The sequence below is a fragment of the Pseudidiomarina salinarum genome (assembly GCF_000753715.1).
GTDB classification, from domain to species: Bacteria; Pseudomonadota; Gammaproteobacteria; order Enterobacterales; family Alteromonadaceae; genus Pseudidiomarina; species Pseudidiomarina salinarum.
In genome coordinates this window covers 56,699-172,041 of record NZ_JPER01000004.1, presented here as the reverse complement: position 1 = coordinate 172,041, position 115,343 = coordinate 56,699, and the positions used below count along the sequence as shown (strand labels likewise).

105 protein-coding genes and 2 riboswitches (1 of these 107 cut by a window edge) are annotated in these 115,343 nt (G+C 53.5%); of the genes, 70 read left to right on the top strand and 35 right to left on the bottom strand.

The features are described 5' to 3' along the window. Nucleotides 1–14 precede the first annotated feature (14 nt). The 12 genes from IDSA_RS08445 (at nt 15) to IDSA_RS08390 (ending at nt 10,321) form a co-directional block, all read left to right on the top strand. Complete coding sequence (locus IDSA_RS08445) at nt 15–776, top strand: nuclease-related domain-containing protein (RefSeq protein WP_034775953.1); 762 nt, start codon at nt 15–17, stop codon at nt 774–776. Between the two features lie 167 nt (nt 777–943). After that, nucleotides 944–1,135 (top strand): hypothetical protein, encoded by a 192-nt coding sequence (locus tag IDSA_RS08440; RefSeq protein ID WP_034775951.1) that lies wholly within the window; start codon nt 944–946, stop codon nt 1,133–1,135. A 203-nt stretch (nt 1,136–1,338) separates the two neighbouring features. Further along, nucleotides 1,339–2,550: a hypothetical protein gene (locus IDSA_RS08435; protein WP_034775949.1), complete on the top strand. Its 1,212-nt coding sequence runs from the start codon at nt 1,339–1,341 to the stop codon at nt 2,548–2,550. A 15-nt stretch (nt 2,551–2,565) separates the two neighbouring features. After that, nucleotides 2,566–3,639: a hypothetical protein gene (locus IDSA_RS08430; RefSeq protein ID WP_034775947.1), complete on the top strand. Its 1,074-nt coding sequence runs from the start codon at nt 2,566–2,568 to the stop codon at nt 3,637–3,639. A 30-nt stretch (nt 3,640–3,669) separates the two neighbouring features. Further along, complete coding sequence (locus IDSA_RS08425) at nt 3,670–4,344, top strand: hypothetical protein (protein WP_034775945.1); 675 nt, start codon at nt 3,670–3,672, stop codon at nt 4,342–4,344. 9 nt (nt 4,345–4,353) lie between these two features. Continuing rightward, complete coding sequence (locus tag IDSA_RS08420) at nt 4,354–5,850, top strand: CsgG/HfaB family protein (RefSeq protein WP_034775942.1); 1,497 nt, start codon at nt 4,354–4,356, stop codon at nt 5,848–5,850. Next, nucleotides 5,834–6,400, top strand: a complete 567-nt coding sequence (locus IDSA_RS08415) for a hypothetical protein (RefSeq protein ID WP_034775940.1) — start codon at nt 5,834–5,836, stop codon at nt 6,398–6,400. Before IDSA_RS08420 ends, IDSA_RS08415 begins: the two co-directional genes overlap by 17 nt. Further along, a complete protein-coding gene (locus IDSA_RS08410) occupies nt 6,390–6,968 on the top strand; it encodes a hypothetical protein (protein ID WP_126760576.1) in 579 nt (192 codons plus the stop codon). Before IDSA_RS08415 ends, IDSA_RS08410 begins: the two co-directional genes overlap by 11 nt. A 142-nt stretch (nt 6,969–7,110) precedes the next feature. Then, nucleotides 7,111–8,967, top strand: a complete 1,857-nt coding sequence (locus IDSA_RS08405) for a DUF885 domain-containing protein (protein WP_034775935.1) — start codon at nt 7,111–7,113, stop codon at nt 8,965–8,967. 123 nt (nt 8,968–9,090) lie between these two features. Continuing rightward, a complete protein-coding gene (locus IDSA_RS08400) occupies nt 9,091–9,699 on the top strand; it encodes a LysE/ArgO family amino acid transporter (protein ID WP_232221287.1) in 609 nt (202 codons plus the stop codon). Between the two features lie 93 nt (nt 9,700–9,792). Next, the gene (locus tag IDSA_RS08395; RefSeq protein ID WP_232221286.1) at nt 9,793–10,062 is read left to right on the top strand and encodes a type II toxin-antitoxin system Phd/YefM family antitoxin; all 270 of its coding nucleotides are present in this window, start codon (nt 9,793–9,795) and stop codon (nt 10,060–10,062) included. Continuing rightward, on the top strand, nt 10,046–10,321 hold the full coding sequence (locus tag IDSA_RS08390) for a Txe/YoeB family addiction module toxin (RefSeq protein ID WP_051986184.1): 276 nt from the start codon (nt 10,046–10,048) through the stop codon (nt 10,319–10,321). The genes IDSA_RS08395 and IDSA_RS08390 overlap by 17 nt, the downstream gene beginning before the upstream one ends. Before the next feature lie 4 nt (nt 10,322–10,325). On the opposite strand, the gene IDSA_RS08385 is transcribed toward IDSA_RS08390, so the two are convergent. Further along, entirely contained in the window at nt 10,326–10,745 is a 420-nt protein-coding gene (locus IDSA_RS08385; protein WP_034775931.1) for a secondary thiamine-phosphate synthase enzyme YjbQ, read from the bottom strand. Between the two features lie 25 nt (nt 10,746–10,770). Beyond that, nucleotides 10,771–11,514 carry a ZIP family metal transporter gene (locus IDSA_RS08380; protein WP_034775928.1) on the bottom strand — a complete coding sequence of 248 codons (744 nt, stop codon included), beginning with the start codon at nt 11,512–11,514 and terminating at the stop codon, nt 10,771–10,773. A 135-nt stretch (nt 11,515–11,649) separates the two neighbouring features. On the opposite strand from IDSA_RS08380, the gene IDSA_RS08375 reads away from it, so the two are divergent. The 6 genes from IDSA_RS08375 (at nt 11,650) to IDSA_RS08350 (ending at nt 17,129) form a co-directional block, all read left to right on the top strand. Then, nucleotides 11,650–13,803 carry a TonB-dependent siderophore receptor gene (locus IDSA_RS08375; RefSeq protein WP_232221285.1) on the top strand — a complete coding sequence of 718 codons (2,154 nt, stop codon included), beginning with the start codon at nt 11,650–11,652 and terminating at the stop codon, nt 13,801–13,803. Nucleotides 13,804–13,822: 19 nt separating this feature from the next. Continuing rightward, complete coding sequence (locus tag IDSA_RS08370) at nt 13,823–14,929, top strand: PepSY-associated TM helix domain-containing protein (protein ID WP_034775922.1); 1,107 nt, start codon at nt 13,823–13,825, stop codon at nt 14,927–14,929. Nucleotides 14,930–15,014: 85 nt separating this feature from the next. Further along, nucleotides 15,015–15,126: riboswitch (SAM-I-IV-variant riboswitch) on the top strand. A 32-nt stretch (nt 15,127–15,158) separates the two neighbouring features. Continuing rightward, nucleotides 15,159–15,587, top strand: a complete 429-nt coding sequence (locus tag IDSA_RS08365; protein WP_034775919.1) for a hypothetical protein — start codon at nt 15,159–15,161, stop codon at nt 15,585–15,587. A gap of 119 nt (nt 15,588–15,706) precedes the next feature. Beyond that, complete coding sequence (locus IDSA_RS08360; RefSeq protein ID WP_034775916.1) at nt 15,707–15,955, top strand: YkoF family thiamine/hydroxymethylpyrimidine-binding protein; 249 nt, start codon at nt 15,707–15,709, stop codon at nt 15,953–15,955. A 15-nt stretch (nt 15,956–15,970) separates the two neighbouring features. Beyond that, nucleotides 15,971–16,804, top strand: coding sequence for an FkbM family methyltransferase (locus IDSA_RS08355; protein WP_084694086.1), 834 nt, complete (start codon nt 15,971–15,973; stop codon nt 16,802–16,804). 127 nt (nt 16,805–16,931) lie between these two features. After that, on the top strand, nt 16,932–17,129 hold the full coding sequence (locus IDSA_RS08350) for a hypothetical protein (RefSeq protein ID WP_034775910.1): 198 nt from the start codon (nt 16,932–16,934) through the stop codon (nt 17,127–17,129). A 17-nt stretch (nt 17,130–17,146) separates the two neighbouring features. Here IDSA_RS08350 and IDSA_RS08345 read toward each other — a convergent pair whose 3' ends face one another. Both IDSA_RS08345 and IDSA_RS08340 read right to left on the bottom strand, forming a co-directional pair. Next, a complete protein-coding gene (locus IDSA_RS08345; RefSeq protein WP_034775908.1) occupies nt 17,147–17,812 on the bottom strand; it encodes a glutathione S-transferase family protein in 666 nt (221 codons plus the stop codon). 22 nt (nt 17,813–17,834) lie between these two features. Continuing rightward, nucleotides 17,835–18,455, bottom strand: a complete 621-nt coding sequence (locus tag IDSA_RS08340; RefSeq protein ID WP_034775906.1) for a glutathione S-transferase family protein — start codon at nt 18,453–18,455, stop codon at nt 17,835–17,837. A gap of 126 nt (nt 18,456–18,581) precedes the next feature. Here IDSA_RS08340 and IDSA_RS08335 point away from each other — a divergent pair, with 126 nt between their 5' ends. The 3 genes from IDSA_RS08335 to IDSA_RS08325 all read left to right on the top strand — a co-directional run bounded on the left by IDSA_RS08335 (nt 18,582) and on the right by IDSA_RS08325 (nt 23,030). Next, a complete protein-coding gene (locus tag IDSA_RS08335) occupies nt 18,582–19,004 on the top strand; it encodes an organic hydroperoxide resistance protein (RefSeq protein WP_034775904.1) in 423 nt (140 codons plus the stop codon). Nucleotides 19,005–19,072: 68 nt separating this feature from the next. After that, the gene (locus tag IDSA_RS08330; protein ID WP_034775902.1) at nt 19,073–20,326 is read left to right on the top strand and encodes an APC family permease; all 1,254 of its coding nucleotides are present in this window, start codon (nt 19,073–19,075) and stop codon (nt 20,324–20,326) included. 13 nt (nt 20,327–20,339) lie between these two features. Further along, on the top strand, nt 20,340–23,030 hold the full coding sequence (locus tag IDSA_RS08325) for a bifunctional diguanylate cyclase/phosphodiesterase (RefSeq protein WP_051986183.1): 2,691 nt from the start codon (nt 20,340–20,342) through the stop codon (nt 23,028–23,030). Nucleotides 23,031–23,051: 21 nt separating this feature from the next. Here IDSA_RS08325 and IDSA_RS08320 read toward each other — a convergent pair whose 3' ends face one another. Next, on the bottom strand, nt 23,052–25,223 hold the full coding sequence (locus tag IDSA_RS08320) for a TonB-dependent receptor family protein (protein ID WP_034775897.1): 2,172 nt from the start codon (nt 25,221–25,223) through the stop codon (nt 23,052–23,054). A 122-nt stretch (nt 25,224–25,345) separates the two neighbouring features. Next, complete coding sequence (locus IDSA_RS08315; RefSeq protein WP_034775894.1) at nt 25,346–26,635, bottom strand: anti-phage deoxyguanosine triphosphatase; 1,290 nt, start codon at nt 26,633–26,635, stop codon at nt 25,346–25,348. A 148-nt stretch (nt 26,636–26,783) separates the two neighbouring features. Here IDSA_RS08315 and IDSA_RS08310 point away from each other — a divergent pair, with 148 nt between their 5' ends. After that, a complete protein-coding gene (locus IDSA_RS08310; RefSeq protein WP_232221284.1) occupies nt 26,784–28,028 on the top strand; it encodes a permease in 1,245 nt (414 codons plus the stop codon). 9 nt (nt 28,029–28,037) lie between these two features. Here the strand turns inward: IDSA_RS08310 and IDSA_RS08305 are convergent, their stop codons facing one another. The 4 genes from IDSA_RS08305 to IDSA_RS08290 form a co-directional block, all read right to left on the bottom strand. Beyond that, on the bottom strand, nt 28,038–28,682 hold the full coding sequence (locus IDSA_RS08305) for a class I SAM-dependent methyltransferase (protein WP_034775892.1): 645 nt from the start codon (nt 28,680–28,682) through the stop codon (nt 28,038–28,040). Then, the gene (locus IDSA_RS08300; RefSeq protein ID WP_051986182.1) at nt 28,679–29,593 is read right to left on the bottom strand and encodes a sensor domain-containing diguanylate cyclase; all 915 of its coding nucleotides are present in this window, start codon (nt 29,591–29,593) and stop codon (nt 28,679–28,681) included. Before IDSA_RS08300 ends, IDSA_RS08305 begins: the two co-directional genes overlap by 4 nt. A 36-nt stretch (nt 29,594–29,629) precedes the next feature. Next, complete coding sequence (locus tag IDSA_RS08295; protein ID WP_034775889.1) at nt 29,630–30,115, bottom strand: YajQ family cyclic di-GMP-binding protein; 486 nt, start codon at nt 30,113–30,115, stop codon at nt 29,630–29,632. Nucleotides 30,116–30,190: 75 nt separating this feature from the next. Further along, nucleotides 30,191–31,570 (bottom strand): amidohydrolase family protein, encoded by a 1,380-nt coding sequence (locus IDSA_RS08290; protein ID WP_051986181.1) that lies wholly within the window; start codon nt 31,568–31,570, stop codon nt 30,191–30,193. A gap of 62 nt (nt 31,571–31,632) precedes the next feature. Between IDSA_RS08290 and IDSA_RS08285 the strand changes: the two genes are divergently transcribed. Further along, nucleotides 31,633–32,619 carry a hypothetical protein gene (locus IDSA_RS08285; RefSeq protein WP_051986180.1) on the top strand — a complete coding sequence of 329 codons (987 nt, stop codon included), beginning with the start codon at nt 31,633–31,635 and terminating at the stop codon, nt 32,617–32,619. A 19-nt stretch (nt 32,620–32,638) separates the two neighbouring features. On the opposite strand, the gene IDSA_RS08280 is transcribed toward IDSA_RS08285, so the two are convergent. Beyond that, entirely contained in the window at nt 32,639–34,282 is a 1,644-nt protein-coding gene (locus IDSA_RS08280; RefSeq protein ID WP_034775888.1) for a M48 family metallopeptidase, read from the bottom strand. 18 nt (nt 34,283–34,300) lie between these two features. Continuing rightward, nucleotides 34,301–34,894 (bottom strand): LemA family protein, encoded by a 594-nt coding sequence (locus tag IDSA_RS08275; RefSeq protein ID WP_034775886.1) that lies wholly within the window; start codon nt 34,892–34,894, stop codon nt 34,301–34,303. Between the two features lie 92 nt (nt 34,895–34,986). Here IDSA_RS08275 and gmk point away from each other — a divergent pair, with 92 nt between their 5' ends. Genes gmk through IDSA_RS08255 form a run of 4 tightly spaced genes read left to right on the top strand, consistent with a single transcriptional unit; the run spans nt 34,987 to nt 38,474 of the window. Beyond that, a complete protein-coding gene (gene gmk, locus IDSA_RS08270) occupies nt 34,987–35,631 on the top strand; it encodes a guanylate kinase (RefSeq protein ID WP_034775884.1) in 645 nt (214 codons plus the stop codon). Between the two features lie 59 nt (nt 35,632–35,690). Continuing rightward, nucleotides 35,691–35,963, top strand: coding sequence for a DNA-directed RNA polymerase subunit omega (rpoZ, locus tag IDSA_RS08265; protein ID WP_034775883.1), 273 nt, complete (start codon nt 35,691–35,693; stop codon nt 35,961–35,963). A gap of 5 nt (nt 35,964–35,968) precedes the next feature. Then, nucleotides 35,969–38,080: a bifunctional GTP diphosphokinase/guanosine-3',5'-bis pyrophosphate 3'-pyrophosphohydrolase gene (gene spoT, locus IDSA_RS08260; protein WP_034775881.1), complete on the top strand. Its 2,112-nt coding sequence runs from the start codon at nt 35,969–35,971 to the stop codon at nt 38,078–38,080. A 1-nt stretch (nt 38,081) separates the two neighbouring features. Beyond that, nucleotides 38,082–38,474: a RidA family protein gene (locus tag IDSA_RS08255; RefSeq protein ID WP_034775878.1), complete on the top strand. Its 393-nt coding sequence runs from the start codon at nt 38,082–38,084 to the stop codon at nt 38,472–38,474. 15 nt (nt 38,475–38,489) lie between these two features. Here IDSA_RS08255 and IDSA_RS08250 read toward each other — a convergent pair whose 3' ends face one another. Then, entirely contained in the window at nt 38,490–39,815 is a 1,326-nt protein-coding gene (locus IDSA_RS08250) for a Na+/H+ antiporter NhaC family protein (RefSeq protein WP_034775876.1), read from the bottom strand. A 162-nt stretch (nt 39,816–39,977) separates the two neighbouring features. Here IDSA_RS08250 and IDSA_RS08245 point away from each other — a divergent pair, with 162 nt between their 5' ends. Together IDSA_RS08245 and IDSA_RS08240 are read left to right on the top strand one after the other, a co-directional pair. After that, the gene (locus IDSA_RS08245; protein WP_034775875.1) at nt 39,978–41,501 is read left to right on the top strand and encodes a bifunctional GNAT family N-acetyltransferase/carbon-nitrogen hydrolase family protein; all 1,524 of its coding nucleotides are present in this window, start codon (nt 39,978–39,980) and stop codon (nt 41,499–41,501) included. Nucleotides 41,502–41,536: 35 nt separating this feature from the next. Next, nucleotides 41,537–43,183, top strand: a complete 1,647-nt coding sequence (locus IDSA_RS08240) for a fatty acid--CoA ligase (RefSeq protein WP_034775872.1) — start codon at nt 41,537–41,539, stop codon at nt 43,181–43,183. Here the strand turns inward: IDSA_RS08240 and IDSA_RS08235 are convergent. Genes IDSA_RS08235 through IDSA_RS08225 form a run of 3 tightly spaced genes read right to left on the bottom strand, consistent with a single transcriptional unit; the run spans nt 43,178 to nt 45,701 of the window. Further along, entirely contained in the window at nt 43,178–44,467 is a 1,290-nt protein-coding gene (locus IDSA_RS08235) for an amidohydrolase (RefSeq protein ID WP_034775869.1), read from the bottom strand. The two genes, IDSA_RS08240 and IDSA_RS08235, sit on opposite strands and share 6 nt — an antisense overlap. A 40-nt stretch (nt 44,468–44,507) precedes the next feature. Continuing rightward, entirely contained in the window at nt 44,508–44,990 is a 483-nt protein-coding gene (locus tag IDSA_RS08230) for a nuclear transport factor 2 family protein (RefSeq protein WP_084694085.1), read from the bottom strand. Between the two features lie 57 nt (nt 44,991–45,047). Further along, entirely contained in the window at nt 45,048–45,701 is a 654-nt protein-coding gene (locus tag IDSA_RS08225; protein ID WP_034775863.1) for a TIGR01621 family pseudouridine synthase, read from the bottom strand. A gap of 47 nt (nt 45,702–45,748) precedes the next feature. On the opposite strand from IDSA_RS08225, the gene trmH reads away from it, so the two are divergent. From trmH to hemB, 12 genes are read left to right on the top strand one after another with little or no spacing between them, the layout of a single operon-like run. Then, entirely contained in the window at nt 45,749–46,432 is a 684-nt protein-coding gene (gene trmH, locus IDSA_RS08220; RefSeq protein ID WP_034775860.1) for a tRNA (guanosine(18)-2'-O)-methyltransferase TrmH, read from the top strand. After that, nucleotides 46,432–48,510, top strand: coding sequence for an ATP-dependent DNA helicase RecG (gene recG, locus IDSA_RS08215; RefSeq protein WP_034775859.1), 2,079 nt, complete (start codon nt 46,432–46,434; stop codon nt 48,508–48,510). Before trmH ends, recG begins: the two co-directional genes overlap by 1 nt. A 54-nt stretch (nt 48,511–48,564) precedes the next feature. Then, on the top strand, nt 48,565–49,320 hold the full coding sequence (gene ubiE, locus IDSA_RS08210; RefSeq protein ID WP_034775858.1) for a bifunctional demethylmenaquinone methyltransferase/2-methoxy-6-polyprenyl-1,4-benzoquinol methylase UbiE: 756 nt from the start codon (nt 48,565–48,567) through the stop codon (nt 49,318–49,320). Continuing rightward, nucleotides 49,320–49,928 (top strand): ubiquinone biosynthesis accessory factor UbiJ, encoded by a 609-nt coding sequence (locus tag IDSA_RS08205; RefSeq protein ID WP_034775857.1) that lies wholly within the window; start codon nt 49,320–49,322, stop codon nt 49,926–49,928. Before ubiE ends, IDSA_RS08205 begins: the two co-directional genes overlap by 1 nt. Then, complete coding sequence (gene ubiB / locus IDSA_RS08200; protein WP_126760581.1) at nt 49,928–51,577, top strand: ubiquinone biosynthesis regulatory protein kinase UbiB; 1,650 nt, start codon at nt 49,928–49,930, stop codon at nt 51,575–51,577. Before IDSA_RS08205 ends, ubiB begins: the two co-directional genes overlap by 1 nt. Before the next feature lie 13 nt (nt 51,578–51,590). Continuing rightward, nucleotides 51,591–51,782, top strand: coding sequence for a twin-arginine translocase TatA/TatE family subunit (gene tatA, locus IDSA_RS08195; RefSeq protein WP_034775855.1), 192 nt, complete (start codon nt 51,591–51,593; stop codon nt 51,780–51,782). A gap of 5 nt (nt 51,783–51,787) precedes the next feature. After that, entirely contained in the window at nt 51,788–52,108 is a 321-nt protein-coding gene (gene tatB, locus IDSA_RS08190) for a Sec-independent protein translocase protein TatB (RefSeq protein ID WP_034775853.1), read from the top strand. Further along, entirely contained in the window at nt 52,101–52,844 is a 744-nt protein-coding gene (gene tatC / locus IDSA_RS08185) for a twin-arginine translocase subunit TatC (RefSeq protein ID WP_034775852.1), read from the top strand. Before tatB ends, tatC begins: the two co-directional genes overlap by 8 nt. A gap of 22 nt (nt 52,845–52,866) precedes the next feature. Beyond that, the gene (locus tag IDSA_RS08180) at nt 52,867–53,349 is read left to right on the top strand and encodes a hypothetical protein (protein WP_051986178.1); all 483 of its coding nucleotides are present in this window, start codon (nt 52,867–52,869) and stop codon (nt 53,347–53,349) included. Nucleotides 53,350–53,360: 11 nt separating this feature from the next. Continuing rightward, on the top strand, nt 53,361–54,158 hold the full coding sequence (locus tag IDSA_RS08175) for a TatD family hydrolase (protein ID WP_034775850.1): 798 nt from the start codon (nt 53,361–53,363) through the stop codon (nt 54,156–54,158). A 20-nt stretch (nt 54,159–54,178) separates the two neighbouring features. Further along, nucleotides 54,179–55,942: a sensor domain-containing diguanylate cyclase gene (locus IDSA_RS08170; RefSeq protein WP_051986177.1), complete on the top strand. Its 1,764-nt coding sequence runs from the start codon at nt 54,179–54,181 to the stop codon at nt 55,940–55,942. Then, nucleotides 55,943–56,947 (top strand): porphobilinogen synthase, encoded by a 1,005-nt coding sequence (hemB, locus tag IDSA_RS08165; protein ID WP_034775849.1) that lies wholly within the window; start codon nt 55,943–55,945, stop codon nt 56,945–56,947. Here the strand turns inward: hemB and IDSA_RS08160 are convergent. Together IDSA_RS08160 and rhlB are read right to left on the bottom strand one after the other, a co-directional pair. After that, nucleotides 56,944–57,879 carry a Ppx/GppA phosphatase family protein gene (locus IDSA_RS08160; RefSeq protein ID WP_051986176.1) on the bottom strand — a complete coding sequence of 312 codons (936 nt, stop codon included), beginning with the start codon at nt 57,877–57,879 and terminating at the stop codon, nt 56,944–56,946. The genes hemB and IDSA_RS08160 overlap by 4 nt on opposite strands. Before the next feature lie 6 nt (nt 57,880–57,885). Beyond that, entirely contained in the window at nt 57,886–59,178 is a 1,293-nt protein-coding gene (gene rhlB, locus IDSA_RS08155; protein WP_034775847.1) for an ATP-dependent RNA helicase RhlB, read from the bottom strand. 88 nt (nt 59,179–59,266) lie between these two features. Here rhlB and trxA point away from each other — a divergent pair, with 88 nt between their 5' ends. From trxA to IDSA_RS08140, 3 genes are all read left to right on the top strand, one after another. Next, entirely contained in the window at nt 59,267–59,593 is a 327-nt protein-coding gene (trxA, locus tag IDSA_RS08150) for a thioredoxin TrxA (protein ID WP_034775846.1), read from the top strand. Nucleotides 59,594–59,824: 231 nt separating this feature from the next. Further along, complete coding sequence (rho, locus tag IDSA_RS08145; RefSeq protein WP_034775845.1) at nt 59,825–61,090, top strand: transcription termination factor Rho; 1,266 nt, start codon at nt 59,825–59,827, stop codon at nt 61,088–61,090. 5 nt (nt 61,091–61,095) lie between these two features. After that, nucleotides 61,096–62,508, top strand: a complete 1,413-nt coding sequence (locus tag IDSA_RS08140) for a serine hydrolase domain-containing protein (RefSeq protein ID WP_034775844.1) — start codon at nt 61,096–61,098, stop codon at nt 62,506–62,508. 1 nt (nt 62,509) lies between these two features. Here the strand turns inward: IDSA_RS08140 and IDSA_RS08135 are convergent, their stop codons facing one another. After that, entirely contained in the window at nt 62,510–63,502 is a 993-nt protein-coding gene (locus tag IDSA_RS08135) for an endonuclease/exonuclease/phosphatase family protein (RefSeq protein WP_051986175.1), read from the bottom strand. A 121-nt stretch (nt 63,503–63,623) separates the two neighbouring features. Here IDSA_RS08135 and ubiD point away from each other — a divergent pair, with 121 nt between their 5' ends. The 6 genes from ubiD (at nt 63,624) to IDSA_RS08105 (ending at nt 70,919) form a co-directional block, all read left to right on the top strand. Beyond that, nucleotides 63,624–65,108, top strand: coding sequence for a 4-hydroxy-3-polyprenylbenzoate decarboxylase (gene ubiD / locus IDSA_RS08130; RefSeq protein ID WP_034776196.1), 1,485 nt, complete (start codon nt 63,624–63,626; stop codon nt 65,106–65,108). 22 nt (nt 65,109–65,130) lie between these two features. Beyond that, the gene (fre, locus tag IDSA_RS08125; RefSeq protein ID WP_034775843.1) at nt 65,131–65,829 is read left to right on the top strand and encodes an NAD(P)H-flavin reductase; all 699 of its coding nucleotides are present in this window, start codon (nt 65,131–65,133) and stop codon (nt 65,827–65,829) included. A gap of 37 nt (nt 65,830–65,866) precedes the next feature. Further along, a riboswitch (TPP riboswitch) is annotated at nt 65,867–65,977 on the top strand. A 59-nt stretch (nt 65,978–66,036) separates the two neighbouring features. Next, entirely contained in the window at nt 66,037–68,157 is a 2,121-nt protein-coding gene (locus IDSA_RS08120) for a TonB-dependent receptor (RefSeq protein WP_034775841.1), read from the top strand. 39 nt (nt 68,158–68,196) lie between these two features. Next, nucleotides 68,197–68,808, top strand: coding sequence for a nicotinamide riboside transporter PnuC (gene pnuC / locus IDSA_RS08115; RefSeq protein WP_034775840.1), 612 nt, complete (start codon nt 68,197–68,199; stop codon nt 68,806–68,808). Further along, complete coding sequence (locus IDSA_RS08110; protein WP_034775839.1) at nt 68,790–69,572, top strand: phosphotransferase; 783 nt, start codon at nt 68,790–68,792, stop codon at nt 69,570–69,572. The genes pnuC and IDSA_RS08110 overlap by 19 nt, the downstream gene beginning before the upstream one ends. Before the next feature lie 15 nt (nt 69,573–69,587). Beyond that, the gene (locus IDSA_RS08105) at nt 69,588–70,919 is read left to right on the top strand and encodes an MFS transporter (RefSeq protein WP_034775838.1); all 1,332 of its coding nucleotides are present in this window, start codon (nt 69,588–69,590) and stop codon (nt 70,917–70,919) included. A gap of 33 nt (nt 70,920–70,952) precedes the next feature. On the opposite strand, the gene IDSA_RS08100 is transcribed toward IDSA_RS08105, so the two are convergent. Next, on the bottom strand, nt 70,953–71,156 hold the full coding sequence (locus tag IDSA_RS08100) for a hypothetical protein (RefSeq protein ID WP_034775837.1): 204 nt from the start codon (nt 71,154–71,156) through the stop codon (nt 70,953–70,955). Between the two features lie 214 nt (nt 71,157–71,370). Between IDSA_RS08100 and IDSA_RS08095 the strand changes: the two genes are divergently transcribed. From IDSA_RS08095 to IDSA_RS08080, 4 genes are read left to right on the top strand one after another with little or no spacing between them, the layout of a single operon-like run. Continuing rightward, nucleotides 71,371–73,095, top strand: a complete 1,725-nt coding sequence (locus IDSA_RS08095) for a copper resistance system multicopper oxidase (protein WP_034775836.1) — start codon at nt 71,371–71,373, stop codon at nt 73,093–73,095. A gap of 10 nt (nt 73,096–73,105) precedes the next feature. Beyond that, complete coding sequence (locus IDSA_RS08090; protein ID WP_034775835.1) at nt 73,106–73,849, top strand: copper resistance protein B; 744 nt, start codon at nt 73,106–73,108, stop codon at nt 73,847–73,849. Nucleotides 73,850–73,891: 42 nt separating this feature from the next. Next, complete coding sequence (locus IDSA_RS08085) at nt 73,892–75,208, top strand: APC family permease (protein ID WP_034775834.1); 1,317 nt, start codon at nt 73,892–73,894, stop codon at nt 75,206–75,208. A 20-nt stretch (nt 75,209–75,228) separates the two neighbouring features. After that, nucleotides 75,229–75,687 (top strand): hypothetical protein, encoded by a 459-nt coding sequence (locus tag IDSA_RS08080; protein ID WP_034775833.1) that lies wholly within the window; start codon nt 75,229–75,231, stop codon nt 75,685–75,687. Nucleotides 75,688–75,793: 106 nt separating this feature from the next. Here IDSA_RS08080 and IDSA_RS08075 read toward each other — a convergent pair whose 3' ends face one another. The 3 genes from IDSA_RS08075 to trhO all read right to left on the bottom strand — a co-directional run bounded on the left by IDSA_RS08075 (nt 75,794) and on the right by trhO (nt 77,549). Next, nucleotides 75,794–75,991 carry a DUF3185 family protein gene (locus IDSA_RS08075; RefSeq protein ID WP_034775832.1) on the bottom strand — a complete coding sequence of 66 codons (198 nt, stop codon included), beginning with the start codon at nt 75,989–75,991 and terminating at the stop codon, nt 75,794–75,796. Nucleotides 75,992–76,060: 69 nt separating this feature from the next. Then, entirely contained in the window at nt 76,061–76,537 is a 477-nt protein-coding gene (locus tag IDSA_RS08070; protein WP_034775831.1) for a Dps family protein, read from the bottom strand. A gap of 82 nt (nt 76,538–76,619) precedes the next feature. Next, on the bottom strand, nt 76,620–77,549 hold the full coding sequence (trhO, locus tag IDSA_RS08065; protein WP_034775829.1) for an oxygen-dependent tRNA uridine(34) hydroxylase TrhO: 930 nt from the start codon (nt 77,547–77,549) through the stop codon (nt 76,620–76,622). A 165-nt stretch (nt 77,550–77,714) separates the two neighbouring features. Here trhO and recC point away from each other — a divergent pair, with 165 nt between their 5' ends. The 5 genes from recC (at nt 77,715) to IDSA_RS08040 (ending at nt 89,857) form a co-directional block, all read left to right on the top strand. Then, a complete protein-coding gene (gene recC, locus IDSA_RS08060) occupies nt 77,715–81,170 on the top strand; it encodes an exodeoxyribonuclease V subunit gamma (protein ID WP_034775828.1) in 3,456 nt (1,151 codons plus the stop codon). Beyond that, nucleotides 81,167–84,847, top strand: a complete 3,681-nt coding sequence (recB, locus tag IDSA_RS08055; protein ID WP_034775827.1) for an exodeoxyribonuclease V subunit beta — start codon at nt 81,167–81,169, stop codon at nt 84,845–84,847. Before recC ends, recB begins: the two co-directional genes overlap by 4 nt. After that, the gene (recD, locus tag IDSA_RS08050; RefSeq protein WP_034775826.1) at nt 84,847–86,793 is read left to right on the top strand and encodes an exodeoxyribonuclease V subunit alpha; all 1,947 of its coding nucleotides are present in this window, start codon (nt 84,847–84,849) and stop codon (nt 86,791–86,793) included. The genes recB and recD overlap by 1 nt, the downstream gene beginning before the upstream one ends. After that, nucleotides 86,790–87,206 carry an alternative ribosome rescue aminoacyl-tRNA hydrolase ArfB gene (arfB, locus tag IDSA_RS08045; RefSeq protein ID WP_034775825.1) on the top strand — a complete coding sequence of 139 codons (417 nt, stop codon included), beginning with the start codon at nt 86,790–86,792 and terminating at the stop codon, nt 87,204–87,206. The genes recD and arfB overlap by 4 nt, the downstream gene beginning before the upstream one ends. A gap of 122 nt (nt 87,207–87,328) precedes the next feature. Beyond that, nucleotides 87,329–89,857: an acylase gene (locus IDSA_RS08040; RefSeq protein WP_051986174.1), complete on the top strand. Its 2,529-nt coding sequence runs from the start codon at nt 87,329–87,331 to the stop codon at nt 89,855–89,857. An 8-nt stretch (nt 89,858–89,865) separates the two neighbouring features. Here the strand turns inward: IDSA_RS08040 and IDSA_RS08035 are convergent, their stop codons facing one another. Further along, entirely contained in the window at nt 89,866–90,762 is an 897-nt protein-coding gene (locus IDSA_RS08035; protein ID WP_157980783.1) for a MaoC/PaaZ C-terminal domain-containing protein, read from the bottom strand. A 149-nt stretch (nt 90,763–90,911) separates the two neighbouring features. On the opposite strand from IDSA_RS08035, the gene IDSA_RS08030 reads away from it, so the two are divergent. Next, complete coding sequence (locus IDSA_RS08030; protein WP_034775824.1) at nt 90,912–91,823, top strand: DUF3667 domain-containing protein; 912 nt, start codon at nt 90,912–90,914, stop codon at nt 91,821–91,823. Nucleotides 91,824–91,833: 10 nt separating this feature from the next. Here IDSA_RS08030 and IDSA_RS08025 read toward each other — a convergent pair whose 3' ends face one another. Together IDSA_RS08025 and IDSA_RS08020 are read right to left on the bottom strand one after the other, a co-directional pair. Beyond that, nucleotides 91,834–92,184, bottom strand: coding sequence for a hypothetical protein (locus IDSA_RS08025; RefSeq protein WP_034775823.1), 351 nt, complete (start codon nt 92,182–92,184; stop codon nt 91,834–91,836). A gap of 23 nt (nt 92,185–92,207) precedes the next feature. Continuing rightward, nucleotides 92,208–92,666: a methylated-DNA--[protein]-cysteine S-methyltransferase gene (locus tag IDSA_RS08020; RefSeq protein WP_034775822.1), complete on the bottom strand. Its 459-nt coding sequence runs from the start codon at nt 92,664–92,666 to the stop codon at nt 92,208–92,210. 135 nt (nt 92,667–92,801) lie between these two features. Between IDSA_RS08020 and IDSA_RS08015 the strand changes: the two genes are divergently transcribed. Beyond that, nucleotides 92,802–94,019 carry an Nramp family divalent metal transporter gene (locus IDSA_RS08015; protein ID WP_034775821.1) on the top strand — a complete coding sequence of 406 codons (1,218 nt, stop codon included), beginning with the start codon at nt 92,802–92,804 and terminating at the stop codon, nt 94,017–94,019. Here the strand turns inward: IDSA_RS08015 and IDSA_RS08010 are convergent. From IDSA_RS08010 to IDSA_RS08000, 3 genes are all read right to left on the bottom strand, one after another. After that, nucleotides 94,016–94,978, bottom strand: coding sequence for a hypothetical protein (locus tag IDSA_RS08010; protein WP_051986173.1), 963 nt, complete (start codon nt 94,976–94,978; stop codon nt 94,016–94,018). The genes IDSA_RS08015 and IDSA_RS08010 overlap by 4 nt on opposite strands. 66 nt (nt 94,979–95,044) lie before the next feature. Next, on the bottom strand, nt 95,045–96,724 hold the full coding sequence (locus IDSA_RS08005) for an NAD-dependent malic enzyme (RefSeq protein ID WP_034775820.1): 1,680 nt from the start codon (nt 96,722–96,724) through the stop codon (nt 95,045–95,047). Nucleotides 96,725–96,829: 105 nt separating this feature from the next. Continuing rightward, nucleotides 96,830–97,525 (bottom strand): 2OG-Fe(II) oxygenase, encoded by a 696-nt coding sequence (locus IDSA_RS08000; protein ID WP_034775818.1) that lies wholly within the window; start codon nt 97,523–97,525, stop codon nt 96,830–96,832. A 183-nt stretch (nt 97,526–97,708) separates the two neighbouring features. Here IDSA_RS08000 and IDSA_RS11885 point away from each other — a divergent pair, with 183 nt between their 5' ends. After that, complete coding sequence (locus IDSA_RS11885) at nt 97,709–99,388, top strand: serine hydrolase (protein ID WP_051986172.1); 1,680 nt, start codon at nt 97,709–97,711, stop codon at nt 99,386–99,388. Here the strand turns inward: IDSA_RS11885 and IDSA_RS07990 are convergent. Together IDSA_RS07990 and IDSA_RS07985 are read right to left on the bottom strand one after the other, a co-directional pair. Next, nucleotides 99,375–100,226 (bottom strand): universal stress protein, encoded by an 852-nt coding sequence (locus tag IDSA_RS07990; protein WP_034775816.1) that lies wholly within the window; start codon nt 100,224–100,226, stop codon nt 99,375–99,377. The genes IDSA_RS11885 and IDSA_RS07990 overlap by 14 nt on opposite strands. A gap of 23 nt (nt 100,227–100,249) precedes the next feature. Then, entirely contained in the window at nt 100,250–101,740 is a 1,491-nt protein-coding gene (locus tag IDSA_RS07985; RefSeq protein ID WP_034775815.1) for a SulP family inorganic anion transporter, read from the bottom strand. Nucleotides 101,741–102,058: 318 nt separating this feature from the next. On the opposite strand from IDSA_RS07985, the gene gdhA reads away from it, so the two are divergent. The 3 genes from gdhA to IDSA_RS07975 all read left to right on the top strand — a co-directional run bounded on the left by gdhA (nt 102,059) and on the right by IDSA_RS07975 (nt 105,966). Then, the gene (gene gdhA / locus IDSA_RS07980; RefSeq protein WP_034775814.1) at nt 102,059–103,411 is read left to right on the top strand and encodes an NADP-specific glutamate dehydrogenase; all 1,353 of its coding nucleotides are present in this window, start codon (nt 102,059–102,061) and stop codon (nt 103,409–103,411) included. A gap of 67 nt (nt 103,412–103,478) precedes the next feature. Beyond that, nucleotides 103,479–103,625 (top strand): hypothetical protein, encoded by a 147-nt coding sequence (locus IDSA_RS12100; RefSeq protein WP_156959154.1) that lies wholly within the window; start codon nt 103,479–103,481, stop codon nt 103,623–103,625. Nucleotides 103,626–103,788: 163 nt separating this feature from the next. Then, nucleotides 103,789–105,966, top strand: a complete 2,178-nt coding sequence (locus IDSA_RS07975) for a S46 family peptidase (protein ID WP_034775813.1) — start codon at nt 103,789–103,791, stop codon at nt 105,964–105,966. Between the two features lie 31 nt (nt 105,967–105,997). Here IDSA_RS07975 and IDSA_RS07970 read toward each other — a convergent pair whose 3' ends face one another. Then, nucleotides 105,998–106,363, bottom strand: coding sequence for a DUF6768 family protein (locus IDSA_RS07970; RefSeq protein WP_034775812.1), 366 nt, complete (start codon nt 106,361–106,363; stop codon nt 105,998–106,000). Nucleotides 106,364–106,366: 3 nt separating this feature from the next. After that, nucleotides 106,367–106,885, bottom strand: coding sequence for an RNA polymerase sigma factor (locus tag IDSA_RS07965; RefSeq protein WP_034775811.1), 519 nt, complete (start codon nt 106,883–106,885; stop codon nt 106,367–106,369). Between the two features lie 170 nt (nt 106,886–107,055). Between IDSA_RS07965 and IDSA_RS11880 the strand changes: the two genes are divergently transcribed. The 4 genes from IDSA_RS11880 (at nt 107,056) to IDSA_RS07945 (ending at nt 111,118) form a co-directional block, all read left to right on the top strand. After that, a complete protein-coding gene (locus IDSA_RS11880) occupies nt 107,056–107,517 on the top strand; it encodes a phosphatase domain-containing protein (protein ID WP_051986171.1) in 462 nt (153 codons plus the stop codon). A gap of 53 nt (nt 107,518–107,570) precedes the next feature. Further along, nucleotides 107,571–108,128 (top strand): GNAT family N-acetyltransferase, encoded by a 558-nt coding sequence (locus IDSA_RS07955; protein ID WP_034775810.1) that lies wholly within the window; start codon nt 107,571–107,573, stop codon nt 108,126–108,128. Further along, a complete protein-coding gene (locus tag IDSA_RS07950) occupies nt 108,128–108,802 on the top strand; it encodes a DNA-3-methyladenine glycosylase I (RefSeq protein ID WP_034775809.1) in 675 nt (224 codons plus the stop codon). Before IDSA_RS07955 ends, IDSA_RS07950 begins: the two co-directional genes overlap by 1 nt. A 93-nt stretch (nt 108,803–108,895) precedes the next feature. Then, on the top strand, nt 108,896–111,118 hold the full coding sequence (locus IDSA_RS07945; protein ID WP_034775808.1) for a putative bifunctional diguanylate cyclase/phosphodiesterase: 2,223 nt from the start codon (nt 108,896–108,898) through the stop codon (nt 111,116–111,118). A gap of 7 nt (nt 111,119–111,125) precedes the next feature. Here IDSA_RS07945 and gorA read toward each other — a convergent pair whose 3' ends face one another. Beyond that, entirely contained in the window at nt 111,126–112,481 is a 1,356-nt protein-coding gene (gene gorA / locus IDSA_RS07940; protein WP_034775807.1) for a glutathione-disulfide reductase, read from the bottom strand. Nucleotides 112,482–112,592: 111 nt separating this feature from the next. Here gorA and IDSA_RS07935 point away from each other — a divergent pair, with 111 nt between their 5' ends. Next, nucleotides 112,593–113,315, top strand: coding sequence for a M48 family metallopeptidase (locus IDSA_RS07935; RefSeq protein WP_157980782.1), 723 nt, complete (start codon nt 112,593–112,595; stop codon nt 113,313–113,315). On the opposite strand, the gene IDSA_RS07930 is transcribed toward IDSA_RS07935, so the two are convergent. Then, nucleotides 113,312–115,343, bottom strand: the 3' portion of a protein-coding gene (locus IDSA_RS07930; RefSeq protein WP_034775803.1) for a S9 family peptidase. It continues 263 nt past the right edge of the window; the window shows 2,032 of its 2,295 coding nt (coding positions 264–2,295); its start codon lies beyond the right edge, outside the window; the stop codon is at nt 113,312–113,314. The two genes, IDSA_RS07935 and IDSA_RS07930, sit on opposite strands and share 4 nt — an antisense overlap.

The window sequence follows — 115,343 nt, the reverse complement described above, 5'->3', positions numbered from 1 at the left end:
CGACGACAGTCATAATGAAAAAGTCACCACTAAAGTCTAAGCCGCTTAACAACCCAGGCGAGTCACTCGAGAAGCGACTAATTGATATCGTTTTCGACGATATTTTGTTCTTTTTTATAGTAGCTATCGTGGTATTCGTCCTGGCTTTGATGGAGTGGTATCGGTGGTACTTTGAGACTTTACCAAACCCAATTTTAATGTCGGTACTCGCCGCCATAGTTGTGGTAATTGCTGGCTGGAAAGTAGTCCGTGGTTTTCGCGCTGCCAATGCGGTAAAGCTTGGAATCGCCGGAGAAAAGGCTGTTGGACAGTTCTTGGAACGGCTTCGCATAAAAGGCGCGCAAGTCTTTCACGATGTGGAAGGAGAGAACTTCAACCTTGATCATGTGGTGATTCACCGCTCGGGAATCTACGTGGTTGAAACCAAAATGATGTCCAAGCCAGCCAAGGGGAAAGCGGAGCTTGATTTCGACGGTGTTCAGATCAAGTACCGAGGCAAGGCAATTATGGGGGACCCGGTTACCCAGGTTAATGCGGCGAGTTACTGGCTTGCTGAACTACTTAGCGAATCGACAGGCCGCAAACTGCCAGTCCGAGGTGTAGTTGTTTACCCAGGCTGGTACATCAACACATCCGACGCGGGCAGCCGCACTAAGGTCTGGGTGCTAAACCCCAAAGCTTTACCTGCCTATATCGAAAATCAGCCCGAACAAATACCAGCAGAAGACATCTATCTATGTGCTTATCATTTAAGCCGCTATATACGCACCAAATGAACCACATTGTGCTTATATGCAAATGACATCTATGACCGATAAAACCCTCCACTATTACTCGCAGAATTCCGAATCGCTGGCCTAACCACGATCTGTGGAACCTGCTGCCCGCCAACGCCGAAGTGAATCGGCAGGAGTCTGACAAACTGCCCCGCCGCGAGCGTCTGATGAACTCCCGTGAGCGCATCACCGACTGGTGGTACGACGCCTGGGGCGACCGCCGGGATGAGTTTTTCACTCAGGCCAACTTCGCATTGCCCAACCTGAACGCCAACAACCGTAACTTTGATGATGTGTTTGAAGCTTTCACTCTGCAGCGGGATCGTATTAAGGATTTTCAGCAGTTGCAGGACTGGTGATCATTACTTGGCATAGATTTGGAAGCTCACCCATAACAGCGCGAACTCTGCATAGATGCCGTTAAAAACAAATATCCCCGAGATGGTCGTTAACGCGGCATAAAGATCGTTATTTGATTAAAGTATCTTTAAAAAAGTGTTGTTTGAGGCGAAGTCATCGTTTAAGTTGACTTTATGTTTACAAAAGGATTTGCGAAATTTCCATGGGAAGACTAAAAGCAGCCCCTACTTTGATAGTGGCGTTTCTCTTTTTCGTATGGGGGCTTATACCCACTGCCTTCGCTTCGACAACCAAACCTGAAGTCGTCTGGGCGGGGGTTGGCTTTTCAGGGAACTGGGGAGAAAGAGCTTCGCTATATCCCTTCACCAGTTCTTTTTTTTGCAACTCGCAAACCGCAACATGCGATCCGGAAGAGTCAATAGAGACATGGGCGCGTCAGAGGCTACTTGGTGATCAGCAGCGTGACTATCCGTTTTCCGTGAAGTTAGGACAGTTAGACACTGAAAGGCTAGAGCAGATTGGCTTGGTGATTACTATTGCGAATGAGTCAATTTCTTCTGAGAAGATGATCGTTGGAGACGCCAGCAAAACAACCTTTTTAACAAGCTACAGTATCATTGGCAGCGCGCTATTTTTTGATGTGCAAAGCAAGAAAATGATCTTTTCGGTCCCTCTGGTCACTCGCTACACCACCGCCTATGAGCAGCTGCCCGGCGCCGACCATCACCGCCAAGTGTTCAGAAACCTTCTTCAGGATGAAACCAGAGATCTTAACTTTTTTTCTGAAATGGCTCAGCGACTCAGGCGGAGCAAATTAGATTTCAGCCCATCAGCATATGTGCGTATCACTCAATCAACTTTTGGGGATGCGGTAAAAAAACGTTTTTCCAGTGCGGGTTATGTCAACACAAGTGAGAAGTTTCTTGCGACATTCTTTGAAAATGTTTTCGTAAAAGAAACCGGCTATGCATTGATCCCTAATGCCGTGGGGCATGCGGTAGGGAACAAGATCGCGACGCGGATTCCGAGCGGCGACTTAACTATTGAACTGCCGGAGCCGGGTTATGAAATGACCTTACATGTAGCTAAATTGATGTTCAGTCGCAAGCCGGGCAGGCGATCGGACTCGCTTTGTTGGGGTGGAAAAATTGAGTGGCGAATGAACGAACTTCTATTTGGCAGCGAGAGAGTTGGTCATGCAGATATAAAAAACGTTAATTGTGCTGTGGTAGGTAAACAGACCCAACTATCCCATGACGTCGAATTTATGAAATTACTGCTAGGCACTGCAGAAACCTTCGCGAAGCAATTTAGCAAACCTGATCGGGGTTGGCTGAAAAAGCATACCGATGACGAAAAGGTGGCCCGCCAGGGGATTGAAAAAATTCATAGTATCTTTGCGACAGACCTCTAAAAAGGATCCCGGAAAATGAAAAAGCTTCTGTTTATTATTCTATTGACGTTAGTACCGTTCGCGCTAATCGCGAAGGAGGTGCGAGGTGTCGGCGCAGTCGAGTATAGCTGGTTTAGTGACGACGTTAAGGCCGAGGCCATAGAGAAAGCAAAGCAGGATGCATGGCGCAGTTACACCTCCAACTTTACCGCGGCACAGATGACGATGTATCAGTCGGAATTAAAAAGTCAGTTTGAGGCAGAACTTCAGAATCTTCTCTCAAACGTCCAGGTGGAAGGTGAAAAAAACGACAAGAGTGCCGATTTATACACGGTTGCGATTCGGGCAAAGATCAACGAGGCGTTGGTTCAGGAGCTATTCCGTCGGAACGCAGCTGCATCAAATCAAGATTACCGTGACGCTTCCGATTTTGGTTCTTTATTTCTGGCGAAAGTGGCCTTATCACAAAAGCGCTTTGATGACCGCCGCACCGATGTCGAACGAACGACCAATAACTCAACCGTTGAAGAAGACTATGGCAGCGATGAGAACTCATCAATAGATAACGTCAACACTTCCGACATGACAGTGCGGGAAACCGGCGGGAGCACCGTAAGCCGGCGAGCTGAAACCGAATTTGCCGTGAATGAAGACTACAACGCTTCTTTAACCGACGTGGTATTTGAACGCCTTGAAGATGCTGGCTATTTCCCTCTGGAATACGTTGAGCTGACAGACTGTGGTGCGCCTTTTATGGAAGACGTTTACGGTGAATTCAGAGGTAATGCGGGTATGAGCTCGCGAATGGAGAAGTCGATTCGTGACGCAGCAATTGATTGTGGTTGGTCTTACATCGGCATTGGCTCTGTAACTCTAAGCGGTCATCGACAGGATAATGCCACCGGACTAAGAGCCGTGGACGCAAACGTTTCTTACAGTGTCTGGAGTATTGAAGATGGGCGTGCTCGACGTGTTGCTTCAGTGCGAAACAAAACCCATACAGCTATGCATGAAAGTGAACTTGCGGCCGAGCAGGAAGCTGTTATCAAGGCTGCTGAGTATGCAATGGATACTGTAACTGCAAAACTTCAACAACGACGTGTTCATTAATAACTATCAAATGAAAAAAGGAATCTTCTCATGACTACAAAAGCGATTAAGTTTATTGGTACTGCGGCAATCATGATGGGTATAGCCTCATTAGCATTACCGGCGCAGGGACAAAGTTTCGGTGATCTTGCCGGCGCTCTGACAAAGAAAAAAGAAAGTTCGCTAGATTGGGGGTCTGTGTCAGGCGAATCCGATACGGCCCTAATTAATCTTTATCAGGGGCAAGGCAAACTTTCAGCCGCAGTGGCAGACCTTGCTGATGTAGTAAGCCTCAGTGAGCAAGCTGCAGAACTGCGTGCTGGCGCTATAGCTGTTGAGGCATGCGGAGCAAGTTCATGCCCCGAATATTCAGAAGTAACTGCACAGGATGCTCAAGTTCAGGAACAAGTTCTCAGAGAGCTGGAAGCACAGGCTGGCTCGTTATCAACGGAGCAAAAAGAAAAAGCAGGAGATGCATTACAGAAGTACGTGCTTGGGGGTATTCAGTTCGCCAAGGGCGTTAGCGACGCGAAACGCCTCGGTCAACTTGCTGCAGACGCCCCAATGCTACAAAAGCCTAAATTTATCGGTTTAATTAAAGCGGTGCCCACTGCAGCCAAGGGTGTCGGTAACCTGGTTCAGACCGCACCGAAATTATTCAGGTTAGCTTCCGCGGCTGATATTAAAGAGCCCGAGGGTGCCGACGCTATGATGGGTGCCTTATAAGGAGGAGCTATGCTTACTACCGGACAACGGCTGACACAACTATCTACCCTGATTGCATTTGCTGCGTTCATGTTGCCCACAGCGGCTGCAGGAACCTGTGATGAAATGATCGCGGAAGCGCAGGCAATTAGTGGGGCTGTCCCTCGTTTTGAGGGCGGCCGTTTAATGTCGGTATCTATGTATGGTGAAGGTACATTCATAGCCGCGAAGCGCAGCTTGATTGCTGACGCAAGATTACAAGCGGAAATGCGTGCAAAGTCGGCCTTAACACAGTTCTTTGAAGAGGAAATTGCTCGTAACTCGCTGGTTGAGACGCTGACCGAGCAGGCCGAGTTAACCGACGGTGACGGCAATACCGAAGCGCAGGCGCTAGAAATAAGGCGTACTGTAGAGGCGATCGGTAGTAATTCTTCTGGCGTCATCGCGGGTATTATAAAACTGGATGAATGCGTTGATAGTGAAGAAAAGTTTGTTTTTGTACGAATGGGTTGGAAGCCTCAGTTTGCGCAGGCCGCGCATGGCGCGCAGGCTGAGCAGCAGCGTGCTGCTGCTGAGGCTGTACCTGGCAGTACAGAGTCTTCAGAAGTCAGAGAAAATAAAGGCTCAGTAGAGCTAATTGAGTTGAATACAACCGGCACTGGTGCCAGCCGTGACGACGCCATTCGTGCTGGGCTGCGGTCAGCCGTTGCGCAGGTTTTTGGTGAGCGTTTCGCGTCCTCTCAGTTAGTGGAAAACCAAATGGCCTCGGTCGAAGTCATGAACTCCGAAGGCGCGTCTTTAGGGGTAAGCGCTGAGGCGCGCCGTTCTTCAGAAGTTAGCTCCAGCCAGACTTCCGGACTCATTCACTCTTATCGGATCGCTGCGGTTCGTGAAGAGAGTAGCGGTTATACTGCGGATTTAGCCGTTACCCTGGCGAAGTACTCGAGTTCGCTGGACCGAAGTAAGAAAAACCTTATTGTCTTGTTCCCTACGGGACAAGGCGATGTTCAGCTTTTGGCAATGTTGCAAGACCAGATTGAGCGTCGCATGGCAGCGTCAGGTAGCTACAACCTGCTCGATCGTGAGTTTCAGGGAGCTGCACAACGGGAACTCGGGCTTTTGGCTAGCGGGAATAGCAGCGTCGAAGAACTGGCTCGTCTGGGGAATCACGTTGGAGCTGATGTTTTACTGATAACCGAGATCAGTGACTTTTCAGAACAGATTACAGAGCGAAAAGTTGGAGATCGCGTTATAAACCGCGCCATTTTGAATGCGATAGTGACCGTGAAAATGATTGATCCGGCAACCACACAAGTATTACTCAGTGATGTGGTCACGCTCCGAAATCGACGTATGCAGCAAACCGAAACAGCGGCTTATGCCAATGTTATAGCGGAAAGCGTAAGTAGTCGAGCTGGCGGAGGTCAGGTTGATAATTCTGCTTCGTCAGGTGACCCCGCCGCGGCAAAACGAGCCGCTGAGGAAAAGAAAAAAGCGATGGAGAAAGAATATGAAGATAATTGGTAAGAGTTTTATTGCTGTAGCAATGCTCAGCGCTTCGTCAGCCACTTTTGCACAAGCATGTGCTGAGATGGAAGCAGAGGCTGGAGCTATTTCCGGGGTGGTACCGAAATTTGATGAGGCCGGTCAACTGGAGTCAGTATCTATGTACGCTGATGCCACCTTTATCGTACCTAAGCGAAGCTTGATTCGTACCGCCCGGGAAGAGGCCGAGCTTCGCGCTAAAGCGGCGTTATCACAGTTTTTTAAAGAAGAAGTTTCACGCGGAACCTTAGTTGAGTCACTTACCGAACAGGTCGAGTTGACGGATGGCAAGGGGAATACCGAGGCGCAGGTATTAGAGATAAAACGTGCGGTTGATAGCATGAGTAGCAGCACAGCAGCAGTTATCTCCGGAATAATCAAACTCGATGAATGCGTCGATATTGAGCAAAAGTACCTTTTAGTTAGAATGGGATGGAAACCTTCATATATTAAAGAGAAGGCTGCCGAGCAAAGCAAAGTCACTGAATCAAAGGGCTATCGGAAGAAAAGTAGTTTAGCTGATGAGTTTTAAGTCTTTAGCTTTAGCAGCGGCACTGATGTGGGTGATCTGCTTTTTTCCGGCGGCCCAGGCTGGCTGCTTGGATCAGGTTACCGGTGAAAGCGGGAATAATTTCAGCACAGCGGTTATGTGTACCAATACGCTTTCGCAGCCAAGCTATCAGTTTTCGTTTTATGAGAATGCTGACATTTTTTATGGCATGTTTAGTTTCGACAAGCGCAACGCTGGATGGCTGTGTGTCACTCACGGTAATATTGAAGGTGATAATCTGAAATGTCAGAAAAGCGGGCTGCGAAATGTACAAGCTGCTTATCAAAACGGTAATAGCCGCGTGGAAATGATTGACTTAGATCATCGTGATGCGACTGACCGTATGGCAGCCATTCTTGATTCAGATCTAGACTTCAGTACCGCAGGTAGGTCTGCCGATATTACTGAGGTTGGCTGTCTGGCAGCGGTTAATAATTCTGCGATCTATCTTGCCTATAGCGCTTCAAATATCTATTCGTTATCTAACTGTTTATTTGCGTTCGAAAAGTTTCTCTCCAAAAATCCCCGTCTTGCGCTGAAGCTGAGATAAATCAAGAAGCCTTTAAGTTTTATACCCCCACCACTCACCCGCCCAATCCCCCCACCCACCGCCGACACGTTGACATCCGCCGCCACAAACGATATCAAGGTTACAGACTAAAAACGAATAATACCCTGACGGAGAGAACCCCATGTTTGAATATAAACGTATCGCGCTGGCCGTGTCGCTGGTGTTAATGACGACCGCGTGCTCAGAAGCACCACAAACCAACAATACAAATACTGCCGCTGAAAACGCGCAAACCGAGCAAGCCGCCAAGGCCGAGCTGACCGAATCGCAGAAGGCTAACGAGCTGTTTGAAGCGATCTTCATGGAAGCTGTCATGCGCAGCCCCATGTATCAGTCGTACCTAGGTATCAAAGATGACCAGGATAAGTGGGACGACATCTCGCCCGCGGCGACTGAAGAAGAGCTGGCACTGCAAAAAGATCAGCTGGCGCGCGTGAAGGCTATCGATGAGTCCAAACTCGATAAGCAAACCAAAGTCAGCTACCTGCTGATGAAGCAGCAGCTTGAGCACGACATTGCTGACTATCAGTGGCGTCACCATAACTACCCGGTGAACCAGATGTTTGGCCTGCACTCAAGTGTGGCTTCACTGCTTATCAACCAGCATCGCATCAACGAAGTGGTTGACGCCGAAGCTTATATTTCGCGTCTGAACGGCTTACCTGAGCTGTTTGACCAGCTGGCTGAAAACCTGCGCATCCGTGCCGAAAAAGGCATTATCGCGCCCAAGTTTGTGTATCCGTACGTGATCAGCGACAGCAAGAACATCATTACCGGCGCGCCTTTTGATGATGGCGAAGCCAGTGCGCTCTGGGCTGACTTCTCTGGAAAGCTCGACAACCTCGAAATTGACCAAAGCAAGCGCGACGAACTGATGAGCGCGGCCAAACAGGCCATGCTGGAGTCAGTGAAGCCGGCCTACCAGAACCTGGTCAGCGCCATAGAAGAGATCGCTGCGCAAGCCGACACCAAAGACGGTGCCTGGAAATTCCCTGACGGCGAAGCCTTCTACAACAACGCGCTCAAGCGCACGACTACCACCGACCTCACCGCCAACGAGATCCATGAGATCGGCCTGAGCGAAGTGGCCCGTATCCACGATGAAATGCGTGTGATCATGGAGAAAGTGGGATACGAAGGCACCCTGGAAGAGTTCTTCGTATACATGCGTAACAACGAAGACTTCATCTATCCGGCCACCGAAGAAGGGCGCAAGCGTTATCTGGATGAGGCGACCGCCTACATCGACAGCATGAAAGGCCGTCTGGACCAACTCTTCCTGCGTCAGCCAAAAGCCGACCTGATCGTGAAAGCGGTGGAGCCGTTCCGTGAAAAATCTGCGGGCAAGGCCTTCTATCAGCAGCCATCTATGGACGGTTCGCGTCCGGGCACCTACTACGCCAACTTGTACGACATGGCGTCGATGCCGACTTACCAGATGGAAGCCCTGGCTTACCACGAAGGTATTCCGGGTCACCATATGCAGATCGCCATTCAGCAAGAGCTTGAGGGCATTCCGTCGTTCCGTAAGTTCGGTCGCTATACCGCTTACAGCGAAGGTTGGGGCCTGTACAGCGAATTCCTGCCAAAAGAATATGGCTACTATGAAGACCCATACTCTGACTTTGGCCGCTTAGCCATGGAGCTGTGGCGCGCTTGCCGCCTGGTGGTTGATACCGGCATCCATTCGAAAAAATGGACGCGCGAAGAAGGTATTGAGTACTACGTGAGCAACACGCCAAACGCCCGTGCCGATGCTGTCAAAATGGTTGAACGTCACATTGTGATGCCAAGCCAGGCCACCGCGTACAAGATTGGCATGAACAAGATCCTGGAACTGCGTGAGAAAGCCAAAGCCGAACTCGGCGATGCTTTCGACATCCGTGAATTCCACGACGTGGTACTTGCCAGTGGTCCGGTACCGCTGAATATTCTTGAGCAGTTCGTCAACGAATATATTGCCTCGAAGAAAGGTTAATAACCTGACGGCTTCTTATGCAGTGAGCCGTTTGCTCCTGCTATTCGGCTCACTTCATGAGCCGAATAGCGGGGCTGGTTCAGCGTAACGACACAGATGCTCGAATTCATCAGTACATTTTTCATGGGTGCCGTTATATCCGGCGGCCTGATTGTGGCCATTGGCAGTCAGAATGCCTTCTTGCTGAAAACCGGCCTGACTAACAATCATCCGTTCGCGGCGGCGACGGTCTGTTTTGTCGGGGACATTCTGCTGATTGGTGCCGGGGTGTTCGGCATTGGTGCGCTCTTCTCGGTCGATAGTATCTGGGGGCTGGCACTAAGCCTGGGCGGTGCGGCGTTTTTGATCTGGTACGGCAGCAGAGCGCTGAAAGCGGCGATTCAAGGCGAAAGTACCCTGCAGGTAAGCGCTGCTGAGTCACCCCGCAGTTCGTTAAGAGCCACTCTGGCCATGGCCCTCGCCATGACCTTCTTAAACCCTCATGTTTACATCGATACCGTGGTGCTGGTCGGCGGCGTGACCGCCAGCCTGGCCGACCATCTGCGGCCCTGGTTTGTCGCTGGCGCCTTGCTGGCATCGGCTACCTGGTTTTATAGCCTGGTGTTTGTCGCAAAAAAACTGGCCCATATACTGAATAAGCCCAAAGCCTGGCGCGTCATCAATACCCTGATCGCTGCCTTGATGTTCCTGATTGCCGCCAAGCTATTGGTGCAGGTGCTGACCGCCACTTGAGCTGGGTCCTGTAGCGATTTCCCGGGTCACATTTGAATCATTGTACAGAGTTATGTACAATGATTATTGCGTCAGCGACTTAAGGACATTTCAATGACTATCAAGGTTATTTCATACAGCGAGGCGCGCTCTGGTCTTAAGCGCCACATGGAAGCGGTGTGCGAGGATCACATTCCGACAGTTATCACTAATCAGCGTGGCAAACCTGTGGTGTTATTATCTCTGGAAGATTTCAGCCGCATGGAAGAAACCATCCATTTGCTCAGTTCACCGGAAAACGCTTCGCGGCTTGCTGACTCGATCGCGCAACTTAAGGCAGGAAAATCCGTGTCTCAAGAGCTGAACGATGCCGAAAAAGAATAAGCCGCTACTGAGCGGGACGGCAATTGCCTGGGACGATTATTTGTCCTGGCAGAACGATCCGGTAAAACGAAGAGCAATTGATGCGCTCATCAGAGCATGTATGCGCACTCCTTTTGCCGGCATTGGTAAGCCAGAACCACTGCAGGGCAGCTTGTCAGGATTCTGGTCTCGTCGTATCGATCGCAAACATAGGCTGGTGTACCACTTTGAGGAAGGCTACCTGACAATTCTTCAGTGTCGCTACCACGACCAGAAATGATTACCTAATAGCTCAAGGTCAGAACCAACTTCCGCGCACCCGCCTGGTCCCTGTGCTCGCAGAGGTAGATGCCCTGCCAGGTGCCCGTATTTAGTTTGCCGTTGCTGACGGGCAGTGACACGCTACTTCCTAACAGGCTGGCCTTCAGGTGCGCCGGCATATCATCAGGGCCTTCGAACGTATGTTTATAGTAGGGCGCATTCTCGGGCACCATTTTATTGAAATGACTTTCAAAGTCTTCGCGTACCGTTGGGTCGGCGTCCTCATTAATGGTCAGCGATGCCGAAGTATGCTTGATAAATACGTGCAAAAGCCCCGCCTTAATGTCACCTAACTCCGGCAGCGCCTGCAGCACTTCGTCGGTGATAATGTGAAAACCGCGCGAGCGGGCGCGCAGCGTCATTTCTTTTTGTTTAATCGGCATGGTCGACCTCCTGGCGAATCAAATACTAGCTAATCATCAACTGAAACCCCAGCATTGCGAGAAATGCCAGCACGATGAGCGCGCCCATGCTTTCAGAAGATAAATCTTCTTTGGCGTCAGGCACCAGTTCGGCGAACACCATCCAGATCATCGCGCCGGCGGCGAGACCAAAGCCAAACGGCAAAAATGGCTGGAAGATGGTGACAAAGGAATAGGACGGTATAGCCATCAGCGGCTGCGGCAGACTGCTTACGACCGCCCAGAAGGCAGCCCAGGGTACGGATACACCGCGCGGGACCAGGATCAGCGCAATCGCCAGACCTTCGGGAATATTATGCACCGCAATCGCAGTGGTGATAAACACTCCGAGCTCGTCACCGCCGCCGTAGGACACGCCCACACCCACGCCCTCGGCAAAGGAATGGGCAATCATTACCCCCATGATCAGAAAGGCTTTTCTGGCATCCGCGCCTTTCAGTTCCCGTACATGGGGTGAGCCCCGGCTATCAATCCAGCGGTAAGCCAGCACAATGAGCACTAAGCCAACCAGCATGCCGAGCATGGTTAGCCAGGTATCCTCGTTAAAACCTTCAGCGATAAGGCTATGGCTGGCGGCCAGCATCAGGCCGGCCGCGATCGCTGACCCAATACTCAGCCAATGCTTACCTACCCGGCGGGTAAACAGGAACGGGAGGGCTCCCAGACCCGTCGCCAGGGCCGTAATTAACGCGGCAATAAATACGCTAAACAGGTTAACCTCTACATTCATGTTCGCCCCGGTTTAAAAAAACGATACCCCAAGGGTAGTAGATAAAAAGCACATTTTCTGTATTGCGAATCATTCGCATTTACACTAATATCTGCCCCCATCAATTTTAACCAGCAAAATGAAAGGGTGCACACCGTGAAAGCATTATCAGCGATCGCTTTAGGAATGGCAGCTGCCGGAATTTCTATCACAGTAGCTCACGCTGCTGATCCACAAACCTATGAAGTCATGGAGCGGCTGCAGATCACTGGTCAGCAGCAAAGCGGCTACCTGATCGAAGAGCAGGAATCAGCCACCAAGCTGGATATCACTGTTAAAGAAACCCCGCAAATGGTGACTGTGATCACCAGCGAAGAGCTCAAAGACTTCGCGCTGCACGATCTGAACAGCGCGCTGGAAAATTCCGCGACCATCAACGTTGAGCAGGTCGAAACTGATCGTACTTATTTCTCGTCGCGCGGCTTTGAACTGAATAACTTCCAGGTTGATGGCCTGGGTCTGCCGCTGATTAACAGTAATACCCACGGCCGCATGGACGCGGCGCTTTATGACCGCATCGAAGTGGTGCATGGCGCCAATGGTGTAATGACTGGTGTGGGTAGCCCGGCTGCTACAGTGAACCTGATCCGTAAGCGCCCGACCTCTGATTTTCGTGGTTCAGTGAACGCTACGGTCAGTTCATGGAGCGGCAAGCGCCTTGAGGGCGATGTGTCCGGTGCCTTTACCGATTCACTGCGCGGCCGCCTGGTCGTGGTTGGTGACGAAGGCGAGTCCTACCTGGACCGCTATGAGAACCAGACGCAGGTGGTTTATGGCGTAATTGACTACGCACCCACAGCGAACACTCTGATTACTTTAGGCCACAGCGAACACGACAGCGATACCGACGGCAACATGTGGGGCGCGCTGACTTTGTATTACGGTGACGGCACGCCGACCGATTTCGATCGTTCAACTAACATCGCAGCGGACTGGTCTACCTGGGTCGTAAAAGAAAGCCGTAGCTTCGTGGATATCGAAACCGCATTGAGCGCGCACTGGAACCTGCGTGTGGCCTACAATCGGGTACGCACCGATGAAGACAGCTTTTTGTTCTACACCTACCTGGGCGACGCTGCCGCAGGCCTGGACCCGGAGACCGGACTGGGTCTGGTGGGCTATGGCAGCGAGTATGACCTGGATGACAAGCAGGACACCCTCGATGCTTACGTCAGCGGTAGTTTCGCTGCCTTCGGCGAACGCCACGAGCTGGTATTCGGTGCCAACTATGCGCGCTTAGATTACACCGACATGTCGCTGTATGACTTCCATACCGGCAACGGCTTTCCGGCAATGCCGGCGCTGCCAGACTGGAACGGCAACACGCCATTCCCTGAGTTCACCGACGGCCTGGCCGGCAGTGAAATCGATAACACCCAGAAAGCCGTTTATGCCCAGGCGCGTTTTTCAATCAACGCTGATATGAAAGTGTTAGTGGGCGGCCGTTACAACGAGTTCACTACCGACGGTATCGGCTACGGCGTGGATCAATCGCGTGATGACGGTCAGTTTATTCCGTACTTTGGTGTGACCTATGACATCAGCGATGCCACTACTGTATATGCGTCGTATACCGAAACCTTTATGGCGCAGAACCAGCGGGACGCGAACTTCGAGCGGCTGCCGCCACTGACTGGCACCAACGCCGAAGTGGGTGTGAAAATGGAACTCTTTGAAGGCGCTATGCTGTCTGCTGCGTACTTCGACACCGAACAGAAGGACCTGGCCGTTGCTGACGGCACTGTTATGAACCCTAACACCGGCGTACCAGAGACTGTGTACCGCGCGGCAGTTGGTGTGAACAGCACTGGTTTTGAAGCCGAGCTGGCCGGTGAAATCATGCCGGGCCTGCAGGGCAGCATTGCCGCCACCGTATTTGATGTTGATGGTGATGACACGGTTGAAGACTATACGCCTGAACAACTGTTCCGCGGCTCGGTGACCTATACGCCGGCTATGATGGAAAACCTGAAGTTTGGGGTGAGCTATCAGTGGCAGGACAGTATTTCGCGCTTCCAGGGCCTCGTTGGCGACATGTATGCCAATGCCGGTGAAGAAATCATCACGAGCCAGGATGCGTATGGCCGCCTGAACCTGATGGCTAGCTATCGCTTCAACAACGCCTGGAGCCTGAGCCTGAACGCCAATAACGTGACTGACGAGAAATACATCAACAGTCTGTTGTGGCCAACTCAGGGTTACTACGGTGCCGAGCGTAACTACTCAGCTACGCTAACCTTTTTATTCTAAAAGACAGGTTTTCTGACTGATGCGAAAGACGCTTCATAAATGGCACGGTTGGGCGGGGATCATTTTTATGGTCCCCTTTCTCGTTGTTTGCCTGACCGGCAGTATCATTGTTTTCAAAAAAGAGATCGACGCCTGGTTGCTCTCTGATCTGGCCTATATGGAGCCAACCGATCAGCCGCGTCTGCCATTAACTGAGCTCACTGCTCAGATCAACGCGCAACTGCCCAACTATGAAATTGGTAGCTGGGAGATTTTCCCGCAGGGCCATGATGAATCCGATCGCATCTTCGTGATTGAGCGCGGCACCGATGCATGGTCGAAAAGCTATCTGAACCCATATACGGGCGAAGTGTTGAGCGAGCCTGCGGAACCGGGCCACTATCTGACCGACTGGCTGGTGGAGCTGCATTACACGCTGTTGCTGAACGATATTAAGGGCCTGGACGAGCACTTAGGCCTGATCATCAGCTTTATTCTGGCGCTGTTTCTGGTGTTCATGGGTATCTCCGGGCTGATCATCTACCGGCGTTTCTGGGCGCGGCTGTTTACCCTGCGCTGGAATCAGCAAATGCTGATGGTATTTAGCGATCTGCACAAAATGTTTGGCACCTTTGCTTCTCCCATTCTGCTGATCCTGGGTATTACCGGCGGCTACTACAGCGGGCTGATTTACTACGAAGAGTGGCAAGAGCATAGCGCTGGCGCCGAGCACCACATCATGGATGAGCGGCTGTATTCAGATGATCTGAATATCGACGCTCTGGTGATCGACAGCCAGCAGCGCATTGAGGGCTTCAAGCCAACGTATCTGCTATTTCCGTTTGAGCCGGAATTGCCGTTTACTGTATTCGGCCGCGCGCCAACGGAGAACCCGCTGCTCAGCAATTACGGCAGCGTATCGAATTACGACCCGCACACCGGCGAGTATCTGAACACCTACAACCTGAATGAGCAGGGCAGCGGTGCCAAAACCCTCGACAGCTTCCGCCGTCTGCACTTCGGCACCTGGGGCGGTATGACCGTGAAGGTTATCTGGAGTATTGTCGGCGTCATCCCGCTGCTGCTAGCCATCACCGGCACCTACCTCTGGTACCAGCGCCGCAACAAGCGCGCCCGCAAGAAGTGATCTTCAGAAGCCTGCATAATCCGCAGGCTTCTTTTTAGCTAACGGTAGGAATTGACAATTAGACGTCTAAACGTCTATAATCCACCCGCAACATCAAGAGAAGAGCAACGCTCTCGCCAACCTGCTTTCGGGTAAGGTGGCCTCCGACTCCCAGTCGGGATGTGCCTATTATGAGAATAGGAATCATCAGAGATTGCTCTCCGTTTTTTAACTACTGAGGAGAGACCGCATGAACCAACCCCATGATTATGATCCAACCACCGCCCCTAACGCTTATCTGAAGCGCGTATTTACGCAGCCTGTACCGCGACAAATCACCTTCTCTGCTATGCTCGGCTCACGTCAGATCGAGACCATTTCGCTTGAGCAGTATTACTCTGCGTTGGCTAAGGATAAAGACTATTCATTGATCCAGTCCGTCATTACTGCTGACAAGAGCCATCCATCGCACTCACTGCATAGTCCTGTGCGTGGCTATATACTCGTTATCGATCAGGAGCCTGTAGCCACATTCGATTCGGGCGGCAATCCGGCGAGCTTCAATATTGAAGGCGAACTGGAACCCATAAGCAGTAGCGTCGAATCCGAAGATGGTACGCGGTTTGAAATCCACGAACCTGATGCGATTAGCTCAGCTGACAAATTGTACCGGCATTAGATCTGCCGGTTTTCGAGCGCTTGCATTGCCCCAAATAGGTTTCCCCTTCTTATTGCGCCAGACCCGCGCAGCACCTAAACTTAACGGCACACTAGATGGCAGTAAAAGGTAGACAACTTATGAAACTCACGGTTGAAGTAAGTAAGTATCCACTTGCGGAAGAGTACAAAGAGCCGATTAAAGGCTTTATTGACGAACTGAACAAACACGAGAAAGTAAAAGTGATTAGCAATACGCTGAGTACGCAGTTGTTTGGTGATTACGACGACGTGATGGCTGCGCTGCAGGGCTGCATTCGCTGGTCGTTTGAAAAGTATGGCAAGGTCGTCTTTGTTTGTAAGTTCCTCCACGGCGATTTGCGGCCATAAAATAGTAAGGTATTTATGAGTACACGATTTCATAAGCGAGTCGGGCGGATGCTGCGGCAGCCGTTCCGCAATCAGGTTTTGTCTAAATATGGCAAGGCGGTATTGGCGGATACCTGGAACGGTATGTTGTTGGTGGAAGCAGGTGATTTTGCTGTCGGCCGCAAGCTGCTTGATAAGGGCGAATATGACCGCCAGGATATTGAGTGGTTGGCGGAAAATCTGGGCGGTAAGGCCGGCCATATTGTGATAGTGGGTACTCACATCGGTTCGCTGTTGATTCCGCTGTCAAAAATCAGCGAGCGGGTAACCGGGTTCGAAGCTGATCTGACAAACTTTGAACTGGTGAGCCACAATTTACTGCTGAACCAGGTCTCCAACGCTAAGGTGAATAACAAAGCGGTTGGGGCAGAAGCTGGTGAAGTGACGGTGCGCCGTAATACGCTAAATACTGGTAACTCGTCGATATCGCTGAAGCCGGTTAAAGACCTGCCAACGGTTGATATGGTCACGCTGGACACCTGGTTAGCTGACGACAAAGATACAGTCAGCCTCATGGTGATGGATATTGAAGGCCATGAGCTGCATGCTTTAAAAGGCGGGAAGGACACGCTGGAACGCACTGAGATGCTGTATATCGAGTATTCGCCATCGCTACTGGAGAACCATGAATCGACCGGCGATGCCTTGCTGGAATACATCGGCCGGTTTTTCTCAGATATGTACATTCTGCACGGCGAGGTACAGCATTATTCGGTTAAGGAAGGTATGGATTACCTGGCTTCGTTATCCGGTAAACGGGGCCTTCTGCGAAATTTATTATTCACCAAGAAGCCCCTGCACGGCGCCTGATCCAAGCTGATCAGGCCGCGTCTTTACTGGCCTCGCCTTAATTTTTGCGCCGTTTTTTGCTATACTTACCCGTGAAAAGCACTTAAGAAATTGGCACACGAATGTTAGCTAAGAGAAAGGAGACTTTATGACTAGCCCAACCGATCCGAATGCCCGCAAAAATGAAGAAGGCCTGACTGAAGAAGAGCGTCGCCAGCAACAGGCGAAGCAGGATAAAGAAAATCAGAGCCGTGAAGATCAGCGTCGGCCAAATAAGACCCACGATAATCATTCACAGACTGACAAGCAGATTGCGCCCAAGCAACGTGGCCAGGACGCACAGTAAGCCTTAGCGCTGAACCTTTATCTTTGAACCATGTTCCGCGCATGTTTGACCAGCTCGTCCGGATCTTTGATCCGCTCGGGCTTGGTCACACCGCTTTTACAGGCCGGGCGCTCGCCTACCTGATCCAGCCAGCGTTGCAGGTGCGTAAGGCCCTCCGGGCTAACCCCTGACCAGTCCCAGGTTCGTACCCAGCACCAGTTAGCAATATCCGCCAGACCAAAGTTCTCACCCGCCAGATAAGTTGACTCACTCAGACGCCGATCCAGTACTTCAAACAACCGGCGGGACTCGTTCTGATAGCGATCAATAGCAGGCTGAATTTTCTCCGGGAAATACCGGTAAAACACATTTGCCTGACCCATCATGGGGCCGACTGCGCTCATCTGGAACATCAGCCATTGCATCATTTGCGAGCGTTCTTTCATATCCGCAGGCCGCAGCTTGTTATATTTCTCGGCCAGATAAAGCATGATGGCACCGGATTCGAACACCGCAAAATCGTCGTTATCGCGGTCCACAATGACTGGAATACGGCCGTTCGGATTGCGCTGCAGGAACTCCGGCTGTTTCTGTTCATTCTGGCCGAGGTCGACGGCAATCAGGTTATAGTCCACGCCCATTTCATCCAGGGTGACTGTGACTTTATGGCCGTTGGGTGTGGGCGCTGTGTAAAGGTCAATCATATGAATCCTCCTTCGTCTCGGACTAAACGCTGGCCGATGAACGGCCTTTAATGCGCTGATACCATTCCTGCAGATGAGGCAGCTCAAGCTCAGACACACGGATTTGCACAACCCGCGCAAATTCAACGGTGGTAAAGGCATTGATGTCCGCCGCTGTGAAGCGGTCACAACAAATATAGTCGCGATCGGCCAGTTGGCTATTCAGAAACTCCATAAAGCTGATGATATTTTTATGGCACTCTTCGCCCCACTCAGGAATGGGCTTCATGCGATCTTTGAAATAGCCGGTGGAATGCTGAAAGCACATGCCCGTTGGCATAAAGAAGTAAAACTCCACCCAGCGCAGCCACTGTTCCACAAGGGCTTTTTCGCGCGGCGTGTCGCCGAGCATGGTTGGGGCATCAGGGTAGGCCGCTTCAAAGTAACGGCAGATGGCCATGGTTTCGGCGATATGGTTGCCGTCATCCAGCTCCAGCACCGGTACCTTTTTCATCGGGTTACGCGCGGCGAATTCCGCCGTCCGGTTCTCACCCTTCAGCAGGTCAATTTCAACAAACTCGACCTGATCCAGCAGCTCTTTTTCGGCAAGAAACATCCGCACGCGGCGTGGGTTGGGTGCGATAGCCGTTTCATATAATTTCATACAACCTCCCTTCGATGGGTCTGTGGTTTGTCAGCAATCCTCTCAGCCTATCATGTTAGCTAATCTGTGCTAGGCTTAAATGTGAACCCTTGATTTGTTTCACTAACTATACAACAAGGAGTAATTATGGATATTTTATATACTGCGAATGTGACTGCTACTGGCGGCCGCGATGGTCGCGCAAAATCCGATGACGGCCTGCTGGATGTAAAACTGACGCCACCTGAAGCACTCGGCGGCTCCGGCGGCGCAACCAATCCCGAGCAGTTGTTTGCGGCTGGTTTTTCCGCCTGTTTTCTTGGCGCCATGAAGCATGTCGCCAAAGAAGAGAAAATAAAGATTCCCGGCGATGCGCGGGTGCAGGCGAAAGTTGGCATCGGCAAGCAAGAGCCGGGCTTCGCTATTACCGCTACCCTGGATATTTATGTACCGGGTATGGATGATGACACCGCCGATAAACTCATCGAAAAAGCGGATAAAGTTTGTCCTTACGCCACCGCGGTGCGCGGCAATGTGGATGTAAAACTTAACATCCATACCTCCAGCTAAACCAGTTGTAATATGAATGACGCTGCGAGCTGATAAACTAAACTGAAACATTGGTTTAGGAGCACGACATGAGTCAGCATCAGTCATTAGTTCGCAGCACCTCATTACCCGGCGCCATTTTACTTGGCCTGGGTTCCATTATCGGAACCGGCGCTTTTGTCAGCGTCGGTTTTGGCGTTGAATTAGCCGGTAACTGGATCATCTGGGCCATCCTGCTGGCTGCGCTGGTTGCTACCTGCAACGGTTTATCCAGTGCCCAGCTGGCCGCCATTCACCCAGTTAGCGGCGGCACCTACGAATACGGCTACGAATTTCTCACCCATGATTTAGGCTTCACTGCCGGCTGGCTTTTTGTCTTAGCTAAAAGCGCCTCCGCGGCTACTGCTGCTTTGGCGGTCGGTTTTGCCATTACCGGCTGGTTTGGCGGGCCGGTATGGCTGACACAGCTGATTGGCGGCGTGGTGTTACTGGCGCTCACTTTGCTGGTACTGGGTGGTTTACGGCGCTCCAACCAGGCCAATGCAGTGCTGGTAGGGCTCGCAATTCTGGGCTTGCTTATTTTCATCGGCTACAGCTTCAGCCTGCCGGCACCAGACCAGCTGCAGCTGCCCATCCCTAAGGGCGAGCCCGGTGGGCTATTAGCTGCAGCAGCGCTGCTATTCGTGGCCTACACCGGCTATGGGCGCATCGCCACCATGGGTGAAGAAGTACAGAATCCCCGCCATGTGATACCGCGCGCTATTGTGGTTACTATGTTGGTTGTGACCCTAGTGTACCTGGCTATTGGCTGGGCCCTGCTGCAGTATCCGGCCTTTACCCGCAGCGAGGATTTTGTGCTGGCGAATCTGATCGAAGCTGGTCATGGTGCCGGGGTAACGCGCTGGCTGGTAACCCTGGCAGCATTGATTGCTATGTGCGGCGTTATTCTTAACTTGCTGTTAGGGGTATCGAGGGTGATACTGGCTATGGCCCGCCGCAATGATCTGCCCAGAGGGCTTGCGCTGTTAAACCCGGCGCGCACCTCAGCTCCGGCGGCCGTATGGCTGACCTTTGCCGTAATGATGGTACTGGTGGCTATCGGCGATCTCCGACTGGCCTGGTCGTTCAGCGCTTTTACCGTGTTGATTTACTACAGCATAACGAACCTGGCGGCGCTGCGAATTTTACCGGCGCAACGTTTTGTTCCCCGTTGGATTTCAGTACTAGGCCTGTTGAGTTGTCTGGGGTTAGCCGTTTTTGTAGATTTGACCGTAGTCATTACAGGAGTTGCACTCATGTTTATCGGGCTGGTATGGCACAGGACACGCTATAGCCCGGTTTAAAAGCGAGGCATTTATGCCGACAGAAGTGCTTAGTCCGGTAGTAACCAACCTGGTTGTGGTTGGTTTGATCATCGCAGTTATCGTTGCTGGCGCGAGCTGGTTTCGCAGTAATCGCGCCCGCAAGCGGCTAGAGCGCCTGCTCGAAGCAAAATATAAGGCGCTTGGTGCGCTGGTGGCCAATAAATCCCTGAACGATAAGCTAAACGAAATATGTGGCTTGATTGAGTCGCAAATTCCGGGATCCTTCTGCACCATAATGCGGGTGGGCAATGACAAAGATGTGCTCAACGCTGTCGCAGTAAAGCAATTTCCCCAGTCTTTTTATGATGCGCTGCAGAACTTCCCTATTTCCGAAAGCTCGGGCGCCTGTGGGCCAGCAGTTTTGAGCGGACAGCCTGTGATCGTGCCGGATTTGAAGGGGGACGAGCGTTTTGATGGGTTCCGGGGCCTGATGAAGAAACACAATCTGCGGGCTGCCTGGTCATTCCCGGTGTTTGCCATTCAAACGGGAGAAGTCGTTGGTACCTTTGCGGTCTATTTCTGCAGCCACCGCCGGCCCACTAAACCCGAAAGTACTTTGATTGAGCGCAGTCGGGATTTAGTTTCTTTAGTCATTGAACAGAATGAAGAGCGTCTGCGCCGCGAGCGCAGCGAGCAACACCACCGTTCATTGTTTACCTATAACGCTGACCCTGTATTTACCCTGGGTCTGGATGGTGTTTTTCTTAGTATGAATGATGCCGGTGGATCACTCACTGGCTTTGACAAGGCGGATATGGTCGGTCAGCACTACGAGATGGTGGTGGACGAGGCGGACCGCGACTGTACCCGTAAACATTTTGAAGCTGCGACCAAAGGTAAAGCTCAGTCTTATGAGATCAGATTAACCACCAAGGGGGGCGAGAAGCGCACTATTCAAGTGACCAATACCCCAATCTTTATTGATGGAGAGGTAACCGGTGTACACGGTATTGCGCGAGATGTGACACAGCAGCGTGAAACAGAAAAGAAACTGAAAGTTCTGGAGCGCAGCGTCGAAGCCAGCGTAAATGGTGTTCTCATCTGTGATGCGAATAAGCCGGGATTTCCTGTCATATATGCTAATCCGGCCTTCACCGAAATAACCGGCTACAGCGAAGAAGAGCTTATGGGTAAATCCTGCAATCTGTTGCAGGGGGAAGAAACAGATGAAGAAACCGTAGAGGAGATTCGGGAGGCATTGCGGAACCAGCGGGAGATCCGAACCGTTATCCGTAATTATCGCAAGGACGGAACACCGTTCTGGAACGAACTAAGAATTGCTCCGGTGTCGGGTGACAGCAATGTCATCACCCATTTTGTCGGCGTACAAACGGATATTACTGAGCGGGTAAACCGTGAAGAACAGCTGGCTTTTCATGCTGCTCATGATGTTTTAACCAGATTGCCCAACCGCACGGCACTGGAACAGCGCCTGGATGAGGCGCTGGCAGAGTGCGGTGATGAGTCGGATTGCCAGGTGTATGTTCTCTTTATTGATCTGGACGGTTTTAAACCCATCAATGATAGCCTGGGTCATCGTATAGGTGATGACATTTTGGTACAGACTGCGAACCGGTTACGTAGCGCGTTACCGAAGCAGGAACTCCTTGCCCGCTTTGGCGGCGATGAGTTTGTCGCTGTGCTCAGCCACTTAGACCATCGTGATCAGGTACTCACTCTGGTTGAGCATCTGCTGAATCAATTTCATGAACCCTATCGCATTGAAGATATTGAAGTGTCGCTGTCGGCCACCGTGGGCATCGCTGACAGTGGCTTGCCCTTTCATCATCCGATGGAACTGATTCAACGGGCCGATGTAGCCATGTATGAAGCTAAACACCGCGGTGGTGGCGCCTGGCAGTGGTTCTCGCACGCGATGGACGAAGGCATGCAGCTGCAGGTTGAGATGCGGGCATTTATTCACGATGCTATTAATCAGCAACAGTTTGAGTTGTTTTATCAGCCAATCATTAATCAAAAGGAAGAGATTGTTGCGGTGGAGGCACTGATCCGGTGGCAACACCCGCAACGCGGCTTTATTTCGCCAGCTGAATTTATTCCGTTAGCTGAGCGTAGCGGGCAGATCATTGCCATCAGTGACTGGGTTCTGGAACGGGCCTGTGGGGATCGGGCGCGGCTGAAAGAGCTGGGCATCCCCACCATTTCTGTCAATTTTTCGCCCATCCAGTTTTACCGCGATGATTTTATCGACAAGATTAAAGCCGCCGTGGAAAACTTTGCGATTAAGCCCGGTGAAATTGTTATTGAAATCACCGAGAATGTGCTGGTACGTGACAGTGAGCAAATTCAGTGGCAACTTGAGCAGTTGCAGGAACTTGGCTTCTCCATTGCCATTGATGATTTTGGTACTGGCTTTGCCAGCTTACGTTATCTCGGGACGCTGCCGGTCAATATATTAAAAATTGACCGCAGCTTTGTGCAGAATATTGACCACAATCAGCGCAACGCCGCCATTGCCCGGGGCGTGTTAGCCATGACCTCGGAACTGGGTATTAAAGCGGTTGCTGAAGGTGTGGAAACGGATGCCGAGCACGAGTACCTGCGGAAGCATGACTGCGCGCTGATGCAGGGCTTTAAATTCTGTAAGCCGCAGCCTCTGGACAAGCTCGCTGACTGGGTAAAAGAGCAAAAAAAAGTGGCCCGTAAAGAGCCACTTAAATAAGCCTGTCCAGGGAGTCAGACCTTAGAAGTTATATTCCAGTCCAATCGAAACCATTTGTGGTTTGTTAGGCCGCGCACCGTCCGGTCTGCGTGAGATAATCACTTGCTCGTCAAACAGATTGTCGACTTTCAGGAATACTGTGGCTGCCGGGGTCAGCGGGTAACGGCTGATGAAATCCAGGGTAAACAGAGACTCAGTTTCTGCGAACGCGCTGGTGCTGCGGTTACAACCTACGCTTACACAGGTTTCGCCCATGTATTTGGCAACAAAGTGATTATCCCAGCCACTGTTGTGCTTCAGGCCCAGTTGCATGCTGAACACATGCTCCGGAATGTCGGCCAGTTCATCGCCATCCATCACCCCGGTAACCGGATTGTCGGCACTGATTTCAGCGCTTGAGTAGGTGTAGTTCAGGTGTGCTGGAATAACAAACTCGCCAAAGCTCCAGGCATTGCCTAATTGCATCTCGATACCCTGTACCAGGGCTTCGCCAGTTATGAAGTTGCCTGAGGTAGCACCGTTGCTGCAGGGGCTAGCCAGTGAACAGCTCTCTGCCTGATTGTTAAAGTCACTACGGAAGCCAATCACTTCAGCGAACAGGGCGGCGGCCTGATAACGGGCGCCCAGTTCATAGTTGGTGCTGGTTTCTGGCTCGTCAGATGCCTTAGCGCCCCCACCTAACGGTGCGAAGCCGCGGTGCACGCCACCCAGCAGCTGCCAGTTGTCATCAACGGTGTAGGTGAAGGACGCGCCTGGTAGCACTTCAGAGGTGCTGTTGCTGCGTTCGCTGCCCAGTACTGAGCGATCCACGGTGCTGAACTGCTGGCGGTAGCTGTCGACGTTTTCATAGCGCACCGCCAGGTTGACCATCAGATCAGCAGTCGCCTGCCAGCTATCGGTAACCCACAGTGACACCGCGTCAGCGCCTTCGAGACGGTTATTGCCGCCAGTGGGCTGAATGACATCCTGGAATACCAGGCTGCCGTTAACCTGATCATAAACTTCCACGGGCTGGAAACGATCCATCTCGTCAGTATGGTCGCGGGCACCCAGTTGCAGCTGGTGGTCGCCAAGGTCTAGGCCTAAGTTCAGCTCGATACCATAGGATTCATAAGCACGGTTGTTGTGTTTGTAATCCAGGCCCTGAACGTCCTCTTGGCCGTGCAAAATCGCCAGTGCATTAGCATCGCCATTGTTAGCGGCGTTAATCAGCGAGCCGAAGCTACCTTTGAACCAGTCGCGCTTGAATTCATTACGATAACCGATGGCTGTCAGGGTCATGGTGTCAGTCAGGTCAACATCATAGGTCAGGGTGAAACCTTTATGTTGGTTGTCCATCTGATCAATTTCGGTTAAGCCATAACGGCGGTTCGGGTTTTCCGCAAAGTCAGTATCGGTCAGGCCCGCGTAGGTTTCGTTGGATACCTGTTCTGAGTACTGGAACTTCGCCAGAAGGCTCTGACGCTCACCCGTCCAGCTGAGCTTAACCAGATAATCTTCGATCTCAAAACCAGAATCCTGGTTGCTGCGATCGATGTCTTTAAAGCCGTCGGTGCTGCGCTGCACGGTATCAAACAGGAAGCCGAAATCGCCGTGGCGACCGCCGTAAAAGGCATGGATGTCCTGGGTGTTGTATTCACCGATTTTGGTGGTGACCTGGCCGCTATTCTCTTGTGGAATAGGTGTGGTGATCATATTGATCACGCCGCCTGTGGTCTGTGGCCCATAGCGCAACAATGGCGCGCCCTTTAACACTTCAAGGGTATGCAGGCGATAGGCTTCAGGGAAATAGTATGCAGCCGGGTTCGAATATGGGGCCGGGGCGATCATCACGCCATCTTCGAGCAGGGTGACCTTGCTGCTGCGACCGCCGCTGGCGGCGCGGATGCCAATGTTAGGGCGCAGGCCAAAGCCTTCCTCTTCACGCACATAGACACCGGGTACGGTTTTCAGTAACTGGTTAATATCGGTGCTGTTTTCGATGGTGATTTGTTCTTCGTCGATAACGGCGCTGGAGCCGGCGACGGTGCGGGCGTCTTGCTTGCTACCGACAATCTGGATGATTTCGAGCTGGCCGGCGGCGGTGGTGCGGTCACGATCTGGCTGATCAGTCTGCTGCGCAGTGGTTTGTGCAATGGCTGGTACGCTTAACAATGCCAGTGAAATGGCGCTTGCTATAACAGAGCGGTTCATAGCTTTTCCCCGAATGATTAATGGATTATTGTTCTCGGGGAAGGATTATAAATGCAAACCATTCGCATTTGCAATGACAAATAAGAATTATTCCTATTTAGGTAGATACTGATTAGCCGCTGTTAAACCACAAACAGATTCCGGTACATGCGTTCGGCATAATCGTCCGTCATGCCGGCGATGTAGTCGCATAAAATACGATCGGCGCCTACCTGGCCTTCCTGCTCATAAGCTGCCTGCCAGCGGGCCCGGGTATTGCGGGGCAGCAAGCGCTGCGGTTCAGTATGAAAAGCAGTAAATAAATCGCCCAGCATAGTCTGGCTGCGATAGCGCAGCTGCTGGATTTCGGGCTGGTTAATCACATGCTCAAACACCACTGCTTTGAGGCTGTTCAGCAAATGGCGTTCGCTGTCGGGCAGACAAGCGTTGTAGCGCACCAGGGGCTCGCTGGCATCCGGCAGCACCTGTTCAAGGCGTACTGTGGTCACAAAAATATTCACCAGCGCGCCGATGGCATTTTTACGCAGATGGTGTTCACTGCCGAACAACTGCTCACTGAGCTGCTGCATCAGTTTCGCCAGCTCCGGATCCAGCTGCTCGAGTACCTTACCCAGGTGCTGATGCCATTGTGCTTCGTTCAGGGTGCCAGTAACCACGGCGTCTTCCAGGTCATGCACACCATAGGCAATATCATCGGCCAGTTCCATCAGCGAGGCGTCCAGCGACTTGTGCAGGGAGCGCTGCCAGGGGCTGGCTTTAAGCCGCTCTACCTGCTGGAATAGTTCACGATCCTGCGCGTTTAAGGGCTCGAGCACCCAGTCAAGCAGATCAGCGTCACAGGCAAAGAGCGCCTTGGCCGGTTTCCACTGTGCCAGGCTGCCGGGCCGGTCGAAGTTATCGGGAGCTGGTAGTGGTGGCATCAGTACCGGGTATTTCAGCAGACCGAGCAGGCTGCGCCGAGTCAGATCCATGCCGTGATCAGGGTGATAGGCCTCAAGCTTACCGACAATACGAAACGTCTGGCCGTTGCCTTCAAAGCCGCCGGATTTGAGCATCTTAAAATTCAGTGCGGTTTCGCCGCCATGACCAAAGGGTGGGTGGCCGATATCATGGGCCAGGCACAGGGTTTCCATCAGGTTCAGATCAGGCAACAGGGCTTTCATGGTGTCATCACACACATGTTGCAGCTGGTTAATCAGTGAGGAGCCGATCTGTGCCGCTTCCAGCGAGTGCGTCAGGCGCGTGCGGTAAAAGTCATTCTCACCCACGTTCATGATCTGGGTTTTCGACTGCAGCCGGCGGAATGCGGCCGAATGCAATACCCGGGCGCGATCCCGTTGCCATGGGGTACGGCGGTCGCCGGGCCGGTTGAGCGGAGCTTCTGATCGGCGAGCTTGCCAGTGGGCATTCATGGGCAGACATCCTTGCTTGGTTTGTTCTCTATAGTACGGGAGGGCGCGCCCTGCTGACAACCTCCAGTTATTTGTAAAATAAGGATTTGTGGACCAGACTTAATGCTTATTCTGAACTAACAGAACAACTTAGCGAAAAGGAGCGCCTGTGGAATCCGTTGATCCGACCTTTTGGCAAATGTATGGTGAAGCGGCCAAAACCGCTTTAGGTTTCTTCTGGAAAGCCGGTTGGGCTTTCGTTCTGGGTTATGCCATTTCGGCCATGATTCAGGTGTTTGTACCGAAGCACCGGCTGGTCCGCCACATGGGTGAGGCGTCGGTGCGCAGTACCGCGTTGTCCACCGCTTTTGGCACCATTTCGTCCAGCTGCTCCTTTGCCGCGCTGGCGGCAGCACGCTCGCTCTTTGTTAAGGGCGCGCACTTTATCCTCATTGTGGCCTTCATGTTCGCCTCGACCAACCTGGTCATCGAGCTGGGTATCCTGATCCTGATCTTTCTTGGCTGGCAGTACCTGGTAGCAGAAATCATCGGCGGCCTGATACTGATCACCATCAGCGCCATGCTGATTAAGTTCACCTATCCCAAAGGCTGGATCAAAAAAGCCCGGGAGAAGGCCGAGGGCGATGCGCCCAAAGAAGAGGATTTTTCGCCGCTTGAGCGCATGCGCAGCGCCAAGGGCTGGCGCATGGTCGGTAATCAGTTTGTGATGGAATGGCAGATGGTCTGGAAAGAAATCCTGATCGGCTTTACCGTCGCGGGGTTTATGAAGGTATTTGTACCGGACGCATTCTGGAAGGCGCTGTTCCTGCACGGTTACAGAGACACCCTGCCGGAGTTGCTGATTGTGCTGCAAAACGCCATTGTCGGGCCTTTCGTGGCGGCGCTGACCTTTATTGGCTCGATGGGGAATATCCCGCTGGCCACGGTACTGGCCGGGTCAGGGGTAAGTTTTGCGGGGGTTATGGCCTTTATCTATTCTGATCTCATGGTGCCGCCGCTGGTGCGCGTCAATGCCAAGTACTACGGCTGGCGCGTCGCCTTTTACATTGCCGGCATCATGCTGGTATCTATTGTCGCGACCGCGCTGATCCTGCACTTCGGCTTTGCTGCCTTTAATCTGATCCCGGAAGCGACCCAAAGCGCCGTGATGAGTGAGCAGTTCGCCATTGACTACACCTTTTTCTTCAACCTTGCGTTCGTGGCGCTGGCTGCATATATGGTTTACCTGCACTGGCGGCATAAGCAGCACAGCGAGCATGGGCACGACCATGACCATGGTGACGGCGGCGGTTTTTCGCTACAGGACTGGGTTGTGCTGATTTTTATACTTGGCTTGGTGGGCGGTATTATTGCCTTCGCAACCACTGGCGGGGTGCCGTCGGGCGCGCAGTAAGCGACGTTGTCAGCTTGTGAAGATCACCACATCATCGCTGATGTAGTCGATGCGCAGCTGGTACTGGCTGGCGAGCCAGTCCATGGTGTCGCGGTGAAAAAAAGTGATATGAGTGGGGTCGTTTTTGTATGACCAGCCCGCAAATTGTTGCGGATCACGCCAACGCTTGGTCATGATGGTCAGGTAGCCGCCGGGTTTGAGGCAGCGAAGCAGCTGTTCAATGATATTGCGGGGGGCACTCAGGTGTTCAGCCACCTCGGTGGCGGTGATAAAGTCATAGGTTTCGCTGAGTAACTCCGGGCGGTTGGCGTAATAGTAGTCGTAGTCAGCGCAGGCAAAGCCTCTGGCGCGCATCATTCCCGATAATGTCGGCCCCGGCCCTGAACCAAAATCCAGGCCGCTCGCGCCCGGCTGCAAACGCTCGGCTAACGGCGCCACTGCTCTATTTAAAAAACGACGATAGCCCGGGTCATCAGGGTTGTTTTCGTGTAAGTCATAAACGGCTTTTTCTGCTGCTTCATCCAGGTGGTATTGCGCAGGCACCCACACCAGCTGACAGTCCAGGCAGCGCTTGAATTCGCGGCCAGCCAGCGGGCCTTTGGGCTGCTGGTAGAACAACTCCGAAGCGGCGTTTTTACACAGCGGACAGTTCATGGTTTCTTGCTTTGTCGATCAACGGCAAGCCGTGCGCAGTTGCGGCCTTCTGTTTTTGCCCGGTACATAGCCTGGTCGGCAAGCCTTATTAAGATATTGCCTTTAATACTATGCTCAGGGAAAAGTGCAACGCCAATACTGGCGGTTATCATGAGTGATAAATCATTAATTAAAAATGGCCGGGCCAGTTCAGCGCAGATACGCTCAGCGACATCTGTGGCGACAGCTTCTGCGATTTCCGGGGGCTCAAGATCATTCAGCAAGGCAATAAATTCATCGCCGCCGGCCCGGCAAGCAATGTCTCCCTGACGTAAGGTGCTAGACAGCCGGCGCGCCACCTCCATCAGGAGCAAATCACCGACGTCGTGACCATGGGTATCGTTTACCGGTTTAAACTTATCCAGATCAATGAAAAGCACGGCCAGGGCTCGATTTTTACGGGTGGCCCGGGTCACGTTATGCTCGAGAAGTTCATTGAAGTGGGCGCGATTAGGTAGCCCGGTTAGCATGTCGGTGTGGGCCATTATCGCGATTTTATCGCTGCGTTTCCGACGTTCGGTCACATCGTGCAGGTAGCCGCTACGCACTAGGCTCCCATCAGCGAGCTGCTTGCCCCGTTCATAAGCTTCCAGCCATATCCAGCTGCCGTCGTGCTTCTTTATGCGAAATTCAAAGTGACGGGGTTTACCATGAGCTGCTGCTTCGTCGCCTTGGGTGAGAACAATATCAATATCTTCAGGATGAATGAAACTAAGGATCACGGTGGCGTCTTTTGCGACACTCGCTGCGGGCACCCCAAACCATTCAGTCATGATAGGGCTGATAAAGGGAAAGCTAAGGCGCCCGTCAGCTTCTTTTTTGAACTGATATATGGCGCCCGGAATGTCCTTAATTAATTGGTGCCAGTCCATATTGATAAACACCGTACTTAAAAAGTTGGTGGATAATTAATCACGAAAGTTTTCAAACTGCAACGGCTGTTCGATATCGGACTGCTTTAATACGGCAATAGCTTGCTGTAGATCATCTCTTTTCTTACCAGTGACACGAACTTTGTCACCCTGGATGGAGGCTTGCACCTTGAGTTTCTGATCTTTGAGGAGTTTTACGATCTTTTTCGCAACGGGCTGCTCGATGCCCTGCTTGAAGGTAATCGGCAGGCTATGGAGTTTACCGCTATGAATGGGCTCATCGGGCATTTCGGTACCGGCCAGATCGATGTTCCGCTTGGCGCAATGGCTATTGAAGATATCCTGCAACTGACGTACCTGGAATTCCGATTCGGAAGTCAGGGTTACCGTGAGGTCTTTTAACTCGATGCGCGCTTCGACGTTGCGAAAATCAAAGCGGGTGGTTACTTCGCGGTTAGCGTTATCGACGGCGTTTTTCAGTTCAACTTTATCGACTTCTGAAGCGATATCGAAACTAGGCATAGTAAGCTCTCATGCGTGTGGGATAGTTAGCTGTAAATGCTATCCCACAACGACAGAGGCCGCAACTTTTGGCGGCTAGCGCTGCAGGGCGGCCTCGTTGACAATGCCATCCTGCTTGTAGATCACGCCGTCCTTCATCACCATGTCGATATCGCGGGTCAGGTTCATGTATTTCAGCACGTCACCACGGATAGCGATGATATCCGCTACTTTACCTTCGGTGACCGAGCCATAGCGATCCTGCACACCCATCATCACCGCCGGCCAGTAGGTAGCGGCGCGAATGGTTTCCATCGGCCCAAAGCCAAGGTCATCAACCCATACGGCCATTTCATGCCAGGTGCTCTGGCAGTGAAACTTCATCGGGATACCAGAATCGGTGCCGATTAGTAGCACTACGCCGGACTCTTTAAGCTGCTCAATTTTGCGCTTCAGGGTCGGTTTGCGCAGGGGCACCAGCTGGGAATAGGTCAGATGGCCGGGATCCTCAATCGATTGCTGAATATCAGCGATGGTGTCAGGCTCAAGGCCGCGATGCCAGCACTTGTCATCCAGATGCTCAGGGTTCTTGATGGTTTCTTCGTAGCTCCACAGGCCTTCAACGGTTGGCGTCCAGAACAGCAACCCGTCGAAGATGCCGGTGGCGGTGCGTTCTTTCAGAGCGGTCATGACATCTTCAGGATATTCCGGAGCGGTGGTAAGACCGGTATGTTCGAAGTTATCCACACCCATCTCTACGCCCAGACGGATTTCATCAGGTTTGTGGGCGTGGGCTACCACCTTCATGCCACGCTTATGGGCCTGATCGATGATTGTTTGGGCGATTTCGCGAGGCAAATCATCCTGGTCAATCAGCTTAACAATCTCCATGCCGGCATCGGCCAACATATTGACCTTACGGACGGCGTCTTCTACCGTTGGCACCGCCCAGCGGTAATGGCTTTGCCACTCATCAACTTCATACTGCAGGAAGGGGCCTGAGGCATATAGGTTGGGGCCGGGAATAGCGCCGGTTTCCAGCCGTTCTTTGATAATACGGGTATCTTCCAATGGCGCACCCAGATCGCGGACGCTGGTGACGCCGGCAAGTAGCAGTTGCACCAGGCTGGCGGGCATAATTTCATCCACAAAACGGTCTTGATAAGCGCGCTGCCAGTGGACATAATCCGAATGGCCGGTTAGCTGGATATGGGCATGGTTTTCCCAAAGGCCGGGTAGCACGTCGTGGCCTTCGGTGGAAACCACGCGATAACCATCGGGAACCGGCAGTGAATCGATCTGCCCGACTTTCTGAATAATACCGTCATCAATCAGCACCACACTGTCTTTGACCGGAAGCGCGGCAGTGCCGTCAATCAGGCGGCCGCCAACCAGAGCGATTTTCTCAGCCTGGGCGACGCCACTGGCCGAGGCGAGCAGTGCGCCAGTTATCAGAGCCGTAAGCAGTTTCTTCATGATTATTCCCGTCTTTTTTGTTTATCATGTAACCAACTTAACCGCAGCTAAGGGGTAATGCAATGCGAACTATCGCAGAATACAAGCCGCTGGCAGGACAGCAATTTGCAGTTCTGGTAGTGGGTGTCGGCCAGGTAGGTAGCTGCTGGCTGGACCAGTTTGCCCCAACCCTGCCACCCACCGCGCGGGTCCACAGCACCCACAATTCCAGCACCCCGTTGACCACGGGCACCATCGAACAATTAAATGATAAGGGTCAGACCCTGTTGGTTTTGGATCTGACTGCGTCGGAAAAGGTAAGCCGCTGCTACCCGGAGTGGATTCGCGCCGGGGCTAATATTATTAGCGCCAATAAATATGCGGGTGCGGCGGATACCGCTTTTTATCAGGAGGTGCAGCAAGCCTTGCAGGAGAACAACCGGCAGTGGTTGTACCGGGCGACGGTTGGTGCTGGTGTGCCGATCCCTCAGCTTGTGCGTGAATGCACGGCGAATAATGACCCGGTGTTACGTGTGGAGGGCAATTTCTCCGGCTCGCTGACCTGGATTTTTCAACAATACCGGCCCGGCGATAAGTTGTCGGAATGGCTGCGTAAAGCCAGTGAGGCCGGTATCACCGAGCCTGACCCGCGCACTGACCTGGGCGGCATGGATGTTGCCAAAAAACTGTTGATTGTGGCGCGCGAGGCGGGCTGGGATTTTGATCTGGCTGAAGCCGACATCCAAAACCTGGTACTGGCGTCTTCTTTAGATGAAGAGTTGGATGCGGCTTTTGATGACTGGCGCCAGGCGAATTACCCGGATGCTACGCAATTCTGTTATATCGGCAGGTTAGTGGCGGATGGCCAGCACGGGGTTAAAGCGAGTGCGGCACTCGAGCCGGTCAGCGCGGATTCGCCCTATGCCGGCTTAGCGCCGGATCGCGCTTATTTCCAGGTATGGACGGCGGATCACCCGGCGGGCACTATCACGGTTGAGGGCCCTGGCGCTGGCCTTGAGGCAACCGCCGGCGCCGTGCATAAGGATATCCTGGAGGCTATCGCGCGTTAGTGCGGGTAGCCTCCGGTTATTACGAGGTCAGCATTTCGTCAGGCAGGGGTACTTCGATGCAGGCGCAAAGGGTGGCTACCAGCTTTTGTTCGGTGGCGGAAATCATATCGTCTTGCTGCACGGTTTCCAGCCACTGCGAAACCAGTTTGGACTTGGCTTTTGGTGACCAGTTGCGGCAGGTGGTCAGCGCCTTGCTCAATCTATCCAGGTCGACGGTATCGCCCCGTTCGGCCTGTTCCAGGGCGGCAATAGTGGTGTCAGCAGCTTCCTGATCGCCGAGTTTTTTCGAAAAATGATTGCGCGGCAGCAACTGGCGGGCCAGCAGCTGATACAGGCACCAGGGAAACAGCCGGTGCTGCGCGCCCATGGCATCCAGCTCGCGGAACAGCTGGGTGCGCTCGCTATCGCTGGCGCGGCGCAGGGCAGGGATAGCGATTTCCACCAGCGCCAGGATCTGCGCCGCGCTCAGGTCAGTCTCAGCGCCTTCTTCCAGATAGCTGAACAACAGGTCTTTGATCAGGCTGGGGGCCTGTTCAGGAGAGTGAGCCTGTTCGAGCAACAGCGCCGGTAGTGCCAGGGCTGCCAGGCGCGACAGGGCGTTGGGCTCAGGCTTGCTGGCGACTTGTTCCTCTTCGCTTTTACTGAAGGCCTGGCGGGGCTCGGGAAATTTACCGTTCCAGCCGGGCTGAATGCGTTTGATGCGTTTTTCCAGGGGCGGATGGGTTGCCATCATACTGAACCAGTGCGACAGCGCCTGCCCAAAAAACAGATGGGCGGTCTGGTCAGCATTCTTATGCTCTACCTTACTGCCATCGTTATTATCATGATTGCGGGCGCCGATTTGTTTGAGTGCGCCGGCCAGGCTGTCGGGATGGCGGGTGAACTGAACCGCGGCGGCATCCGCCAGATATTCGCGCTGGCGGCTGACGGCGGACTTGATCAGATTGCCAAACAGGATACCGATACTGCCGATCACAATCAGCGCTATGCCCAGCAGTGGTAAGGCGTTATTGCGATCGCGGCTGCCGCGGCCGAAGTGCGCAGAATAAAGCAGCATACGGCCCAGATGGGCGACCACCAGAATGCCGGCCAGCGCTGAGATTAAGCGGATGTTGAGTCGCATATCGCCATTCAGAATATGACTGAACTCATGGGCCACTACGGCCTGCAATTCTTCCCGGGTAAAGGTTTCAATTGAGCCTCTGGTCAGGCCGATGACGGCATCGCGGGTCTGGTAGCCGGCGGCAAAGGCATTAATAGCGGACTCGTTGGGCAGGATATACACCTCAGGCACCGGCATATTGGCAGCGATAGCCATCTCTTCGACCACGTTCTGAACTCGGCGCTCAACCGGATCCTGGGTATCGGGCGACAGGCGCACGCCGCCCAGACTTTCGGCCACCACATGGCCACCGGGACGCAGTTGCAGCCATTTCATGCCCATGACCAGCAGAATACCTATGCCGACAAAGAAAGCGGTCCAGCTGAGCATGCCCGGCTCGGCGGTGAAGTCACCCTGCTGACTGGCATCCACTACGCCGAAAGCAATCGCCACTACCGCAGTAACGAAGATGATGATCAGCGCAAAGGCGACCACGAACAGGCCAACCAGCAACCAGGTGTTGCGGCGGGCCTGCTGCTGGTGTTCAAAAAAATTAACCATGCTGAGCAACCACCCGGTTTAGAATTCCACTTTCGGAGCGGCCTGAATTTCAGCGCTGTCCTCAAATTCCAGCAGGTTCGCATCACTGCCATGACCAAAAAATGGTGCCACTGCTACCGGCGGGAACGATTGACGATAGCTGTTGTACGTCATCACCGAATCGTTATAGGCCTGGCGAGAGAAGGCCACCCGGTTTTCAGTGCTGGTGAGCTCTTCCGACAGTTGCATCATGTTGGTGTTGGCTTTCAGATCCGGATAGGCCTCCATCACCACATTCAGCCGGCCCATGGCACCGGTCAGTGCGCTTTCTGCGCCACCTAATTGTTCCATTGCCTGGGTATTAGTTGGGTCTTTGGCCGCTTTGGGCAGGGCTTCAGCCGCCTGATTACGGGCCTGCACCACAGCTTCAAGGGTTTCGCTTTCGTGTGCTAAATAAGCCTTGGCGGTATTCACCAGATTCGGGATCAAATCGTGGCGGCGCTTGAGCTGAACTTCGATTTGCGCGAAAGCGTTCTGAAATTGGTTTTTTAACCGCACCAGCTTGTTGTAAATACTGATCAGATAGACCAGTGCCAGTACCGCTATGATAATAATAATCCATCCGATTGACATGAACGGGATCTCCTCTGGTTAAGGTATCGCACCTGTTAAACCAACATGCTATGATTCCGCCTTATTAGCAAGCCATATATATGTAAGATTTCATGACCAAACCCATTGCCACTGACGGAAATCTGTTTATTATCGCGGCGCCCAGTGGCGCCGGTAAATCCAGTTTAATCCGTGCGTTACTGGAACGCCACAACGATGGCAGCATGCAGGTGTCGGTTTCGTGCACCACTCGCGCGCCTCGTCCGGGTGAGCAGAATGGTGTGCATTATCACTTTCTGAGTGTCGACGCCTTCCAGAAAAAGATAGCAAATAATGAGTTTTATGAGTGGGCGCAGGTATTTGATAATTATTATGGCACGTCGCGGACGGTGATCGAGCAGACGCTGGCGCAGGGTATCGACGTATTTCTGGACATTGACTGGCAGGGCGCTCGGCAAGTTCGGGAAGCCTATTCGGCATGCCAGTCGGTTTTTATCGTGCCGCCCAGTCTGGACGCACTTGAACAGCGGTTGCGTAACCGCAATCAGGATTCGGACGACGTGATCCGCGGGCGTATGGCCAAAGCCCAGGGCGAAATGTCCCATTATCATGAATTTGATTATTTATTAGTCAATGATGATTTTGACACTACCCTGCTGAATTTAGAGCATATTGTGCTGGCGCGGCGACACCGAATGGCATTGCAGCAGACCCGTCATGCCGCTACACTCAAAGATCTCTTGGCGAATGCGCGTTAAATCCGTATAATTCCTGTCCCGTTTTTGCACTCGCATCACGTAATAAAAGTGGAGTAAGTATGGCTCGCGTAACTGTAGAAGAAGCTGTTGACCGTATTGGCAACCGATTTGACCTGGTGCTGGTAGCATCTCGTCGTGCCCGCCAACTGGCAACTCAAGGCAAAGATGCCCTAGTGCCGTGGAAAAATGAAAAAGCCACCGTTATTGCTTTGCGTGAAATCGAAGAAGGTTTGATTGACGCGAAACGTCTGGACGCGCAGGAGCGCACTGAAACAGCTCAGCAGGATGCTGACGAACTGGCAGCGGTTGACGCTTTGCGTGGTATTGAGTAACCCGGGTGTATCTGTTTGAAGGCCTCAGGCAGCAATTAACTGAGTACCTTCCACCGGAACAGGTGGACAGAACCGCTGCGGCCTTTCAGCTGGCCGCAGATGCTCATAGCGAGCAAAAACGCCATAGCGGCGAACCCTATATTACCCACCCTGTCGCGGTAGCCGGCTTGCTGGCTGAGATGCGACTTGATCACGAAACCATCATGGCAGCGCTGCTGCATGATGTGATCGAAGATACCCGTTTTACCTATGAAGATTTAGCCGAACAGTTTGGCGCTACCGTGGCCGAGCTGGTCGAAGGCGTGTCTAAACTGGATCGCCTGCAGTTTAATTCGCAGGAAGAGCTACAAACGGAAAACTACCGCAAGATGATCATGGCCATGGTCCATGACATCCGCGTGATTCTGATCAAACTGGCTGATCGCACCCACAATATGCGCACCATCAGCCATCTGCGGCCGGATAAACGCCGCCGCATTGCCCGCGAGACCCTCGAAATTTATGCGCCGCTGGCGCATCGCCTGGGTATCCACGATATTAAAAACGAGCTTGAATTACTCGGCTTCCATGCGCTGTATCCGTGGCGTGCCCGGCTGCTTGAATCCCAGGTTAAAAAAGCCCGCGGTAACCGCCGTGAGCTGCTGGAGCGGGTGCAGAAAGAAATCGAAAAACGCCTGGCTGATGCCGGCATTAAGGCGCGGGTGATGGGCCGTGAAAAACATCTGTACAGCATCTATCAGAAGATGCTGCATAAAGAACTGCGCTTTGAGCAGGTGATGGATATTTATGCTTTTCGCGTGATGGTTGATGAAGTGGATACCTGCTACCGCGTGCTGGGTTCCTTGCATAATCTGTATAAGCCAATTGAAACGCGTTTTAAAGACTACATCGCGATTCCCAAATCCAACGGCTATCAATCGTTGCATACTTCGCTGAAGGGCCCACACGGCATTCCGGTTGAAGTGCAGATCCGCACCGAAGAGATGAACCTGATGGCGGATCGCGGGGTGGCTGCGCACTGGCTGTATAAAACCGAAGAAAGCAGTGGCACTACCGCCCAGGTGCGCGCTCGTCGCTGGATGCAGAGCTTACTTGAGCTGCAGCAAAGTACGGGTAATGCTTTCGAGTTTATTGAAAACGTGAAATCCGAACTCTTCCCGGAAGAGATCTACGTGTTCACGCCGGAAGGCCGCATAATTGAACTGCCCCAGGGCGCTACGCCAGTGGATTTCGCCTACGCCGTGCATACGGATATCGGCAATACCTGTATCGGCGCACGGGTAAACCATCGGGTGTATTCGCTGAGCAAACCGCTGGAAACTGGCCAGACCGTCGAGATTAAGACCACGCCGGGCTCCCGGCCGAACATTGCCTGGCTGAACTTTGCCGTAACCGGCAAGGCGCGCGCCAAGATCCGCCAGTACCTGAAAGGCCAGGAAACCCGGGAAGCCGAACAGCTGGGCGAGCGGCTGCTGCGCGCCGCGCTCGGTACGTCCAACTACGACGATATCCCGGAGCGTGAATTTAAGCGGGTATTAAAAGAAACCAAAGTTGAATCGGTGCCGTCGTTGCTGCGCGAGATCGGCCTCGGCAATATGATGTCAGTGGCTATCGCCAAGCGCCTGCTGGGTGAATTACAACAGCTCAAAGATGACCAGATCGGCCCCGCCCATCGCAGCCTTGCGATCCGCGGCGCCGAAGGCCTGCTGGTCAGTTTTGCCAAGTGTTGCCGGCCCATCCCCGGCGACGACATCATTGCCCATGTGAGCCCGGGCAAAGGCCTGGTGATTCACCGCCGTGAATGTAAGAACGTACGCGGCTTTGAAGACGAGCCGGGGCGTTATTTCCCGGTGCAGTGGGACAATAAACCGGAAGCCGAATTTATTACTGAAGTGCGGGTTGAAATTGTTAACCATCAGGGCGCCCTGGCGAAGCTGACTTCCGCCATCGCAACCACCGGCTGCAACATCCACGGCTTGAAAACCGAAGAGGTGGACGCCAATATTTACTATATTGATGTAGCCCTAACTGTTCATGATCGCAAACAGCTGGCTGACGTTATCCGGCATATCCGAAAAATGCCGGACGTGCAGCGGGTTGCGCGACTAAGGAAATAAAATGTCAAAAGTTATTATCAGTACTGAAAATGCCCCTGCTGCCATCGGGCCCTACTCGCAGGCAGTGAAAGTCGGCACCACGGTGTATTTGTCCGGCCAGATCCCGCTGGTACCCGGGACCATGGAATTTATCAGTGACAACTTCCGCGACCAGGCAGTGCAGGTATTTAAAAACCTGAAGGCTGTGTGCGAAGCCGCCGGTGGTGAGCTGCAGGATATGATTAAGTTGCAGATTTACCTCACTGACTTAGGCCAGTTCGCCGTGGTTAATGAAGTGATGGCGGAGTTTTTCCGTGAGCCGTACCCGGCGCGCGCCGCGATCGAAGTCAAAGGCCTGCCGAAGGGCGCGCAGATTGAGATTGATGGCGTCATGGAGCTGCCCAGCACCGACTAGGCAGCTCGCCTGTTATCAGACCGGCACCACCTCAGCCCGGCCTTCCAGTGGCCGGCGCCAGATAATCATGGCAATAGCTACCCCAGCCAGAATAAAGGAGTAGCCGGTATGGATGCTCACTTCCAGGGGCGATAAGCCAAAGCTGGCCCCCATCAGCAGCGCCTGCGCCCCATAAGGCAAGGCGCCCTGCACCACACAGGCGAAAATATCCAGTAAGCTGGCGCTCTGCCGTGGTGCCAGATTCCCCTCTTCAGCCAGCCGCTTGCTGACTTCACCAGAGAGCAGAATGGTTACCGTGTTGTTGGCCACGGCAAAGTTCGTCAGGCCGGTCAGGCCAGCGATACCAAAGGCCGCTCGTTGCTGCGGGTGCTTAAATAGCTTACTGGTCACCCGGCCGACGGTTTCAGATAAAAATTTCAGGCCGCCCTGCTCGCGAATCAAAGCGGATAAGCCGCCGATTAGCAGCGACAACAGGAAGATTTCCTGCATGCTGATAAAGCCTTCGTAGATATCCTTGCTGAACGCAATCCACTCATAGCCCACAGCCACCATGCCAAATAACGCTGCCAGGATAATACCCAGCATCAGCACCGCAAATACGTTCAATCCCATTACCGCCAGTACGATGATCAGAAAATAGGGCAGACTCAGCCACAGGTTGGCCTCGGGAATTTTCGGTGGCACCGCGCCGGTATCGTAAGTAAATAACCAGATCAGGGTAATGACTGCGGCGGGCAGGGCGATCTTTAAGTTCGCCTTGAATTTATCGGCCATGTTACAGCCCTGGGTACGGGTGGCGGCGATGGTGGTATCGGAGATAATCGACAGGTTGTCGCCAAACATGGCGCCGCTCACCAGTACGCCAGCGAGCAAGGCCAGATCGATTTCCGCCGCCTGGCCCAGCCCTAAGGCGACCGGAGCCAGCGCGGCCAGGGTGCCCATGGAGGTGCCCATGGCGGTAGATACCACGGCAGCGATCACAAACAGGCCGGGCAGCAGGAACTGCGGCGGGATCACCTGCAGCCCCAGCGCCACCATGGCATCCACGCCGCCCGTGGCAGCAGCGACCGTAGAGAAGGCGCCTGCCAGCAGGTAAATCATACACATGGTGACAATATTGCGTTCACCGACGCCGGCGACAAAGGTGTCTATCCGATCTTCGAAATCCTGCTTACTGAGCAATACTGCCAGAATAATGGCGGGCAGAATCGCCACCGGGCTGGCCAGCTGATAAAACGCATAGTCAACGCCGGTGAACTGAAAATAGATACCGGTGCCGAGAAACAACGCAAGAAAGAGACCAAGGGGTAGCAGAGCCCTGGCGCTGGCAGTTTGAGTCATAAAATTCCTTAACGGTTAGCTGATTTTTTTATTATTAAAAACTATTTAGACGTCCAGAAGTTTATATGGCTTAACAGCCGGCTGCAAGCGATTGCGGTTGCCAATTCTGCCGACATCGTCATACTTATAAGTTCGTTTTACACAGGAACCGATAGGAAGTCTATGACCCCCGATGATCTGCACTTGCAGTTACGCAATCTGCGCAATGATGATTATGACCAGTTAAAAGCACTGATGGATAAGGTCTATCCGGATATTGGCGGAGCCTGGGGTGAGCACACCATACGCAAACTGATTAAAGAGTTTCCTGAGGGGCAGATTTGCCTGGAAGACGGTGGCCAGATCGTTGGCGTCGCGCTGACGGTGACGGTGAAATATGCGCGCTTCAGTAACCCGCACACCTATGAAGACCTGATGGACGCCCGTGAGAACATTCTTAACGACCGCAAGGGCGATGCCCTCTATGGGCTGGATGTACTGATTCATCCGGACTACCGCGGTTTCCGTCTGGGTCGCCGGCTTTATGACGCCCGCAAAGAGCTGTGTCGCCAGCTGAACCTGAAAGCCATTCTGGCGGGTGGCCGTATTGTGAACTATCACAAATATGCTGATGAGCTGTCCCCTGGTCAGTACATTGAGCAGGTGCACCGTCGTGAAATTTACGATCCTATTCTGACCTTCCAGTTAGCTAACGATTTTACCGTCAAGCGACTCTTGGGTAAGTACATGCCGGAAGACAAGCGTTCGGCCGGTTTTGCCACCCTGCTGGAGTGGGATAACTTCTTATACGAACCGTCGGACAATATTCTTGGCAGCCGTATTCGTAACGTGCGGGTGGGCGCTTTGCAGTGGCAGATGCGTGAAATTGACTCGGTAGAAGAAATGCTGCGGCAGGTGGAATATTTCGTGGATGCGATATCCAGCTACCAGAGTGACTTTGCGGTATTCCCGGAGTTTTTCAACGCACCCGTGATGGGCCTGACCGATCAAAGCCGGCAGAAAGATGCCATTCGTTTTCTGGCTGGTTATACCGAACGCTTCAAGCGCGAGATGTCGCAGATGGCGGTGAGCTATAACGTCAATATCATTACCGGTTCAATGCCAATCAATGAAGATGACACCATTTATAACGTCACCTACCTGTGTCGCCGCGATGGCACCATTGAAGAACAGCGCAAAATTCATGTCACGCCGCACGAAAAACGCGACTGGGTTATCGAAGGCGGCGACAAGGTACAGGTATTTGATACCGATGCCGGCCGGGTCGGGATCCTGATTTGTTACGACGTCGAGTTCCCGGAGCTGGGTCGCATGATGGCGGCAGAAGGCCTGGAGATTCTGTTCGTACCCTTCTGGACGGATACCCGCAATGCCTACCTGCGGGTACGGCACTGTGCTCAGGCACGGGCCATCGAAAATGAATGCTATGTGGTGATTTGCGGCAGTGTCGGGAACCTGCCACAGGTGGAGAGCCTGGACGTACAGTACGCCCAGTCAGCGGTATTCTCACCATCAGATTTTGCTTTCCCGTACGATGCGGTGCTGGCTGAGACCACGCCGAATACCGAGCAGCTGATCTTCTCGGATCTGAACCTGGATGAGTTACGTTATCTGCATCATGAGGGTTCGGTGACCAACCTGAAAGATCGCCGCACTGATTTATATGAAGTTATCCGTAAGCGGTAACAGCGGTTGCAACAGCACAACAATGAGGATGCACCATGCCAGTAAAAATGCTCGCGCCTGCAGACGAGGCCTATAATTACCCGCTGCTGATCAAGCAGCTGTTGCTGTCCAGCCAGCGTTACGCCGGTGACAACGAAATTGTCGGCGGCAATAATGGCAAACGTTATAGCTATGCCGAATTTAATGAGCGTGTGCAGCGGCTGGCCAATGTGCTGACCGAAGCGGGTGTAAAGCAGGGCGATACCGTCGCGGTACTGGACTGGGATACGCCCCGCTACCTGGAATGCTTTTTTGCCATTCCGATGATTGGTGCGGTGCTGCATACGGTCAATGTGCGGCTGCCGCCTGAGCAGGTGGTTTACACCATGAACCACGCCGAAGATGACCTGGTGCTGGTGCACGATGATTTTCTGCCGCTTATCGCTAAAGTTAAAGACGACCTGAAAACAGTCAAAGGTTACATCCAGTTATCTGATGCGGATGCGCCGCCTGAAGCGCCGCTGGATACCATCGGCGATTACGAAGGCCTGCTGGCCGCGGCCATGACCGAATTCGACTTCCCGGACTTTGACGAAAACGCTATTGCGACAACCTTCTATACCACCGGGACCACGGGCAGCCCCAAAGGCGTGTTCTTTTCCCATCGCCAACTGGTATTGCACACCATGGCACTGGCCGCTACCACCAGCATGAACGACAACATGCAGCTGTTGCAGTCCAGCAGCGTCTACATGCCGATTACGCCGATGTTCCATGTCCACGCCTGGGGCGTTCCCTACGTGGCCACCATGATGGGCCTGAAGCAGGTTTATCCGGGGCGCTACGAGCCAGCCATGCTGCTTAAGCTCTACATGACTGAAAAAGTGACATTCTCACACTGCGTGCCAACCATTCTGCAGATGATTCTGAGCAGCGAAAAAGCCAGCACCATTGATTTTAGTGGCTGGCAGGTGCTGATCGGTGGCAGCGCCCTGACCCAGGGGCTGGCGCGCTCCGCGCTGGATCGGGGGATCCAGGTGTATACCGGCTATGGTATGTCAGAAACCTGTCCGCTGCTTAGCACCTCCTGGTTGCCGCTTGACGCGGCCGATCTGGAGCTGGATGAGCAGGTGCAGTTGCGCACTAAAGCTGGTCGCCCGGTGCCGCTGGTGAATATGCGCATCATCGACAACAAAGGCCGCTTTGTGAAACACAACGGTGAGGATATGGGCGAGGTGGTGGTACGCGCGCCCTGGCTGACCCAGAGCTACCTGAAAGAGCCGGAAAAAGGCAACGAGCTGTGGGAAAACGGCTGGCTGCATACCGGCGACGTGGGTACCATCGACAGCTCATACACGCTGGAGATTCGTGATCGCATTAAAGATGTCATCAAAACCGGCGGTGAATGGGTATCCTCATTGGATATCGAAAACCTGATCAGTAAGCATCCGGATGTGGAACTGACCGCCGTGGTTGGGTTACCTGATGATGAATGGGGCGAGCGGCCCCATGCGATGGTCACTGTGCGCGCCGGCGCTCAGGTTGACCATGAGACCATCGCTGAGCACCTGCAGCAATATGTAAAAGACGGCGCCATTGAAAAGTGGGCGATTCCCGACACTGTTACCGTGGTGGATGAAATTCCACGCACCAGTGTCGGCAAAATCGACAAGAAAGTGATACGCCAACAAATCAAATCATAAGTTGGCGTAATCCACTACCCAGTTCACATAGAGCTCAGTCCCGGTTTTCAGGGCATCTTCGTCGGCATAAAATAACGGCGAATGATTGCTCGGCGCCGTGGCTGGGTCCTGCCCTTCCGGGGTAATGCCCAGGAAGACGAACAGGCCGGGCACTTCCAGCGCGTAAAACGAGAAGTCTTCAGCGCCCGTTACCAACGCATTCACTTTCACGTTTTCTTTGCCCGCGACCCGCTCCATGGTGGGTAACATGCTGCGGGTAAGCTCCGGATCGTTAATAGTAACCGGATAGCCTTCGTCGATATGCACGTGGGCTGTCGCACCGCTGCTGGCGGCAGTGGCCTCGGCGGTTAGCTTGAGCTTTTTGAAGATCTGCGCGCGGTTTTCCATATCGAAGTTACGGATGGTCCCTTCCAGATAGACTTCGTCCGGAATGATATTATTGCGCACGCCACCTTCCACAATACCGAAGCTGATTACAGCTGGCGCCCGGGTAATATCAACCTGGCGGGCCACTATCGTCTGGGTATTGCTAATGATCTGACCCGCAGCGACGATCGGGTCAACGCCACCCCAGGGCCGCGAGCCGTGGGTCTGACGGCCTGTCACGTTAATTTCAAAACGATCCGAAGACGCCATCAGTGGCCCCTCACGATAGCCAATTTCGCCGGTATTTCCGGCTGACCATACATGGATACCAAATACCGCATCGGGTTTGTTGTCAGCAAAAAGACCCTGCTCGAGCATCAGTTCCGCGCCACCTTCTTCGCCTTCAGGAGCGCCTTCTTCAGCTGGCTGGAAGATAAACATGACATTACCCTGCAGCTGATCCTGCATAGCCACCAGTTTTTCCGCCGCGCCCATTAGCATGGCGACATGCAGATCGTGGCCACAGGCATGCATCACGCCCACTTCTTTGCCGCGATACTCGCTAACGACAGTAGATTTAAAGGGCACATCGGTCTGTTCGGTTACCGGCAGCGCATCCATGTCAGCGCGCAATGCCACGGTCGGGCCCGGCTTAGCGCCTTTGAGCATAGCGACCACGCCGGTATGCGCGATGCCGGTTTGTACTTCCAGCCCCAGACTGCGCAAATGATCGGCAACCACCTGGGCGGTGCGGAATTCGCGATTACTGAGTTCAGGGTGCTGGTGCAGGTCACGGCGCCACTCAATGACTTTTTGTTCGAGTTCCGGTGAAATTTCCACGGTTTGCTGGGCAGCGGTGGTGCCGGAAAAGCTGATGCCGGCAATAAGTGCCAGCGATAAAGTAGAAAGTTTTAACATGAGAGAGCCTCGGTTTTTATTGTATGCATTATTGTCTGTATCAGTCTGCTGTATCAGCGGCTGCGGTAGCGTTCCAGTTGATGGCCTGCCAGCGGCCGTCGCGTTTTATTAACACGCCCGTATTCAGGAACCTCCGGCCGGGACTTTCCGGCTTATGGTCCGCTTCAGCGCCGAGCGTGAAGTTCACAATTACGGCTTCACCCAAAGGTTTGAGTTCTATATTCTCCGCGTAGTACCAGATAATATCGGCATCGGCATCGCCATCAGCGCCCGGTGTTTCAGCACTGCGTACCCCTTCCATCAATTGCGCTTTCCCGTAACGATGTCCGCTGGAACTGGTATAGGTGAGTTCTTCCGCCCAGAAATCATCATGGACCTCTGGGTCGTTAATGCTGGCGCCGGCCAGGAACTGTTCCAGTGCCGCAACGACCTCTTCTCTGAGATTATCTTCCTGCGCTGCCGCAGTGTTCAGGCAGCCTATGGCCATGAGTAAAGCAAAACTAAAAGTGAAAACGCGCAACATAAGCGAGCTACCCCTGTGAAATAAACAAGAGCTCCAGATTAGACTGACGGCACTTTGCTAGCAAGTAAGTTGTTCGGGTATCTGCAGATCGGCGGGTAAGAGGCGGAAATAGTCGTAATCGGGCACCGGCGCGGTCACTGTGAAGTGCTGGCCCTGGTAGTCAAAACGCAGTTGCCAGGCATGCAGTTGCAGATGCTCAGCCGGAGCGCGGCCGTAGCGGGTGTCGCCGCAAATCGGCGCGCCCAGACTTTTCAGCGCGACCCGTAACTGATGGGTGCGCCCGGTGAGCGGCCGCAGGATGTAATAACGCAGCCCCGGCTGCAGCGAGTAACTGATAAACCTTGTTTGCGCCGGACTGTTCTGGGTGTGTAGCAGACGCCAGTTGCCGCGCCGGACTTTATCCATGTCGCCGCTGATCAGGCCCTGCTTTTTATTCGGCTTGCCGGCGGCAATCGCCAGGTAGAACTTGGTGATGGTGCGCTCGGCAAACAGCGCGCTGAGGCTAGCGGCCGCGGCCTGGTTGCGGGCAATCAGCAAGGCGCCGGAAGTCGGGGTATCCAGCCGGTGCACGGGGAACAGGGTTTCACCGGTCTGCGCGGCCAATTGGTGCACCACGCTGAGCTCATCATCATTGGCATGCATGGGGGCGCCAGCGGGCTTATTGAGTACATAAAAGTCGGGGTGCTGAAACACTAGGGTTAACTCGCGCATACCGCTATACTGGCCCCGAACGTTTCGAAAATGTGTTGGAAATCATCATGTCACCTGAACGCTTTGCGCGAATTAATGAACTGCTGGACCAGCGCCAGCCGGATCTGACTCTGTGTCTTGAGAGTGTACACAAAAATCATAATTTGTCGGCGTTAATTCGTACCGCCGATGCGGTTGGCATCCCCGAAGTCCATGCGGTCTGGTACGACCGCCGCGAACGCATCCGCAAAGGCACCGCCATGGGCAGCCAGAAATGGGTGCAGGTACATCATTACGACAATCTTAAAGAGGCCGTTGATCGGTTAAAAGGCGAAGGCAAGCAGGTGGTGGTGACCAACCTGTCGGCCCAGGCCGTGGATTTTCGCTCACTGGATTATACTAAGCCCACCGCTATTATCATGGGTCAGGAACGCCACGGGGTAACTGATGAGGCCATCGCGCTGGCTGATCACGAGGTGGTGATCCCTATGGTGGGCATGGCGGAGTCGCTGAACGTATCAGTGGCCGCCGCCATTGTGCTCTATGAGGCGCAGCGTCAGCGGGTTGATGCCGGCATGTATCAGCAGTCGCGGCTGGCCGCCAGCGAGCGTAACCGCGTGCTGTTTGAAGGCGGGCATCCGATTTTTGCCCGCATCTGTAAACGTAAGAATATGGCCTACCCACAACTGGATGAGCAGGGCCAGATTCTGGCTGATGACGACTGGTGGCAGGCAATAAGGGCGAGTCGCTGATGGCTGATGGCCTGCACCGTATTCCGCTAAGCGCCCTGAAAGGGGTGGGGCCGAAAATGCAAAGCCGGCTGGAAAAGCTCGGCCTGCTGAACGTGCAGGATATTCTGTTGCACCTGCCCCTGCGTTATGAAGACCGCTCACGCATCTATCCCATTAATGCCCTGCAGCCGGGCAGCACGGCCACTGTGGTTGCGGAAGTGATTAAGGCTGAGGTGGTTTATGGCCGCCGGCGCATGATGCGCTGCCGGGTGCGCGATGCCAGTGGCGTGCTTAATCTGGTGTTTTTTCAGTTCAGTGCTGCCCAGTTGCAGCAGTTGTCCCAGGGTACCCGGCTGCAGCTGTTCGGTGAAGTGCGCCGCGGATTGCAGGGGCCGGACATGATCCACCCCGAATACAAAATTATTACCGGCGAGCAACCGGTGCTCGGTGATGATGCCCTGACACCTGTTTATCCCACCACCGAAGGTGTACAACAGGCGACCCTGCGCAAACTGAGTGAGCAGGCACTTACTTACCTCAACAGCAAGGCGCTACCGGAACTGCTGCCCGAGGCATTGCGTCCGGAAGGTTTGTCGCTGGAACAGGCACTGCGCATTTTGCACCGCCCGCCGCTGGATGTGAGCCTGGAGCAGCTGCAACTGGGAACCCATCCGGCGCAGACCCGGCTGGCTACCGAAGAGCTGCTGGCGCATCAGATGAGCCTGCTCAAGCTGCGCGCCTTGAAGCAATCGCACCAGGCCCGCAGTCTGATCCCCTCCGTTGAGTTGCAACAGCGTTTTCTGGGTCAGTTGCCGTTTGCGCCTACCGCCGCCCAGCGTCGGGTGGTGCAGGAGATTCAGCAGGATCTGGCCGATGACATCCCGATGATGCGGCTGGTCCAGGGGGATGTCGGCTCGGGTAAAACCCTGGTGGCGGCGTTGACGGCACTTACCGCTATCGGCCAGGGCTATCAGGTGGCGCTGATGGCGCCGACTGAAATTCTGGCTGAGCAACATGCCCTGACGTTCCGCCAATGGCTGGAGCCGCTGGGTATTGCTGTGGGCTGGCTGGCCGGCAAGCAAAAAACCAAAGAACGGCAGGCCAATCTGCAAGCTATCGCAGCCGGCGAGGTGCAACTGGTGGTGGGCACCCACGCTCTGTTTCAGGCCGAGGTGACCTATAAAAATCTGGTGTTAGTTATTATCGATGAGCAACATCGCTTTGGCGTGCATCAGCGGCTGGAATTACGTCAGAAGGGTGTTGACCAGGGCTACCAGCCGCATCAGCTCATCATGACGGCAACGCCGATACCGCGCACGCTGGCGATGACCGCTTATGCCGATCTGGCCACCTCGGTCATTGATGAGCTGCCGCCGGGACGTACTCCGGTAACTACCGTCGCTATCCCCGATACCCGCCGTGACCAGGTGATCCAAAGAGTGCAGCAAGTCTGTACAGAACAAAAGCGACAGGCTTACTGGGTTTGTACCCTGATCGAAGAATCTGAGGCGCTGCAGTGTCAGGCCGCCGAAGATACCGCCAGTCAGTTACATGAGTTGCTGCCAGACCTGCGGATAGGGCTGGTGCATGGCCGCCTCAAAAGCGCCGAAAAAGAAGCGGTGATGAATGCCTTTAAGGCCCATGAACTGGACTTACTGGTTGCTACTACAGTCATTGAAGTCGGGGTGGATGTGCCCAATGCCAGCCTGATGATTATCGAGAATCCGGAGCGGCTGGGCCTGGCGCAGTTGCATCAGTTGCGTGGCCGGGTTGGTCGTGGCGCGGTCGCCAGCCATTGTGTACTCTTATATCATGCGCCCTTGTCGAAAACCGCCACCCAGCGGCTGGCGGTGCTGCGCGACAGCAATGATGGTTTTGTCATCGCCCAGCGCGATCTGGAACTGCGCGGACCGGGCGAACTGCTGGGGCAAAAACAGACCGGTCTGACTGAAATGCGGGTCGCGGATTTAATGAAGCACGCGCATTTACTGGAAGCGGTTCAGGAACTGGCACAGACCGTCTGGAACAACTACCCTCAGACCGCGGACGCGCTGATTCAACGCTGGTTACCGCGGCGCGATCACTACGCCCAGGCGTGATTTCGTAGTACACTAACGGGCAGATAGCCGCAGAACTCAAATTAAGGCAGTGGTATGAAAGATTCGAATTCAGAAACCATAGATTTTGGTTACAAGAAGGTCGCGAAAGGCGAAAAGCAGGGCCTGGTCGCCAACGTGTTTAATTCCGTGGCGAAAAAGTACGATGTGATGAACGATGTCATGTCGTTTGGCATCCACCGGCTCTGGAAACGCTATACCATCGATTGCAGCGGCGTTCGCAGCGGCATGAAAGTGCTGGATATTGCCGGCGGCACCGGCGATTTAACCGAGCAATTCTCGCGCCGGGTAGGCCCCACCGGTGAAGTGGTGCTGGCGGATATTAACAACGCCATGCTGGAAGTTGGCCGCGATAAGCTGCGAAACCGCGGTATTGTCGGCAATGTCCGGTATGTACAGGCCAATGCTGAAGAGCTGCCGTTCGCGGATAACAGTTTTGATATTATTACCATCGCCTTTGGCCTGCGCAACGTGACCGAAAAGCAGAAAGCCCTGGAATCCATGCTGCGGGTACTGAAGCCGGGTGGCCGCTTACTGGTGCTGGAATTTTCTAAGCCGGTGCTGCCAGTACTATCCAGCGCCTACGATTTTTATTCGTTTAATGTATTGCCGCAAATGGGCCGGATGGTCGCCGGCGATGCTGAAAGTTATCAGTATCTGGCCGAGTCGATTCGTATGCATCCGGATCAGGAAACCCTGAAAGGCATGATGGAAACCGCTGGCTATGAGCAGGTGACCTTTACCAATCTGACCGGGGGCATTGTTGCCTTGCATCGTGGGTTTAAATTCTGATGCTATGGACGGTACTCCCTACCAGTGCTATTGAAGCACTGCTGAATCAACTGCTGGCACTCGACAGTGCCTCGCGCAGCCGCTTGCAGAAGCTGCAGGGCAAGCGACTGCGGGTTACCCTGGGCGAGCTGGGCAAGCCGCTGACCCTGACCGCTACGGATCAGCAATTGCTGCTGAGCTGGGTCGATCAGGAGCCCGTTGATTGCCATATTATTACCCGCCTCGCGGTACTGCCGGAGCTGCGCGACAGCGCGAATATTACCCGTCTGATCAAAGCCGACGCGCTGGATATCGAAGGTGATCCGATGCTGGCACAGGCCTTTAGCAAACTGATTGCTGATCTTGATATCGACTGGCCGGAACAGCTGTCACAACGTATCGGCGATGTGCCGGCACAGTTTGTGGTGCAGGCCTGGCAGCGCAGCCAACGCTGGCTGAACCAGCGCCGTGAAGACCAACAGCAGTGGCTGCGCGATGTGCTGATTGAAGAGCAGCGACTGGCGCCGGGGCAGCATGAATTTGCTGAATTTACCGAAAACGTACAGGCATTGCGGGCGCGGGTTGACCGAATTGAATTTGAGCTTAAAGAGCGGCAGCGAGGGCAATGATGCGGATTAGACGACTCTACACCATCGCACGGACTTTTCTTCATTATGGCCTGGATACCGTTATCCCGGCGCGCTGGCTGCCGTGGTCGGTCCGTATGGCCCGTTACACGCTGTTCTGGATGCCAAACCGGCACAAGGACAAAGAACCGGGCGTACGCGTGCGGCTGGCGTTGGAATCGCTGGGGCCGGTGTGGGTTAAATTTGGTCAGATGCTGTCGACCCGCCGCGATCTGCTGCCGCCGGATATCGCCAATGAACTGGCGCTGTTGCAGGATAAAGTAAAGCCGTTCCCGGGCGAACAGGCGCAGCAGTTGATTGAAGACGCGTTGGGTATTGACTATATCCACGCCGAATTTGATAACTTCGAGGTGCGGCCGCTGGCATCAGCGTCCATAGCGCAGGTACATACTGCCACCCTGAAACACGGCGATGATGCCGGTGAAGATGTCATTATTAAAGTTATCCGGCCAGATATTTTTAAGGTGATCAGTGCCGATTTACGCCTGATGGAAACCCTGGCAGCGGTGCTGGCTAAGCACCTGCCGGATGGCCGCCGGCTGAAGCCGCGCGAAGTGGTTCGCGAATACCGAAAAACCCTGCTCAATGAGCTGGATCTGGCCCGCGAAGCCGGTAACGCGATGCAGCTGCGCCGCAATTTTGAAGACTCCGAACTGTTGTATATCCCGAAAGTCTATGGCCACTATACCCGTGTTTCGGTGCTGGTGATGGAGCGCATCGACGCCATTCCGGTCAATGACGTTGAAACGCTTAATATTATGGGCGTGGATATGAAAAAGCTCGCCGAGCGGGGGGTTGAGGTGTTTTTCACCCAGGTATTCCGCGACAGTTTTTTCCATGCCGATATGCATCCGGGCAATATTTTTGTCTCGCGGCAGAACCCTGAGAGTCCACAGTATATTGGTATTGATTTTGGTATCGTCGGTACCCTGAACCGGGAAGATAAGCGCTATCTGGCCGAGAACTTTCTCGCCTTCTTCAACCGGGACTACCGCAAAGTGGCCGAACTGCACGTGGATTCGGGCTGGGTGCCGGCCCATATCAACGTAGAAGAGTTTGAATCGGCTATCAGGACGGTTTGTGAGCCGATCTTTAATAAACCGCTGGCGGATATTTCGTTCGGTCATGTGCTGGTGAATTTGTTCAATACGGCCAGGCAGTTTGAGATGGAAGTGCAGCCGCAACTGGTATTGCTGCAAAAAACACTGTTGTACGTGGAAGGCCTCGGGCGTACCCTTTATCCACAGCTTGATCTCTGGCAGACCGCCAAGCCTTATCTTGAGCGCTGGATGAAAGAGCAGCTGGGCTGGCGTGCGGTGGTGCGGGCACTGAAGGAAAATGCACCTTACTGGGCCGAGAAACTTCCCGAAATGCCAATTCTGCTGCATGATTATCTGAGTTCACAGAAGCAACAGCAGAATTTTCAGCGCCAGGCTTTTGCTCAGTTCGAAGCGAACCAGAAACGCTTGCAGCGCGGAATGTGGTGGGGCTTTATTACCGGGGCGCTGCTGATTAGCACCACCTTGCTATGGATCGATCAACAACCTTGGTGGCTGGTTGCAGCTGGCGGTGCCGCGACTTTGATAAGCGGTGCTGTGAGCTGGTATCGCAGCCGCCGCAAAACAGTTTAATGACGAGGGTTATATGGGTATTAGCATCTGGCAGTTACTGATCGTTCTGGCAATTATTGTATTGCTGTTCGGCACCAAGCGTCTGCGCTCTATTGGCAGTGATCTGGGCTCGGCGATAAAGGGCTTTAAAAAGTCAGTGAGTGATGACGACAAAGAAGACCCCGCAGTGACCAGCAAGAGCGATTCTGACCGTAAGGACAGTTAAGGCTTATGTTTGATATCGGCTTTTGGGAGCTGATGCTGATTGCCTTGCTGGGGTTGCTGGTATTGGGTCCGGAACGTTTGCCCGGCGCTCTGCGGGCGCTGCAGCGCAGCATTGGCACCGTGCGTAGCTATACCAGCAAGGTTCAGGCTGAACTGAACCATGAGTTACGGATCAAAGAGCTGCATGACCATTTGCAGCAGGCTGAGAAACTGGATATGGATAAACTGCCGCCTGAACTGCAGCGTTCGGTTGCTGAATTGAAATCTGCCGCGGCCCAGGTGCAACGCCCTTACCAGAAAAAAACTGAAGACAAACCCAATGAGTGATTCTCCGCTGCTCGACCACCTGCTGGAATTACGTAGCCGGCTGCTGCGCAGCCTGATCGCGGTGTTGCTGGTATTTGCGGTACTGGCATTTTTTGCGGATGAACTTTATCAGCTGATCGCGGCGCCACTACTGGCGAGTCTGCCGATCGGTGGCACCATGATCGCCACCGATGTTGCCACGCCATTTTTCACCCCGTTCAAGCTGGCACTGGTGGTGGCTATCGCCCTGGCGATTCCCTTTTTATTATGGCAATTGTGGTCTTTTATCGCTCCTGGCCTGTACCGTAAAGAAAAGCGCCTGGTGGTGCCCTTGCTGGTGTCCAGTACCCTGTTGTTTTATGGTGGGGTAGCATTCGCCTATCTGGCGGTACTGCCGCTGGCGCTTAATTTTTTAGCCGGTGCCGCTCCGGAAGGCGTCACCGTGGCAACAGACATTGCCCGTTATCTCGATTTTGTACTGGCGATTTTTCTGGCGTTTGGGATTGCCTTTGAAACGCCGGTCGCTATTATCTTATTGTGTTGGAGTGGCGTTACCAGTGTTCAGTCGTTGCGTAAAAAGCGACCTTATGTCATTGTCGGTGCCTTCGTAGTAGGGATGATACTGACGCCTCCGGATGTCATCTCCCAGACGCTGTTGGCAATTCCAATGTGGCTGTTGTTTGAACTTGGTCTGATGATCGCTGGTCTATATCAGGGCTCGGAAAAAAAACCGGAACACCAACCCGGAAAACAGTAATTCAAATTAGGAAAGATTAGTCATGCTAAAACGTGTATGGATCGGCAGTGTGATATGCAGTACTGCGGTCGTTGCGCTCTTCAGTCACCCGGTGGCAGCGCAGTCGGTGTCCGATGAGCAACTGGCGACTTGTGCGCAGATTGAAAACCCGCTGCAGCGGCTTGTCTGCTTTGACGAGCTGGCGGCTGGCGGCGACTATAAGCCGCAACAAGCAGCCAGCAAGAGTCAAAAGTCCCGTGCTGATGACTTTGGTAAAGAGCACCTGAAAGATAATAATGACGATGGCGCCGATAAGCGCTATGTCGAAATCGTGAAGAAGACCAAAGACCCTTACGGTCGCTGGATTCTGCAACTGGACAACGGTCAGCGCTGGCAGCAGACCGACAGCACCACCTATCAGCTGCCGGAAAATGCCGATTACTATATCGAACGGGGAATTCTTAACAGTTTTTACCTGGGCCGGTCTGATCTTAATGGCCGTATTAAAGTGAAACGTATCGATTGATAAGGGCTGCTATGCCGTGGTTTGACTGTGGGGTAAATCTTACCAGCTCACGTTTTGCTGATGGCGTCGATCAGGTTATTGCCCGCGCTGATGCCGCGGGTGTTACCCGGCTGCTGGTGATTGGCACTAACCTTGAGCACAGTCGCGCCGCCATAGCACTTTGTGAACAGTTTCCCGGGCAGTTGGCTGCCACAGTCGGTATTCATCCCCACGATGCAGCAGCGGTTCCCGCTGACTACCTTGATCAGCTCGCTGAACTGGCCGGTCATCCCGCGGTGGTGGCCATCGGTGAGTGCGGGCTGGATTTTAACCGCAATTTTTCACCACAGGATCAGCAGCGTCGGGTATTTCAGGCGCAGCTGGACTTAGCCGCAAAAGTGGGCAAGCCAGTTTATCTGCATGAACGCGACGCCCTCGACGACCAGCTAAAAATACTTAAAAACTATCAGCATACCGTACCGAAGATGCTGGCTCATTGCTTTACCGGTGGTCGTGAGGCCCTTGCCGCTTATCTGAAGCTGGACTGCTTTATTGGCATTACCGGCTGGGTTTGTGACGAGCGCCGGGGTCAGGAACTACGTGCTGCCGTGCCGCTGATCCCCGCCGACAAACTGGTACTGGAAACCGATGCGCCGTTTTTAATTCCGCGCACCCTAAAACCCCGCCCCGCCATGAATGAACCCTGCTGGCTTCCGGAAATTGCCGAAGTTGTCGCTGGCTTGCGACAGCAGTCGGTAGCCGAACTGGCAGAGCAAACCTGGCAAGTCAGCCATGACCTCTTTGCTGCTAAGGCCTGGAGGCGCCCCTGAGCCGCACAAAGCTCGTCCTGTTGGCATGCGGACTACTGCTGTGGTCAGCGTATTCTTTTGCCACCAAGCTTGAGCCGACTATTTACTATCAGACCGACCCCGCTCATCAGCTGCAACTTACCGATCTGATCGAGCAGGGTGAGTGGCAGCGCCTGCCATTGGGTAGTGAAGTTTCCTTTGGTTATACCACCGACACCTACTGGTTTAAATCCCGCATTCCCGCTGCTAACGAGGATCGAATCCTTTCTCTTGGCTACCCGTTACTTGATTCGGTCGGCATTTTTTTCGTACGCAATGGTGAAGTCATTGAAACCTACCATGTTGGCGATAAGCAGCCCTTTGATGAGCGTCCGGTAGAGCACAAGAACTTCATTGTTCCCTTACCTGACCGCCAGGCGGCTGAGGTTTACCTGCAGGTACGCACTGAAAGCTCTATGCGGTTCCCGCTGGAAATCTGGCAGCCGCTGGCGTTCATGCAGGAGCAGCAATACCTGGTTGCGGCTACCGCCATGTATTTTGGCTTGCTGTACTGCATGGCTATCTACAATTTATTCAGTTTCGGGGTGACCCGCGATCCGGCTTTTCTTAAGTATTCGGCCTATATTGTCAGCATTGGATTGCTGGTCGCTGGCCTGGATGGTACCGGTTACCAGTATGTCTGGTCCGAGTGGCCCTGGCTGCAGGATCGTATCGTTACCATGATTGGCAGTCTGGTATTTCTGTTTGCCAGTATGGTAGCGGCCCAGGTATTGCAGACGAAAACACGCAGCCCCGGGCTGCATAAGGGATTGGTTACTCTACAGTTTATCTACGGCGTGATCTTTATTCTGAGTATGATTTTGTCCTATGCCGTACTAATCCCTTTTGTGCTGACGCTGGCGGTGTTTGGCTGCTTCTATCTGATGCTGACCGGTGCCGTGCTATGGCGGCGGGGGCTGACCTATGCTCGTATCTATACCCTGGCTTTAGGCAGCTTGCTATTTGCGGTTATCTGTAACGCGCTGGGCTATCTTGGCCTGTTCGAATCGGTATTTGTGCAGCGGTACGCCATCATGATTGCGTCAGCAATTGAAATTATGCTGCTGTCGCTGGTGCTGGCCATCCGGTTCAATGAAGACCGCCGGGAACGGCTGGTGGCCGAACAGCAACTGAATACCCAGCTTGAGGCCATGGTAGGGCAGCGCACCGCAGAACTGGAAGCGGTGATGGGCAAGCTGCGGGAAGCCAACAGCGAGCTCGAACAGAAAAGTAATGAGGATCGCCTGACCGGACTCTTCAACCGGGGCTTCCTGGATGAGGAATTACCGTTGGAAATCCGGCGTGCCCAGCGCAATAAACAAAGCATGGCGGTATTGATGATGGATATTGACCACTTTAAACCGATTAACGATGAGTATGGGCATCTGGTTGGCGACGAAATTCTGATCCAGTTGAGCGACTTATTAAAAGACACCTGCAAACGGGCGGGCGATCGAATTTTTCGCTATGGGGGCGAGGAATTTGTTATTCTGATGCCTGTTACCGACGAAGCTGGCGCTCAGGAGATTGCCGAGCGACTGACGATGACTATCCGCGAGCATGTGTTCAGCACCGACCATGGCATGATGCAGATCACCGCCAGTATCGGCATCGCGGTCTACCATCCGTCGGTTTATGAAGTCAGCGAAAGCGAACTGCTTGCGGTAGCCGATGATGCGCTGTACCGCGCAAAACATGCCGGACGCGACACCGTTCGGGCAGCCCGGGTGGCAAACCCTAATTCTAAGTACACTGAGAGTTTTTAAATGCAATCAACACCAACATCGTCCTTCCCGTTTCGCCGTTTACGCCGCTTACGCCGCCACGAATTCAGCCGGCGGCTGGTGGCTGAGAATCAGCTTACTGCGGCCGACCTGATTTATCCGATGTTTGTGCTGCCGGGCGAACAGCAGCGCGAGCAGGTTCAGTCGATGCCTGGTGTCGAGCGGCTGTCGATTGATTTACTGGTAGACGAGTGCCGGGAGATTGCGGCGCTTGGTATTCCGGCGGTGGCACTGTTTCCGGTAACACCTGCGGCGGACAAGTCACTGACCGCTGAGGCGGCGTGGGATGACGATGGTCTGGCCCAACGGGCGGTGCGGGCAATCAAAGCGGCAGTGCCGGAACTGGGCGTGATCACCGATGTGGCGCTGGACCCGTTTACCACCCACGGCCAGGATGGCATCATTGATGACAGTGGTTATGTCCAGAACGACGTGACGGTATCGGCGCTGGTACAGCAGGCGCTCTCGCATGCCCGCGCCGGTGCCGATGTGGTAGCCCCTTCCGATATGATGGACGGGCGCATTGGTGCTATTCGTGAAGCACTGGAAGAACATGGCTTTCACAATGTTCAGATCATGGCTTATTCAGCCAAGTACGCATCCGCCTTTTACGGTCCGTTCCGCGATGCCGTGGGTTCAGCTTCGAACCTGAAAGGCGGGAATAAGAAAACCTATCAGATGGATCCGGCTAATAGCGACGAAGCACTGCATGAAGTGGCGATGGACATCGAAGAGGGTGCCGACATGGTGATGGTGAAGCCCGGCATGCCGTACCTGGATATTGTCCGGCGCGTGAAAGATCAGTTTGCGGTGCCCACGTTCGCGTACCAAGTCAGCGGTGAATACGCCATGATGAAGGCTGCCATCGCCAATGGCTGGTTAAGTGAGGAGGTGATTATGGAATCGCTACTGAGCTTTAAGCGGGCTGGCGCTGACGGCATTCTGACGTATTTCGCTAAGCACGCGGCGCAGCAACTGAAAGTTTAAGACTCTCGGGTCGCCGGTGCCTGGGTGCTGGCGACCAGATTATGTAACAGACCTTCCCGTAAGGCGCCCTGCGCGCGAATAATCTCTTTAATTCCCAGCACCCGTTCCAACGCGATCAGTATGGTCAACCCGCCGATGAACATCGGTTGCCGTTCGCGGCGCACCCCGAGTTGATCAAGCCGGCTGATGTTACCCAGGGCAATACTACGCTGCAATACATCCTCCAGCCAGGTACTTTCAATGACTGTTTTATTTTCCCGTTGCAAGATGTCATACAAGGCGCGGAAGGTACCCGAGGCGCCGCAGGCAAGTTGCCAGGGGTGTTGCAGAAAATCGTTGGCGTGGGACTGCACCAGCTCGGTAGCCGCCTGAATCGCCTTATCGCAAGCTTCGACGGTGATCGATTTATCGCTGAAAAAGCGGTTATGCCAGATCACGCAGCCCATATCCAGGCTGCGCAGATGGCGGGGATCTGTGCCGGTACCGACAATGATTTCGGTACTGGCGCCGCCGATATCCAGCACCAGCATCCGTTGAGCTTCCGTTGCCAGAGATAAGGTGGCACCCTGATATATCAGAGCGGCTTCGGTTTCACCTGAAATAATTTCGATGGGAAAGCCAAGCACCTGCTCAAAGGCTTTGATTATCTGGTCGCGGTTGGCGGCAATGCGAAGTGTGGCGGTGGCCACACAACGTACCCGTGCGGTGGGAATGCCGCGCAACAGTTCCGCAAAGCTGGACAGGCAGGCAAGACCACGATGAATGGCTTCATCGCTGACGTAGTTATTGCTGTCGAGGCCATCAGCCAGCCGGACTTTCTGGCGTTGTCGGGAAAGCACCTGGCTGCCGCCGGAGCGGGTCGGTTGGGCCAACAGCAAATGAAAGCTGTTGGACCCAAGGTCGATTGCGGCCATGCGCGACGAATGCGCCATGTCGTGTTACCTGGAGTTCCCCTGGCGCCCGCCGCCGCGACGTTGCTGGCCTCCGCCACCACCACCGGTGCCACCGCCACCACGGCGGCCACCACGGGTGCGGCGACGGGTTGGCCGAGGCGTCTTGATATCGGTCAGCAGTGCTTCCGGTGCATATTTCGTCACTGGAATAGCGTGGCCGATGTATTCTTCAATCGCGGGCAGGTTATAGACGTATTCTTCGCAGGCCAGGTTAATGGCCTTGCCACTGGCGCCCGCCCGGCCGGTACGGCCGATACGGTGGACATAGTCTTCGAAGTCGTCCGGCAGGTCATAGTTATAAATATGGCTGACTTCCGGGATATGCAGGCCGCGGGCGGCAACATCGGTGGCGACCAGAAAATCAAGATGTCCCTCAGTAAAGTCATCAAGGATTTTCAGGCGCTTGCGCTGTGGCACATCGCCGGTCAGCAGACCAACACGGTGGCCGTCGGCTTCCAGCCAGTTGAAGAGTTTTTCGCAGACATGCTTGGTATTGGCGAAAATAATGGCTTTTTCCGGCCAGTCTTCTTCAATCAGCGTCAGCAGCAGCTTAATTTTATCCTGCTTCGACGGGTAGAAGAGTTCTTCGGAAATCCGTTCACCGGTTTTCTGCAGGGGCTCGACCTCAAGCTTGGTGGGCGAGTCCATGTGATCGTAGGCGAGTTCCTGCACCCGTTGTGACAGGGTGGCAGAGAACAACATGCTCTGGCGGTCTTTAGCCGGCGGCATCTTGCTGAGCATGAAGCGGATATCTTTAATAAAGCCCAGATCGAACATGCGATCGGCTTCATCAAGTACCACCACTTCAATTTTATCCAGCGGATAAATGCCCTGCTTGTAATAATCCATCAGGCGACCGGTGGTGCCGATGAGAATATCTACGCCTTCTTCGAGGGCCTGGCGTTGACTTTCATAACCCTCGCCCCCATAGATAATACCAATGCGCATATCGCAGTGTGTTGCTAATAATTCAGCATCATTTGCGATCTGGATGGCAAGTTCACGCGTAGGAGCCATAATAATAGCGCGGGGGTAACGTTTTTCGCCCTCGCGTGGCTTATTCAGCAGGGTGGTGAAGGCGGCTACCAGAAAGGCGAGCGTTTTGCCGGTGCCCGTCTGGGCCTGGCCCGCAACGTCTTTACCCGTCAGTGCGACAGGTAAGCTAAGCGCCTGGATAGGCGTACAGTATTCGAAACCAGCGTTTTCTAACGCGGTTAAAACCTGCGGATGCAGGTCGAGATCGGCGAACCGTGTCTCTGTCAGGTGTGTTTTACTCATGGCGTAAGCATATCAGTTTGCGCTAACATTCAAAAACAGAAATAATAGTGTTTTATTATTTCACGCGAATTCAGCAGCGGAGATTATCATGAGTGATAGAATTGTTCAGCTAAGTGATGATAGTTTTGAGGCAGATGTCCTCAATTCAGATAAACCGGTACTCGTCGATTTCTGGGCCGAATGGTGCGGACCATGTAAAATGATTGCGCCCATTCTTGACGATATCGCCAAAGAGTACGGTGATCGCATTACTGTTGGTAAACTGAACGTTGATCATAACAATCAGACGCCACCTAAATACGGCATCCGCGGTATCCCGACTTTGCTATTATTCAAAAACGGCGAAGTTGCCGGCACCAAGGTTGGTGCACTGTCTAAGGCGCAACTGGTAGAGTTTATTGACCAACACCTGTAAGCGGTAAGTGATAAGGTGACAGGCCGGAACTTACAGGTTCCGGCTACGTTTGTCTGGCTCCGGCTTAAATAATCGATGAAAAACTGGACGTTTCAAATTTTAGGTGTTACTTTTCGTACATAGCTTTTCTTCAGGTTGCCAGCCATACGGCCGCCAGATAGTCAGACCCCAGACAAAACTTAAATCAAACCTTATTCCCATTGGCCAAATAAAAAAGTCATCAGCCCCCCTATGAATTTAACAGAATTAAAAAATAAACCTGTCAACGAGCTGGTTCAGCTTGCCGAAACCATGGGCCTCGACGCCATGGCGCGTACCCGTAAGCAAGATATCATTTTCGCTATTCTTAAAGCGCACGCCAAAAGTGGTGAAGATATCTATGGCGACGGTGCCTTAGAAATTTTACAGGACGGTTTTGGCTTTCTGCGGTCAGCCGACTCGTCGTACCTGGCCGGACCGGACGATATCTATGTATCGCCCAGCCAGATCCGCCGCTTCAATTTACGGACTGGCGACACGGTAGCCGGCAAGATACGGCCACCAAAAGAAGGTGAGCGTTATTTTGCCCTCCTGAAAGTCCGCGAAGTAAACTACGACAAACCCGAAAACTCCCGTAATAAGATCCTGTTTGAAAACCTCACGCCGTTGCATGCCGAAGAGCGTATGGTGATGGAGCGTGGTAATGGCAGTACCGAAGACATTACCGCCCGGATACTGGACTTAGCGTCGCCAATTGGTAAAGGTCAGCGTGGCCTGATTGTGGCGCCACCAAAAGCCGGTAAAACCTTATTACTGCAGAATATCGCCCAGTCAATTGCCGCGAACTACCCTGAGTGTGTACTCATGGTGTTGCTGATTGATGAGCGCCCGGAAGAAGTAACCGAAATGCATCGCCTGGTAAAAGGTGAAGTGGTTGCTTCGACCTTCGATGAGCCAGCCAGCCGCCACGTGCAGGTTGCCGAAATGGTCATCGAGAAAGCCAAGCGCCTGGTTGAGCACAAAAAAGACGTGGTTATCCTGCTGGACTCGATTACCCGCCTGGCCCGTGCCTACAACACCGTAATTCCAAGTTCAGGTAAAGTACTGACCGGTGGTGTGGATGCCAACGCGCTGCACAAACCGAAGCGTTTCTTTGGCGCAGCCCGTAATGTGGAAGAGGGCGGCAGCCTGACCATCATTGCGACCGCGTTGATCGATACCGGCTCAAAAATGGATGAAGTTATCTACGAAGAGTTTAAAGGTACCGGTAACATGGAATTGCATCTGAATCGCAAGATTGCTGAAAAGCGTGTGTTCCCGGCGATCGACTTCAACCGTTCAGGTACCCGTCGCGAAGAATTGCTGACCACGCAGGAAGAGCTGCAGAAAATGTGGATCTTGCGCAAAATCGTTCATCCTATGGGCGAAACTGAAGCGATGGAATTCCTTATCGATAAGCTGCAAATGACCAAGACCAACGAAGAGTTCTTCGAGTCAATGAAGCGGCAGAAAGGCTAATTGCGATGCGGGCGCTGCGACTCAGTTTAGTTGGTGTCGCGGCCGCCCTGAGCGCGCACGTTAGCGCTACCGAAACCCAAACCACCATTCAAGCCTATGCGGCTGGTTATAAAGCCGCATTTACCTGTAGTGCTACCTTCAATGCCGGCAAGACCATGGCGCAGATTAATGCGCAGGAACTGACCGGTATTTACCCGCTGGTGCAGGATCTGGTTACCGAAATGCCGGTATTTATTGATCCTGAACTGCGCATGGTACAGGTGGCTTATGATGATCTGCCACCACGTACCGCCGTCTGGCGGCCGCAACTGGGCTGCGTGCAGTTGCCCGTTGGCGCCACCGCCGGGGTTGTCGGTGCCATGCCACGCTTAACAGATCCGCAGCCCGCGCCGGCCACGGATAGTGGTGCCCCATGGGTGCAACTGAACCCAATCAATAGTTCCACTGGTAATGAGTTGCTGGATACTGCCATCAGTGGTGCGTTCACCGATTATTACGGTGCTGGTGCCCGCACCACAGCGGTGCTGATTGCCACGCCTGAGCAAATTATTGCCGAGCAGTACCTGGACGGTTTTACCCCGGAAACATCGCAGCGCACCTGGTCGGTAGCGAAAAGCATTGGTGCCAGTGTGATCGGTGTCGCGGTGCAGCAGGGCCTTATCAAGGTCGACGAACCTGCTGGGTTGGCGAATTGGTCACATCCGGCCGACCCGCGCGGGCAAATCACGCTGGAACATCTGCTGCATATGGCCTCAGGGCTGGATAGCAACGTTGCCGGCAACCGCACCGACCGGGTTTACCTTGGAGGCGGGCTGGTCAGCGATACGGCCACGCAGACGGCGTTGGAAGTGCCGCCCGGCACGCGCTGGAAGTATGCTAATAACGATACTTTGCTGGCGCTGCGAAGCTTGCGTGAGCGCTTTGCCGATATCAACGATTACCTGAGCTTTCCGTTTAAGCAATTACTTAATAAGATTGGTATGCAGCATACCTTCCCGGAAACCGACTGGCAGGGTAATTTTATTCTGTCCTCGCAGGTGTGGACCACCTCGCGGGATCTGGCGCGACTGGGTATTTTGCATCTGCAGAATGGTCGCTGGGATGATGAGCAGATTTTGCCGGAAGACTGGCTGAGTTACATCAGCACGCCGGCACCGGTTCAGCCCGCTGAGCAATCTTCAGCTGGTAACGCGATACCCGGTTATGGCGCACAGTGGTGGCTGTTTAATGAACGCTTCCCTGAGCTACCGGACGACACCATTGCTGCCCGCGGCAACCGCGGTCAGTATTTATTTGTGATCCCTTCAGAAAACCTTGTCATTATTCGTCGTGGCCATGATCTGGCTGGCGAGCCGCCATTCCGTGAACATGAATTTGCCCGCGATGTACTGCGGGCGCTTAAATCAGTTAACAAATAAATCACTCGTCACTGCGCAGCGCGAGCTCCACCAGTAACGGGAAGTGATCGGAACCAAATCCTTTTAACCGCTTTATCTCCACCAGCATAAAATGCTCACTGTGAAAGATATGATCCAGTGGCCAGCGCAATAACGGAAAGCGCGCGTGGTAAGTGCTGTAGATGCCCCGGCCCAGGCGGGGATCCAGCAGTTCGCTCTCGCGCAGAAACTGCCTTGTGGTATGTGACCAGGCCACATCGTTCAGATCGCCGGTAACGATCACCGGACCATTTTCCTGAGCGGTCTTGTCGGCAACTTTTAATAGCTCGACATCGCGCAGTTTGGTCTTTTTAGGGTCGATAATACTCGGGGGCGAGGGATGCAGGCAGTGCATGCGCACCAGCCGCCCGCCGGGCATTTCCAGATCAAAGTGCATGGATGGTATGGTGTCATGCACCAGAAATTCGATTTCTTCATTCTTAAATGGCCAGATCGAGTAAACCAGCATGCCGTAGCTGTTGGTCTGCGGCTGACGCAGAATGTGCCCGTAGTCATCTTCGATGTCAGTCAGCTGTTCCATCCACCATTTATCGGCTTCAACCACTACTACAACATCTGGTCGCTGCTGGTTAATCATGCGCACCAGACCGACCGCATTGCGGTTGTACTGGAACACGTTGACTACCAGAATACGCAGATGCTCATCGATATGTTCACCACTCTGGCCCCGCTTATAACGGGCAACCTCGCGTTTGCCCAAAAACGTATAGGGAAAAATCCACCATAGCTGCCAGGCGCCGCAAAACAGCTGCACGGCAATCAGTGCCCAGGTATATGGACTGGTGGATTCAAGCCAGTAACCGCTGGCTATCAGCAATAATAATGCCACGAACGCCTGCTGCAGGCGGGGGAAATCCCACAAACGCGCCCACCAAACCGCCTTACGCGTGAGTGGCAACAGGGTGGTGATCAGTAGAATCAGGGTAAATCCGGTAATAATCCAGTTCGCTAACATAGACCTCATGTCTCAGTTTTTTAAGTATATGCTTAAGGCTAGCCTACTTCGGGGGCGCTGAAAACTTTTATAAAACTGCGTATACTGAGCGCATATCACAAGCCAACAACGAGTGCCTGGTGTGAAATATCAAGATTTGCGAGATTTTATCGCGCAGCTGGAGCTGCGCGGCGAACTGAAGCGTATCCGGCAGGAAATTGATCCTTACCTGGAAATGACAGAAATTGCCGACCGTACGCTCAAGGCCGGCGGCCCGGCGCTGCTGTTTGAGAATGTGAAAGGCCATAGTATGCCGGTACTGGCGAACCTGTTTGGTACGCCGGATCGGGTCGCCCGTGGCATGGGGCAGGAATCTGTCGAAGCCCTGCGCGATGTGGGCAAGTTGCTGGCCTTTCTGAAAGAGCCTGAACCACCCAAAGGCTTTCGCGACGCGCTGAATTTATTGCCGATGTATAAGAAAGTGCTGAGCATGTCGCCCAAGGTCCTCAAAAAGGCCCCTTGTCAGGAAGTGGTCATGACAGGTGATGATGTGGATCTAACTAGTCTGCCGATTCAGCATTGCTGGCCAGGGGATGTGGCACCCCTGATCACCTGGGGTCTGACGGTAACCCGTGGTCCTGACAAAGAGCGTCAGAACCTTGGTATTTATCGTCAGCAACTACTGGGCCCGAACAAGCTGATTATGCGCTGGTTATCCCATCGCGGCGGGGCGCTGGACTTTCAGGACTGGCAACGCCAGCATCCGGGTGAGAATTTTCCGGTGGCGGTGGCGCTGGGCGCCGATCCCGCCACTATTCTGGGCGCGGTGACGCCGGTACCGGACAGCTTATCTGAATATGCCTTCGCGGGTTTACTGCGTGATGGTAAAACCGAAGTGACCAAGTGCCTGAGTTCGGATCTGCAGGTTCCCGCTCATGCCGAAATCATTCTGGAAGGCTATATCGCGCCGGGTGAAACCGCCCCAGAAGGCCCCTATGGCGATCATACCGGCTACTATAATGAGGTCGATGAATTTCCGGTGTTTACCGTAACCCATATCAGCCATCGCAAAGCGCCGATTTACCACAGTACCTATACCGGCCGGCCGCCGGATGAACCCGCTGTACTCGGGGTCGCGCTCAATGAAGTGTTTGTGCCATTGCTGCAGAAACAGTTTCCCGAAATCGTTGATTTTTACCTGCCGCCGGAAGGCTGTTCCTACCGCGTGGCGGTGGTCACCATGAAGAAGCAGTATCCAGGCCACGCGAAGCGCGTGATGATGGGGGTATGGTCATTTTTACGGCAGTTTATGTACACCAAGTTCGTGATTGTCTGCGATGATGATATCAATGCGCGCGACTGGCAGGATGTGATCTGGGCCATGACCACCCGCATGGATCCGGCACGCGATACCGTGCTGGTTGAGAATACGCCGATCGATTATCTCGATTTCGCCTCGCCGGTATCGGGTCTGGGCTCCAAGATGGGCATGGATGCCACCAATAAGTGGCCGGGCGAGACCGACCGCGAATGGGGCGTTCCTATTGTCATGGACGAGCAGGTGAAGGCGCGCATCGACGATATCTGGGATGAACTCGATATTTTTTCCACCTCGACAACTAAATAAGCTGACAGGATACGCTGTATTTATGAAACAACTGCACTGCCAGGTTTCCTCAATTGAATCCCTCACCCCAGCCGTTTTTTGTGTGCTGCTGGAGCTGCCTGAAGCCATTAGTTTCGCCGGTGGTCAGTACCTGCAGGTGGTGATGGATGAACGGGATAAGCGGCCATTTTCAATTGCCTCCTGTCCGTCAAAAACAGATACGCTGGAACTGCATATAGGGGCGGCAGATGATAACCCCTATGCGCTTGAAGTGTTGCAGAAAATGCGCGAAGACAAAGCCGTAACCATTGAGGTCCCGTTAGGAGATGCCTGGTACCGTGAGGATAGTGAGCGCCCACTTATACTGATCGCTGGTGGCACCGGATTTTCCTATACCTGGTCGATTCTCCAGGATCACTTGCGTAAAGATCCGAAGCGGCCGGTAACCCTGTACTGGGGCGGTCGTAAAGCTGATGATCTCTATTTTGACCGTAAGCTGCTGGAACTGAGCGAGCGCAATCCGGCATTCTCCTATCGGCCGGTGATTGAAGAGGCGCAGGCGGGCTGGCACGGAGCGGTTGGTCTGGTCCACCATGCGGTGCTCGCGGAGCAGGGCGAATTAAGCGATGCCGACGTGTATGTGGCAGGGCGCTTTGAAATGGTACGCCGCATCCGTGATGATTTTCAGTCCCGTGGGTTGCCACTGAATCAGCTCTATGGGGACGCCCTGGCGTTTATCTAGGTATTTAATATAAGCGGACGAGCTGTTATACTCGCCGCGCTTTACCAAGGGGTGCTGCTCGCGCAAGCGACTAGCTGAGATGCTGTTAAGCAAACCCTTTGCACCTGATCCGGTTAATACTGGCGTAGGGATGGTAGCTATCATACTCCATTGCAAAGACCTGCCCGACCGGATTATTTCTGACTGTAGACGTAGAGGAAATGATCCATGTTTTTTACCCGCAAGACTGCCTTAAGTTCGGCCATAGCTTTATGTATTGCCCCTGCCGCCCTGGCTGCTGAAACGCTGCCTGAAGAGCCGGCAGAACGTATTACTATCCGCGGTGAATACCGTAGTGTTCCGATTAACGAAGCCGCCACCAGTGTCAGCGTTTTAACCCGCGACGCGATGACGGAACGCGCGGCGGTACACATGGAGGACGTTCTGAATGCTATCCCCAATGTTAACTTCTCAGGCGGCACGTCACGGGCGCGCTTTATTCAGATCCGTGGTATCGGCGAACGCAGCCAGTTTGTTGACCCGATCAACCCGTCGGTTGGTCTGTTAATTGACGGCATTAATTACAGCGGTCTGGGCCAGGCGGCGCAGCTGTTTGATATCAGCCAGCTAGAAGTGTACCGCGGTCCGCAAAGCGGACGTTTTGGCGCTGATGGCCTCGCTGGCATGATGGTGCTGGAAAGCACCCGCCCCGGGCCTGAGTTCAGCGGAATGGCGCAACTGGGCGTAGGGAATTACGATGAGCTCAAAGGTGGGCTGGCAGTAGGCGGCTCACTGGGGCAACTCGGTGAAGCGCGCGCCAGCATTTATCATCACAGTGATGATGGCTTTATCAACAATATTTATCTGAATCGTGATGACACCCAGAACCGCGACGAACTGACCGCCCGTTTTAACCTGTACAGCGAGCTTGGCACCAACTGGCATCTGCGCACCACCTTACATGGCTTAGACCAGAATAACGGCTATGATGCATTCTCGCTGGATAATAACCGCGATACCTTGTCTGATGAACCGGGCGAAGATGATCTGAGCAGCCAGGCGGCGCGTTTTGCCCTGACTTATATGGGCTGGCAGCATAGCGAACTGCAACTCAGCTACAGTACCTTAAGCGCCGATAGCACCTACAGCTACGATGAAGACTGGAGCTACGTGGGAATCGCCCCGGGCTGGGAGTATTCATCGTTCGATAGTTATATCCGCGACCGCCGTGACCATACCCTTGAAGCGCGTTGGTTAAGCACCGCACCGGTGGATATGGGCGGCGTGGCGACTGACTGGGTGGTCGGCATATATCGTTATCAGCGTGATGAAGAACTGCGTCGCGATTTCTTTAACTGGGATCTGTATACCCAGGCCACTTTTTTCAGTAACTACGAGAGCCGCCATAGCGCTATCTATGGTGAGTTAACCCACCAGTTAAGCAGTTCGTGGCAACTGCTGACCGGGTTACGTGCTGAGCGCTACGAGAATCCTTATCAAGACAGTAATGGTGTGACCGCACGTCCGGAAGACACCATGTGGGGCGGTCGTATCAGCCTGAGCTATATGCCCGATAACGATTCGCTGTGGTACACCACTTTGGCTCGCGGTTATAAGCCGGGTGGCGTCAATGGCGCGGCGCTTGGCAAAGCACAGGATCAGCAACTGAGCGAAATTGAAGACTTCTTGCTGGCCCGCGCAACCTTTGCGCCGGAACTGCTGACCAGCCTGGAACTGGGGTATAAGTACAACAGCGCCGATGACCGGCTGGCGCTGCGCAGCGCCGTGTTTTATCACAGTCGCGACGATGTGCAGCTGAAGAGCTGGATTAACCGCGATCAAAGCTTCGTTGGCTATATTGAGAATGCTGCCAGCGGCGAAGCCATGGGCGCAGAAATCGAAGTGAGCTATCAGGTCACTGGGCCACTGCGTAGTTTTGTGAATCTGGGCTGGCTGGATACCGAAATTGAAGGCTTTGTTACTGAAGATGGCGAAGATATTAGTGGCCGTGATCAGGCCCATGCGCCAAACTATCAGGTCAACGCTGGTATTGACTATCAGCTGACAGACGCGCTGCAGCTGACGGTGCAGGCTGATGCCAAAGACAGCTTCTATTACTCGAACTCGCACAATCAGCAGTCGGACAGCATGGTATTACTGCACACCAATCTGGCCTGGCAGCTGAATAACTGGCAGCTAAGCCTATGGGCACGCAACCTGACCGACGAAGAATACGGTATTCGCGGCTTCTATTTCGGCAACGATCCGCGGATTGGATATGAGCCGGAGTTGTTCGAACAATTTGGCGAGCCACGCCGGTTTGGCATTACCGCCACCTATAAGTTTTAACGCGACGGGCCGGCAGAAGCTGCTAACGGAGAGTAGAGCATGGATTGGATCATTACACAGCTGAGTCTGACCTCACCGCTGGAAGCTGCTGCCGTCGCCCTGGCCATTCTTTATCTGGTTCTGGCAGCGCACCAGTCACAGTGGTGTTGGGCCGCTGCCATTATCAGTTGCAGTATCTACGCCACGCTGATGTTTTCGGTACAGTTGTACATGGAGTTTTTACTGCAACTGGCCTACATAGCACTGGCCGTTTACGGCTGGTGGCAGTGGCAATATGGCGCCGGCGCTGAGCCAGCTGCTGAACGCCCTGAATACAGCTGGCGCTGGCACGCGGGCTGGATCCTGCTATTGTCCGGTGTCGCAGCCTTGATCGCCATGTTACTTGAACTTTATACTGACGCAGACGCCGTCTGGCTGGATAGCTTTACTACGGTATTCAGCTTATTTGCTACCTGGCTTTTAACCCGCAAGTTGTTTTCTAACTGGCTATACTGGTTGGTAATAGATAGTATTTATGTTTACCTCTATGCCAGTAAAGGCTTCGTCGCCACCGGCGGATTATTTGCCGTGTACCTGATACTGGTGTTCTATGCGATGTGGCAGTGGCAGCGACAAAGGGAAACGACAGAGACATGCAACAGCAGTGGTTAAGCGATTTACCTGTTCATGGTGTGATCAGCACCGAGCCCTTGCTGCGGGGCGTTGCCAACGACGTCTACAAGATAGTCACTACCAGTGGCAGTTATGTACTTAAACACTTTCGCTTTGACCATCCTTACGGCCTGAACCGGGAGCAGGAAGTGGCTGTTCAGCAACAGTTGGCGGCCGAGCACCTGGCCCCGCCGGTTCTGCATTTTGATCCTATCCAGGGATTGCTGCTACAGCCTTTTCTTGATGGCCCCGACTTAGCTCAGAGCCTTGAGACCGTAACGGATAAAATCCAGTTGCTGGCCGATGTCAGTGCCCGTATTCACCGGGTGCAGATTGAGGTGCCGCCCTGGTCTCTGCGTAGTCGGTTGCAGCGTTATTGCGATCAACTGCGGGAATTTGAAGCAGACCGTGGTCGGCAGTTCGCCAAACGATTACAGCGCCATCAAAAACTGATCGATAGCTTCGGCGCCCACCCTGTGTTCTGTCATAACGATCTAGCCTTTCATCATGTGTTTCTCAACGGTGATCCCTTAGTCATCGACTGGGAGTATTCAGGGTTAGGCGAGCGCTATTTTGATCTCGCCAGTACGATTCAGGTTAACCAGTTTGATGATGCGCAGCAGCGTGCCTTCGTTAACGCCTACGAAGGCATCGCCGGCTTTCAGATCAACAGCAAGTTGCTGGAAGACTGGCTGGCACTGGTAAATCTGGTCAGTCAGTTATGGTACGAACTGCATCACAACTTGCAGCAGAAACACATATAACCGGATAAACAGACGATGGCGAATGACAAAGCACTTACGGACCGTATGTATGGCTATCTGGCCGAGGATGAAGATGCCCGGGTATGTAAGGACATCCCCGAAGCAGCCTGTAATGACCAGCCCCAGGCCTTTATGGCCCATATTTTTGCGCTTACCCTGACGAAACTTGGCGATTCCCTGGTCAGTGCCCGGCTGGTTTTGCCCTGGATGTTGTCGACGCTGGGCGCCCCGGCGGTTTTTATCAGCGCGCTGGTGCCGCTGCGTGAATCCCTGGCTTTGTTACCCCAGTTGTTTATCGCCCAGCGGTTGCGTGAGCGCCCCGTCCGCAAATGGTTCTGGGTGGCCGGTAGTATCGGTCAGGCACTGGCGTTAGCTGGCATGCTCATCGCTGTGCTGTCGTTGCGGGGGGCCGCGCTGGGCTGGGCGGTAGTGAGCTTGCTCGCGGTATTTAGCCTGGCCCGTGGTGTCTGTTCGGTGACCGTTAAAGATGTGGAAGGCAAAACCGTTTCAAAGAGCCGCCGTGGCCGCCTGTCTGGCATAGCGGCAGCCGCTGCCGGGCTGCTGTCGGTACTCACGGCGCTGGTTATTATTTTTTCGCCAACCCTGCTGGGTGAACAGCTCAATAACGGCAACGCCACTCTCTTTGTTGCCTTACTGGCGTTTGCCATCATGCTCTGGACCAGTGCCGCGCTGATCTACGCTCAGGTACCCGAAGTAGCGGGCGCTACTGAAGGGGGTGGTAACGCTATAGTCGAGGCGCTCAAATCCGTGCGTCTGTTATGGACCGACAAGCAATTCGGACAGTTTGTACTGACCCGATCACTGCTGGTGTCCTCCGCTTTTGCTATTCCCTATGTGGTGGTGATGATTCAGCGTAGCGGCGAGAGCTCGCTCACGAATCTGGGTGGCATGATGCTAGCCAGCGGCCTGGCCGGCTTAATGGCCGGGCGCTTCTGGGGCAAATGGTCGGATCGCGCCAGCCATCACGTGATGGCCGCGGCGGCCTTGATGGCGGTGTTGGTGATGGCTATTGCGCTGGCACTGTTCGTCTACGCCGATAACTGGTTGTTACTGCAGCCCGTGGCCGCATTGCTGATCTTTACTGCGGCTGTGGCGCATCATGGCGCCCGTGTTGGCCGCAAAACCTACCTGGTGGATATGGCCACCCAGGAAACCCGGGCCCAGTTTACAGCGGTTTCAAATACCGTCATTGGCCTGGTGCTGCTACTGGGGATCCTGTTGGGGGTGCTCGACACCTATTTTGGTGTCGAGGCGGTTATGCTTGTACTTATAGCGCTCGGCCTGACCGCGGCCGCACGCGCTATGCGCCTGCCGGCGGTGGAATGACATCAAAATCCTGTGGCCGGGCGAAAGCTGATTCTATTGCTTTGTAGGTGTTCTCCACCGCGAGAACGCGATGAAATAAAGCAAAATGATATTCGCGATCGGTACTAACGCCAGCAGGCCCAGCGGTCCGGGATAGCCAATCCGCTGGCAAATTCGCCAGAAAGGCACAACAAGGATGATTCCAAAAAGTAACATACCTAAGAATCCCATTCCGCCAAACATCTCATGACCGCCCATAATTTGCCTCCTTTTCCAGTTTTTAAATATCTTACTGACAGTCAGTCTAGTTCCGATTCTGTGGATTTTCCATTTAGTGCTTAAGTTGTCAGGCGCAAGCAAAAATTTTTTGCTCCGAAGGGAACAAGGTGGTCGTTCAGCTGCTACTTTTAAATCAGAAATAGTTTGAGAACGCGGGTAGCCGCGTAAAATTATGTATAGGAGCGACTGAAAGATGAGTAGCGAATATAACGTTGGCCGCAGGAAATTTGTGAAATCGGCAGTAACGCTGGCCTCTGCATTAGCTATTGCCAGGGTAGCCCCAACCTGGGCTATACCCCAGGGCCGAAGTTTTAAAGATCAAGTAATGAAAAGTGATGAAATTGATTTAATGATCGCCCGCACACCGTTACCAGTTGGCCAGAAGCTGGGAAAGCCGATAACAATCAATGGCCAAATGCCGGGGCCATTGATTCGGTTGACTGAGGGGGATCGTGCAAAGCTGAATGTAACCAACCGGCTTGCTGAGGACACTTCGATTCACTGGCACGGGATTATTTTACCCGAGAATATGGATGGCGTGCCGGGCGTTTCTTTTGAAGGCATTAAACCAGGTAGAACGTTCAAATACAGATACGATGTACAACAAAATGGAACCTACTGGTACCACAGTCACTCCGGGTTGCAGGAGCAGCTTGGACATCTGGGACCATTAATTATTGAGCCCAAAGATGGCGATATAGGAGCGGATCGGGAGCATACCATTGTGCTAAGTGACTGGACTTTTGAAGACCCCGATGAAGTATTCAGGAAGCTAAAAGTTGCGGAGGGCTACTATAACTACCAGAAACGCACGATATTCGACACTATCGAAGATATTCGCAAGAAAGGGCTTAAGAAAACATGGAAAGAACGCGCTATGTGGGGAGAAATGCGGATGAGTGCCCGGGATATTGCTGACGTTACCGGAAGCTCATATACCTACCTGATGAATGGCCGTGACTCCGCGATGAATTGGTCCGGGTTATATAAGCCTGGTGAAAAAGTTAGGTTGCGAATTATTAATGGCTCAGCAATGACCTTTTTTGACGTCCGTATACCAGGCCTGGAAATGACCGTGGTTGCCGCCGATGGGCAGCCAGTTAAACCGGTCGCAGTCGATGAGTTCCGGATAGGCGTAGCAGAAACCTACGATGTGGTTGTGCAGCCAAAAGATAGACGGGCTTATACGATTTTTGCCGAGAGTTTTGATCGCAGTGGCTACGTGCGGGGAACTCTTACCCATGAGCTGGGTCTTGCGGCGCCTGTTCCGGAATTACGTAGCGCTCCTGAACGTGGCATGGCTGCTATGGGGATGTCAGAAGAGCATATGGGAATGGGAAATAATGGCGAGAATGGACACGCCATGGCCCATAAAAAGACGCTGCCGGTTGAAAATATTGAGATAAAGCACAGTGAAGAGGAGCATGGCGCTGGCGCTGCTATGGTTGCAACTAATCCGGTGTCGAGACTTAATGAGCCCGGACTGGGGCTCGAAAATGCTGATCACCGTGTGCTTGTTTATGCCGATCTCATCGGTGCGCAGGAATGGCCAGATACTCGTGAACCTGGACGGCAAATTGAGCTGCATCTGACCGGCAACATGGAACGTTACATGTGGTCATTTGATGGTGACATGTTTACTGAAGTTGATGGGCCGGTTCAGTTCCATCAGGGTGAGCGTCTGCGATTAGTTCTGGTTAACGATACCATGATGGACCATCCAATCCATTTGCACGGAATGTGGATGGAGCTGGAAAACGGCCAGTACCCGAGGCCGCGAAAGCATACCATTAGCTTGAAACCGAGCGAAAAAGTATCGCTACTTATTTCTGCCGACGCTCCCGGCAGTTGGGCGTTCCACTGTCATTTACTGTATCACATGCATGCCGGCATGTTTCGTGTCGTCAACGTTGCGTAAGGAGGGCTCTATGCGTAATAAATTAATAGCTATTTGTTTGCTGCTATTCCCCCTGGCATCGTACGCCGGGCATGCAGAGCCTGATTGGCCAGAACCCGTGGAAAAATATTATACCGGTCAAATTTTATTTGATCGGCTTGAATTATCCCGCTCTGATAACGAAGAAAATACTGCAGTCTGGGATTTAATGGCATGGTACGGAGGAGACTATCATCGCCTGGTAGTAAAGAGCGAAGGAGAAAATACGCAGGATGACGGAGCAGCAACGCATCTGGAAAGTGCTGAAATTCTCTATAGCTATCTGATCTCGCCGTTTTGGTCGCTGCAGGGAGGTATTGGAACGCGCGGAGAACTTTCATCAGCTAACTCAATGGAAAACTATGCAGTCATTAGCTTGATGGGTTTAGCGCCATATTGGTTTGAGATGGATAATTCACTGATAATTAATGAAGAAGGTGATGCGCAGTTTGTAATAGAGGCGGAATATGAATGGCTATTGAGTCAAACCTCCTATTTGCAGCCACGGGTCGAATTGGTAGGGAATATTAGCGATTCAACTAAATACGAACGCGAAAGCGGCCTTAGTAATATACGAGTGGGATTACGTTACCGACATGAGATAACCCGGGAATTTGCGCCTTATGTGGGTATCTACTGGGACAGAGCGTTGGGCAACACTGCAGATCGAGTGGAAGCTAACGGTGGTGATATAACCGAAAATGGATTGGTAATTGGCGCAAGAGTCTGGTTTTAAGGAACACTAAAAAACATATCACGAAGCTTTAGCGGAGGATTAATGGCCGAGCATTCGGATAGTCACGGCGATGACTATCGTAAAAACAGCTTAAGTTTGTGGGGCGCGGTATCGCTAGGTACGGGCGTGATGATCGGTGCCGGGATTTTTGCATTGACCGGCCAGGTCGCCGACCTGGCAAAAGACTGGTTTGTGATGGCGTTTATGGCTGGTGGGGTTATTGCCGGGTTTAGTGCCTATTCATACGTTAAGCTGACGCAAGCGTACCCATCTGCAGGTGGGATTGCTATGTTCCTCAGCAAAGCCTACGGGAAAGGCAGCTTAACGGCGATATTCTCACTGCTGATGTACTTCTCGATGGTTATCAACGAAAGCTTGGTTGCACGTACTTTTGCCTCTTATAGCAGTCAGGTCATTAATTACGAAGCGCAGTGGCTAATCCCTGCTCTCGCTGTCGGTTTGATCGCATTCGCGTTCTTTATCAACATTCTGAACAACGAATTTATTCAGACATTTTCGTTTGTTATGGCGGTCATCAAAGCGTTAGGGATAATCATGCTTGCCATCGGAGGGCTCTGGGCTTCCGGTATCGACTTCGAGTCTATTTCGGTAATCCCGCAAGATGCTGGTGCTGGTGGGGTTTTAGCGGGCGTCGCACTAAGCATATTAGCTTATAAAGGGTTCACAACCATCACCAATAGCGGTGATGAAATAAAAGAACCAAAGAAGAATGTTGCGCGGGCCATTGTGATATCGCTATTTATCTGTGGTGGCGCCTATCTGCTGGTGACACTAGCTGTTGGTTCAAGTTTGTCGATTAATGAAATTGTTCAGGCTAAAGATTATGCGCTCGCAGAGGCCGCCAGGCCGGTCTACGGTAAGATAGGACTTTGGATAACAGTTGGGTTTGCCATCATTGCTACGGTTTCAGGCGTCATTGCCAGTGCTTTTGCTGTCTCAAGAATGCTGGCCATGTTAACGAAAATGGAATTGGTACCGCATAGCCACTTCGGTATGCCAGGGAGCATTCAAAAACATACGCTGGTTTATACTGTAGTAATGGCAATGCTATTGGCTGCCTTTTTCGACCTGGGGCGCATTGCGTCGCTGGGGGCTATATTTTATATCATCATGGATATCGCCATTCATTGGGGCGTATTCCGGTATTTACGTAAAGACGTAAATGCGAATCCGATCATACTGTTGACGGCAATTGTCCTTGACGTTGTGGTTCTCACTGCGTTCATCTATATAAAATGGGAAAGCGACCCGCTCATCATCTGGACCGCGTTGATTGGTATATTTTTGATATCGGTTGGCGAAGTTATCTTCTTAAAATACAAGCGGGAAACTAACTAATAAATTTCAGGAGTTTTTTTATGAAAGTTGAAAGCTTACGCGACGTGCTTAAATGGACAGTTACCTTTCATCAAAATCTTAAAGAGTGCTTAAAAGAGTGCGCGACAAAAAATGAAGATGAGCGTGCGCGTCTTATCTTAATTTATCTCTCAGAGCACGAAGGGAGCTTAGAAAGGATCATTAGCGGGTTCGAGACAGTCACCAATAAAAACGTTCTGGATACCTGGTGCTATGACTATCTTAAAGAACATAAAATCATCCCTCATGGCCACTGCGACTTTCCGTTCAGCAACCTGACGATGGACGAGGTAGTTAAAGAGGTTACCGCGGAACATAAAAAGGTTATTGCCTTATATGAACACCTCCACTCTCGCGTTGATACCAACTCCGCGCAGGAGTTTTTAGCTACCATCCAAGCGGTCGAAGAACATGAAATCCGGCGCATGGTTCAAGCGGCTAATCGCTTTTCCGATTTGTGAGTTGCAGAAAAAAGTAGGCGACTACCAGAGTAGGAGAATAGACAAAAAAAATCGCTGCGTACTACTGATAGATTATCAGCAGCGCACAGCGATTCCGAGGTATGGCTTACTTACCGCGGATAAGCCCGTACAGCCCGACTATCGTAGCCACGGCACCACCAATCAGGTACCACAAGGCTCTATCCGTCGGCTCACCAGTAAGTTCCTGGCTCATTTCAGATAAAGGTGCGTTGTAGGCCTCATATCCGAAATAAAGCAGAATAATGCCAACCACCAGCAATGCAAGTCCTAATACTTTGTTCATAGTTCGCTTCCTTTTCTTTTCAGAGGTTTAAGGTACTACTACGAATCAGCATAGCAGGTAATGTTAATTTTAGTTACCTAAATATGACGTCAGCATCCAGGCGGTTTTTTCCTGTTCCTTGATGTAATCACTCATCAGGGCAGAGGTACCTTCATCGTCAGCATCGCCGGCTAATGAAAGAATTTCACGCTGCAGGCGGATGGTGATCTGATAGCTGTTCAGGATCTCACGCACACAAGATGGACCGTCATGGACATCTTTTACTTCTTCGATGTCGCTGTTTTTGATGTAGGTTGAATATGCATGCTGCGGGCGCTGACCCAGCGTCAGGATGCGCTCCGCGATTTCATCAATTTTCATCAGCAAATCGTTGTAGGTTTCTTCAAATTTCTCATGCAGTTCGAAAAAGTTCTCACCTTTAATGTTCCAGTGAAAACCACGCACATTCATGTAAAAAATCTGATAGTTAGACAGTAACAGGTTGAGGCGTTCCGCCAGCTGTTCTGTGTCTTTTTGCTTTAAGCCGATTACGTTTAACTGTTGCATAGAAACTCCTTATCATCGCGTTTGAGTTTTTCAAAATTACGATGTAAACAGTATAGCTTGCCTGCTGCAAAAGAAAAAACGATTACGCTCGATTGCTTTCATCGATTTTTCCGTCGCGTATGTGCGCTTCACCACGCTGCTTTGCCAGCTGGATCTGCTTTTCACGCTCGGCGAAACGTTCTTTCTGTTCCGGCGTGGTTTTATCGTGGCAGTGCGGGCAGCTGACACCGCGGACATAAAATTCAGAGGCTTTTTCATCTTCGGTTATCGGCATACGGCAGGCGTAGCACTGATCATAACCACCCTGTACCAGACCGTGACCGACGGTGACGCGCTGATCAAAGACGAAGCAGTCGCCGTTCCAGGTGCTGTTTTCTGCGGGCATCTCTTCCAGGTATTTGAGGATACCGCCCTTCAGATGGTAAACCTCATCGAAGCCCTGCTGCTTCAGGTACGCGGTGGATTTTTCACAACGGATACCGCCGGTGCAGAACATCGCAACCTTCTTATGTTTGGCAGGATCCAGATGGTCCTGCACGTACTGGGGAAAGTCACGGAAGCTGTCGGTTTTTGGGTTCACAGCGCCTTCGAAGGTGCCTACCGCGTATTCATAGTCGTTGCGGGTGTCGATCAGCAGCACTTCAGGGTCGCGGATGAGATCGTTCCAGTCTTTTGCATCAACGTAGGTGCCGACGATATTTTTCGGGTCGACCCAGTCCACCCCCATAGTGACAATTTCTTTTTTGAGTTTCACTTTGGTGCGGTAAAACGCCTGGGTTTCACTGGGGGACTCTTTGTGTTCAATGTCCGCGAACTCAGCCCGGGAGCGGATAAAACGAAGCACATTGTCGACACCTTCACGGGTACCACAAATAGTTCCGTTAATGCCTTCGCGGGCTAATAGCAGGGTGCCTTTTACCTGGTTCTGGATCAGGTTTTCATACAATGGCTGGCGGTAAGCTTCAAAATCGTTTAACTCCACAAACTTGTAGAGTGCGGCGCAAATATACATCTGTTCTGTCCTTCTTTTGGCGGTTCGGATCGCAAATCCGAGGTCAAAAATTGCTCGCATATTTTACCATAAGCCTAATCTGATCTGAATGGATTTGTAACGCGGTGCTAGTGTGTCGGATGCTATTTGGGTAGGATGATCCTCACGGTCTGCAGGGGATAGCACATGAGCGAATTAACACCAGGATTTATTGTTGCGCACAGTCACAGGTTAGAAGAGCTGACTGACCTGGTGGTGCAGCTCACCAGCAACTACCCCCTGTCACCGCTGGCGACTGAAACCATGCTGGTGCAGTCCAATGGTATTGCGCAGTGGCTTAAGATTCACCTGGCCGAAGAAGCCGGTATTGCCGCTATGTTGGAGGTGACCTTGCCGGCCCGCTTTCAGTGGCAGGCGTATCGCGCCGTACTCGGACAACAACTGCCAAAAACCTCACCTTTTGACAAAGATCGGCTGACCTGGCGCATCCTGCGGATACTGCCTGATCATCTGCAGGAAGCAGAATTCAAAGCCTTGCACGACTATATTGCCGACGATCAGGATCAGCGCAAGCTTTATCAGCTCAGTGAGCGCCTGGCCGATCTCTACGACCAGTATCAGATGTACCGCGCCGACTGGCTGGCTGACTGGGCCGAAGGGGGGCAGCTGCAGGCCGATGAAGATAACCACTGGCAGCCGCAGTTATGGCGCTATCTGCTGGCGGACGTTGGTGAACATAGCTGGAACAACCGGGCCGACCTGCACCGGCAGTTTATCCAGGCAGCTTCACAGCTAACCCCCGCCACACGCCCGGCGGGCATACCGCCCCGCATCGTGGTGTTTGGCATCTCCAGCCTGCCGCAGCAGGTACTGGAATTGCTGGATGCCTTAAAAGGGTGCTGTCAGATCGTGCTTTGTGTGCATAATCCCTGCAAATACCACTGGGCAGACATCGTTGATGGCCGCGAGCTGCTCCGGCAAATGGACATTCAGGCGCAGCGGCACCGGTTTAAGTCCGGCATGTCGGAAGACACCCCGGATGAGCAGTTGCATGCCCAGGCGCAACCATTGCTGGCAGCCTGGGGCAAACAGGGCCGCGACTACATCCGGCTGCTGGATCGCTTTGACGAAACGCGCCTGAAAGCGGCGGAATTTAATGAGCTGAATTTTGAGTTATTCGACGTGCAGCCAACGGCAAACCTGTTACAGCAGTTACAGGACGATATTCTGGAATTGCGACCGCTGGACGAAACCCGGCGGCAGTGGCCGGATTATCAGCCCTCTGATCAGTCGGTGATGGTGCACTGTGCGCATAGTCCGCAACGCGAAGTCGAAGTATTACATGACCAGCTACTGGCGGCTTTTGCCGCCGATGCCAGTCTCAAGCCGCGGGATATTATGGTGATGGTGCCGGATATCGACGCCTACGCGCCCCATATTGATGCGGTTTTTGGCCGGCTTGCCCGCGATGACGCACGCTATATTCCGTACACCATTGCCGACCAGGGGCAGCGCCATCGTAATCCGATGCTGATTGCGCTGGAGCAGGTGCTTACGCTGCGTCAGAGCCGTCTGACCATGAGCGATGTGCTGGATTTGTTGCAGGTACCGGCGCTACAGCGTCGCTTTGGTCTCAGTAGTTATGACGTGGATCAGTTGCGTGACTGGATCCACGGTGCTGGCATTCGCTGGGGGTTGCATGGTGCCCATCGCGAGTTGTTGGGGCTGCCGGCGGGCGATGGCGTGAATAGCTGGCAATTCGGGCTGCGCCGCATGCTCTTGGGTTACGCCACAGGCGAGCCGGAGGCCATGGCGACTAGTGCCGATTCAGACTGGCTGGGGGATGAGCCTTACAGTGACGTGGCGGGACTGGAAGCCGCCGCGGCCGGCGGGCTGGTCGAGCTCATTAATACCCTCGATCAACATTTCCGGGAACTTGCCACTGACCGCACGCCAACGCAGTGGGCCGACTATCTGACCGAATTGCTGGACTCGATTTTTGCCGCTGAAGCGGATGCGGATGTGGTTCTGCTGAGCCGGCTGCAGCAGCAACTTGAACAATGGCTGACCGCCAGCACCGAAGCTGAGTTCGACGACACCCTTCCGCTAACGCTGGTGATTGAGAGCTGGCTGAGCCGGCTGGATGAACAAAATCTGCAACAGCGGTTTCTGGCAGGCAGTGTAAATTTTGCGACCCTGATGCCGATGCGGGCGATTCCGTTTCGCTATGTGTGCCTGCTGGGCATGAACGATGGTGACTACCCGCGGGCGCAGAAACCGGTTGATTTTGACCTGATGGCGCGTGATTACCGGCCTGGCGACCGCTCGCGCCGGGAAGATGATCGGTATTTGTTTCTCGAAGCCCTGTTGTCGGCCCGCGATTGCTTTTACGTGAGCTGGAACGGTCGCAATATCCGCGATAACAGTGAGCGGCCGCCGTCGGTGCTGGTCAGCCAGCTGCTGGAACATCTGCGCTACGGCTGGCAGGCTAACGAGCTGGTTACTGAGCACCGGCTGCAGCCGTTCAGCCCGGCTTACTTTGAACGCGCGCAGCCGGAGTCCGGTAAGCTGTTCACCTTCGCGCAGGAATGGCGGGCTGCTCATGTTGAAGCGCCGGCAGTGGCTACTGGCGGCGAACTCGCCGAATGGGCGCCGGACAGTGCGTTAAGTACCAAACAACTAGCGGATTTTCTGAAAGAACCGGCACGACTGCTTATGAACCAGCGGCTGGGCGTTTATTTTTCTGCCGAAGACTTCAGCAGTCTGGACGAAGAAACCTTTGTGCCCGATGGCCTGCTGAACTGGCAATTACAGCAACCGCTGTTCGAACAGCTGTCGGAATTATTGCAGGCGCATCAGGGCGCCGTAGACTGGCAACCCGCGATGCGCAAAGAACTCACGCGCCTACAGGGACAAGGACTGATTCCCGCTGGCGCTGGCGGCGCGGTGATTCGCCAGCAGATTGAGGAAACCCTAACTGAACTGGCGCAGCAATTAGCCGCCTGCCTGGCGGACTATCCGCAAACTGTCGGTGCCGTGGCGCTTACCGCAGAGGGCAGCGGTGATGCGACTTCATTGCGGGTGGCTGACACCATGACCCGGTTGCGCTCCAATCAGAGTGGCGGCTGGTTGCAGCTGGCTGTTACCGCCAGCAAGCTTACCGAAGCCAATGGCACCCCACGCCTCAAGCATGCGCTAAGGTACTGGGTGAATCATGTGCTGCTGAACACCCACAGCGCCACCAGTACGCTGGTGCTGGGGCAGGTGGGCAAGATCAGTTTTCAGCCAATGACAAAGCCGGCCGCGCAGGCCTATCTGCAAACCCTGCTGAGCTGGGTACAGCAAGGCTACCGGCGGCCACTGGCAGCGGAGTTTGAAACCATCTATCAGGGCTGGCGCAGCAGCTACGGGAATAAGCTCGGTGAAATTATTCATGATTCTGAACCGAAATTTGATGATGAGGCTGCCGCGGCGTTTTACAGCGACGGCAACAACCAGCGTGCCGCACAGGTTGAACGGGCGCCTTATGTGGCGCGCTTTTACCCGGATTATGAGGCGCTGGCCACCGGTGATGAGATGATGGCTTTTGGCCAGCAACTTTATCTGCCGGTGGTACGCGCGGCGCTGGAGGATGCAGTATGAGCAGCATGCCTTTGCAGCCATTGCGGTTTCCGCTGCACAACAGCCGACTGATCGAAGCCAGCGCCGGCACCGGTAAAACCTACACTATCGCCGCGCTCTATTTGCGCCTGGTGCTGAATCACGGCGAGGACGACGAGCGCTTCGGTGATTTTCTCAAACCCGAACAGATCCTGGTGGTCACTTTTACCGATGCGGCAACCGAGGAACTGCGGGATCGTATCCGTGCCCGCCTGAGTGAAGCAGCGGCCTATTTTCGCCGGCAAACCGATAAGGCCGATGACTTTTTGCAAGCTTTGCGCGGCGACTATCCTGACGCTGAAGCCTGGCCGGCACTGGCACGTAAACTGGAGCTGGCGGCGCAGTCGATGGATGAAGCCGCAGTCCATACTATCCACGGCTGGTGTAACCGGATGCTGCGCGAGCACGCCTTTGCCAGCGGCAGCCTGTTCAGCCAACAACTTAATACCGACACCAAACAACACTGGCTGACGGCTGCGCGCGATTACTGGCGCACCTTCATTGCTCCCCTCAGCGAGCACCAAACCGAGGCGTACCGCCTGTTAACCAGCGAGCTTAGCACCCCGGAGGCAATATACAGCCGGGCGCGCAATCTGCTCGGTGATGTCGATACCGACAACCTGGCATCGCCGGCGGAATTAATTGAGGACGTATTGCAGGCCGGGCAGCAACTGCGGGACGAATTTCACAGCCAGCCCTGGCACAGCTGGTTAGCGGACGCCCGGGCGTTTCTGGATGAAGTGATTGCCAATAAACAGGCTGATGGCAGGAAGCTACGCCGGGATTGGGTCAGCAACTGGCTGTTGGCGCTGGATGAATGGGCCGCGGCACTGACAACGAATCAGTCCGCGCCGCTGACGCCGGCACTGAGCGAATCGGCCTGGCAGCGACTGAGCCCTGACGGACTGCGGGAAGCACTGAAGATCCCCTTGCCGGATCACCCCTTGTGGCAGACATTAGCGGCGCTGCATCAGACCCAGACCGCATTGCCTGCGATACGCACGCCGTTGCTTCGCCACGCTGCACAATGGCTGCAACAACGCTTCAGTGCCTTGCAGGAGCAGCGTGCCGAGATGGGCTTTGATGACATGCTGACCCGGCTACGACAAGCGCTGCGCAGTGAACACGGTGAAGCCCTGGCCGCTACTATCCGGGAGCAGTTTCCGGTGGCCATGATCGATGAATTTCAGGATACCGACCCGATCCAGTACGAAATCTTCGATCGGGTATATCAGTTGCAGCAGCCCGCTCCGCAAACTGGGATTTTCCTCATCGGCGATCCCAAGCAGGCAATTTATTCGTTCCGTAATGCCGATATTTATACTTACCTGCGGGCGCGCCGCGCAACCGCCGGGCGGCACTATACCCTGGCGGTGAATTTCCGTTCCACCGAGGCTATGGTAACTGCCTCGAATAAACTTTTTGAACGGGCCCGGGATTATCCACGTGGTGCCTTTTTGTTCCGCACTACCGGCGAAGACCCGGTTCCCTTTACCGCCGTGCGGGCGAATGGCTTGTCGCGCCAGCTCATCATTGCGGATAAGCCCGGCCCGGCATTGCGGCTGGATGTGCTGCAGGCCGCCGATAAAGCGAAGAAACCGGTGCTGCAGGCAGCGCTGGCGGCGAAAACCGCGGAACAGATTGTGCGTCTGCTGCAGGACCCGGCCAGCGGCTTTAAGGCCGATGACGGTCACTTTGAACGCATTAATCCCAGTGACGTGGCGATACTGGTGAATAGTGCCAAAGAAGCTGCCATCATCCGCGGCGCGCTGCGTGAGCGGGCGGTTCAGAGCGTGTATTTATCCGACCGTGATTCGGTGTTTGCCGGCGCCATGGCCGCTGATCTGTTGCTGATTTTACAAGCTGGTGCGGCGCCGCGGGAGCCTGGCTTACTGCGCGCGGCGCTCGCCACCAGTTTGCTGAATTTGTCGCTGGCGGAGCTGGACTTGCTCCATACTGACGAGCTGGAATGGGACCGCCGCGCCGATCAGTTTCTGGGTTATCACGAACTCTGGCAACAGCGGGGGGTGCTAGCTATGTTGCAGCGGGTGCTGCATGATTTCGCGGTACCGGCGCGGTTACTGCGCGAAGCCGGCGGCGAACGGCGACTCACCGATATCCTGCATCTGGCTGAATTGCTGCAACAGCAATCCGCACTGGTGGAAGGGCGCACCGGTTTGCTGCGCTATTTATCTGAACATATTCAGCTGGCGCGTGATGAAGGCAACCGCACTGACGCCACCGAGCAACAGGTGCGGCTGGAGAGTGATTCGCAACTGGTGCAGGTGATTACTATCCATAAATCCAAAGGCCTGCAGTATCCGCTGGTATTTTTACCCTTTATCAGCAGTTGCCCGCCGCAGCAGTACCGCATCAGTTATCCGGCCCGGTATCACAATGCGGAGGGCGAACTCTGCCTGGCTTACGACAAAGCCGATACTGAAGGCACTCAGCAGGCGGATTTGGAGCGCCTGGCCGAAGATATCCGTAAGCTTTATGTCGCGGTAACCCGCGCTCAGTTTGCCACTTTCATCGGCGTTGCGCCTTTTCCCGACTTCAAAGATACCGCCCTGTGTTATCTGGCCAGCGGCGAATTTGGCGGCAAAGTAGATTTTGACGGCGTCGTCGCGCAGCTAAACGATTTACCTCAGCAGCCGATCGAAACCTCTGGAGAGGTTACCTGCTATCAGCCCGGGGCCCCGGATAGCCTGCCGCTGGCCAGTTGCGAGATACCGCCGGAGCATCGCATGGAACGCTGGTGGGTAGCCAGCTATAGCGCGCTGAAATATGGCGAGCAGATTGCCGCGGATGACGTGAATGCGCTGAACTCGCTGGAAGCGCAGCACGAACAAGCCAGCGAACTGGCCGCCGCCCCGGAGCGGGAGCCGGACCCTGACAGCCTGCATGCTTTCCCGAAGGGCGCCCAGCCCGGTACCTTTTTGCATAATCTACTCGAAGATGCCGCCAATACCGGCTTCGCCGCCCTGGCTGATGACGACGACAAGCTCTGTCAGCTGGTCGCCGGACGCAGCCGGCTTGAGCCCTGGCACAGCCACCAACAAATCCTGCAGCACTGGCTGCGTGACTACCTGCAAACCCCTTTTATAACCGCGGGTGAGGGGGCTGACACCTCTTTTACCCTGGCCGGATTAACCAGTTACCAGGCAGAGCCGGAGTTCTGGTTCGCCACCCATCAGGTTCGGGCGCAGCAGTTGGATCAGCTGGTGCGTGAGCACATACTGCCAGGCCAGGCGCGGCCACAGGTGCTGCCCAGCCAACTGAATGGCATGCTCAAAGGCTTTATCGATCTGGTGTTCGAACATGAAGGGCGCTTTTACGTGGCGGATTACAAATCCAACTATCTGGGACCGGATGCTGGCAGTTACAGCCGCGCTGCCATGGGCGATAAAATTCTCAGTAGCCGCTATGACATGCAGTACGTCATTTATACTTTAGCCTTGCATAAGCTGCTGCAGGCCCGGCTTGGCGAGCGCTACGACTATGACACCCATATCGGCGGTGCGGTTTATCTGTTTATGCGTGGCTATCAGGCGGATACCGGCGGCGCTTTTTTTGACCGGCCGCCGCGCGCGTTAATTGAACGTCTTGAGCAGCTGTTTGCTGGTGAGCAGTCTGCTGTTGCCGGAGGAGTACACTGATGGATGTAATGCAGGAACTCGAGCGCTGGCATCAACATGGCTGGCTACGCGCGCTGGACTTAAACTTTGGTCGCTATCTGCAGCAAAAAGCACCGGCTGATGCGCCGCTGGTGTGGCTGCTTGGCGCGCTGACCAGTCATCAGCTGGGACGCGGGCATCCCTGTCTGGATATTCAGCTGTTGGCGCAGGATGCGGATAGCTATTTATTGTTACCGCCGGAACAGGCTACCAGCGCCAGTCGGTCTGAATGTGTCAGCCCCACCAGGCTTTTGCAGGCAGCCGGTTTGAGTGACGCGCCCGCACAATTGCAGAGTGCGCTGGCTGGCGCGGCCGGTGGCGCGAATTCACCCTTGGTGTTTGCCGCGGACAGACGACTTTATCTGCGTCGGTTCTGGCGCTATGAAAAGGCTATTAAGCAGGATCTTGAGCAACGCATGAACTGGCAGCCCGACCTGAATCTGAAGGAGTTGTCCGGCGTGCTGGACCAGCTATTCGGGCCGCCGGGCGAAGCCATAAGCTGGCAACGGGTTGCCTGCGCCATGGCCGTGCGTAGCGGCTTCAGTATTATCACCGGCGGTCCAGGTACCGGTAAGACCTACACCGTAGTGCGGCTGCTGGCGACGTTGCAGCGGATGCAGCAGCAGGCGGGTGCGCTGACCATCCAGTTGGCGGCACCAACCGGCAAAGCCGCGGCCCGCATGACAGAATCCATTCGTAATGAACTGGCCACCATGCCTGATATTGACGATATCCGTGAGCTGTTGAGCCCGCCGGCGGTGACTTTACATCGCTTACTCGGCACCCGGCGGCAGGGCCGCGGTTTCCGGCATAATGCCCGCAACCCGCTGGTAACCGATGTGGTGATCGTCGATGAAGCCTCTATGGTAGATATTGAAATGATGGCAGCGCTGGTGGCCGCGCTACCAAGCCATGCCCGGTTAATTTTACTGGGCGACAAAGATCAACTGGCGTCAGTGGGTGCCGGGGCGGTACTCGGGCAGCTATGTAGCGGTGCCGAGCAAGGTCATTATCAGCCAGACGTGGCGCAGTGGCTGGAACAGGCCAGTCGCCAGCGTCTGCCCGAAGCCATGATAGATGGCAATGCGCCGGTCTCCGGTGGTAGTCGTTATAACCAGCATACCGTGATGCTGCGTAGCAGCCGCCGCTTTGATGACACTAAGGGCATCGGCAAGCTGGCCGCAGAGGTGAATAACCAGCGCACGGACTGGTTACGCAACTGGCTGGCGGATAGTGAAGGTTTGGCCGATGCTGACCCGCGGTTCGCAAATATTGTCTTGCTGCAGGTGCAGGCTCCGGGTGCGACCGCAATGAAGCAACTGGTGCAACAGGGCCTGCAGCCGTTTCTGCAAAGCTTAAGCAAGCGCCCGGAGCAAGCGGCTACGGATGCTGATTTTGATATCTGGGCGGGTGAAGTGCTCGAACACTATGGTGCTTTCCAGATCCTTACCGCGGTGAATGAAGGCGACTGGGGCATGCGGGCGCTTAATGAGCGCGTTATGAACTGGCTGGACAAGGATACCGCCGGGGCTGAGCCCTGGTATGCCGGCCGCCCGGTAATGATTACCCATAATGACTATAATCTTAATTTACGTAACGGCGATATAGGTATAGCGCTGCAGCGCCGGCCAGGTGAACCCTTGCGGGTGGCATTTAAAACCGCAGATAACCGGATCCGCTGGTTGTTGCCAAGCCGGCTGACTCAGGTTGAAACCGTCTACGCGATGACAGTGCACAAATCCCAGGGTTCTGAATTTGTCCATACGGTGGTGGTGCTGCCGGATCGCGAATCGCCGGTACTGACTAAAGAACTGCTTTATACCGGCATAACCCGGGCCCGGGAGCGCTTTACCTTAGTGGCAGGCAGCCCGCGGGTGGTGCTGGATACAGTAAGCAAACGAGTTGAGCGACTAGGAGGCCTGGTATGAGCCAAATTCAGATCTCGCAGCGGGTAAGCATCCCGGAGAATGAAATCGAATGGCAGTTTATCCGTTCCAGCGGCGCGGGCGGGCAAAACGTGAATAAAGTGGCGACCGCGGCACAGCTGATCTTCGACATTAATGCCTCATCGCTGCCAGAATATTACAAGCAACGCTTGCTGCAGAAAAGTGATCACCGCATCACCCAGAGTGGAAAAATCATCATTAAAAGCCAGGAAACCCGCAGTCAGCTAAGCAACCGGGAAGCAGCCCTGGCGCAATTCATCGCGCTGGTTGCCAGCGTTAATGTGCAGCGTAAAAAACGCATTCCCACCAAGCCGACCAAGGCCAGTAAAGTACGCCGCATTGAAGGTAAGAAAAAGCGTGGCGATGTGAAATCCTTACGGAAAAAACCAATCTAAGCAGCTGCGGGCGCAAAATTTTGCGCTCTTGCACGTCCGACCACTTAGCGCCATACTGGCTTTTGATAAACCGTACTAACAACAAAATACGAATATCCAACAAAATAATAAAAGGTACAGATATGTCTAAAGCACAGGTGTTTAAACGCAGGTCGCTGGCAACTCTGGTCGCGACCGGAGCTCTCTTTACCCTGGCGAGTTGCGGCAGCAGCAGCGATGATGAAATCATCCCACCGCCACCACCCCCACCACCAGCCGGGCTGATTGCTTTTGCCCCAGACGGGAACCTGGATGCGTCAATTAAGTGGACCAATTATGGCGTGCCTTACGTGACAGCGGGCAACCTGGAAAGTCTGGGTTACGGCGTTGGTTATGCGTTTGCGCAGGATAATATCTGTATTCTGGCCGATCAGGTCATCAAATTTAACTCGCAGCGCGCTAAGTATTTTGGCCCTGACCGGGTGCCTGGCTCTGGCGACTCGGACAATATTCTCAATGACTTCGGTTATCTGACTTTGGGTATCCGCGAGAACGCCGAGGTGGGTTTTGAAGAGATAAGTGAAGAGTCTCAGGCGCTGATAACTGGCTATGCCGCTGGTTACAACCGTTACCTTGAAGACACCGGGGTGGCCAATATCGACCCAGCCTGTGCCAGTCAGCCATGGGTGCAACCCATTACCCCGATTGACATTATGACTTATGCTCAGGGCGTGGCTTTATTGCCTGGCGCCGCGAACTTTACCGGGCCTTTATTTTTGGCCATACCGCCAGATGAAACGGCAGCTGTTACCAATCAAGCCACAGGCGAAAGCCTCAGTATGGCGCACCTGGCGTTAGCGCATAATCAAATCCCTGATACCAATCCGAGTGAATCGGGCTCCAATGGCTGGGCAATTGGCTCTGATCTATCTGCTTCAGGGCAGGGTATGCTGATTGCTAACCCGCATTTTCCCCATACCGGCAATCAGCGCTTCTGGCAGTTCGGTATCGAAGTTCCGGGTGAGATGAAAGTTGTCGGCGGCTCGCTTTCGGGTATGCCAGGCATCATCAACATTGGCTTTAACGAGAATGTTGCCTGGACCCATACCTTTTCAACCGCAGCACGTTTTACCGTACATCGTCTGACGCTGGATACCAGCGACAGTGATGGTACTACCTATATGCTTGATGGCGAGCCCGTTGCTATGACCAGAAAGCAGCACGAGATTGAGGTTGCTAGCGGGCCTTCTTCGTCGATTCTGCTGCAGCGCAGCAGCTATCACAGTGAGTTTGGTCCTATTATTGTGATTCCTAACGCACTGCCATGGGGCACCGACGCAACCGGTCAGGAAGTCGCTTATGCGCTGCATGACGCTAACCTGCCGAATTATGACATCCTCGAACACTGGCTGGGCATGAACCTTGCAACCAGTATCGCCGATTATAAACAGACATTTATCGACTATACCGGCACCATCTTTAACAATGCTATGGCGGTAGATAAAGAAGGTAATGCGTTCTTTACCGATGGCTCTTCGGTTCCCGATATTGATCCCGATGCCATTGCGGACTGGGCAGCAGATCCGCTGTATCAGGCACTTACGCAACAGGCGGGCTTGTTTATCTTCCCGGGCAACGAAAGCCGCTTTATCCCTCAGGGTAAAGTACCCTATGAGCGGGCGCCGAAGCTTGAGCGTAGCGACTTTGTTCAGAACTCCAATGACAGCTTCTGGCTGACCAATCCGGAGGCGCCTATCACGGGCGTATCACCACTATGGGGGCCGGTTGGTAACCAGCAGTCGCTGCGCTCACGGCTGGGCCAGAAAATGCTGGCAGAGGGTGGCTCCGTTGACGGTCGTTTCACCCGCGCAGATCTGGTCGATCGCCTGATTGGTAACCGGAATTTCCTTGGTGAAGAAGTACTGACTGACTTGCTTGCTGCTTGCCAGGCTCAGGGTGAAACACCGGTCACTACGGCGAACGGCGGCGTAAACATCAAGCCCGGCTGCGATGCACTGGGCGCCTGGGACGGCACCATGAATCTCAGCAGCGTCGGCGCGATGATGTTCCGTGAATTCGCAACAGAATTTAACCGCAACCGTCAGTGGCAGGTACCCTTTGATCCGGCGCAGCCAGTAACGACACCAAATACGCTGGATGCGAATGACACTGTCCTGCAGCAGTTCGCTGTGGCGCAACAACGTATTACCGATGCGGGCTTTAATGTGGCCGCGACGCTGGGCTCGGTGCAGTTTGTTGAGAAGAGTCTGGCAGATGGTTCACCTTCGGGTGTGAAACTGCCATGGGGCGGCTCGAATAACATCGAAGGCGGCTTTAATGTGTTCCGCAGCAACATGGGTAACGATGGTACCTTGCTACCGCGTCATACCTATCCACAGCTGCCGGGATCAGAACTTAGTGCGGTCGGGGGCGGTTACCATGTGACTTATGGTTCCAGCTGGATGTTCGCTATGGAGTTTACTGATGCCGGCCCGGTCGCGGATGGTTTACTGACGTACTCGCAATCATCCAACCCGGAGTCAGACCACTTTGTCGACCAAACTTTGTTGTACTCCAGTGAGCCGCAGTTACGCACGCTGTATTTCACCAATGAAGACATTGATGCCAATACCGTAACCGAACTGGAATTAACGGGAACCCGGCCTGAATAAAGGCCGGTTTACTGGGCTTCGTGGAGTTCGAAGCGACCTTCCAGACGTTGCAGGTCGTCGTCGGCTCCGCAAATCTGGTAGTTGCCAGCCAGTTCACTTTGAGCTGGCTGTTGCCATAAGGTAATTTTCGCCGGTAAGGCTACCGGACGCTTAAAAGCCACATCAATTTTTCTGATCGCCTGACCGGTCTGCCGTTCAATTTCAGCGTGAGCGCGTGCGGCCATATACATGCCGTGAATAATCGGCTGTTCAAAGCCGAACCAGCGCGATAACAGCGGATGAAGGTGGATGGGATTAAAATCACCTGATAAGCGGGCATACTGCCGGCTGGTGGTCGCATCAAGTGACCAGCTCTTCACCGCCTGCCAGCTTTCGCCTGGTGGAACGGCGGACTTCTTTTCCCGGGGTTTCGGGGTGCGTGCTGCCTGCTTCGGACGTACCTGATATTCGCTGATGCAAGTGGCTACATGGGTGCCATCCTGCCAGAACTCCACCACAAACACCGGCCGCAAACGCCGGGCTGAAACGGTCGGGCCACGCTCAGGTAACTGGATGCTGGCTTGCATGACAAAATCAATATCGGCGGTAACCGGCGCATGCTGTTCCAGACTATTGCTGACGTGAACCAGGCCAGGGGCCGGCCAGGGGAAGCGCTCATCAAGCATTTGTGCCAGGTGGGCCCGTTGTGCCAGGCAATACATCAGGGTGAGCGGAACGCTGCTGACAAAACCACCAAATGCCTGATGGTAACGTTTTAACTGTTCGCGGTTGAATGCAGGCGCCTGGTAGGTTCCCTTTAACTCACTTGCCGCCGCTGTTTGCTGATCGTTACGCGCAACAGTAAACAGGGAACGAAAAAACATTCCCGGAAGATTTGGTAAGTGACTAGGTGGTTCCATCTGCATATGAGCTATCCTCGCGTACACTGATGCCAATATAACATATTTTTGACTTTGACAGGCAATCCTGGCTAGCATCAATTTCATTAGGTAGTATACACGGACTTGCCTTCGGTCAGGACAAACCTCTGTTCACCATTACGGAAATTTAACCGATGAACACCCAACCTCAGCTTGAGCAATGTAGAAATTGCGATACCCAGCTACAGGGCGAATACTGCCATCAGTGTGGTCAGCAGAACCAACTCTATCTGCGTAGTATCTTTGCGGTGGTCGGCAACCTGTTCGGTGAAATAGGCCATTGGGATTCGCGTTTCTACCGAACATTGAACGGGTTAATGTTGCGGCCTGGGTTCTTATCAAAAGAGTTCGTAAAAGGGCGCCATGCAGCCTATGTTCCGCCTTTGCGGTTGTACTTCTTTATTTCGCTGATCGCGTTTCTGGTGCTGTCGCTAACCATCGACTACGAGGCGCTTACGCCGCCTGCTGCCGCTGCTCAGAGTGCCGAAGCGGCGATGACTGACAACGCGCCCCCGATGCTTGATGTGGAATTCGCGGATGCCAGGATCAGCCTGCCATTTCTTACCGAAGAAGATGAAGCAAAATTAAAAGAAAAGCTGGCTTATCTGTCCCAGCATCCGCAGGTGCTGGTGCAGAAGCTGGTATCTCTGGCGCCGCAGATTATCCTGTTGATGATGCCTTTCTGGGCGCTTTATCTGAAAATTATTTATGTATTCCAGCGTCGCTACTATCTGGAGCATCTGACGGTGGCACTGCATACCCATGCGTTCTTATTGTTGTCGCTGACTATCCTGACGATTGTTTCGCAAGCCGCAGACTGGCTGACGGCCAATACCGGGATCAGGGTGTTTGATCAGATTGCTGACTGGACCGAGAACATCCTGCTGATCTGGATGGCGACCTACATGCTCTTCACCCAGAAGCTTTTCTATAATCAGGGTTGGGGAAGAACCCTGATTAAGTTCGCGCTATCAGCCCTGGGCTATGTGGGGCTTCTGAGCCTGGCCTTTGTGGCCATGGTGATTATTGGCGTAATGACCGCCTGATAACGACAGGTTAGTTGTTGTCGTCATCCTTGGTGTCATCTTTTTTCTTTTTGGCTTCTTGTTCTTTTTCTTTGGCTTGCTCTTTCTCTCTGGCTTTATTCTCTTTGGCCTTTTCTTTCAGGCGTTCGCGCTGAGCCTTGCGCTCCGCTTTACGCTCTTCCTGTTCAGCTTTTATCTTTTCCCGGGCCTCGGCGATTCTTTCGCGGCGCCGTTCGGCTTCAGATTTGGCTTTTTCAGCCTGCTCTTTTGCCTCTTCTGCGCGCTCCTGACCCTGCTGCGCGTTGGAATCCTGCGCCAATACCGTGCTGATTAAACCCAGGCTCAGTGCAGCCAGTATTACTATCTTAAAAAATGTTGTCATGATGAATTCCCTATTGTTGCCTGTTATTTCTGCCAGCTGCCTTCATGTCGCAGCAGCCAGACCTTTTTATCGAGTCCGCCGGCATAACCTGTAAGGGTACCGTTGCTACCGATAACACGATGACAGGGGATGATAATTCCCAGTGGGTTACGACTGTTTGCCATGCCAACGGCGCGTACGCCTTTGGGGTTCTGAATAGCCCGGGCGATATCACCGTAACTGGCGAGCTTACCAAAGCCAATGGTATTTAGTTGCTGCCAGACCTGTTGTTGAAAGGCAGTGCCCCGGGGTCGCAGCGGCAGGTCGAACTGCTGTAGGCGTCCCTGAAAGTAGGCTTCAAGTTGCTCTAAAGCACGATCTAATACAGTGCATGAGGTTTTGCCAGTGGCCCCGGACTGGTCAAAGCTGACCTGGCAAATCGCTTCGCCATCACTACATACCGTGACGGGCCCTAACGGAGAATCCAGACTGGCCTGATACATACAAAACCTCATAATCGAAGTGCAGAATCTGTCTCTATTATGAACTATAACCGGCCAAAGCGCATCGACAGTAAAAGTAAACCACCATATAGTTGGGGATTATTAACCACACAGCGACTAATAAGAAGGTGGATTATGGCCAGGCAAGCACGTTACAGCGTAGGCCCCGCAGCACTGGTTGCGGCGGCTTTTATCGGCCCCGGAACCGTGGTGACGGCCACACTGGCCGGCGCGAATTTCGGTTATGCCCTGTTGTGGGCGCTGGTATTTTCGGTACTGGCGACCATGGTATTACAAGAGATGGCGGCACGCTTAGGCGTCGTTACTCAGCAGGGGCTCGGCGAGAATATCCGCGCAGCGATAACCCGGCCGGTATTGCGCTGGCTGGCTGTGGCCCTGGTGCTGGCCGCTATCGTGGTCGGTAACAGTGTCTACCAGGGTGGTAACCTCACTGGCGCCAGTTTAGGAATCAGTGATCTCATTGGCTCCGATCAGGCCAGGGGGCTCACGCCACTGGCGCTTGGCATTCTGGCGGGGATTATTTTATGGATTGGCAGTTACCGGCTGATTGAGCGGGTATTGATCGGCCTGGTAGCGCTGATGAGCGTTGCCTTTATCGCGACCTTTATCCTTACTCGCCCTGACTGGGGGCCCCTGCTAACCGGCCTGTTTATCCCTTCGCTGCCGGTTGGCAGCATACTGACAGTGGTGGCGCTGATCGGTACCACGGTGGTGCCATACAATTTGTTTTTACATGCGTCCAGTGCTGCACAGCGGTGGCAGTCGGCCGATCAGCTACCCGCAGCGCGCCGCGACCTGCTGATCGCTATTCCTGTCGGCGGGCTGATTTCGGTGGCCATTGTCGCCACGGCAGCGTCAGCATTTTTTGGTCGCGCTGTGAGTCTGGAAGGAGCTGCTGATTTAGGCCAGTCACTGCACCCGTTGTTCGGCGATGCAGCGACCTGGTTTATGGCAACCGGTCTGTTCGCAGCAGGTATTTCATCCGCAATGACGGCACCACTGGCTTCCGCTTATGCACTGAGCGGGGTGCTCGGCTATCCGCGTGATTTGAAGAGCTGGCCGTTCCGGCTGACCTGGCTGGCCATACTCATTATCGGAATAACCATTGCCTCGCTGGGCATCCGGCCGGTGAGTGTGATTTGGTTCGCGCAGGTAGCAAATGGCTTATTGCTGCCGATTATTGCGCTGTTTCTGCTATGGGTTTGTAATCAGCCGCGGCTGGGCAGCTATCGTAATTCGATGAGTCAGAACCTGCTGGGTGGGGTGGTTTGTCTGATTGCGGTGGGGCTCGGCCTGCGAAGCTTAGCCAGTGCCTTTGGCTGGCTGGGCTAATTGCCAAATAGCATTTCAAGCTCGACGCCAACGATCCAGCGTGGTTTGCGCGGGTCGGTGAGCAGTTCGCGCGGCCAGTGGACCCCAACCCATCCCTCGAGGAACAGCCATTCGCGCTTGAAGCGGCTGCGATGCAGAGCGCGCAAGCCGTAGTCCTGCATCGGAACTTCGTGGCGGGTTTCACCGTACCACCACACTTCGCCGCCGACGGCGCGTTCGGGGTGGTACATGAAGTAGAGCTTGTTTGAGGCATGCCAGCGCACACCATCAGTGCGTTCGGCAAAGGTGCCGCGGATCCAGAATTTATTAAACCAGCGCTCACTGAACATTTTCTCGTGCTCAATCGTCTGGGCGATACCAAAACCATCGCTGTCACGCCAGAAACCCACTGACTGCAGGGTCATTTCGCTGGCGTCACCAAGAATCGTCCCGTAGCGATAACGAGCCCGTACATAAGGGTCGAGATCCAGTCCACCGCGGAAGCCGGCGCCGAATGACAGGCTATGATCAGCTTCAACGTAAGGGTCGAAACCCAGGCCAACCATCCATTCTTCGTCAGGGTCATTACGGCGAATCACCGTAGGACGGGTTTGTTGGGTGTCGTTGATGAAGTCATCAAAATTGCCGCGGCCGATAATGGCGGAAAGCCGCTTTTCGGCATGGGGGAAAACCAGATTGGCCCGGAAGCTGGAATCAATTTCGAAGCCATCATGTTCGTCCCATACCGGGCTGATAGTCAGGCTGCCATAGCTGCCAGGATAATCAGCAGGATCAACCTCTTCAGCAAATAGCGAATCGATCCACAGCGCACTGCGGTCGACCGTATTTTTAAGCCCTGTCCGAAAACTATCGATTAGTGCTGGTTGCTGCTGATCGGTATCGTCTTCGTTCTGAGCCTGAGCCGGTATAACCGCACTGCAGAGTAGAACCAAGCTTAGCGATAACACGCGGTAATACATTCAGCCTCCTCCCTGTCCTTCTCTCGACGATACAAGGAAACCTGACAACTAACCAGTTAATATTTGTTAAATGCTAACCCGTTTATAACGTCGGTATTCAGGATCCCAGAAATTTTTATCAATGCGGCTTTGTAAGGTTTCATCACTGATTTCTAAAGCAAATCCCTGTTGCTGCGCAACTTTAGCCACAGCAAAAGCAATCTCTTTACTAAGCTTAGCAATCCCTGTAATCGGTGGCAGTAAATGTTCGCTCTCACCCGTAACCCGGGGCGACGCTTCGGCCAGCGCCGAGCTTGCCGCTATCATCATTTCATCGCTGATCCGGCTGGCTTTGGCAGAAAGAACGCCCAGTCCGATGCCAGGGAAAATATAACTGTTATTGCACTGAGCTATCGGATAAAACTTACCCTTATAAGTAATTGGCTCAAACGGGCTGCCGGTTGCCAGAATCGCATCGCCATCGGTCCACTCAATCACGTGCGCTGGGTGGGCCTCAACCTGGCGCGAGGGGTTAGAAAGCGGGAAAATAATTGGCTGGCTGGTGTACTGATGCATGGCCCGGATAACCTGTTCAGTAAACAATCCAGGCTGACCGGAAACGCCGATGAGTATGCCGGGTTTGGCGCAGTGCATTACATCCACCAGCGATGGGTACTCACCGCTGTGCTCCCAGTCTGCGATACGTTCACGCGGTTGCACCAGCGCTTGCTGAAAGTCATAAAGATCCGGGTGCCCTTCCACCAGCAGCCCCAGCCGGTCTACCATGAAAATACGGCTGCGCGCCTCTTCATCGGTCAGACCTTCGTTGACCATCTGCTGAATCACCTGTTCAGCAATGCCGCAGCCGGCAGAACCTGCCCCGACAAAGGCAACGCGCTGCTCGCTTAGTTTGGTATTTTTGGTTTTACAGGCAGCCAGCAGCGTACCTACAGTCACTGCCGCAGTGCCCTGGATATCGTCATTGAAGCAGAGAAACTCATCGCGATATTTTCGCAAAATAGGCATGGCGTTGGGCTGCGCAAAATCCTCAAACTGAATCATGGCTTCGGGCCAGCGCCGCCGTACCGCATGCATAAATTGATCAACAAAATCCATGTACTCATCCTGACTGATGCGTTCATGGCGCGCCCCCATGTACATAGGGTCTTCCAGTAGCTTCTTGTTATTGGTACCCACATCCAGACATACCGGCAGCGTATAGGCCGGGCTGATGCCGCCACAGGCGGTATATAAACTCAGTTTACCGATGGGGATGCCCATACCACCGATACCCTGATCGCCAAGCCCGAGAATGCGCTCGCCGTCGGTGACGACGATCACTTTGACTTTGCGTTTGGTGGCGTTATGGAGGATATCGTCCAGATGGTCACGTCCTTCGTACGACAAGAACAGGCCCCGGGCGCTGCGGTAGATATCAGAAAATTGCTCACAGGCATCTCCTACCGTTGGCGTATAGATGATCGGCATCATCTCTTCGAGGTTATCCTGCAGCAACCGGTAAAATAATGTTTCGTTGTTATCCTGAATAGCCCGCAGATAAATATGCTTGTTAATCGCGGTATCAAAACTGGAATACTGTCGGTAGCAACGCTCAAGCTGTTCTTCCACGGTCTCGTAGCGCGGCGGTAACAGGCCGGTCAGATTAAATTCAGCGCGCTCTTCATGGCTGAAGGCACTACCTTTATTTAATAACGGGGTTTCCAGCAGATTCGGGCCTGCATAAGTAATATACAACGGATCCTTCATGAATCACTCTCCATACGCTACAAACTAATGCCTTCTATTATTGCAAAAAAATCGGCATCGCACATGGAAATGCTGGCATCCTTGCCTGCTGCTGAGCTTGTTTTTCTAGGTAAACAGCTGATTGCCCGGATTCATGAGGATCCAACTGGTCAGAATATACTTGTCATTGGATACGGGCACGGTGCCCCGGTGTGTATGCGTGAAATAGCCCGGGGCAATGACCATCCGACCCTGTTTGGGGCTGATGCTGCGTTGCTGGTAATAAAAGTCGGTACTGCCACCTTCACCGACATCATTGAGGTAAAACATAAAGAGTAGCGTTCGATGCAAGGCCTCAACCCCCTGCTTCTCAGGGTAAACTTCGCAATGCCAGTAATTGTAATTGCCCTCGCCACGCCTGTAACGCTGGGCCTGGATAGGGCCAAGGCGATAAAGCAGCTGCATGTAAGCTTCTTCATTGCCGGCCGCCACTTCGTCGAAATTTTCGTGAGTCAGATTAACCGGCTCACCGGTTTTGGGATGGCGGATTTGCAGCGCGACCGGTGCAATCAAAGCAAAACGGTACTTCTTAAAATAGGCGACGGCATGCTTGCGGGTGGCGTTGCGGATCACCTCAAGATAGGTTTCGTATTCCGGGTGCTGGTTCAGATACAAGTCGTCACTGACTTTTTTCGTGGTGTCCACGCCACTGCCGGTGCGGCCCGGATTTTTATGCGGACTACGGTCGAAAACTTCAACAAATCGCTGACAGAACTCCGGGGGCAGGGCGTCATCGTAAACTTCAATAAAATCTGCGGTCACAAGCTTGTCCTGGCTGGTTAGTTGGTGTGTTTTTAATGCCTGTCGACTGATAGTAACTGGATCCAACAATTAGTTACAATTCATTGGTGAAATAACACCCTTGTTGCCGGAAGATGCTCTATTCTGAAAGCTCAGCTGAATAAGGTTAGCCCGACGTTAGCCAGAATGAAGAGAGAATCAGTCATGAAACTACCACATGTATTCGTTGCCGCTGCTATCACCCTGATGGCTTATGGATATCCGCTGTCAGCCCAGCCGGAAGCAACCAACGCCGAGCAAGTTGAAGCGCTTAAAACCCTGGTGCAGTCGGTGTATCAGCCCGATCTGCCGGGTGCCACGGTAGTGGTATCGAAGGGCGGAGAGGTGATTTATGCCGGCGCTCAGGGTATGGCCGATTTAGAAATGCAGGTACGGGTGCAACCTGACCATATCTTCCGTCTGGCGTCTGTCACCAAACAGTACACCTCGGCAGCTATCTTAACGCTGATTGATGAAGGCAAGCTTGAACTTGAGGACCCGGTTTCGCGCTGGTGGCCCGACAGTGGTTATGGCGATGTGACCGTTCATCAGTTATTAAACCACACGTCAGGGATAGCCAGTTACACCAGTATCCCTGGTTATATGATGGATGAGCGCATCCGACGCGATCTTACCACGGACGAGCTCATTGCCACCTTCAGCGAGCTGCCGGTAGATTTCGCGCCCGGTGCTGAATGGCGTTACAACAATTCGGGCTATGTGCTGCTCGGGGCCATTATTGAAGAACTGACTGATATGCCCTGGCATCAGTATATTGCGGATAAGCTGCTGCAGCCGCAGGGTATCAGCAAAACTGATTTTTACCCTGACCAACAGGTGGTACCTGGCCGGGTGCACGGCTATCACCTGAGCGCAGAGGGGCCGATTAATGCGCCCTGGTTAAGTATGAGCCAACCTCATGCCGCAGGTGCGCTGTCCGCGACCGCAGCCGAGGTCGACAAATGGCAATATGCGCTGCATACCGGCAACGTGCTTCCCGACGAGTTGTATCAGCGAATGATTGCACCCAGTGAGGTATCCGGGCCTTATGCATACGGTCTGCAAAACGGCTCGGTGCGGGGCTGGCCGGTGCTTGAACATGGCGGCGGAATTCACGGCTTCTCAACCTATGCGTTATGGATGCCGGAGCAGGAGATATCGGTCGTGGTGCTGACCAATTATGTTGGCTATTCGCCAGCTCCGGGCGTTGTTGCACATCGGCTGGCTGCGATTGCTGCAGGTAAACCTTATCCGGTAGAACAGCCGCGTATTGAGTTATCAACTGAGCAGTTACAGCCGATTGAAGGGACCTATCGTATCAATGAGCAGACCACCCGTACGCTCAAAGTAAAAGATGGCCAGTTAGTCAGTCAGCGCCAGGGTGGTTCTGAATCACTCGCCTATCCGGTAACACCGGATCGCTTCGTAATGGAGCATTCTGTGGTTTACTTTGACATTGTCCGCGATGAAGCGGGACAAGTGACAGGTGTTAACTTTTATCAGCAGGGTAGTAGTGAACCGGAATTCGCGGAGAAAATAAGCGATGAAATCACGCAGCGCGAAACCGTGGACCTGACCGCTGAGCAAAAAGCCCGGTTATTGGGTGACTACCAGTTGCAACCAGGCTTTATTATCACCATCCGCGATACGGATGACGGCCTGACCGCGCAGGCAACCGGGCAAGGGGCTTTCCCGGTGCTCGCCGAGTCAGCAGCGATACTGTTCAACGACCAATACGGTATAAAGATGGTATTTGAGGTGCCTGCCGAAGGCCCGGCAACAGCGTTAACGCTGCACCAGGGTGGTCAGCAACTGCCGGCACCCCGGGTCACTAGCGTAGAATAAGCATCGGGCTTTTGCTGGCCTGCAGCATGCTGGATGTGGTGCTGCCGACTAAAAACTGACGGATCCGGGAATGGCCGTAGGCGCCCATCACCATGATGTCGATGTTGTGCTCAGCCTGATAAGCATGCAGGGTGGGCTCAACGTCGCCGGCGCGCAACGCAATGTGCACTTCATGGCCGTTTTCCGCCAGTTGTTGCTCCGCCCACTTCAGCTTTTCCCAGTTGTCGCTGGTATCCGCGTCGACCATGACCACGTGCACCGGCATCCCTTTAAACAGCGGACTTTTAGCTAACATCTCCACGCCCTTGCGGGTGGTCGCGCTGCCGTCAAAAGCCAGCATTGCACTAGCTGGCGCTGAAAATGAGAAAGGTGTGAGCAGGATAGGACGGTGCAGCGTGCGGATAACGGTTTCCAGCTGACTGCCAATGTGTTGCGGCTTATCGCTGCTATCTTCGCCGTGCAAGCCCAATACCACCAGCCGGATATCACCTTCCATCTCTTGCAACGTATCAGACAGGTCGCCATGACGCTGGCGCAGCTGAATATTTGCGATTCCGTCTTCGCGTGCCCGGCTTTCTGCCGCTTCCAGCATCACGTGCCCTTCTTTGAGTGCTACCTTGGCGCGCTGAGCGTCAAGCTCTGCCAGCTCTTCCAGCAAATGTTCACGGCTGCCCAGGCCGATATTACCGGTGACATCAGGCGCCACCGGATAGCGGTTCAGATCCAGTACATGCAATAACATTAAGGGCGCGTCCAGCTGTAAAGCTGCCCAGGCAGAGTAATCACAAACGGCGGTAGCGGCCGCAGAACCATCGATACATCCAACTACATTCGTCATTGTCTTGTCTCCTCAGTGTTCGCCTAGTGGCCGCCCATAATGTCTTGTCCGGCATCGGGTTTATCGTGTACACCAAAGCGATCCACAATGGTCGCGCTGGCTTCGTTCAGGCCGCGCACTTCAACTTCAGCACCTTCGCGACGGAATTTAATCACTACTTTGTCCAGCGCCGCGACTGCTGTGATATCCCAGAAGTGAGCGCGGGTCAGATCAATCACCACCCGATCAACAGCTTCTTTGAAGTCAAAGGCATCGACAAATTTATCTGATGAACTGAAGAACACCTGCCCGACGACCTGGTAAGTACGCTCGAGACCGTCCTTATCGATAGTCGACTGCACATGCATAAAGTGGCCGATCTTATTGGCAAAGAATACTGCCGCCAGCAGCACCCCAACCCCAACCCCAAGGGCCAGGTTGTGGGTGGCAACCACCACCACCACGGTCGTTACCATCACAATGTTGGTCGACAGCGGATGCTTCTTCATCTTGCGGATAGAATCCCAGCTAAAGGTACCGATAGCAACCATGATCATAACAGCGACTAACGCGGCCATTGGGATCTGCGTCAACCATTTATCAAGTACCAGAATCATGATCAGTAGGAAGATACCAGCCGCGAAAGTCGACAAGCGGGTCCGGCCACCTGATTTGATGTTAATAATGGACTGGCCGATCATGGCGCAACCGGCCATACCGCCTAGCAGTCCGGCGCCAATATTGGCTACGCCCTGACCTTTACACTCGCGGTTCTTATCACTGTTGGTGTCGGTCAGATCGTCCACTATGGTTGCCGTCATCATGGATTCCAGTAAGCCCACTGCAGCCAAAGCGACCGAGTAGGGCAGAATAATCATCAGGGTTTCCAGATTAAGCGGTACGTCCGGCCATAAGAAAATCGGCAGGGTATCAGGCAGTTCGCCCATATCACCGACATTGCGAATATCCAGGTTCAGGAAAATTGCGACCAGGGTAAGCACCACGATACAGACCAGCGGCGACGGCAATGCCTTGCCGATCACTGGTACGTACGGAAATAAATAGATAATGCCCAGCCCCGCTACGGTCATGGCATAGACATGCCAGGTCACATTCGTCAGTTCCGGCAACTGCGCCATGAAAATGAGGATAGCGAGCGCGTTAACGAAGCCGGTTACCACCGAGCGCGATACAAAGCGCATCAGTGAACCCATTTTCAGGTAGCCAGCACCCATCTGCAGCAAACCCGTTAGCAAAGTGGCTGCCAGCAGGTATTCCAGGCCATGATCTTTTACCAGCGTCACCATTAGTAGTGCCATGGCGCCGGTGGCAGCACTGATCATACCCGGCCGGCCGCCGGCAAAAGCGATCACGACTGAAATACAGAAAGATGCATAGAGCCCGACTTTTGGATCTACGCCAGCGATGATAGAGAACGCGATTGCTTCCGGAATAAGCGCCAGGGCAACCACAATACCGGCTAACAAATCACCACGGATGTTAGAAAACCAGCTTTGTTGAATGGTCTTGAACATGAATTGGATTCACTTTTTAGTCAAAAAAAACAGAATAAACGGATACAGAAAAACCTGAGTCGTGGATGACTCAGTCAGCAGTAGGGGGGCGGAACGCTAGGGTGGCGTTATCTGCATGCTGTAATGTATCTCTTCAGGGTTATGATAAAGGTTATCGTCAGTGCGACGGCGCGCGCATACTACCGCAACAGTATAGTACATGCAAACTGGGGACCACCAAGAAAGCTTGTAAGATACCGGGTTATCGACTACAAACAATAGGTTAGAAAGCTACGAAACGAGCCTAATCATTCATTATATTTAATCGGGTGCCACTATATGTCCTATATCCATGACACGATCGAGAAACTCAAGAAATCCAGTCCGGCGCAATGTGAGTTTTACCAGGCGGTGGAAGAAGTTCTCGAATCGCTGGCTCCCTTGCTGGAGAACCATCCGAAATATCAGGAGCACTCAATTATTGAACGTCTGGTTGAGCCGGAACGACAGATCATGTTCCGGGTGCCGTGGGTGGATGATAAAGGCAAGATCCAGGTTAATAAGGGCTACCGCGTCGAATTTAATTCAGCGCTGGGACCATATAAGGGCGGGCTGCGCTTCCACCCCAGTGTCAACGGCAGCATCATCAAGTTTCTCGGGTTTGAACAGATTTTTAAGAATGCCCTGACCGGCCTGCCAATCGGTGGCGGCAAGGGCGGCGCTAACTTTGATCCTAAGGGCAAATCGAACAGCGAAATCATGCGCTTTTGCCAGTCATTCATGAACGAACTGTATCGGCATATCGGGCCAACCACAGATGTGCCCGCGGGCGATATCGGCGTAGGTACCCGCGAGATCGGCTACATGTTTGGTCAGTACAAACGCCTGGCGAACAGCTTTGATGGGGTGCTCACCGGTAAAAGTACACTCTGGGGTGGTTCGCTGGTGCGTAAGCAGGCAACCGGCTACGGCGTGGCCTATTTTGCCTGCTGCATGCTTGAAGCGCGCAGTGAAAGTCTGAAACATAAGATTTGTTTAGTTTCGGGCTCCGGAAACGTTGCCATCTATACCATCGAAAAACTGTTCGCTTTGGGTGCCAAGCCGGTCACCTGTTCGGACTCCGGTGGCACTATCTATCATAAACACGGTATCAACGTTGAAACGCTCAAAGAAATAAAAGAGGTCCGTTCCGGACGGCTCACTGAATATGTCGACTGCCACCCCGATGCGGAGTACACGCCCCGCGACGAGTATCCAGAAAACGGCCATTCGGTATGGCGCTATGAAGGCCAGGCGGCCTTCCCTTGTGCTACGCAAAATGAGCTTACCGCAGACGATGCTGAAGCCTTGCTGAGCAACGGTTGTATTGCAGTCGCTGAAGGAGCCAATATGCCCTCCACGGAAGGCGCTATCGATAAATTTATTGATGCGAAAATCGCCTATGGGCCGGGCAAAGCAGCGAACGCCGGTGGCGTAGCGACCAGTCAACTCGAAATGGCTCAGAACGCCAGCATGTTGCGCTGGAGCTTTGCTGAAGTGGATGAAAAACTGCAGGACATCACGCGTAATGTTTTCCGCGATGCTAAAAATACCGCAGAAGAGTTCGGCTCACCACATAACCTGGCTCTGGGTGCCAATATTGCCGGCTTCCGGCGGGTAGCTGATGCCATGATCGATCAGGGCGTGGTCTGACAGGCGCTAGCGAAGCGGCAAACTTTTTACTAGGCTTAAAGTGTGTAGATAGTTAAAGGAGGTACTTATGGCACATCCTAACGACCCGTTACCAAGACCGGACACCAAGAAAAAACGTGAAGAACTGGCGAAAGCCAAAGATGAAGAAGCGCGTCGCGCTGAAGAGCGTGAGAAAGAAAAAGAGCACGACCGGGGCGACCGCGCGAACCGTTGATTCGACGCCCGGAAAGATAAAAAGAGCCGCATTAGTGCGGCTCTTTTTGTTTTTGTCGCAGTTATTTACATTTCCCTGATTGACAAAATATCCGCTTCTGCCAATGATGCTTGCCAGTCTTTATTTCGCGCGTTATCTGCGCTTCACTCTACTAAGAGCACTTATGAAAAAATCATTGTTACTTCTGGCATTGTTCCCGGCACTAGCCAGCACCTATGCAGCAGCTGATGAAGGCATGTGGATGCCGCAGCAACTTCCGGCCATTGCCGCTGAGCTGAAAGCCGCGGGTTTAGAACTGGATCCAAATGATCTGACTGAGCTGACGGAATTCCCCATGGGCGCGGTAGTAAGCCTGGGCGGTTGCTCTGCGTCTTTTGTATCGCCACAAGGCCTGGTAGCAACTAATCACCATTGTGTTTACAACAGCATTGCCTACAACTCGACGCCGGAAAACGATTTGCTGGCCAAAGGTTTTTTAGCCGCGACTATGGCTGATGAAGTGTCTGCCTCACCTGGCAGCCGCATTTACGTTACCAAAGCGGTCGATAATGTTACCGCTAACATCATTGATGAGAAAACCGATGCCCTGAGCGGCAAAGCCCGCGTTGACGCCATTGAAAATAATCAGAAAGCGCTGGTTGCCGAATGTGAGCAGGATGAAGGTCACCGCTGCAGCGTGGCTGCCTACTACGGCAGCCTTGAGTATTACCTGATTAAACAGCTGGAAATAAAAGATGTCCGTTTAGTGCACGCACCAGCTGAAGGTGTCGGCAAGTTCGGTGGTGATACGGACAACTGGATGTGGCCGCGCCACACCGGCGATTATTCGTTCTATCGCGCCTACGTGAGCCCTGAAGGCAAGTCAGCTGACTTCCACGAAGACAACGTGCCCTATACGCCTGATTTTCATCTGAAGCTGGCCGCGGAGCCGCTGGAAGAGGGTGATTTTGTGATGGCGTTGGGCTATCCCGGCCGTACCAACCGACATCGGTTGCCATCGGAAGTCAGCAACACCTTTGAGTGGAGCTACCCCAATACGGTGAGTCACTATGCGGCGACATTGGCGGTTATTGCCGACGCCACGCAGGACAATAAAGATGCTCAGCTGAAATATGCCAGCCGTGTGGCGGGCCTGAATAACTACCTGAAGAACCGTCAGGGCATGCTCGACAGCTACGGTCAGACCGATTTGCTGGAGCGTAAAAACGCTGAACATACAGCGCTGAAAGCTTGGGCCACCAGCACTCAAGCCAACCGGGATGCCTATGCGGCTGATCTGGAAGCTATCGAAACGCTGTTACAGCAGCAACAAGCGCAAGCCCGTGCGGATTACCTGCTGGATAACGCGCGACCGCGTTTGCTGGGTACAGCCCGTGCGCTTTACCGCTTAGCTCAGGAACAAACCAAACCTGATGCGGAACGTAAAGCAGGCTATCAGCAGCGGGATTTACCGCGCTTTAAGTCTTATGTAACGGGTCTGGATCGTACTTTTGCTGTTGAAGTGGAAAAAGCTCTGGATCTGCATAACCTGACCAACTACCTGGCACAGCCGAAAGCGCAGCGTGATGCCGATTTTGATCAGGCCTTGGGCCTCACCGACGGCATGACCAAAGTTGAACTGGTTGCGCTAATCAACAGCTGGTATGACAACACTGGTTTAACTGACCTAGCAACCCGCACGGCGTTGCTGGACAGTGCCCCGGGGCAGTTTGCTGACAGCAATGACCCTTTCCTCCAGGCTGCTGTGGCACTCTATCCTGGTGATCGGGCGCAAGAAGCCGCTGATGAAGAACTGGCGGGTAAGATTCAGCAGGCCTATGCCAGCTACATGCGCGCTAAAATCGCCTTCATGCAGTCAAAAGGTCAGGCGGTTTATCCTGATGCCAACAGCACCTTACGCGTTACCTATGGCAACGTAGCCGGTCGCGGCCACGGCACTCATGATGGTACCGCCTGGACTGCCTTCACTACGTTACGGGGTATTACTCAGAAAGCCACCGGCGAAGGGGAATTCAATGCACCCCAGGCGCAGCTGGACGCGATTGCCGCGAAAAACTACGGGCCGTACGGCGTGGCTGCACTGAACTCCGTACCAGTTAATTTTCTGGCCACCCTGGATATCACTGGTGGTAACTCAGGCTCAGCCGTACTGAACGGCCGGGGCGAACTGGTCGGCCTGGCCTTTGACGGTACGCTCGATTCGATCATTTCGGACTGGGATTTCAACCTCGACAATACTCGTTCGATTCAGGTCGATTCCCGCTTCATGCTGTGGCAGATGCAAATGGTTGACGGTGCCCACCACCTGCTCGAAGAAATGGGTGTAGCGCAAGCCAACTAAAGGTTAACCTCGGAGTGGCAGCGAACCTCGCTTACGAGGTTCGCTGCTGACTTAGCAGCCGCAACTCCAGACGTTTCAGTTCGAGCAACATGGATTTGCGATTTGACTCTATCCAGATCCAGAGTTTTGTTGTCACTTGCATGATCAGTGCCGTCAGAAAAAGCACACCCCAAAGCACCCGCTCATCTCCCGTTGTCGTCAGAAAATGATAGCCGGCGTAGACCATGGCGACAGTTAACAGAATAGCCAGTAAATAACCGACTACCATCACCCAGCGCATACCGGGCCTGAAGCCAGCGGCAAGGTGTTCAAATAATCCCCGATCATCTGCCATCATGCGATCGAGCTCCTGTGCTTGCTCGGACAAGTCCCGTTTAATTTTATCGTCGATGCTCATAACCTAATCTCCCTCACTATAAAACGTCTGTAACTGTTGGCGCGCCCGATGCAAACGCGATTTCACTGTACCCAGCGGTAATTCAAGAGTTAGTGAAATGGCTTGCAGGCTGAATTCATGCAGGTAAAAAAGCTCCACTATTTCTCGCTCTTCGGGCTTGAGCGCTTCCAGTAGTCTGGGAATCCGCTCCGGCTCCGACTGGCCGTCGGCGGCAATGTCTGCCAGCGCGTCGTCGCCGGCATGGCGCTGTTCAGCGGCAGACTTGCGCCAGTCACTAATTTCCCAGCGTAAAGCACGATAAAGCCAGCTCTGGAAAACACGAACGTCATTTAGTTTATGTACCCGCCGAGCGACTTTAATCCAGACGTTCTGAACTAAATCATCAGCGACTGCCTGACTGCTGACCCGATAGCCGGCAAAACGGCGTAGCCCCGGAGTGAAATACTGATACAGCAAGCTATAGGCGCGTTTCTCGCCTTGCTGAAATGCCAGTACCAGTAAATCAATCTGTGCCTGCTGCATGAAGGTTCTTAACCTGGTTGTTTGATGCGTCCCACCAACAAGACGAGTCATCTTAGCGAAAGGTTCGCGCAATAATGAAAAAATGCCTATTGATGCTGTTGCGCGGCTTTTAACTATACTGTCAGTAGCAGCGAAAAAGAACAGTGTGAGTTGTAGCGAAGGAGAGCGGCGTGGCAAAGAAACTCGTGATATTTGATCTGGACGGTACTCTGGCGAACGTTGAACATCGGCGGCCGATTCTGGAACAAGACAGTAAAAACTGGCGGGAATTTTTTGCGGCAATGGGCGAAGATATCATTAATAAGCCCATCCTTGAGCTCTATATCATGGTGTCATCTTCCTCGACCCACCGCAGTATTATTCTTACCGGCCGGCCTGAGAAGTATCGCAAACTCACCGAACAGTGGCTGGTCTGGAACGGGGTGTCTTTTGATGAGCTTATTATGAGAAAGCGGAGTGATTACCGGGCGGATCATGTCATCAAGGAAGAAGCGCTCGATGAATTACTTTCGGCAGGTAACGAGATTGCTTTTGTTGTCGACGACCGGCAGAGTGTGGTGGATATGTGGCGGCGGCGCGGAATAACTTGCTTACAATTTGAGCAGCCAAAAATAGATCCCACAGGTTCCTGAAATAGAGTAAGCCGTTATAATGCTTCCCAAATAACAGTTAGAGAAGAACAATCATGCCGGTAACAATCCGCAACTCCGCACGTCTGTCTTTTCGCCTGATGGACGAAACTGATGGCGACATTATGTATGAACTGGATCAGAACCCCGAAGTTATGCGCTATATAACGCCGGGTCGGGTACCCAGCCGCGACGACATCACTTCGATATTTATTCCGCGCATGCAAAAATACCGGAATCCTGACAAAGGCTGGGGGCTATGGCAGGTCGCTACGCTGGCTGATAATGTTTTTATCGGTTTTATTTTAGTGCGTCCCATGTTTTTCTTTTCCGATGAACGAGACGATACCAACATCGAGCTGGGCTGGCGCTTTAAACAACATACCTGGGGACAAGGATACGCCACTGAGGCAGCGCGCCATGTAGCAAATTTTCTGGCCGCACAAGATCATTCGATTAAACGCTTTTCGGCGGTGGCGCACCCGGAAAACGAAGGGTCTATCAATATTATGAAGAAGCTCGGCATGGACTTCGTGCGCCAGTTTCAGCATAAAGATCCCCTCGGCGAGTTCGACGTGGTCCATTACGAACAGCAAGTGAAGGCGGTTTCCTGATGAAATTTGCTTACTTTTATGAGCGTGCGGTTGCCCGTAGCGGTGGCGAGGAGGCGTTACAAAAGCGTCTACCCATGATTGCCACAAAGGCTGAGCTCGAAGCGCGCGACGACAGTTTTTATCTGGCGGAAATAACTCGCTGCGTATTCCGGGCTGGTTTTGTCTGGCGCATCATCGACCATAAATGGCCGGGTTTTGAGGCGGCCTTCAGCGGTTTTGTACCGGTGTACTGGCAGCAGGTGCCGCCGGAGCGGCTGGATGCCCTGAGCGGCGATGAACGTATCGTACGCAACATGCAAAAAATCGACACCGTCCCGCTCAACGCCCGCATGATTGTTGAGGCCAGCGAAGAATATGGCAGCTTTGGCCGTTTTCTTAGCCAGTGGCCCTCAAGCGATCAGGCCGAGTTACTGATCTGGTTAAAAAATAGTGGCTCCCGGTTAGGCGGTGTGACCGCACAGTACTTTCTCCGCCGCGTCGGCTACGACGGTTTTGTTTTATCCGCCGACGTGGTGACTGCCCTCGAAAACCATAACCTCATGGATGCCTCACCGACCAGCAAGAAAGGCCTGTTGCAGGCGCAGAAAGCCTTCAATCAATGGCATGCCGAAACCGGATTGCCATACAGTCACCTTTCGAAAATCCTCTCCTGCACCCTGGACGCCGTTCGTTAGTTTATTTTTAACAATAAAGCAACATAGAAATAAAGTGATTTTTATGTCTATACTAGACGTATATCAGGGAAACACGTGTTAGGGACGTTGACTATGGGCACTTCGAACGTAGATCCCGGCAGTTCTGGGTGGCGGAATACAACACGCTTTTTTGGCATCATCCTGATACTGCAAATTATACTGGTACCGGTATCAGCAAGTAAAACCTCAGGTATCCCACAAGATAAAGTCATCTTCGCCGGCGACTCAGCTTACCCTCCCTTTGAATGGTCAAGCGGTAGCGGCCCCCGGGGATTTAATATTGACCTTGCCCGGGCGATTAGTGCGAAGGGTTCGGTCCCGGTTGATTACAGACTGGGCGAATGGCGCGATACAGTCCGAGCGCTACAAGAAGGTGAAGTCGATGTCGCCGCTATGTTTATCTCACCAGAGCGCGAAGCGCTTTTCCGCTTTACTACCCCGTTCTACGTTCTCAACCATGCTATCTACGGGCCATCGTCACATGCTCCGGTTCGTGGTCCCGAGGATTTCGCAGGGCAACGAATAGCAGTTGAAGAGCGGTCCTTTGCTCATGAACAGCTAGTCGCGCAAAACTTTGGGGGCGAAATTGTCCTTGCCGCCGGTACTGCAGAAGCTCTCCATGCGGTTCTTAACGGGCTGGCAGACTGCGCGATTATAGCGGAGCCGACAGCAGAAATTTTGATTGATAATCTGGATTTGCCGCTTTTGGCGGTGAGTCCGCCTTTCTGGCCACGCAGCTATGCCTTTGCGGTAAAGCAGGATCGCGAAGGTTTGTATTTATGGTTGCAGAGTTCGCTGAGTTTAACGCTGACTTCCGAAGATTATCTGCAAGTATATGAAAAGTGGGAGTCTCAAATACGACCCGGTAGCGAATCCTTTATACAGGTCCCATTTTACATTGGCTATACAGCTATTACGGCGATTTTGCTGATGATGACCTTATTCCTTTGGTCCTGGACATTAAGAAAGCGGGTAACCAGCAAAACCAACGAACTGGAAACGGCCGTAAAGCGCGCGCTTCGCTCCGAAGACGAAACCCGATATGTGGCGAACTGCGAAACTGAAACCGGTCTGGCACGGCCTCATTATTTCGCGCAGTTGGTAGAAAAGAGACTGGCGGAGTGCCCGGCAGACTGTGAGCTGTTAGTATTCAAACTGGTATCCCTGCACGAAGTGAGGGGCACCCTGGGGCAGTCCTACTCGAAAGAACTCATTCAGCACATTACCAGTCAACTGAAAGCTGAGGTTGATGGCCCCTCATGCTATTTTGGCCGGGGAATTTTTGCATTATTTTCAGACCGCGATGAAGTAAGACGTTTTTTCAGCTCGATAGCATCTACCCAGAGCGAAAAAATGCCTTATACGCAATTTGCGGCAGGTTCAGCGTATTTCCCTCAACATGGCACAACCAGCGAAACCTTGCTAGCCCGCGCCGACCTGGCGCTCTCCAAAGCGCTGCATGAATATGAAGAATGGGTGGTTTATGACCAGTCAATGGATCCAAACCCGATAGACGTGGAGATAGTCGCGGCATTCCGATTGCGTTCTCTTGAAGGTATGTACGCTGTTTTTCAGCCGCAAATTAATATTGAAAGTAACCGGGTTATTGGCGCTGAAGCACTGGTCCGCTGGCAGCATCCAACCTTGGGTGCGCTCTCTCCTGTTGACTTTATTCCGCTGGTGGAAAAGCTGGGATTCGTTTCTCAGGTCACGGACCTGATGATTAATGAAGCGGTGCGTCTGTCAGCACAGTTACGGAGAGCGGATCGACCGATTGTCATCAGCGTCAATGTGTCCACTTTGGATCTTGCCGATCCTGACTTCTTTGAGCGGATGAAGCGGACCGTTGAACAACACGGGGGAGATTTTCGCGACTTAAAACTGGAGCTCACCGAGACCAGTTTCTCGAATGAAAGTGAGTGCATCAGCGATGTATTGCAGCAGTTGAAAGAGCTGGGTGTCAACGTTTCTATCGATGACTTCGGCACCGGTTATTCTTCGCTGGCTTACCTGAGTATGTTCCCTATCCAGGAGCTGAAAATCGATCGTTCCTTTGTTGACGGTATGGTCGATAACAAGAAGAACCGCAATATTGTCCGGGCCACCCTGGTGCTTGCAGAGCACCTTGGGTTAACCGCTGTGGCGGAAGGAGTAGAAGATGGCAAAACCCTGGCAATGCTGGCTGAATTTGGCTGTGGGTTCGCACAAGGCTATTTTATTTCCAAACCCATGCCCGAAGCTGAATTTCTTAACTTTCTTGAAGAACATTCAACCCCGGACAAGTTACCCGACTAACCTGTGTCTAACGCAGCGTGACAAATTCTTCAGCACTGGTTGGATGCAAGGCGATAGTGGCGTCGAAGTCGGCCTTGGTGGCGCCCATTTTCATGGCGACCGCAAAGCCCTGCAGGATTTCATCCATGCCTTCACCTAACCCGTGAATGCCGATGACTTTTTCATCCGGGCCATAACAAACCAGCTTGAATGTGCTCATGGCACGGTGGGGCGTGACGGCGTTGTACATGGCAGCGAACTGTGACTTATATACTTTCACTTCCTCTTTGCCATGCACGGCGATGGCTTCGGCTTCGGTAAGCCCTACAGTACCAATTGGCGGGTGGCTGAATACTATGGTTGGGATCTGGCTGTAGTCCATGCAGGCATCGCTTAAGGCCGGATTAAACAAGCGCTCAGCCAGCAGGCGCCCCGCTTTAATTGCGACCGGCGTCAGCTGGGCTTCACCGGTGATATCGCCAACGGCATAAATACCTTTCACGTTGGTATTCTGATAATCATCGGTACGGATATAGCCCATGGCATCGACTTTCACGCCAGCGGCTTCGGCATTAATTTTATCGGTTGCCGGCTCGCGGCCAATGGCCCAGATCACGCAATCGATGCCAGTAATCGACTCCCCGTCTTTAGAGCAGACAGTCAGCTTGCCATCGTCGTCTTTTTCAATGCGATCGGTAATGAATCCTTTGCCAAGATTCATCCCATCCTTTTCCATGCGCTCCAGCAAGGCATCGGTGATATCCACATCAAAATGGCGTAATGGGCGATCGCCGCGTACCAATAAGTGGGTTTCTGAACCCAGTGCGTTCAGTACGCCGGCGATTTCCAAAGCAATATAGCCGGCGCCGATGACCACCACTTTTTCCGGCTGCTGTTCAAGTGCAAAAAAGCCGTCGGAATCGATGCCATATTCGGCACCAGGAATTTCGGGAATAATGGGGCGGCCACCAACAGCGATGGTGATGTGATCGGCGGTGATTTTTTCGCCGTTTACTTCGACGGTGCGTTCATCTACAAAACGGGCAAAACCGTCGATTAGCTCAACGCCATTATTTTCAAAACCGCGCTTGTAGCCGCCGTGGATGCGTTCGATATAAGCTTCACGGTTGCGTACCAGACGGCCCCAGTCGAAACCTTTTTGCTCAAGGTCAAAACCGTAGGCTTTGCTGTATTTGATTGCCTCAGCAACGTGGGCGCCATACCACATAACCTTTTTGGGCACACAGCCCACATTGACACAGGTACCACCGACAGCCTTGGCTTCGATTACTGCGGCTTTCGCGCCGCGAATGGCTGCGCGGTTAGCTGAAGCGATACCGCCGCTACCTGCGCCGATAGACAAATAATCGAAATGTCGGGCCATGCCTTGTACTCCTGTTGCGTGGTAAAGTAGCAAAATAATTACTCACTATGATCGCTCAAAACTGCCGAGGGTGCAACGCGAGGTCGGTAACCAGAAGGCGCAATGGAATCGATGAAGTTAATCTATAAAATTAATCGTAGCCGGCGACGGCGCTCACTGGCGATAAAAGTCGCCCGCGGTGAAGTCAGTGTACAGGCCCCCTGGCGCATGCCCGAAACGCAGATCCGCGAGTTTGTCGAGCATAAGCGCGACTGGATCATGCGTCACCTGGACCGTCAGCAGCAGCAACTGCAGGCGCTGCCTGAACGAACCTGGCAGAGCGGCGAGCAGATCCGCTGGCTGGGTCAGCCGCTGACTCTGGTCGTCAGCGAAGCGACCCGCAAAAGCTGTGAGCGCGTTGGCGATGAACTGCAGGTGGTGATTACCAGCCGTAGTAACCCGGAGACCGAACCGAAAGCCACCATAGTGCGCTGGTATAAAGCTCAGGCCCAGCACTGGCTGGATGAATTTTTTGCCAGCTGGCCACAGCAACATGAGCTCAATCCCGTTGCCTGGAGTATTGGCAGTTTTACCGGTAAGTGGGGGCATTGTACCCGCAAGGCGGAACTCAAATTTAGCTGGAAGCTATGGCTGGCGCCGGAGTGGGTGGTCCGCGATGTGGTGATTCATGAATTGTGTCACCTGCGTGAGTTCAATCATAGTCGTAAGTTCTGGGCCTTAGTGGCGCAGCATTCGCCGGATTATCAGCGCGCTGAAGCATGGCTGCGGCAGCACGGTATGACCGTGCTGAATCCGCAGTTTTTAGATTATGCTGAAACCGGGCAAGCGGATTAACGTCCACCCGCCGGTAAATGGCGTTGCAGGAACTCAGCCATCATGGTCCGTAAATGCTGGCTGGTGCCGGCACCTTCGGTAATGCTGTGACTGCGGTTGGGGTAGGCAAAAAACTGAAATTGCTTGCCCTCTTCAATCAGCTCGTTAACCAGTCGTTCAGTGCCCTGAAAGTGCACGTTGTCATCACCGGTGCCGTGGGCCAGCAGTAAATCACCCTGCAGGTTGGCGGCATGGGTAATGGCCGATGTTTCAACGTACGACTCAGCGGCTTCAGGCAATAGCCCGGAGTAGCGCTCCTGATAGATAGTGTCATAGAGCGTCAGATCCGGCACCGGCGCTATGGCCATGCCCATATGGTAACTCTCAGGATAGCGGAACAGCGCATTCAGAGTTTGGGTGCCGCCGCCACTATGGCCCCAGATACCGACCCGGTCTCCGTCAATGAAATCCCAGCGGTCGAGCATGGCCTGCAGCGCGTCGTACTGATCGCGAACCGTGACTACGCCCAGTTGCTGATAAATCGACCGCCGCCACTCAAAGCCGCGCGGGGTATTGGTGCCACGGTTATCAATTGATGCCACTATATAGCCCTGCTGCGCCAGATAGGTGTGGTACAAAAAGCGCTCGCCGCCCCATTTGTTGGCCACGGTCTGGCCCCAGGGCTCGCCATAGACATAAAACAGAATCGGATAGTCCTGTGCGGGGTCAAAATTCGGTGGTTTCATCAGAAAACCATCAAGCTCCAGCCCATCCCTGGCGGTGACGCGGAAGAACTCGAAGTCGGCCCGGGCAACCTGATTAAAGGCCTGCTGTGCGGCGTTATTATCTTCAATCATGCGCAGCGAACGATGATCGGGCAACGTGACCATATCGGTCTGTGGCATTTGCTCGACACTGGAGTACGTGTGTACTGCATAGCCGGCATCGGCCGAGAGCTGATAGCTGTGTGTGCCCGGCTGATCCGGCGTGAGACGCTCAAGCTTACCACTGCCATCTAAGCTGGCGCGGAACAGGTAGCGTTCAAGTGGTGAATCCGGCGAGGCGATGAAATAGACCCAGCCGTTGGCTTCATTGATTTGCAGTACTTCAATGACATCCCAGTTGCCCCGGGTAATGGCGGTAATGCGGCCGGTATCGCGCTGTACGCGGTACAGATGGCGCCAGCCACTGCGCTCACTCAGCCAGGTAAAGGATTCGCCGTCGTTGATAAACTTCACGTTATCAACGTAATCGGCCCAGCTGTCGGTGGTTTCGCGTAACAGTTCCTTCGCCTTGCCGGTATCGGCAGAAGCAATGAAAGCACGGTTCACCGCCTGCGAGCGGGTGAGCTGCTGTATCAGTAACTGCTCGCTGTTACCTGCCCACTGCATCCGGACCAGATAATGCTGACGCGGGTCGCCGGGGATCTGCATCCAGGTGGTATCGCCGCCTGCCGCCGGCACTACACCAATGCGCATGGCGGCGTTGGTTTCGCCGACCTTCGGATAAGGGAAGGTCTTCAGGGTCGGATAGAGTTCATCGGTATTGTTGATCATGGTGAATATCGGTGTGCCGGAAGTGTCCAGCTGCCAGTAAGCAACTGAACGGCCATCCGGGCTCCAGCGAAAGCCATCGCGCAGGAAAAATTCTTCTTCATTCACCCAGTCGAAGGTGCCGTTGACTATGGTGGAGGTCCCGTCATGGGTCAGGATAGTGATCCGCGAGCTGGCCAGATCTTCAACATAGATATTGTTATTCATAACGTAAGCAACCCGCTCACCCTGGGGGTCAAACTTGGCGAACTGCAACGTGGATGGCACCGCATCGCCCCCCAGTTGCTGAAGCTGACGGGAGTTCAGGTCAAATACCCAATAGTCGCCGAGGGTATGGGTGCGCCACGAGCGTTTGGTGTTGGTAAAAATCAGCAGTTTATCGCCGTCTGCTGACCAGCTGTAGTCTGCCACCGACAAGGGCGCGCTGGCACCGGCTGGTTGTAACTCGGAGGCTTTAACCAGTACCGTGCGTTGTTGGGTTTCGGGATGGTAGCGC

Excerpts from the sequence above, each read along its gene's own strand:
- IDSA_RS08445 (WP_034775953.1), top strand. The coding sequence starts at position 15 with ATGAAAAAGTCACCACTAAAGTCTAAGCCGCTTAACAACCCAGGCGAG.
- IDSA_RS08440 (WP_034775951.1), top strand. The coding sequence starts at position 944 with ATGAACTCCCGTGAGCGCATCACCGACTGGTGGTACGACGCCTGGGGC.
- IDSA_RS08435 (WP_034775949.1), top strand. The coding sequence starts at position 1,339 with ATGGGAAGACTAAAAGCAGCCCCTACTTTGATAGTGGCGTTTCTCTTT.
- IDSA_RS08430 (WP_034775947.1), top strand. The coding sequence starts at position 2,566 with ATGAAAAAGCTTCTGTTTATTATTCTATTGACGTTAGTACCGTTCGCG.
- IDSA_RS08425 (WP_034775945.1), top strand. The coding sequence starts at position 3,670 with ATGACTACAAAAGCGATTAAGTTTATTGGTACTGCGGCAATCATGATG.
- IDSA_RS08420 (WP_034775942.1), top strand. The coding sequence starts at position 4,354 with ATGCTTACTACCGGACAACGGCTGACACAACTATCTACCCTGATTGCA.
- IDSA_RS08415 (WP_034775940.1), top strand. The coding sequence starts at position 5,834 with ATGAAGATAATTGGTAAGAGTTTTATTGCTGTAGCAATGCTCAGCGCT.
- IDSA_RS08410 (WP_126760576.1), top strand. The coding sequence starts at position 6,390 with ATGAGTTTTAAGTCTTTAGCTTTAGCAGCGGCACTGATGTGGGTGATC.
- IDSA_RS08405 (WP_034775935.1), top strand. The coding sequence starts at position 7,111 with ATGTTTGAATATAAACGTATCGCGCTGGCCGTGTCGCTGGTGTTAATG.
- IDSA_RS08400 (WP_232221287.1), top strand. The coding sequence starts at position 9,091 with ATGGGTGCCGTTATATCCGGCGGCCTGATTGTGGCCATTGGCAGTCAG.
- IDSA_RS08395 (WP_232221286.1), top strand. The coding sequence starts at position 9,793 with ATGACTATCAAGGTTATTTCATACAGCGAGGCGCGCTCTGGTCTTAAG.
- IDSA_RS08390 (WP_051986184.1), top strand. The coding sequence starts at position 10,046 with ATGCCGAAAAAGAATAAGCCGCTACTGAGCGGGACGGCAATTGCCTGG.
- IDSA_RS08385 (WP_034775931.1), bottom strand. The coding sequence starts at position 10,745 with ATGCCGATTAAACAAAAAGAAATGACGCTGCGCGCCCGCTCGCGCGGT.
- IDSA_RS08380 (WP_034775928.1), bottom strand. The coding sequence starts at position 11,514 with ATGAATGTAGAGGTTAACCTGTTTAGCGTATTTATTGCCGCGTTAATT.
- IDSA_RS08370 (WP_034775922.1), top strand. The coding sequence starts at position 13,823 with ATGCGAAAGACGCTTCATAAATGGCACGGTTGGGCGGGGATCATTTTT.
- IDSA_RS08365 (WP_034775919.1), top strand. The coding sequence starts at position 15,159 with ATGAACCAACCCCATGATTATGATCCAACCACCGCCCCTAACGCTTAT.
- IDSA_RS08360 (WP_034775916.1), top strand. The coding sequence starts at position 15,707 with ATGAAACTCACGGTTGAAGTAAGTAAGTATCCACTTGCGGAAGAGTAC.
- IDSA_RS08355 (WP_084694086.1), top strand. The coding sequence starts at position 15,971 with ATGAGTACACGATTTCATAAGCGAGTCGGGCGGATGCTGCGGCAGCCG.
- IDSA_RS08350 (WP_034775910.1), top strand. The coding sequence starts at position 16,932 with ATGACTAGCCCAACCGATCCGAATGCCCGCAAAAATGAAGAAGGCCTG.
- IDSA_RS08345 (WP_034775908.1), bottom strand. The coding sequence starts at position 17,812 with ATGATTGACCTTTACACAGCGCCCACACCCAACGGCCATAAAGTCACA.
- IDSA_RS08340 (WP_034775906.1), bottom strand. The coding sequence starts at position 18,455 with ATGAAATTATATGAAACGGCTATCGCACCCAACCCACGCCGCGTGCGG.
- IDSA_RS08335 (WP_034775904.1), top strand. The coding sequence starts at position 18,582 with ATGGATATTTTATATACTGCGAATGTGACTGCTACTGGCGGCCGCGAT.
- IDSA_RS08330 (WP_034775902.1), top strand. The coding sequence starts at position 19,073 with ATGAGTCAGCATCAGTCATTAGTTCGCAGCACCTCATTACCCGGCGCC.
- IDSA_RS08325 (WP_051986183.1), top strand. The coding sequence starts at position 20,340 with ATGCCGACAGAAGTGCTTAGTCCGGTAGTAACCAACCTGGTTGTGGTT.
- IDSA_RS08320 (WP_034775897.1), bottom strand. The coding sequence starts at position 25,223 with ATGAACCGCTCTGTTATAGCAAGCGCCATTTCACTGGCATTGTTAAGC.
- IDSA_RS08315 (WP_034775894.1), bottom strand. The coding sequence starts at position 26,635 with ATGAATGCCCACTGGCAAGCTCGCCGATCAGAAGCTCCGCTCAACCGG.
- IDSA_RS08305 (WP_034775892.1), bottom strand. The coding sequence starts at position 28,682 with ATGAACTGTCCGCTGTGTAAAAACGCCGCTTCGGAGTTGTTCTACCAG.
- IDSA_RS08300 (WP_051986182.1), bottom strand. The coding sequence starts at position 29,593 with ATGGACTGGCACCAATTAATTAAGGACATTCCGGGCGCCATATATCAG.
- IDSA_RS08295 (WP_034775889.1), bottom strand. The coding sequence starts at position 30,115 with ATGCCTAGTTTCGATATCGCTTCAGAAGTCGATAAAGTTGAACTGAAA.
- IDSA_RS08290 (WP_051986181.1), bottom strand. The coding sequence starts at position 31,570 with ATGAAGAAACTGCTTACGGCTCTGATAACTGGCGCACTGCTCGCCTCG.
- IDSA_RS08285 (WP_051986180.1), top strand. The coding sequence starts at position 31,633 with ATGCGAACTATCGCAGAATACAAGCCGCTGGCAGGACAGCAATTTGCA.
- IDSA_RS08280 (WP_034775888.1), bottom strand. The coding sequence starts at position 34,282 with ATGGTTAATTTTTTTGAACACCAGCAGCAGGCCCGCCGCAACACCTGG.
- IDSA_RS08275 (WP_034775886.1), bottom strand. The coding sequence starts at position 34,894 with ATGTCAATCGGATGGATTATTATTATCATAGCGGTACTGGCACTGGTC.
- gmk (WP_034775884.1), top strand. The coding sequence starts at position 34,987 with ATGACCAAACCCATTGCCACTGACGGAAATCTGTTTATTATCGCGGCG.
- rpoZ (WP_034775883.1), top strand. The coding sequence starts at position 35,691 with ATGGCTCGCGTAACTGTAGAAGAAGCTGTTGACCGTATTGGCAACCGA.
- IDSA_RS08255 (WP_034775878.1), top strand. The coding sequence starts at position 38,082 with ATGTCAAAAGTTATTATCAGTACTGAAAATGCCCCTGCTGCCATCGGG.
- IDSA_RS08250 (WP_034775876.1), bottom strand. The coding sequence starts at position 39,815 with ATGACTCAAACTGCCAGCGCCAGGGCTCTGCTACCCCTTGGTCTCTTT.
- IDSA_RS08245 (WP_034775875.1), top strand. The coding sequence starts at position 39,978 with ATGACCCCCGATGATCTGCACTTGCAGTTACGCAATCTGCGCAATGAT.
- IDSA_RS08240 (WP_034775872.1), top strand. The coding sequence starts at position 41,537 with ATGCCAGTAAAAATGCTCGCGCCTGCAGACGAGGCCTATAATTACCCG.
- IDSA_RS08235 (WP_034775869.1), bottom strand. The coding sequence starts at position 44,467 with ATGTTAAAACTTTCTACTTTATCGCTGGCACTTATTGCCGGCATCAGC.
- IDSA_RS08230 (WP_084694085.1), bottom strand. The coding sequence starts at position 44,990 with ATGTTGCGCGTTTTCACTTTTAGTTTTGCTTTACTCATGGCCATAGGC.
- IDSA_RS08225 (WP_034775863.1), bottom strand. The coding sequence starts at position 45,701 with ATGCGCGAGTTAACCCTAGTGTTTCAGCACCCCGACTTTTATGTACTC.
- trmH (WP_034775860.1), top strand. The coding sequence starts at position 45,749 with ATGTCACCTGAACGCTTTGCGCGAATTAATGAACTGCTGGACCAGCGC.
- recG (WP_034775859.1), top strand. The coding sequence starts at position 46,432 with ATGGCTGATGGCCTGCACCGTATTCCGCTAAGCGCCCTGAAAGGGGTG.
- ubiE (WP_034775858.1), top strand. The coding sequence starts at position 48,565 with ATGAAAGATTCGAATTCAGAAACCATAGATTTTGGTTACAAGAAGGTC.
- IDSA_RS08205 (WP_034775857.1), top strand. The coding sequence starts at position 49,320 with ATGCTATGGACGGTACTCCCTACCAGTGCTATTGAAGCACTGCTGAAT.
- ubiB (WP_126760581.1), top strand. The coding sequence starts at position 49,928 with ATGCGGATTAGACGACTCTACACCATCGCACGGACTTTTCTTCATTAT.
- tatA (WP_034775855.1), top strand. The coding sequence starts at position 51,591 with ATGGGTATTAGCATCTGGCAGTTACTGATCGTTCTGGCAATTATTGTA.
- tatB (WP_034775853.1), top strand. The coding sequence starts at position 51,788 with ATGTTTGATATCGGCTTTTGGGAGCTGATGCTGATTGCCTTGCTGGGG.
- tatC (WP_034775852.1), top strand. The coding sequence starts at position 52,101 with ATGAGTGATTCTCCGCTGCTCGACCACCTGCTGGAATTACGTAGCCGG.
- IDSA_RS08180 (WP_051986178.1), top strand. The coding sequence starts at position 52,867 with ATGCTAAAACGTGTATGGATCGGCAGTGTGATATGCAGTACTGCGGTC.
- IDSA_RS08175 (WP_034775850.1), top strand. The coding sequence starts at position 53,361 with ATGCCGTGGTTTGACTGTGGGGTAAATCTTACCAGCTCACGTTTTGCT.
- hemB (WP_034775849.1), top strand. The coding sequence starts at position 55,943 with ATGCAATCAACACCAACATCGTCCTTCCCGTTTCGCCGTTTACGCCGC.
- IDSA_RS08160 (WP_051986176.1), bottom strand. The coding sequence starts at position 57,879 with ATGGCGCATTCGTCGCGCATGGCCGCAATCGACCTTGGGTCCAACAGC.
- rhlB (WP_034775847.1), bottom strand. The coding sequence starts at position 59,178 with ATGAGTAAAACACACCTGACAGAGACACGGTTCGCCGATCTCGACCTG.
- trxA (WP_034775846.1), top strand. The coding sequence starts at position 59,267 with ATGAGTGATAGAATTGTTCAGCTAAGTGATGATAGTTTTGAGGCAGAT.
- rho (WP_034775845.1), top strand. The coding sequence starts at position 59,825 with ATGAATTTAACAGAATTAAAAAATAAACCTGTCAACGAGCTGGTTCAG.
- IDSA_RS08140 (WP_034775844.1), top strand. The coding sequence starts at position 61,096 with ATGCGGGCGCTGCGACTCAGTTTAGTTGGTGTCGCGGCCGCCCTGAGC.
- IDSA_RS08135 (WP_051986175.1), bottom strand. The coding sequence starts at position 63,502 with ATGTTAGCGAACTGGATTATTACCGGATTTACCCTGATTCTACTGATC.
- fre (WP_034775843.1), top strand. The coding sequence starts at position 65,131 with ATGAAACAACTGCACTGCCAGGTTTCCTCAATTGAATCCCTCACCCCA.
- IDSA_RS08120 (WP_034775841.1), top strand. The coding sequence starts at position 66,037 with ATGTTTTTTACCCGCAAGACTGCCTTAAGTTCGGCCATAGCTTTATGT.
- pnuC (WP_034775840.1), top strand. The coding sequence starts at position 68,197 with ATGGATTGGATCATTACACAGCTGAGTCTGACCTCACCGCTGGAAGCT.
- IDSA_RS08110 (WP_034775839.1), top strand. The coding sequence starts at position 68,790 with ATGCAACAGCAGTGGTTAAGCGATTTACCTGTTCATGGTGTGATCAGC.
- IDSA_RS08105 (WP_034775838.1), top strand. The coding sequence starts at position 69,588 with ATGGCGAATGACAAAGCACTTACGGACCGTATGTATGGCTATCTGGCC.
- IDSA_RS08100 (WP_034775837.1), bottom strand. The coding sequence starts at position 71,156 with ATGGGCGGTCATGAGATGTTTGGCGGAATGGGATTCTTAGGTATGTTA.
- IDSA_RS08095 (WP_034775836.1), top strand. The coding sequence starts at position 71,371 with ATGAGTAGCGAATATAACGTTGGCCGCAGGAAATTTGTGAAATCGGCA.
- IDSA_RS08090 (WP_034775835.1), top strand. The coding sequence starts at position 73,106 with ATGCGTAATAAATTAATAGCTATTTGTTTGCTGCTATTCCCCCTGGCA.
- IDSA_RS08085 (WP_034775834.1), top strand. The coding sequence starts at position 73,892 with ATGGCCGAGCATTCGGATAGTCACGGCGATGACTATCGTAAAAACAGC.
- IDSA_RS08080 (WP_034775833.1), top strand. The coding sequence starts at position 75,229 with ATGAAAGTTGAAAGCTTACGCGACGTGCTTAAATGGACAGTTACCTTT.
- IDSA_RS08075 (WP_034775832.1), bottom strand. The coding sequence starts at position 75,991 with ATGAACAAAGTATTAGGACTTGCATTGCTGGTGGTTGGCATTATTCTG.
- IDSA_RS08070 (WP_034775831.1), bottom strand. The coding sequence starts at position 76,537 with ATGCAACAGTTAAACGTAATCGGCTTAAAGCAAAAAGACACAGAACAG.
- trhO (WP_034775829.1), bottom strand. The coding sequence starts at position 77,549 with ATGTATATTTGCGCCGCACTCTACAAGTTTGTGGAGTTAAACGATTTT.
- recC (WP_034775828.1), top strand. The coding sequence starts at position 77,715 with ATGAGCGAATTAACACCAGGATTTATTGTTGCGCACAGTCACAGGTTA.
- recB (WP_034775827.1), top strand. The coding sequence starts at position 81,167 with ATGAGCAGCATGCCTTTGCAGCCATTGCGGTTTCCGCTGCACAACAGC.
- recD (WP_034775826.1), top strand. The coding sequence starts at position 84,847 with ATGGATGTAATGCAGGAACTCGAGCGCTGGCATCAACATGGCTGGCTA.
- arfB (WP_034775825.1), top strand. The coding sequence starts at position 86,790 with ATGAGCCAAATTCAGATCTCGCAGCGGGTAAGCATCCCGGAGAATGAA.
- IDSA_RS08040 (WP_051986174.1), top strand. The coding sequence starts at position 87,329 with ATGTCTAAAGCACAGGTGTTTAAACGCAGGTCGCTGGCAACTCTGGTC.
- IDSA_RS08035 (WP_157980783.1), bottom strand. The coding sequence starts at position 90,762 with ATGCAGATGGAACCACCTAGTCACTTACCAAATCTTCCGGGAATGTTT.
- IDSA_RS08030 (WP_034775824.1), top strand. The coding sequence starts at position 90,912 with ATGAACACCCAACCTCAGCTTGAGCAATGTAGAAATTGCGATACCCAG.
- IDSA_RS08025 (WP_034775823.1), bottom strand. The coding sequence starts at position 92,184 with ATGACAACATTTTTTAAGATAGTAATACTGGCTGCACTGAGCCTGGGT.
- IDSA_RS08020 (WP_034775822.1), bottom strand. The coding sequence starts at position 92,666 with ATGTATCAGGCCAGTCTGGATTCTCCGTTAGGGCCCGTCACGGTATGT.
- IDSA_RS08015 (WP_034775821.1), top strand. The coding sequence starts at position 92,802 with ATGGCCAGGCAAGCACGTTACAGCGTAGGCCCCGCAGCACTGGTTGCG.
- IDSA_RS08010 (WP_051986173.1), bottom strand. The coding sequence starts at position 94,978 with ATGTATTACCGCGTGTTATCGCTAAGCTTGGTTCTACTCTGCAGTGCG.
- IDSA_RS08005 (WP_034775820.1), bottom strand. The coding sequence starts at position 96,724 with ATGAAGGATCCGTTGTATATTACTTATGCAGGCCCGAATCTGCTGGAA.
- IDSA_RS11885 (WP_051986172.1), top strand. The coding sequence starts at position 97,709 with ATGAAACTACCACATGTATTCGTTGCCGCTGCTATCACCCTGATGGCT.
- IDSA_RS07990 (WP_034775816.1), bottom strand. The coding sequence starts at position 100,226 with ATGACGAATGTAGTTGGATGTATCGATGGTTCTGCGGCCGCTACCGCC.
- IDSA_RS07985 (WP_034775815.1), bottom strand. The coding sequence starts at position 101,740 with ATGTTCAAGACCATTCAACAAAGCTGGTTTTCTAACATCCGTGGTGAT.
- gdhA (WP_034775814.1), top strand. The coding sequence starts at position 102,059 with ATGTCCTATATCCATGACACGATCGAGAAACTCAAGAAATCCAGTCCG.
- IDSA_RS12100 (WP_156959154.1), top strand. The coding sequence starts at position 103,479 with ATGGCACATCCTAACGACCCGTTACCAAGACCGGACACCAAGAAAAAA.
- IDSA_RS07975 (WP_034775813.1), top strand. The coding sequence starts at position 103,789 with ATGAAAAAATCATTGTTACTTCTGGCATTGTTCCCGGCACTAGCCAGC.
- IDSA_RS07970 (WP_034775812.1), bottom strand. The coding sequence starts at position 106,363 with ATGAGCATCGACGATAAAATTAAACGGGACTTGTCCGAGCAAGCACAG.
- IDSA_RS07965 (WP_034775811.1), bottom strand. The coding sequence starts at position 106,885 with ATGCAGCAGGCACAGATTGATTTACTGGTACTGGCATTTCAGCAAGGC.
- IDSA_RS07955 (WP_034775810.1), top strand. The coding sequence starts at position 107,571 with ATGCCGGTAACAATCCGCAACTCCGCACGTCTGTCTTTTCGCCTGATG.
- IDSA_RS07950 (WP_034775809.1), top strand. The coding sequence starts at position 108,128 with ATGAAATTTGCTTACTTTTATGAGCGTGCGGTTGCCCGTAGCGGTGGC.
- IDSA_RS07945 (WP_034775808.1), top strand. The coding sequence starts at position 108,896 with ATGGGCACTTCGAACGTAGATCCCGGCAGTTCTGGGTGGCGGAATACA.
- gorA (WP_034775807.1), bottom strand. The coding sequence starts at position 112,481 with ATGGCCCGACATTTCGATTATTTGTCTATCGGCGCAGGTAGCGGCGGT.
- IDSA_RS07935 (WP_157980782.1), top strand. The coding sequence starts at position 112,593 with ATGAAGTTAATCTATAAAATTAATCGTAGCCGGCGACGGCGCTCACTG.